The following is a 115343-nucleotide window of genomic DNA, read 5'->3' on the forward strand; positions in this document are numbered from 1 at the left end:
TACTCACCCGTCCGCCACTCGCCGGCAAAGTAGCAAGCTACTTCCCGCTGCCGTTCGACTTGCATGTGTTAGGCCTGCCGCCAGCGTTCAATCTGAGCCATGATCAAACTCTTCAATTAAAGTTTGATGCTCAAAGAATCTTTACTGTTAGTTCGTAATGAATTAACTGATGTTCACTCTTCAAGACTTTTATCTATCGTTTGCGCCAAAGCGCTGTTGGATAGCGTCCTGTGAGTGCCCACACAGATTGTCTGATAAATTGTTAAAGAGCGTGCGACAGGGGAAAAACTTCCCGTGACGCGGGCTGCGTATATTACGCCATCCCGTTTCAGAGTCAAGCGGTAAATCACCGATTTGCGCGTTTAATTCTGAGGGCTAACCGGCTTGTGCCGTGTCAGTGGAGGCGCATTATAGGGGTTCGCCGCGGGCTTTCAAGCGCTAATTTAAAAAATACGTCTAACTGCCGATTGTTTAATCAAATGACGGCTAAATGGCCTGTTCATGTAAGGACTCAAAGCCAAGCTGGCGCAGCGCGGGCCAAAGCTTCTCGGTATCGCCACCTTTTCTTGAACAATACGCTATTCCCGCAGAATGCTCTCCCCACTGCGCCCCGTTCTCATCTAATAATGACTTAACGCGTCGGGCGATGGCGGCACCGGAATCAATCATCACGACGCCTTCCGGCAATACTTGAGCCAGTTCCTCTTTCAGCAGCGGGAAGTGCGTACAGCCCAATACAACGGTATCCGGCGGCACTGCGGCATTGAGCCAAGGTGACAAAATCCCTTTTAGTTCTTCAAGGGAGACATCGTGGCCGTGCAATTTTTCTTCCGCCATCTCAACCAGCCGGCTCGCGCCCATCAGTTCAATACGACAATCTTGCGCAAACTGAGCAATCAGATCGTGAGTATAGGGCCGATTAACCGTTACGTTAGTCGCCAAAAGCCCCACGATGCCGTTTCGCGTTAACTTGGCGGCAGGCTTTACCGCCGGCACAACGCCCACAATAGGAATACTTAGCCGCTCACGCAGCGCTGACAGGGCCACGACGCTTGCGGTATTACAGGCTACGACAATAATATCAATAGCGTGACGCTGGCAAATCGCCTCTACCATCGCCACCACGCGCTGGGCTATCGTCGATTCGTCCTTTTCCCCATAGGGGAATCCCGCGTTATCAAATGCATAGATGGTAGATAAATCCGGCATTAGCTGCCGGATTTCCCGATAGACTGAAAGCCCCCCTACGCCAGAATCAAATACCAATGCTGTCGGCATAGGGGACTCTCCTTTTTTCGTCGTTATTAGAAGGTATAGCTCGCAGTGAGATAGTACTCTCGCCCTGCGGTTTCATAGTTGCTGGCCGTTTCATACTCTTTATCAAACAGGTTAGCTACCCGACCTCGCACGGTAAACTGCTCGGTAACCGGGTAGGCGACCGATACGTCAACGGTGCTATAGCTGGAAAGCCGCTTCTGTTCGCTGGCGTATGCGGAAGTATTATTGTCATATCGCTTACCGTAATACTGATATGATACATCCATATCCAAACCGAACATATTCCAATCAAGCTGATATTTCGCTTTCTGCTTGGAGCGACGCGCTAAAACTTCATCATCCTTATCGCGACGCGGATCGAGATACTCCAGCGTTATCCGATGTTCAACCGGCCCGGTGCTGAATGTACCGCTCCACTCTACGCCCTTAATGGTCGCCGATTCGATGTTGTAATACTGCCCTTCCCAGGTAACGGGATCGGACTCATAGCCAATCAGGTTAGTCACCTTATTGCGATAGGCCGAAAGGCGCCAATTCAGCGGCCCAGAGTCCCCTTCAAGCCCGACTTCCCATTGGCGGGATTCTTCCGGCTTCAGGTCTTTGTTGGAAGAAATAGAAAAACGTTCTGAACCATACTGTTGGCCCAGAGTAGGCGCCAAGAAGCCGGTGCCATAAGAAAGCGTCAACCGGTAGGAGGGAATGAACTCCCAGGCCGCCGCCGCCTGCCAGGTCTCATGCCAGCCAAACTCTTCGTTGTCGTCGGTCCGTACCGCGCCTTCAAACAGGAAATTACCCAACGCCTGTTGGCCCGTAAAGTAATAGCCTGAGTTGTCTCGCTTATAGCGATCGGAAGCGTAGTTATCCGACGACTCCAGCTTCTCCTGACGCCAGTCGACGCCAGCGTTCAGCACCGTTTTATCAAAGTGATAAGAGTTGCCCCATTGCACGCTGCGCTGCGTTACGTCGTCCAGCGTCGTACCGTCTTTGTAGCGCCCTTTGATGCTGTCGTAGTTATAGTCCTTATACCTTTGATAGCTGGTGATAAGCTGGGAAGAGAAGCTTCCTTCAAGAAAGCGCAGTCCCATATCATAATTACGGCTGTAAAGCTGGCGCTCATCACCGTAGCTGCCGTCATATTCCGTATTGTTGCCGTAGCCGTATGCGCGCAGAAAACCGGAAAACTGGGATGAGAACTGTTGGTCAATGCCCGCCCACAGCGACTTGCTTCTGAAACCGTCGCGATCGCTGTCGGGTGGGTAAGAAGAAGATGGCTGAATATTGAATCCGCGGGAGTCCTCAAACGAGCCCGCCGCCGTTATTGTCGTTTTCTCGCCAAAAGTATGGCGAACGCTGCCGTCATAAAGCTGATAGTGGTTTGAACCAACGCCGGCCTCAATCTGCCCGCCGTCTTTATCGCGGGTAGTGATAATATTAATCACGCCTCCGATGGCCTCGGAACCGTATACCGCCGAGCGAGGCCCGCGAATAAACTCCACGCGCTGCACCAGAGAAATCGGCACCTGATTAAAGTCCGCCGCGCCCATAATGCCCGATACCGGAAGGCGAATGCCGTCCACCAGCACCAGAACGTGACGGGATTCGGTTCCGCGTACGTAAAGGCTGGTTGACTGGCCGCGTCCACCATTTTGGGAAATATCCACGCCGGGCAAACGGCGCAATACGTCGGTCAGGCTTTTTGACTGCCAGAGGTCTATCTGATCTCGCGTAACGATGTCCATCGGCGCAAGCACGGTCGATACCGGCTGGGGGAAACGATTTGCCGTAACCACCATCGTTTCTGCATCATCATCCGCCCATGCGGAAAAAGCCAACGCGGGAAGCGAGGCCAGTAACATTCTCTTTTTTATAAACATAAGGTTAAGCATCCAACGTCAGTTGCAGGATGCCGCAAAAAGACAGCGCGTAGTACGCGACGGCTGTTTTCCATGCGACAGGATCCCGGCAGGTCTTCGGGCTTAAGAACATTGATGGCCAACGACTTCCCATTTAATAAACAGTGTCTGTATCCAGCCGTAGCCGATACGGTCGCCATCGTTCTATTTACCGCTGCGCGTCAGCTCTGGATTTGCACCAGATTCCCTTTTCACGTTGAAGCCTTAAAGGCTCCATGCAGACCGGAACCACACATGCTACAGGCTGTTAATATGGATGTCTAGACTGCTATTTATTGAAAATCCCTTGAAAGGCTAGACATCATCAGGTCATGCCCTACAATGCCGCCTTAAGATAATTTCAACAGCATCAACCCGAGACGCCGATGACGCCAGAAATACTCCCAATAGAAAACTATGACGCCCAACTGACGGAAAAGACCGAGCGCCTGACCGCCATGATGGCGCCCTTCGGCGCGCCGAAGCCGGAAGTTTTCGCCTCGCCGAAAAGCCACTACCGCATGCGGGCGGAGTTTCACATCTGGCATGAGGGGGATGACCTTTACCACGTCATGTTCGACAGAAATACCAAACAGCGAATTCGCGTTGACGCGTTTCCCGCCGCTAGCGAGCTGATAAATCGGCTCATGCCTCAGCTTCTGAATGAAATCAAGCCTCATCATTCGCTGCGCTACAAGCTATTTCAAATCGACTATCTCTCAACGGTAAGCGGCGAAGTCATCGTTTCTCTGCTGTACCACCGCAAGCTCGATGACGAATGGCAGCAGCACGCCGCCAGCCTGCGGGAAAGCCTGCAAAAGCAAGGATTCAATCTCCAGCTTATCGGCCGGGCGCTAAAACAAAAGATTTGCCTGGAGCGGGACTACGTGGATGAAAAGCTGACGGTAAGCGGTAAAGAGATTATTTATCGCCAAACGGAAAACAGCTTCACTCAGCCGAACGCCGCCGTAAACGTACATATGCTGGAATGGGCGCAGCGCATAACTGAAGGCTCTCGCGGCGACCTGCTGGAGCTCTACTGCGGCAACGGTAACTTTTCTCTGGCGCTGGCGGGCAATTTCGATCGCGTGCTGGCTACCGAAATCGCCAAACCGTCCGTAGCCGCCGCGCAGTACAATATTGCCGCTAACCGAATTGATAACGTTCAGATCGTTCGCATGTCGGCAGAAGAGTTTACTCAGGCAATGCGGGGCACGCGGGAGTTTAACCGCCTGCAGGGCATCGATTTAACGAGCTACCGCTGTGAAACCATCTTCGTCGATCCGCCGCGCAGCGGGTTGGATGAGCAAACCGTTCGCTTGGTACAGAAATATCCGCGCATTCTCTACGTTTCCTGCAATCCCGAAACGCTGTGCGATAACCTGAAGACGCTGAGCGAAACGCACCGCATTACCCATCTGGCGCTGTTCGACCAGTTCCCGTACACCCATCACATGGAAAGCGGCGTACTGTTGGAAAGAAAAGGTTAACGTTTCTCCCATAAAAAAGCCCCAATCACCGTTGGGGCCTTCTAACTAAAATAAACTAGAACAAATACTTTACGCCAAACTGGGCGCTGGTGTCGCTATAGCCGTCAGCGCCTATCTGCTGGGCCACATTGCCCCAAACGTTAAAGTTCGCGTTGATTTGCCCCTCAACGCCCAGCTTAACCTCACCCACGTCTTTTGCACCGACCTGCCGGTTTTCTTCCCCGCCGATCTCTACCGCAAAATCTCTCATTAGGTGCAGCCAGTTAATTTCCACAAATGGTTGAAACAGGCGCTGCTTATCGGCATCGCTATCGTGGCGCCCCTGCGCGTAGGCGCGCAAGCCTAGACGGGTCAACAGGTTTCCAGACGAGCCGTCCGCAGCCATACTTCCGTTCTCCTCGCGATGGTCATCTGCCTTAATTCCCATCCAGACCACCTGCGCCTTTGGCTGTAGCCAATAGCTATCGTAAGCTTTTTCTCCAACCTTAAAGCTGTATCCCCCCTCCAGAGAAGATGAAATCCCTTTTGAACGATACTTCTCTGTCGCCAAGCCATCGCCGTTTACCTGATTTTTAAACCAGCCGTACTGTATCCAACCGTCCAGATAGGCACCGGTTTTATTCGCTTCGTTTGCATACCAGGTTCCATAGGCCCCCACGCTGTAACCTTCGACCTGCCCGCGTGAACGATAGTGGGTCAGCGAAGACTGCGTATTGTTTTGACTATTGCCATAGCCCGCCATTAACCCCAGATGCAGCCGACTGTTGCCATTGCCGTACCACTGAGCGATATCGCCCCCCATCTGGGCTACGTAGCGGTTGCTCTGGGTTTTTAGCTGCTCGCTGCTTTCGCGAAAACGGTTATGTCCGCCAACCTGGCGCAGCCACAGGCTCGTTACGCGGCGTTCGCCCGTTAACACATCGGTATACTGAGTTTCTCCCAGCCTGTCGTGCAGCCGGGTAATAAACATCGTATTTGCCGCTACGCGGTTGGCTAAATAAGAGCCCGACTCTGGACGGACAACCCTATCGGCTGGCGCAGGCTCCGGTTTGGGATCGGGGATAGGATCGTTCTGAGGATCGGGCTCCGGGTCAGGATTAACGGGCGTAACGGGTGACAGAGCGCTGGTCAGATACCAGTTCTTTTCCGTCGCGCTATCCTGACCACGAACCAAAAAGTAGTCATATAGGCCAGCAACAATCCGCCCTGACTGCTCAAAAGTGCCGTCCGAGTTCCCGCCAACGGTAATCAACTCAATACCGTTTATCGTATCCGCGCCCTGCCCGCCAATATTATTTACGGCGACATAAGTTCTACCCGACGTATTGCCCGCAATCTCTAAACGATCCGTCGGTGAAGCATCATCACCTAGCTGAGTATTCATTACGATAAGGCCGTTTTGGCCGCTGTAGTCACCCGCAACGCTAAGCGTTTTAAACGAAGCGCCGTCGTTAAGAAAATTCAGCGTAGACTGGTTGAGCGCTAAATCCGTCAAAGATGAGTTAGCAGTCATGTCCCAGACGCTGTGCTGACCGCTTAGCGTCAAGTTTACCTGCCCCCCATTTTTTACTGACGTTCTACCCCAGATATAGGAATTATCGCCGGCGTTCGCATTAATTTGTGCGTTAGATGATTCAATGATGCCGTAAGAAGTCAGCTTGCCGTCGTTGACGTTGATAGAAGCGCCGTTAGAGGCATACATTGCATAGAAAGCCTCATCTTTCGTCCTTTCACTGCCCAGGCTGACGTTTTTATTCAGTTGGATATTCCCGTTATCCGGAGCATAAAGGTAAACGACGCTTTTGGCCTTACTGGCGTAGTCTGAAAAATCGGCGGAATAGTTCCCTTCGACAGTTACAGAACCTCGGCGGCTGTATATGCCATAAAAGTTATTACTGCTATCCGTCGTCGCCTGATTGTTAAAAACAACCGACGTGTCGTTCAAACGCGCATTGGCGTTATCCGCCATAACGCCTCGAAACGTGCTGCCGGTGGAGGTTGCCGCAGCGGAAAGCGTTATCTCGGCAGAGCCGTCCAAAGAAAGGCTGAGGGTATTATTGTTATAAAGATTCTTACCCGAGGCATAAATGCCAATAACTTGCTGAGTCTTTCCTTCGCCCGACAGGCGCAGACTTGTGTTACCGCTGGAGGTTAAATAGCCATTGAGGGAATACAGGCCGTAGCTATAGGCATTATCGTTTTTTACAGACGACGTCAGGGAGGCATTGCGATATGACAGGCCAAGCCCGGCGGACTCAATGCCCCGAGAAGCCTCACCGCCCTGTAGCGTTATCAGCAGGTCTTCCGCCTTGATGTAATTGAGCCCGGCGCTGTTGCATCCGCTCGTACCTCCTGAAGACGCAAGCGGCAGGCACTGAGAAAGAATGCCAGACACCGTTTGGTTACTGGTGACATCAATCGACGTCAGGCCGGTTAACTCCATATGGCTCAGATCGTTAACGCCTACAGATTCGTTAGCAACGCCAATCGTATATTTTCTGCCGCCGCTGCCTACGGATTTGACTGTCAAGTCATCGGCTTTAAAAGAGTTGTTATTGCCTCTGATATAAACCGCATAAGTATGGGAAGGATCGCCGGTACCAAATCCGATGGAAGTCACGCTTGAACCGGAACCAAGATCGAGCGTCCCGTTGCCATCGCTAAACACCAATCCAGGCCAATGGCGGCTTGCGTCAGTCACCGTAACGGAACCGACGACAGAAATGTTTTTGTTGGTAAAGTCAATGTGAGTGGTATCACCGGAAAGCGTTTCCGCTTGAGACGGAAAAGTATGCAAATAAGTTGCGGCAATGATAAAAAAGCCGGCTTTATTCCCTAAGCCAAGATTACGCATAAGTTCCTTCTTATGTAAAAAGCAGACTATATATTCAAGCGGTTAGCGGAACATTCTGTGTTCACACGTATAAAGCGACAGCTTTTGATAAAAACTTAAGCTACCTGATAAATTTATTTTAATTTATGAAAAGAATTTTCTGGAAAACAAAATTAAACGTGAATACGTTGAAAATAATAATATCACAGAGAGGTAATATTAATAAAATGATTAATAGATACTAAAAAGAGGTAGATAGCCAACTCTTAAATATTTTCAATACCTAAGAGCTGGTCTATTAATGGACATTGCGATTAGTCGGCCTGTTTGGCCACCTTGCGGCGAGAAACGATATTGAGCTTGTGGCCGATCCAGAACACCAGCGCCACGCAGACGATCGTTAGCAGGAAGTTAGAACCCATCCCGTTGTACTGCGCGCGGATAACGGCGCTGTATAAAAACAGCCCCAGCAGGAAGCAACAGCCCGCAAGCGACGGCGTACCTTCCGGCATCGGCTGAGAAACGTAGCGTTGATGCAGGAAATAGATAGAAAAACCCAGCGCAATCAGCGGGAAAATGGAAAAGGAAATAACGGAATCAAACAGCGCATTGAAGGAACCGTTAAGGGATATGCCGGCGATAAACGCTATCAGCAACGTGCCGAATTCTTTTTTTGTTTTTTCTGTCATTACTGCTCTCCTTCGTTTCTTCTACCGCGATTTACAGCGAAACGGGCACTGAACCCTTCTCTTGTTCCCGGCGATACCAATAGTACACGCCTTTAGAAATCATCCTCAGCTGTAAGACTAGCCGTTCCTCCAGCTGATTGCGTTGGGCTACGTCAATATCCAACGCTTCTGCGCCGGCGCTGAAAACGATGGTGACCATCGCTTCGGCCTGCGCTTCGGTAAAGCTTCTGGGCATCTGGTTCGCCTGTTCCAGGTAGTCCGCCAGCTCAGCGATAAAGTGCTGAATTTCACGCGCAACGGCGGCGCGAAACGCCGCAGACGTCCCTGAACGCTCGCGCAGCAACAGCCGAAAAGCGTTAGGGTTATGGTCAATAAATTCCATAAACGTGGAAACGGAAGTGCGGATCACGCTGCCGCCCTTAGCGATGCGCTGCCGCGCCTGACGCATCAGCTGACGCAGCATAAGGCCGCTTTCGTCCACCATCGTTAACCCCAACTCGTCGACGTCGCGAAAGTGACGATAGAACGACGTTGGCGCAATACCCGCTTCTCGCGCGACTTCGCGCAGGCTCAGGCTGGCAAAGCTGCGTTCTGCGCTAAGCTGACTAAACGCCGCCTGAACGAGAGAACGGCGCGTACGCTCTTTTTGTAGTGCTCTGACGCCCATCACGTCTTGGTTCCCCACTTGTTTCTGTCTGAAAAACCGCGCATTCGTTTAATGCCGCCCTCTATTGGACCGAGAAACGGCGCAAAATGCTTAGCAACCTATGCCGTTTTTTTCTGTTCCGACTCAATGACGCTCGGCATATGCTCGGCAATGCTTTCCGCCAGCTGTTCATAGCGAGCGCGCAGCGGCGAACCAGGGCGATAGACCAAACCGATAGTACGCTTAGGCTCCGGCTTAAAGCAGGGCAAATAGCAAATACCGTCGCGCTCGCGCTCAGGCGGCGTAGCCAACAGGGGCAGCAGCGTAATGCCGCTGGCGGCAGCCACCATGTTGCGCAGCGTTTCCAAGCTGGTCGCTCGGAAATGAGAGTCTTCATCGGCACCGGCCTGGAAGCAGAAACCCAGTGCCTGATCGCGCAGGCAGTGGCCGTCTTCCAGCATCAAAAGCTTCTCGCCGGAAAGCTCCGACATCATAATTTTATCGCGCCCTGCCCACTTGTGATCGGAATAGATAGCCAGGCGCATCGGCTCATCGTACAGCGGGATCTCAATGAAGGACTCCGTCTCTTTCACCAGAGCCAAAATGGCGCAGTCGAGCTTACCGCTGTCCAACTGGGACAACAGATCTTTAGTCTGCGCTTCGTGCAGATACATCTCCAGCTTGGGAAACGCCTTGTGCAACATGGGAATGATGTGCGGTAACAGGTAGGGGGCGACGGTCGGTATCAGGCCGATATGCAGCGGCCCGGACATGGTTTCGCCCTGCTGGCTCGCCATTTCTTTTAATACTTTGACTTCCCGCAGCACCTTTTTCGCCTGATCGACCAGCAGCATCCCCGCTTGAGTAAACAGCACCTTACGGCTGGTACGCTCGAGCAGCATAACGCCAAGCTCATCTTCTAACTTGCGGATTTGCCCGCTCAGCGTGGGCTGGCTGACGTGACAGGAATCCGCCGCACGCCGGAAATGGCAGTGTTCCGAGAGCGCGACGAGGTATTCTAAATCTCGAATATTCATAACCTAATCCCTTACCTCAAGATAGACAGTGTCAATAGATAGAATAGTGACTAACGATTATACCTATTAACCTACCACATGGATAATCCACATCAACGAAAACATGACATACGGCCACAAAAAAATGCGCCGTCAAATCAACAGGCTTACGAGGATATCCATGTTTACATCACGCGAAGGACAGAACGTACCGCAAACCACTTTTCATACGCGCCAGGGAGATCGTTGGGTTGATGTCACAACGGACGATTTGTTTGCTAACAAGACCGTCATCGTATTTTCTCTGCCGGGCGCCTTTACGCCAACCTGTTCATCCAGCCATCTGCCGCGCTACAACGAACTGGCGCCGGTGTTCAAACAGCACGGCGTTGACAGCATTCTGTGCGTTTCCGTTAACGACACCTTTGTAATGAACGCGTGGAAGTCCGAACAGAGCGCAGAAAATATTACCTTCATTCCTGATGGAAACGGCGAATTCACTAAAGGCATGGGCATGCTGGTCGAGAAAGCCGAACTGGGCTTTGGCCCGCGCTCATGGCGCTACTCCATGCTGGTACGCAACGGCGTGGTTGAAAAAATGTTTATCGAACCGAACAAGCCGGGCGACCCGTTTGAAGTTTCAGATGCGGACACCATGCTGAAGTACCTGGCGCCGGACTGCAAACTGCAGGAGTCCATCGCCCTGTTCACCAAGCCTGGCTGCCCGTTCTGTGCGAAAGCCAAGCAAATGCTGCAAGAGCGCGGCCTTCAGTATGAAGAAATTATCCTTGGAACCGACGCGACGACCGTCAGCCTGCGCGCCGTGACCGGTCGCTCAACGGTACCGCAAGTCTATATCGGCGGTCGCCACATTGGCGGCAGCGACGACTTGGAAGCGTTATTTGCGGCCTGATGGTTTCAAGCAGGCAATATGATGTAGCACCCGCAGGCAGAGGTCTGTGGGTGAAAGAGAGCACTCCTGTCTAGTTTTAGTTAGCCAATGGTAAGTTTTGGCGGACTTCGGTCCGCCTTTTTTTTCTCCCAGGGAGCCCTAACAGAATGAAAGAGTTACAGGTTGACGTCGCCGTCATCGGCGGCGGAACCGCCGGCCTCGGCGCATACCGTTCGGCAAAGCGCTTTACCCCCAGCGTAGTGATGATAGAAGGCGGGCCGTTCGGCACCTCCTGCGCCCGCGTCGGCTGTATGCCCTCCAAACTGCTGATCGCCGCTGCTGAAGCGGTGCACGAGATTGAAAAAGCGCCTGAATTTGGCATCCATACAACGGGAGAAATCAAGATTAACGGCCGAGAAGTCATGGGCCGCGTCAAGCGTGAGCGCGATCGCTTCGTCGGCTTTGTGCTGGAAGGCGTTGATGAAATCCCGGCAGAAGACAAAATCCTGGGCTACGCCAGGTTCCTCGACAACAACACGCTTCAGGTTGACGACCATACCCGCATCGTTGCCAGACGCATCGTCATCGCTACCGGCTCTCGCCCAAGCTGGCCCGCACCGTGGAATTCGTTAGGCGATCGCCTGATTATTAACGATGACGTATTCAATTGGGACGACCTGCCCACCTCCGTCGCCGTTTTTGGCCCGGGCGTTATCGGCCTTGAGCTAGGCCAAGCCCTGCATCGCCTTGGCGTCAAGGTGACGATGTTCGGCGTTGGCGGCGCCGTTGGCCCGCTAACCGATGCGGCAATTCGTCAATATGCCGAAAAAACCATCAATCATGAATTTTATCTCGATCCGGACGCAAAGGTTGAGATTATGGAACGCCGCGGCGACGCCGTATTCATCCGTTATCAGGATAAAGCCGGACAGGCGCAGGAAATTACCGTCGACTACGTGTTGGCCGCCACAGGCCGCCGCCCGAACGTAGACAATATCGGTTTGGAAAATACGACGCTTGTGCTGGACCCACGCGGCGTCCCCGTCGCGTCGCCTCAAACGATGCAAACCAGCGTAGCGCACATATTCATCGCCGGCGACGCCAGCAACCAGCTTCCGCTGCTGCACGAAGCCAGCGATCAGGCGCGCATTGCCGGTGAAAACGCAGGATCCTATCCGGAAGTTTCCCCAGGCCTGCGCCGCAGCCCGATATCCGTCGTGTTCTCCGATCCGCAGATCGCCATGGTAGGCTCAACCTATCGTGAGCTTAACCAGAAGTTCAGCGCCTGCGGCTGTTTTGAAGTAGGAGAAGTCTCGTTTGAAAATCAGGGCCGCTCCCGCGTTATGTTGCGAAACAAAGGCCTGCTGCACGTTTACGGCGAACAGGGCACTGGTCGCTTCCTCGGCGCAGAGATGATGGGCCCAGGCGCAGAACACATCGCTCACCTGCTGGCCTGGGCGCATCAACAGCAGATGACCATCGGCCAAATGCTGGACATGCCGTTCTATCACCCGGTTATCGAAGAGGGGCTGAGAACCGCCCTGCGCGATCTTCACGCCAAGCTGCGCCTTGGCGACGATGAAATCGAACGCTGCCAGCGCTGCCCCGGCGATTAAGCCAACCTGCGCCTGCGCGCCCAATGCGCGCGGGCGCAGCCTTTTCATCGTTAAACGTCCTATAATTTAACGCCGTCAACTATACAAACCATTTTCACCTCGCTACATTCCTTTTTTACCTATAAAAAATCGAGACAAAAAATGACGCGTAAAGACGGATTTCTGGCGCTGCTGGTCGTTATCATATGGGGCATCAACTTCGTGGCGATAAAGATGGGGCTCCAGAATATGCCGCCCCTGCTGCTTGCCGGCCTGCGCTTTCTGCTGGTTGCCGTTCCCGCGATGTTCTTTATAGCCAGGCCCAAAATACCGCTGTCTTTACTACTGGGCTATGGGCTTACCATCAGCTTCGGCCAGTTCGCTTTTTTATTCAGCGCTATCAAGTTCGGCATGCCGGCCGGGCTGGCTTCACTGGTCCTTCAGGCACAGGCGTTCTTTACCATCATTCTCGGCGCGCTGACGTTTGGCGAACGCCTACAGGCCAAGCAGTTTATCGGCATTGCGCTGGCCGTCGTCGGCATACTGGTGCTGATTGAGGGAAGCGTCAGCGGGCAGTCCGTTACCGTCCTCGGCTTCCTGCTTACGCTGGGCGGCGCGTTCTGCTGGGCAAGCGGCAACATATTTAATAAAAAGATCATGCTGCTGCCGGAACGTCCGGCGATTATGTCGCTCGTTGTATGGAGCGCCCTGATTCCCATCGCGCCATTCTTCCTTGCAAGCTACCTGTTCGAAGGCGAAGGCGCCATACGGCAAAGCCTTGAGGCCATCAACATGACCACGATAATTTGCCTGCTCTATTTGTCCTTTCTGTCCACCATCGTCGGCTACGGCCTGTGGGGAACTTTGCTAGGGCGCTACGAAACCTGGCGCGTGGCTCCGCTGTCGCTTTTAGTACCCGTTGTAGGCATGGCGAGCGCAACGCTGTTTTTAGACGAAACGCTTTCCCTTACTCAGATATTGGGCGCGGCGTTAGTTATGGCAGGTTTGTACATTAACGTGTTTGGGCTGAAAATATACCGCCGAATGAGAAAAGCGCGTTCAAGTTAAAATTGATTAGATTCATCTTTAGAAATACCGCTTCTCAATTCAACCGCGCTTTCGCCTAAAGCGCGGCTTTTCTTAATAACTTCTTGTTATTATTAAAAACGTCGATATATACTCCACGAGAAATAGTTTTATCAATAAACCAATAATGAAAGGAATCTCTATGAGAAAAATGGCAATTTTAGCTCTGGCCGCGCTGTTTATGACCGGGTGCGCCTCTAAATATTCCATCCTGATGCAGTACCATAACCAATGCGACGCGGCTAACCCCGATCCGCAAGCCTATGTAGGCTACGTTGACTGTATGAATTCCATGGTAAGCCTTGATTCAAAGGTGAGTCGCGGCACCGGTACGCTCAACATCATGTCTTACGCCAATCAGCTGAAGCTTCAGGTACAAGAACATAAAATAACGGGCGTTGATGCCCGTAAAGAACTACAAAACAAATACTCCCGCATAAAGTTCAACTATAGCCTTCCTCAGCAACAGGTGACGCCTGCAGCACCTGTTGCAGATACGCCAGCGGCAAGGTAACAAGTCAATTTAACCCACCTTCCGGTGGGTTTTTGCTGTACGTCACACCTTGAAAAGCGGCTCTCGCGTTTTACAACACTTTCATTTAGAGTGATTGCCAGATCTACTCTTTCCCCTTAACTTCTTCCGAGGTCTGCCTATTGGAAACTGTGTCAAATCAATAAACGCTGCGGCTTAATGCCCGCACGTTGACGCCATGCTTAGCGCGTATGCGCATAGGCAGCGGTCTTTGATTGCACAAAATTCCGGCACGCCTCGCTCATTGAATATTCCATTTGAAAGACAAACTGAGCGCATCGCTTTTCTATTCCGTGTCGGATTTTGTTGCCCGTATTTTTACCGCTCACTCAGGTGAGTAATGAACGGGATAAAACGCCCGATAAACACGTAAGGAATCCACTTATGACGCTCAGCAAACTTATTCATCGCAAAATCCCTCTTACCGCCGATGTGGGAAGTGGAAAAATTCCCTGGAATGAGCCGGAATTCAGCGCCCGCATGCTCAACAATCACCTCAGTCAAGAACACGACTGGGCTAGCCGACGCGGAGAGCTTATTGAACGGCACGTTGAGTGGATAGCCCAGCGCCTTGCGAAAAAAGCCCGCATTCTCGACCTCGGCTGCGGTCCCGGCCTGTATCTACAGATGCTGGCCCGAAAAGGGTATCAGTGCAGCGGCGTCGACTTCTCTCCGGCCGCAATCGACTATGCCCAAAAGCGTGCGAAAGAAGAAACGCTGGCCATCGACTATTGCTGTGAAGACGTAAGGACCTTTTCCCCGGTCGGAAATTACGACTTTATTATGATGACCTTTGGCGAACTGAACGTCTTTAGCCGGGACGACGCTACGCGGTTGGTCAACGGCGCCGCATCGTGGCTTGCGCCAAACGGCCAAATGTTGATTGAAGTACACTCATGGGAAGAAGTTCGTCGTCAAGGCCTACGGCCTTCAACGTGGGAAACGCTGTCGACCGGGCTGTTTTCCGAACGTCCTCACCTGTTGTTGACCGAAAGCGCCTGGGACGAACAGAAAGCCGTCGCGTCCACCGCCTGGTGGACTATCGACGCCTGCGCTGAAACGTCCTTTTTTACCAGCCACATGCAGGCCTGGAGAAACGACGAATATCTGGAAATGCTAAAAAGCGCGGGGCTTGAGGACGTTTTCCAACTAAAGGATACCGAATGGCCGGTGGGACAAGCGTTTGATAACGGGTTGTTTGTACTTTGCGGGCGAACTCGCAAATAGGCTAAGCCATATACCAGACGGGAAGGAGCGACAACCAAAATGCCCTTCCCTTCTTCATTCCAACACCTCGCGCTGACGTACTATCCTGTCGATAAGCGCCGAACAGGTTGTCGCCAGCCGCCTTTCATATATCTGCATGTGGTCGATTAAGTTACGCAGATCGGACAGCTCCTGCACCGTATAGGAGACGGCGCCGGGCTTCTTGATATTATTGCGATAGTCTGCAGGATTAGCATTAAGCAGTACGATCGCATCTCGATGAGGCAACCGCTTGGCGGCGAAGTGCGCCAGCAGGTTCCTCTGCGGGCGACAGCGTTTGATTTCCTCTAAATCGGCCTGAAAGGCTTTCAGCATGTCGTCTTCCATATAGGGCGCACAGCCGTCTTTGATAGCGTCGATCATGCGGTGTATCGACAGCTTCCCGCTGATGCTGGGCTTCTGGAAAGAGGGCGTTGACGAGAGAAACGCATACAGCCGCTGAATGTTAAAGTCCATAAAGTTATAGACCTGCACATAAAGCCCGACGAGAACAAAGTCATCCCTGTCGAGATTATCAAGCTCGCCGATGTCCAGACGGCGAAACTCTTCATTTAACGTTACGGCCTCTTCTGCATTCATATCTTCCGGTGAGTTCATTCTTTTTCATCCCATAATGTTGGCGCAACCGTTTAACCATAAGCGTTTTAGGATATATCAGAACAAGCTTTAATATTCAAACGAGAAGAAAACGAACGCTCGCTATAAAAGCGTCACGACGGCGCACCACGTATTAAACAGTGAATGAAGCACGATAGGCATAATCAGCCCTCGGGTATGTATTCTGACAACGCAAAGAATGGCTGAAAAAGCAAACAGGCTTACAAACGTCGTCGGCATGACGTACTGCGTATGCAGGAGAGAAAAGATTAAAGAGGTCGTAACGATACCGACCGTTTTTGAACGCGGGCCCCAGCCGATGCTGGCGTTTAAAAGCAGTCCGCGAAAGATAATCTCTTCATTGACTGGCGCCAATACGATAAACACCACCGCCAGTGCGACTTTGACCATTGGAGAATGGGAAGGAAGCTCACCGACCCAGGGTTCAGGCATTCCAAGAAACGCACCAATGACTACGAGTATAAAAATCGCCAGCATGGGCAAAGGCAGATCGCGCCATGCAAACTTTCCCAGCGTCAAAAAGCGATAGCGTTTCGAATATTCCCACCAAAAGATCAGCGAACAGGGCAGCAGCAGGAAAAAATGCATGACGAAGGCGGCCATCCCCGATTGATAAAGATAGGCATAGTTCGGCAGCAGCAGCATCACGTACGACAAAGCATACCAACAGAAAAGCGCCGCCAGGCAAAAAAAGGTGTGCTGTAATCTATCCGATTGATTATTCATATCGCTAACTGGCTGTCCCCATATCCGTCTGACGGCACATTAATTTCAGCAAGCATTATAAATAATCGGCGGGCGGGCGTCTCATGAAAACGGCTACCCGCCCTTTAAGACGGATAGCCATAGATGCCCAAGCCGCTACAACACGAGTTTGGAGAGGACAAAGCCAAAGGGCACTGCGCAGAGTATTGAGATGCATCCTGGCAAAAAGAACGGATGATTAACGACCTTCGAGCCGTTCCAGCGCTTGCTTAAAAACGACCCCGTATCGTCAGTGGCGATAGCAAAGGCGGTCGTTGGATAAATGTTGGTGATGTACAGCGCGCTGACGGCGACGAACCCGGCGAGGATCGCATTGGGACTGATGCCTATCGACGCCGCAATCGGCATCAGCAGAGCGCAGGTCGCTCCCTGGCTGAAAAGCATTGAGCTTGTAAAGAAGAACACTACCGCCAGCAGCGCCGGATACTCCTGCAGCATCTCCTTGGCGAAGTCTTTTATTTCCGGCACGTGTACGCCGATAATCGTACTGCTGAGCCACACAATCCCCAAAACGACAACCAGCGATTCAGCGCCAGACTTAAATAAGGGCGTTTCCTTAATGTCCTTAAACGCGATTTTACAGACAAAGATCGTCACCGTAGACACGATGAACATAGTAATAATAATCAGATCGCGCGAGCTGACGCCGTGTTTGATAAAGGGTTTAAACAGCAGCATGCCGACGACAAAAAGCACGCCAAGCAGGAAAATGCCAACAGAGAGTTTCGCATTTTTCTTAACCAGAACGTCTTCCGGCTTGCGAATATTCACCAGATTGGCCTTCAGGCGCTCCTGATATATAGGATCTTCGGCCAGACTGACGCCCTGCTTATTGGCGATAAACGCCGCGACCAGCATGGCAAACAGCGCGGTCGGAAAAATAACCAACAGCGCAGAGCCGAAGCTAACGCCCATTGTTTCCACCGTCGCGTACATAATCGCCGTCGCCGCCGAGATTGGTGATGCGGTAATGGCAAGCTGTGAAGCCACGACCGCAGAGCTTAAAGGCTGGCTCGGCCTGATGCCGTTATCTTTCGCGACTTCCTGAATAACGTTAAGAACGGACATTGCGGTATAGCCCGTTCCCGATAAAACGGTTAATACAAACGTCACGCTCGGCGCCAGAATATTTAAATACTTTGGATGATTGCGTAATAGCCTGTCGGTAAAGTTGACCAAATAATTCATTCCTCCGGCCTGCTGCATAACGGCCAGTGCAATAATGACGGAAAGAATAATAAGCATAACGTCAATAGGCGGATCGCCCGCCGGTATTCCCAGAATAAAAACGGCGATCCCAAGCCCCACGCCGCCTGCAAAGCCTACGCCAATGCCGCCCCACCTTGCGGCGACCATGATTGTGCCCAATAGCAATACGATATGCAGTATTAACATATTATTCTCCATCGTCTTGTCGTTATATTTATAGAACGAACTTAATTTCTATTTTTTCGTTATTCTGAATTTCGGATAAAAGCCTCCTTTGCCATGGATACGATGAATATCCATGGCCCCAATACAACTCAACTCTCTTTTTCTAATGCAGCGGTAAATTAACTTATTCCGTTTTCATCCCGATAGCGTTTCAATGCCGCGGCGCTTCTTTTCGGATCGGTCATCACCATCGGGTCCAACAAATAGTCGGCCTGTTCCGGCGTCAGGAGGTTTTCCTCCAGCACAATCTGTCTTACGCTGCACTTTTTCCCATAGGCGGCTTTAGCGACGCGGGAGCCGACCTGATAGCCGAACAGAGATGAAACGACGGTCGCCAGCGCAGTACTTTCGCGCGCATAGCGTTCGCTCACCTCTTCGTTGATCTCAATGCCCGCCAGGCACTTATCGATAAACAGCGGAATAACGCGGGTAAGCAAAGTACAGGACTCAAACAGCGCCTTGATAATCACCGGTTCCCAAACGTTAAGATCCAGCTCGCCGCCTTCCACCGCCATCGTGACGGCGACGTCGTTGCCGATAACCTGATAGGCAACCTGATTGACCAACTCCGGCATGACGGGGTTAATCTTGCCCGGCATGATGGAAGATCCCGGCTGAACGGCGGGAACCCTGATCTCATTAAAACCCGCGCGAGGGCCCGAGCCCTGAATGCGGAAGTCGGTCGCCATCTTGGACAAAAATGCGGCTATCTTCTTTAACTGCGCGGAAATATCGAGATAAAAATCGCCGTTTTGCAAACCGTCAAAGAAGTCATCCTCCGGACGATACTTTTCCCCCGTCGCGGCCTCGAGGCACTGATAAACCGCGTCCAGATAGCCCTCATGCGTAGACAGCCCGGTGCCGATCGCCGTCGCCCCCAGAGGCAAAGCCAGCGCGTCCTCATTTGCCTGAGCCAGACGTTCCACAAGCCTGGCGACCTGTGAACGATAGCCGCCAAACTGTTGGCCAAAGGTCATCGGCACGGCGTCCTGCAGGCAGGTTCTTCCCAGCTTGACCTTATTTTCAAAGGCACGGCTTTTTTCCGCCAGCGCGGCTTCAAGCTTCTGAAGCTCGGTAACCAGCAGCTTGACGTTAACGCGACAGGTCATTTTCATCGCCGCCGGGATCACGTCGTTGGTGGACTGCCCCATGTTAACGTGGGTATTAGGATGAACGGCGTCATAGCCTATTTTCCCGGTCATGATTTCATTCGCCCGGTTAGCTACCACTTCATTCATATTCATGTTGGTCGACGTCCCACCGCCGCCCTGAAAAATATCGATAGGAAAGTGGGCGTCAAACGCGCCCTCCATAACTTCATCCGACGCCTGAACTATCGCATCGGCAATCCCTGCGTCCAGCGCGCCAATCTGTGCGTTAGCCTGCGCCGCCGCCCGTTTGATAGCGGCAATGGACCAGAGAAAAAAGGGCACGTCGACGGCGGTTCTGCCCGATACGGAGAAATTGTCCACCGCCCGCTGGGTTTGTATTCCGTAATAGGCATCGGCCGGTATCATTAACGTTCCTAATAAATCTGCATCTTCCCGCATAAGAGATCCTCATCAAATAAATAGTCAACAAGGCCACTCTACGTTTTAACCAACGTAGAAAAGCTGATCCACGTCAATGAAAAAAAAGTACAAAAAACATAGATATATTTTATTAAAAAATCTAATAGTTCAACAAACCCTATGAAAGAGATCCTCTTTGACTTCAGGCAAATTCAGGCTTTTCTGGCAGTCGTTGAAACAGGCGCGTTCACGTCGGCAGCAAAGAAGCTGGGGCTAACGCAATCCTCCATCTCCCAACAAATCGCCAATTTGGAAGGCGCGCTGGATACCGAACTTATCAACCGTTCGCAGCGCCCTATTCAAATGACCGTCACCGGGCAGGAGCTCTACCGATTGGGTACCAAGCTGGTCAATGAAGGGAAATATCTGCAGGACAGGCTCAACGCTATCCGTCAGGGGCAAATATCCCACCTCAGGATCGGCTTCGTCGATTCCATCAGCAAGACGGTCGGGTTGGATATCCTTCAGTTCTTACAGCCTAAGGTTAAGCATATTTATCAGATAACGGGAACGGCCGCCGGCCTGCTGAGCGCCTTGACCAAAGGGGAGATCAATCTTGCTATCACTATGATGCACACCGAAATGCCAAACAGCGTGAAGATGTATCCGCTGATCGAAGAGGAGTTTCTGTGCATATGCCCCAAAGACTGGCCGGAAACCCGTTTGGAAGAGCTGTGCCAAAATCGGGACTACATCGCCTATACCAGCAACACGCCGACCGGCATGCAGACCCTGAACTGGCTGAAGTGGAACAACCTCCACCCCAACATTCAGTTTGAAATCACCGACGCGGACGACATCCTCAAACTTATCGCTAAAGGCTACGGCTGGACGCTGACCACCCCGCTCTTTATCTCCATCGAACCTGCACTTTCAGAAAAGCTCAAGCTGGTCAAAATCGACCACAAAAAGGCGAACAGAAAGATCGTGCTGCTGTGCAGGGACGACGAGCTGTCCGACTTTTATCAAACGCTGGCGCCGGAAGTAAAAACCATACTGGAAAAAATGCTGGAAAATCGCTTCTACCGCATGATGCGGGCCGAAGGGAAGGCGTTAGGGATTTTTTAGCTGGCGGAGGCCTAAAAAAAGGGAAGGCGCCCCGCCTTCCCTCTTTACTTATCACATTGCCGATAACCTAGAACCGGTACTTAACCCCCAACGTCACCGCCGTGTCGCTGTAGCCCTTGTCACCCAGCTGCTGCGCCACGTTGGTCCACAGGTTCAGATTGCGGTTCAGCTGCCCCTCGGCCCCCAGCTTCAGCTCGCCCACGTTACGGCTGCCCGCCTGGCTTACCGTCACCCCGTCCATCGTCGCCCCCGCCTGCTCGCTGTTGTACAGCCAGTTCGCTTCGGCATAGACGGTGAACAGCTTCTCCTTGCCCTTGTCGATATCGCTCACGCCGTCGCGCGACACCTTCAAGCCCAGCCGCGTCTGCACGTTGTTATCCCCGCTCGACGTCACCTTCGTGCCGTTAGCTTCACGCACCGTGTCCGCCGTTATCCCGCTCCACGTCACCTGCCCCTGCGGCGTCAGGTAAACCCGTCCGTTGGCGCTCTCGTAGACCGGCATCCGGTAGCCCGCCTCTATAGAGGCGCTGAAGCCGTCCATGTCGTACGACTCGCTCGCCACCTGCTGGCCGCTCACCTCCGCATCCAGCCAGCTGTACTGCACCCAGCTGTCCACGTACGCGCCGTTTAGCGTATTGGCGTCCTGATACCAGGTGCCGTAAAGGCCGGTGCTGTAGCCCTTCACCGAGCTGTCCGCCTGATAGCCGGTCTTCTGTGAATCCGTTTTGCTCTTGGCATAGCCGTAGCCCAGCATCACCCCCAGCCCGGCGCGGCCGTTGTCGGACGTATCGATATGACTGATTTCGCCACCGCCCTGTATCACATAGCTGTTGGTCGAGGTATTCAACTGCCCGCTGTTGTCGTGATAGCGCTGGCGACTGCCCGCCTGACGCAGCCACAGGCTGGAGTTCTCCGCTCTGCCCTCACGGTCCGCCAGCCGCAGCGTAAACAGCCGGTTGGCCGCCGCCATGTTGGCCATGTAGCCCCCTGCCTCCGGGCGGTAGATGGACGGATCCGGATCCGGTGAGTACAGCGACGAACGCAGGTACCAGTCGCCGTCGTCCGGCGTGCTTACGCCCCCCTGATACAGGAAGTATTCGTAGGCTCCGGCTATTGCGCGGCCGCTCAGCGCAAAGGTTCCGTTAGATGCCCCCTGCACCTCGATAAGCTTGATGCCGTTCTCAGTCTGTTCCCCTTCTCCCCGGGCGCTGACCACCGATACTTTGCTGGAACCGCTGGTATTGCCGGTAATCATCAATTTGTCGGTGGAAGAGCTGTCTCCCGCCAGATCGGTATTGAATATTACCGTGCCGCCGTTGCCTACATAGTCGCCGTCAATGGTGAACGTACCCTGACCCGCGCCGGTCAGCGCGTGGCCCATAACCAGATTACCCGCGTTGGTCACGTTGCCCGTCACCGTGCCGTAGCCGCCCAACGCGCCATACTGGCCGATGGTAACGTGACTCTGAAGGTTGGCGACGGTTGCCGTGGCGTTGCCCAGCTGCAGCACGCCATTTTCTACAGACGTCAACCCGGCCTGAACGTTGTCTCCATCAATAATGACCGTTCCTGTACCGCGCTTGACCACCGTTCCGCTGCCGCTTACCGCATTGGTCAACGTCCACAGGCTATCGGTTTCCAGTACAAAGGAACCCGCGTTATTCACCGTGCCGTCACCCAGATTGGCGGCAGCGGTAGCCGTTAGCGTAGTCCCCGCCGTAGTAGTGAAGTTACCGTCGAAGTTCTGGTTGTTGCCGCCCAAATACACGTCAGCGGCATTGGTCAGTAGAACTTCTCCGCCGCCGTTGAGGTTGTTGAACAGCGTGCCGCTGGCCGTATCCAGATTAAGCAGGCCTGCCAGACTGATGTCGCCCAACCCCAGCCCCTGCGGTTTGGTCAGCCTTGCCGTCGCGCCGCTTTGGATATCGGTGGCCGCCGTCAGGCTGCCGTTATTTTGAGTGACGCTTAACGTTCCGCCGGTCAGAGTCAGCTGGCCGCCGCCCGTCAGAGTACCCGCTGCCGTACCGCCGTTGCTTACGGTCAGCTCGCCCGCGTTAAGGTTAAGCACAGAGCCGGTAGTGGAATTAAGCTGCCCCACCGTCTGCACGTTGCCGTTGAGGTCCACGCCCGCGCCGCTCTGCATATTCAGGCTCGACGTCTGGCCAAAGCCGTTGTCGGTAATCAGCACCACCGTACCGCCGTTAACGTCGGTAGCTCCTCGGTAGTCGCTGGCCGCGTTGCCGATGCGCACTGTACCCGTGGCGTTGACGGTAAAGCCGCCGTCACCGGTAAGCTTCGCGCCAAGCTTGTTATCCGTTGCTCCTGCGTTGCTTAAGATCACCGACTGTCCGGCAAAGGCATCCAGCTGAGTCAAACCGTAGCCCAGATACAGCCCGTCGCTCCTCACCGCACCAAAGTAGTTGTAATGAGCGTTGCCCGCCGTAATACCGTTTTGTACCAGCCCCACCACCGTGTCCGGCGCTATCGGCGTTCCGTCTGTCTGGGTTAGCGCCAGCTGCGTACCGTCGCCGTTGACCGTAGTCGCCGCCACGATTTGGTCACGTACCTCATCGTCTTGGTCAAACAGCGATGTACCGGTCACGGGCAGAGGATTTGGCAGATTGGCCGGAGTGGTGACGGCAAGCGTACCGCCGCCGGTTACGTCAAGGCTGTCGACCGTCAGATGCCCCTCTGGACGATGATCACTGCTGCTGTAGTCGACTTCCAGTTGGCCTCCGTCCATCACCAGCCCGCCGATGGCGTGGGAACCGTCAAGCTTCATGCTGCCAAGCTTGCTGCCCGAACCGTTGAGTTGCAGCGTCGCCAACCCCATCGCGGCATCCGCGTTAGCGTCCAGCACAAAGCGGCCGTCGTCCATCGCCACCGTCCCGCTGAAGTTGCCGCCTGAAGCGCTGGCATTGAAAGTAAAGTCATTCGTACCGCTACCCAAATCGACCTTCAGGATGCCGCCGCCCGTAAGTTCGCGGGTAAAGTCCAGATCGGAGGCTGCGGTCTTAAGCACCGATAAGGTACCGCTTGCTCCCAGATTCACCGTACCGGTACCGCTCGCCAAATTATCCATTTCAGCGATTTGCAGAGTACCGCTATTCACGTTGACGTTCGCCGTATTGGCGCTGTTGTCGCCATTCCAAATCAGGGTGCCATCGCCCGCTTTAGTGATGGCGCTGGCGCCGTTGCCCAGGTCGTCCCAACCGTTCATGGTGGCCGCTACGCCGCCGTCAACAATAACGCTGCCGCTTTGATTCAGCGTTACGTTACGCGCGCTGGTCAGGTCTGCCGTGATTTGCAGATTGCCGCCGTTAAGCACCGTCAGGTTGGTGGCGGAGCCGTCGCCCAAATTGGCATCGGCAGAGATAGCCACCGTGCCAGCCTGAATGTCGGTTTTGCCGGAGTAAACGTTGGTTCCATTCAGCGTTAGCGTGCCCGCGTTTTGTTTAACCAGGTCGCCGGTCCCGCTGACGATAGCGTTCAGCGTCATCGAAAGCGCGTTATCGACAACAAGTTGATTAGCGTTTTGAATGCCGCAGGCCCCGCCGAGGTGTTTGGTTTCGCTGACCGTCAGCGTGGAGGCCGCATCGATATCCATGATGCCGCTAAAGCCGCCGTTGTTGCCGCTCAGGCGCACGTCGCTGCCGCTGTGGCTGTTCAGCGCGCCGCTACCGCTGAGCGCATTGGCAAAAGTACCGTCGGCGTTATCCAGCGTCACGTCGCCGTTAGCTACCACGCTACCTGCGCCTAAAGACTGTACGTCCTTAAGCAGCGCCTCGGCTCCGACATCCACCGTCGTCGTTGCGCTCAGGCCGGTATTGGCGTTAGTCACCGCAAGCGTTCCGCCTGCGACAGTCAGGTTGCCGCTGCCGGTTAAGGTACCGGACGACGCGCCGCCGTTAGTCAAGGTCAGGCTGCCGCCGCTAAAGTTCAGGGTTGAACCAGCAGTGCCGGTTAACGCGCCGATGGTCTGGGTCTTACCGTTCAGATTAACGGTGGTGGCCGCCGCCAGCGCAAGCTCGGACGTCTGCCCCAGCGCGTTGTCAGTGCCTACTATCAACGTACCGCTCTGAACGTCCGTCTTACCGGTGTAGCCGTTGTCGAGATTGCTTAGGGTCAGCGCGTCTGCGCCGTTACCCGCGATAATCCCCAGGTCGCCGCTGCCGGTTACCTTGGCCGACAGCGTTTTTTCGTTACTGGCAGCCGTATCGATAACCAACTGGCTGCTGCCGGTGGTCAATAGTTCAAGACGCGTCAGGCCGTAGCCCACGTACAGGCCGTTGGCCGTCCCGCCATTATCTTTGGTAGTCAGGCGGTAGTCGTAGTAGGCGTCCGCCGCATGTACGCCGTTCTGTAACAGGTCAGTTGCCGTGGCGTTGGTGATAGCGCTGCCGCTCTCGTCAACCAGCTGGAGGTTGCCCCCTTCGCCGGTGACGGACGTTGCTGAAGCCAGCTGCACCAGCGTCTCGACCTGCTGGTCCAGTAGCCCTTTGGTCTGATTTGGGATGGCCGGCGCGGCGTTGTCAAAGCTGCTGTGGTTAATCATCACCTTACCGACGCCGCTGGCGTCAAGTGACGTCGCCGCAATGCGGTTAGCCGCAACCGACGCGTTTGGAATATTCACGCCGAAGTCCACCGTACCGCCGCTAAAGGTCAGCCCGCCAATGGTCTGTACTCCGCTGCCCACGGTGGTGGTGTTATTGCCCATCACCGACAGGATGGCTTTGGTCAACGCCGTGGCGTTAAGGCCCGACAGCGCAAAGTCATCGCTGTTCATCTGCACCGTGCCCGCAAACTGCGCGCCGACGTTTGCGCCGAAGTCAAAGACGGTGCCTGACTGCACGTCAACGACACCAGTCCCGCTCAGAGCATGATTGAGGGTATAGGTAGACGCCGGGTTCAGCACCAGTGAAGACGCCCCGTCAATGGCAATCTGCCCCGAGGACGTGGCGGTATCGCCCATCTGAATAAGCTGGTTGGTGGTAAAAGCTGCGCCATTCGCCAGATTCAGCCGGTCAAAGTGCTGAACGTCTGCCGTATTGGCCAGCGTATAGTCCGCGCCGTCGAAGGTCAGGCTGTCAGCATTGCCGCCCGTACCCGCATCCAGGGTGTCGAAGGTAGCGCCGTCTTTCACCGTGACGTGATGCTCGCCGCCTGCCGCACCGACAAAGCCGTTGAGGTGAGCGTTATCAGACAGCGTGACGATATTTTTACCTGCCCCTGCGGCAATCGAACCGTTAACGACCGCCGTGTCTGTCAGGGTCAGTACGTTATCACCGTCGCCGAACGTCACGTCGTTCATCGTCGTCGCGCCCGAGGCGTTGACGGTGTTGTCGCCGTGACCAAGCGCGATATCGCTAAGCACCGCCGTCGCCAGCGTCAGCAAGCTGTTGCCGTTTCCTGCAGCCACGCCTCCGGCAGTGGTGTCACTAAGGGTTATCGTATTATCCCCGTCACCCAGCAGGCTATCCCCCAATGTCGCACCGCCGCTGGCGGTCAGCGTGTTGTCACCGTTGCCCAGAGTTAAATTACCCAAGCGTGAGCCTCCGCTCACCGTCACAAGGTGGTTGGCCGTGCCGCTCATCGTCAGGTCGCCCAGCGTAGAGGCCTCTTTCACTTCAACCGTGTTAACCTGATTACCCGCCAGAACCACGTCACCGGCGTGCGTCGAGCCACCGGTCGCCTTCAGCACGTTGGCGCCGCCGCTGGCAAGAATATTCCCGTCAATCGAGCCGCCGCTCAGGTTAAGGGCGTTATTGCCGCTGGTGAAGTCCAGCTTACCTACGATGGTACCGGTGTTGGTGAAGGTTTTATTGCCGGAATTGCTCATCGCGATGGCTGCAATGGATGACGACGATGCCTGAATGGTGCCGCTGTTGCTGATAGTGGACGCATCATGCACATTTAGCACGTTGCCGGAGCTGACCGTCGACTGCGATACCAGGTTGCCCGAGTTAGACACCGCCTTCGCGCCGCTCACGTCTATTGCCGAACCGCCCGCCGCACTAAGTACATTAACGCTCGCGCCGGTGTTCACCTCGCGGTCGTTGCCGTCCAACGTCGCCTTCACGCCGATACCGCTGCCGCTCACGTTAATGGTCAAATTCGCTGAATCAGAGAAGTCCAAGTTAGCGGCTACCGCGCTGCCGTTCTCGTTCAGGTACAGGATGCCCGTGCCGTTGGTGACGTCAATCGTGCCGGAGTTAGTCCTCGCTAACGACGCGCCGGTCTTGATGCCAATACCCGTCCCCCCCACTTTAATGTGGGTGTTGTCCAACGATATTCCTTCTATCCCCGCCACGTTGTGAATGCCGATACCGCTGGCCGAGGCGTCGCTCATATCGATAATCGTGTTGGCGACGTTCAGGCTTAGCGCGCCGGTATCGAGCAAAATGCCGTCCGCAGTGCCCTTAGCTACGATTGTACCGCTGCCGGACACCGCGCTCAGATTTAGCCCAGCGCCCGCGTCCACGTGAATCGCCGCCACGCCGTTTACCGCCTCGATAGTGCCGGAGTTACTGATGGTGCTGTCCGCGCCTTTGATATGAATGGCCGTGCCGCTGGCCTGAATGTCTCCGGTGTTGACCACGTGGCCGTTATCCAGATCTATCGCCGTATGGCCGCCGCCCTGAGACAGGTTGATATTGCCCTGATTGTTGATGGTACCGCCGTCCTGCGCCAGGAAGGCGGTTGAACCGGAACTGCCGGTAAGCGAGGTTACGGTGGCATGGTTCTCTACCGTACTACCCGCTCCTGTCGCTTTACCCACCACCGCGTTGTCGCCGCTGACGCTAAACGCCGCGCCGGCGGCTATCACTGCCTGTCCAGCGTTCTCCGCCAGCACGCCAGTGGCATTGGTGCCAATGGTTAATTGACTGCCGCCGGCAAGCGTAGCCAATGAACCCGTACCGCTGACTCGAATGCCTGACGTCACCTTGTCGCTGCCGGTTTTGCCGGTAAGCTTCAGATTCAGGTCGCCGTTCATCGTCGCTCCATCGGTGACGTAAAACAGCGTCGCTCCGTCGCCGCTTACTTGGGTTTGGGTACCGCCCGCCAGGGTCTCTATCGCTGAACCTGCGCCGTCAATCCAGAAAGCAATCTGATCGGACTTGGCGCTGTCGAAGTTGACCGCCACTCCGTCATTGAGAGTAACCTTACTTCCCTGAGAGGCGTGAACGCCGACCGTCCCGGCCCCATTGAGGCTAACCGCCGCCGCGTTGACGCCGTCGCCAATGGTCACCTTCACCTGGCTGCCGCTGGCCATGACGCCGGTAGCCCGGGTCGCGTCGTTCGCACCGTCCCAATCGCCGTTAAGGGTAATGTTGCCCGTTGAGCTCAGGCGGGTTGCCAACGTCGCGGCTGAAGCCGACAGACCAACGCTTCCCGCACCGCCTAGAGTGATATTGCCGCTGTTAGCGCCAACCGCCCCTTCTTCGACCTGAATACCGGTGGCTCCCGTTCCGCTGAAGGTAATGTTGCCAGAGTTGGTAAGCGTCGCCAGATTACGAGCGATATAGCCCACCACGCCGTCAAGAGACGAGCTAAGATCCGCACCGGCAGTCAGCTTAGTAGATTGCTTTTCAGCGTCAGTCATCACCCGCTCAGCGCCGGTCAGGTCATAGCCCTGCCCGTCGGCAATCCCTGCTATCGCCCCAACGCCTGACAGATTAATGGTGGCCGTTGAGCCAATAGTTCCCGTAGCACCGCCTTCCACCAGAAAGCCCGTCGCATTTTTACCGTTGACGTTAACCGTCATGCCGCCGGAATCCACCGTCGTACCGTTACCGGTAGCGACAATTACGGTCGAGCCCTCCCCCGAAGCGGACATCGTAGAGGTAGCCGCCGCCGAACCGGTAAACGACGCCCCGCCGTCAAGACGCATCAAAGTAGAGTTATTGGTGGTAACGTCCTGAGTACCGGAACTGGTGTTGGTGATTTTGGAACCCGTGCCGTAAACGTAATAGCCAATCTGATTCTCACCGTCGGCAAAGGTCACCTGGCCGTTGCCGGACAGACCGATCGAGCCTTGGTTACGGGCGTGAACGCCAATCGCGCCATTGCCTTTTAAATTGACAGTGCCCGAGATGTCGACCAGCGAGTTCGCCCCTTCAGACCAAGCCCCGTAGTTGCGCAGGCCGGTGGACGGATCGGCGCCGCCGGTGATATTAATCTGGCCGGTTGAACTTACCTGTCCTCCGCTTAATGTCTTGATGCCAATGGCATTGATGCCCTGAATATCAATCAGGCCCGTATTTTTGAGTCCTTTAGCGTTGCTCTGTGCCTGAATGCCGACGTTTTCTTTAGGAATAAACTGCCCGCCGCCGCCATCGCCCAAGAGAGTGATGGCACCACTGTTAGTCACATCCAGCGAACCGCCGCTCACCGCAAGAATGCCAAACGCGCCTTCGGCCATCGAACCTAAAACAATTTCACCCTGGTTATCAACTGTCCCTATCGTACTGCCATTAACGCGAATGGCGGTGGAACTATTAGCAGCATAAACGTCGCTGCCGTCTTTAGCTCTGCCGATATACATCACGCCGTTAGCGCCGTTGGTAAAGCTGCCCTGATTGTCAATTCGCGCACCGTATACGTAGCCCAGAACCGCATTGCCCTTATTACCGGCGGTAATGCCAATATTCATCGTGCCGTTATTGACGGCTCGCCCCCCGTTAAGCGTGGAGATCCCCATTGCGCCACCATTTGACGTTGCGCTCCAGAAAGCTGGGGACACGTTCAATATGCCGCTATTGGTAAACAGGCTGTCCGCACCAGATACATAAACGCCAAATCCAGACACTCCACTGTTGGGAGTCCCCGTCGTCAACGTACCGTTATTGAGAAAATGAGAGCCCGATAAAACGGTAGCCGTATAGTGAGTCGTTTCGATTTCGCCATCATTAATGCCCGTCGCGCCGTTGAGCAACCTGAACACGCCTGCGTTAATGACGCCAACGCCCGGCCCGCGAATATCGCCGCTAATTTTGCCGGTTTCGGACAGGCGCACCGTCGCCTTGTCACCGTTGGCCATAAATACCGTCACTACGTTGGCGGGAAGGGTGAGTATCGGATCCACACCGGCTGGCACTTTATTGATCGTATAGTTGGTGGCGACGGTAGTGTAAGCCTTCGACAGCTCGACATCATATTGATTCGCAGCAAGCGCACCGGACTGCACTTTAGCCGTCAACCAGTCGTTGTAGGTTTTAAGATCGCCAAGGGAGTTCACGGCGACGGAGCTGCCGTCAAAAGCAGAAAAACTTCCCTTATAGGTCGTTTTTCTCGCTACCGCAGTTTGAGTTTGGGCTGACGACGCGGAATAGTCGGGTTCAGTAGAAAAAGAGACCGAGTTTTTTGAGTTCCAAGTCGCTTCCGCTGACTGGTTGGTCGACGTACTATCGACGTAAACTAACTGGGTATCCCTGTGTGCGCCGATAAAGTTTACCCCATCGGCATAAATATCGGCCGCCCCTGACGTGACGGTGGCAAACCGGGTTTGGTAGTAGACGTCCACCGGGCCGGTTTTAGCCATGCCAAAACCGCCGTTGGAATAGCCGCTTTCAAATTCCTTAAAAGCCGTGGCGTCATAAACCGAGACGACTTTAGAAGAATTAGTAATAGGATCGATAACCGTAATATTCTTGCTTTTAGAACCTAAATTAACCTGGATTTCGCCAGCGGGAAGCGGTGCCGCGTTTATATATCCGGCGGCAATCATCTGATTTATCGTACTAAAGGTGATATAGCTGCCCGATGCAGAAGAGTAGGAAGAAGGCCCGTTTACGCGATAGCTCTGCCCGTCCGAGATAGTCACCGATCCCGCGCCGTAATTATTGGTCGAAAACGACCAGTTGCTGTCCAGATCGCAAACCATTGTGACGGAGTTACAGCTGCTGGCCTGTGCTGCTGAAACCAACGACAGTCCCAGAGCTACTGCGGCCAACGTTTTGTTGGCAGCGCGCTTGATTTTTCCCCGACCCAGCTCGGAGGTGACCACCCACTGCATTAGCGTACTGTTCCAGATGATGCGGTATATTTTATTCATTTTTAGTGTCCATCTACGGTATTGATTCAAACATCAAAAGGTGTGCGAACTCCCTGCCTGGCCGTCCGCTTTTAATTCGTCGCTCAGAGACGTACAAAGCCCCATAGCCCACTATGGAGTCGGCGTCAGACTAAGTTGGGGATAAGAAAAGAGTTGTTAATGATGTAAATTCCTTTTATTGCGGCTCCTCTTATTGGCGCCAATCCTTGAATTAAGGGGTATGAATAAGCTGCTCCTGATGCAGGAAGCGCTTTACCGTCTCGGCGTTGACTTTTACGCCTAGGCTTATTTCAAAGACGGATTCCCCGGTAAGGTAGCGGGATATAATTTCCTGCCGGAGTTCGGGCTGATAAGCCTGATATATGTATTTGGACTGAAAAGTCCGCTGACAATTTTCACAGCGATAGCGTTGCAAACCGCTTTTTCCTCGCCCGTGCTTACACACTCGGTCGTTTTTTCCGCAGTATTTACACTCCGGCGCCGCCATTAATCTGTATGCATTCCTTGCCATATATCACCCTAACAATACGATGGACGTACTTTTTCCTACGTGATAAAAAATGACAAACAGGCCGAACAGCAACTCATATAAATGAGTTAGCCGCCGAAATATACACGTATTAAAACTCCATTTGTGCATACTAAAACCCGCAAAAAACGGAGGTAGAAGGAAAGACAATAAGGATAGTCTCACCCTCACTAAGCAACATAATAGATCGATTTAACCTGATCAAACAACCTTTTAAGACTGAAAATATCAATTAAACAATATAAACAAAATTAAATATTGTTTATATCAAAAAATGAATAGAAAAGATCGAGGATAATATAAAAACAAGGCATTAACGTTACATATATCCACAATAACAAAAACAACAACCCATTTAGATTTTAGGAAATCAGATAACACTTCAGAAAACCCGACCGTAATACGTGAAGGCCACTTTATTTATAAGAAAAAGCACAGGATATAGAATTCATTAATAAAAAGTATCTGAGCATAAAGAAAGGCGTTGATATTAGTGATGAACGCTTTGAGTTATACGACAACCTAGGCAGTGCCGCACGGCAGATGAGCTAGAAAGGCAATTAATTCTTACCATATAGCTACTTTGATCCATTCCTGGCGCGCGCCCAGGCAAAAGATGCCCCCTCTCCTAATCCCGGCAGGAAGAAACGGCGTTCGAAAGCGTTATATCGTTATAAATGGCGCAACGAATGGAAGCAAGACAATGAAAATCAGACGACAGCAGCCTTTTGCCCATTAAACCGCACTACCAGATAAACGCAGACGTCCTTGCTCTCATTTTTAAACGCACAGTCGTTCGGCGGGCCAAGTTCAAGGCAGTCCCCAGCGCCCATTTCATGCCGCGCATCCCCTTCGATAAACACCAGCTCTCCACGCTGCACCCAGATAAGGTGGTGAGAGTTTAGGTAAGCGGAGGCGGGCATAGGGATATCTGTTCCCGGCGGAAGCTCGATTTCAACCATATCCAGAGGAAATTCCGACAGCGGTGAAACGTGGCGGCGCAGGTAGCCGCTTTGAGGATCGCACCAGACGGGCTGGTGCTCACGGGGCAACAACCTGCCTTCGCGTATTTCAGCGCGGGCAATCAGCGTAGACATGCTGATGCCGAACGCGCCGGACAGACGGCCCAGCAGCGTAGCCGTAGGGCTGCTCTCCCCCCGTTCGATTTTATACACCATCGCACGAGACACGCCGGCGCGCTGAGCCAGTTCGGCAAGCGACCAACCGCGGGCTTCTCGCTCGATTTTGATTCTTGCACAGATTTGTTGATTTAGATTGTCCATTATATTAATAATGGCATATCACTATAGTGGAAATCAAAGAGTAAAAAATATGCTTATCCGTGATGCAAAGGAACAGGACTGCGCGGACATCGCCAACATCTATAATCACGCGGTGCTGAACACAACGGCCATATGGAACGACAGCGTAGTTGATGCGCCCAATCGTATTGCCTGGATGCAGCAAAGACAGAACGCAGGCTATCCGGTTATCGTCGCAGAACAAGACGGACGCGTCGTAGGCTTTGCCTCTTTCGGCGACTGGCGCGCCTTTGACGGCTATCGCTATACGGTAGAACACTCAGTATACGTTCACCCGGAGCATCACGGAAAAGGCATTGGAAAAACGCTGATGGTCCGCCTGATAGAGATCGCCCGTAGCCTCGGCAAGCACGCGATGGTTGCAGGCATTGAGTCCGAAAACGCCGCGTCGCTGTATCTGCATCGTCAGTTAGGATTTATCGAAACGGCGCGCATGCCGGAAGTCGGCGCAAAGTTCGGCCGCTGGCTGGATTTAACCTTTATGCTGCTGCGGCTTGATGAACGCGACGGCCCGGAGCCCGCGAAATGAATCAGGGACTCGTCATCGCCCTCGCCATCGCCGCCGGCATTGGATTGGTTTTTCAAAACTGGCTGATGGTGCGCATCACGCTCTCATCGTCCACCGTTTTGGTCGCTATGTTTTTAAACGCGCTGGTCGGCATTACGCTTATTTCCACGCTGCTTATCGGCAAAGAGGGCGCGTCCGGCTTTAAGGCCGTCTTCATGAACCTCCACTGGTGGATGCTTATCCCCGGCCTCCTTGGCGCGTTTTTCGTCTTCGCCAGCATCAGCGGCTACCGCTATCTGGGCGCCGCCGCGACCATCAGCCTGCTGGTCGCCAGCCAGCTCGTCGGCGGGCTGGTGATGGACATCGTTAGAAGCGACGAAGTTGACCTTTCTCGCCTTGCTGCCCCGATTGCCGGCGCCGTTTTACTGGTGATAGGAACCTGGCTGGTCGCTCAAGGGCGGTGAACGGCGCGCCGCTTTCAGTCGTGCGCTAAATATGCTACTTATGGCTGAAATGGAATAAAGAAGACAGCAGACCACGGATGAAGCTCACCGAACTCTATCCCTCCCCCTTGCTTCGCGGCTATATCAGCCGCTACTGGTCGTGGCAGGAAGAAGCCAACCTGCCGCCGCTGCTGCCGGGCTGCGGCGGGGAGATGTTTTTCTATCAGCGGCCCGTAGAAATCACGCGTCCGGGTAGCAAAGAAAGCGAGCGTAAAACCAGCGCGCTGCTGTTGCCCAGAGACGCCGCCTTTCGCTTCCACGCCCACGCGCCCATAAGCTTTATCGCCGTCCGCTTTCGCACCGGCGCGCTGCGCCACTTTTGCCCTTTGGCCGAAACCGAGCTGATTGACGTCAGCCTTAGCCCGTCAGAGGTTTGGGGGAAAAGCGCCGCCGAGTTGGAACAGAGGCTTTGGGAAACGCCTCGCGTAGACGATAAGGTTAAAATGATTGAGCGCTTTCTGCTTCACCAACTGACGCTAAACAGAAAAGAGCGCCATGTCTGGCTGGATGAAGCCGCTCGCCGAATGTATTACCAGTGTAGCCACATCACCCAGCGCGATCTCGTTGAGCTTTCAGGCTTTGGCGAACGCTATTTCCAAAAAACGTTTAAAAACCACTTTGGCGTAGCGCCAAGGCACTTTCAGCGCATCATCCGCGTAGAACAGCTCACCCGCCACCTGCTGCTACACTGGCAAAAAGACTACCTGAGCGCAGCGCTGGAATACGGCTATTACGATCAGTCCCACTTTATTAAGGACTTCCGCTTCTTTATCGGCGATACGCCCTCCCGCTTTCTTCAGGAAAGCAACTTCCGTTCGCATTTTTACAATACTCCTTCACGCCAAAACGTAAGCTGAACGACGTCAGAGGCGCATTGCGCCTGACGATTAACGTTAAGTTCAAACAATAAGGAGTCACTATGTCGCTTAAAGCCGCTTTTCTATTTTTAAGCCCGGAAGGGAACGCCAGCATTCACCGCAGCGAAGTCAGCACCGACAGCGTGAGCGTCACCACCTGTGCGGTAAACGACTACCGTGCGGCCTGCGAGCTGGCTAAGAAACTGGTCAATGACGAAGGCATCGTCGCTATCGAACTCTGCGGCGGGTTCGGCACTGAAGGCGTAGCCGAAGTAAAACGGGCGGTTGACGGTAAAGCCGCCGTCGGCGTCGTTCGCTTTGACGCTCATCCCGGCCTTCAATACCAGAGCGGAGATAGCCTGTTTAAATAGCCTCATATCATTTACCGTGGCGCAGCCCGATTTTCTGGTGGATGCGCCACGTTTTGAGATCGCTGACCGAACGACGTACCGCGCATCCCCCCAATGCAGACCAATCGACTTCGTTAATCAAAATGCGCAAAAAAGCGCTATGGCTAAATCTGGGCGCTATCTTTTCCACAGGGCTTATTTTTTATCAAAAAAGACCAATACCACTTAACTTCTTACTAATCGTAGACTTAAGTCTTATTTATAAAATTGCGCATGATGCAATTTTTTGCGTAGATCACGCATTTGAACAATTTATTTGCGCACTTTTATAAAAAAAACTAGAGTCATGCTCAAAGAACGCACTCAATGCGCTCAAACCACGCAACTCAAGGAGATATAAATGGCCCAAATCCGCATTAAACGCGCCATAGAAGCCGTACCGGGAGGCATGATGGTCGTCCCGCTTTTCGCCGGAGCGTTCATTTCAACTTTCTTCCCCCAGACGGCAACCTACTTCGGTTCCTTCACCGGGGCTCTGTTCAACGGCTCGTTAAGCATTCTCGCCGTCTTCTACGTGTGTATGGGCGCAAGCATCGACATTAAAGCGACGCCTTACATTCTTAAGAAAGGCGGAACGCTATTTGGCGTGAAGATCGGCACCGCGGCCATTATCGGCATCGTGTTAGGCCAATTCCTCGGCGAAGCGCCGATCGACAGCGGCTTGTTCTACGGCCTGTCGACGCTGGCAGTCGTCGCCGCGCTGAACGACACCAACGGCGGCCTGTATATGGCGCTGATGGGCCAGTACGGCAAGCCGCGCGACATCGGCGCCTACTCCATCATGTGTCTGGAGTCCGGCCCGTTCCTGACCATGGTCACGCTCGGCCTGGCCGGCCTTTCCGCCTTCCCGTGGCAAACGATGGTTGGCGCTATTCTGCCGCTCGTATTCGGTATGCTTATCGGTAACCTCGACCGTGAAATGCGCGACTTCCTTAAGGTTGCCAGCCCGGTCATGATCCCGTTCTTCGCACTGTCTCTGGGCTTTGGCCTCGATCTGACCAAGATCTGGCAGGCGGGCCTGATGGGCGTCCTGCTGGGCGTGGGCGTAGTTGTCGTCACCGGCTTTACTCTGTTTATCGGCGATCGCCTGACTGGCGGAACGGGGGTAGCCGGGCTTGCTGCGGCCTCGACGGCGGGTAACGCGGCGGCCGTACCGGCGATAGTCGCCGCCTCGAACCCGGCCTATGCGGAAGCCGCCAAGCACGCAACGGCGCTGGTAGCCGCCTGTGTGGTAGTGACGGCCATTCTTACGCCGCTGGTTACCGCGTGGGGTGCGAAGAAATTCGGTGCGCCGAAGGATATCCCTGACCCAGAATAAGCACGACAGCACGATAAGAATAAACGGTAACATTGACACTGCGCGTGATTTAGGAGAAACGCTATGCAATCTAACTGGTTCATTGCCGCCGACGACCTGACCGGCGCCGCCGACTGCGCAATCGCCTTCACCAAGGTGGGAACGCCCGCAGCGGTCTGTTGGGGAGAAGGTAACTCAAGCGCGCCCGTCGTGTCGGCCAATATCGAAAGCCGGGCCCTGACGGCGGCGCAAGCCGCTTCGGCCCACCGGGAAGCGCTTGAGCGCTTCTGGTCACCCAATACGCTGCTTTACAAAAAGGTTGACTCAACCCTGCGCGGCCAGCCGGCCGCCGAACTGGTAGCTACCGTCGATTTTCTTAAAGAAAAAGGCGCTGGCGCGTTCGTTATCGTCACGCCCGCCTTCCCCGGCACCGGGCGCACCACCGAAGGCGGCGCCGTGCTGGTTCAGGGGCAGCCGCTGGAGTCTACCCCGCTATGGGCACGGGATCATACTTACGAAAGCGCCCACATCCCGACAATTTTAACCGAGGCGGGCCTGCCCGCCGAGGCCGTTTCTCTCGCCTGCGTGCGCCAAGGCGCGCAGGAACTGGGTCATCTCATTGATGAAGCCCGAAGCAAGGGCCTGGCGGCGCTGGTATGCGACGCCGCCAGCGAAGACGATCTGGATATTATCGCCGCAGCAACTTTGCCGCGCGCACAGCACCTGTTTTGGGTTGGTTCAGGCGGCCTCGCCGCCGCGCTCGCCCGGCAGGAAAACAAGGCCACGCATAGCCTTTCTTTAAACTTGCAGGCAAAACGAGGCGGCGTGCTGATCGCCGTCGGTAGCCTGGCCGAAGCCTCGCGCGCCTCAGCGCAACGTCTGGTTGAGTCCGGTAAAGTGCGCCATGCGCTTATCGGCCCGGACGTCATTTTGGCAGACGACAAATCCCGGCTTGACGCGGTAACCGCCTCGGTACTGGCCGACCTCGCCAGCGGGCAGGACGTGCTGGTTGAGGTCGCGCTGACCGAATCGCCCGACCTCACTTTAGGCACTCGCCTGATGGACAGCCTGGCCGCCTCGCTGCGCCCGGCGGCCGACGTTGTCGGCGGGCTTATCGCCACCGGCGGCGACACTGCGGTCGCCCTGCTGAACCACTTTGGCGTCAACGGACTCGATCTTATCGAAGAAGTGGAAAGCGGCATCCCGCTCGGCCTGTCGATTGGGCAGGTCCGCACGCCGGTCGTTACTAAGGCAGGCGCATTCGGCGGCGAGAACACGCTGCCCCGCTGCCTTGAGCGCATTCATGCGTTGAGCGAGCGCCAGTAAAGAGCAAGTTTTGGTAAAATTATGCCCAGTTTCATATTGTTAAAAGGAAACGTTTAATATGCCTAACGCATCAACATTAAGTCCCGTTATTGCCGTCACTATGGGAGACGCAGCCGGTATTGGCCCTGAAATTATCGTGAAGAGCTTAAGCCATCGCTCTGTTTACGAAACGGCCCGGCCGCTGGTGATTGGCGACGCAAAAAGGCTTCAGGAAGCGGCAAAGCTGCTTAAGTCCGACCTCGTCGTTAACAGCCTGAAAACGCCGGAAGGCGCGGCTTTCACCTTTGGTACCATCGACTGTATTGATTTGGACATTATCCCCGCCGGGCTGCCGTTTGGTCAGGTTTCCAAAGAGGCCGGCGAAGGGTCCTATCGTTTTATCGAGAAGGCCGTCGAGCTGGTAAAAGCCGGTCAGGCGCAGGCCATCTGCACTGCGCCACTCAGCAAGGAAGCGATGTACCTCGCCGGGCACAAGTTCCCCGGCCATACCGAGACGCTGGCCTACCTTACCGGTACGCCGGAAGTGTCGATGATGCTGAGCGCGCCGAACCTGCGCGTGGTGCACGTCACCACCCATATCGGCCTGATTGACGCCATCGCCAAAATCGAACCGGGTCTGGTAGAACGCACCATCGGGCGCGCCCACGAAACGCTTATCCGTGCCGGCATCGAAAACCCGCGCATCGGCGTTTGCGCCATTAACCCGCACGCGGGCGAAAACGGCCTGTTCGGCTACGGCGAAGAAGAGACCAAAATCATTCCTGCCATTACCGCCTGCAAGGCCAAGGGCTGGAACGTGGAAGGTCCGCTACCCGCTGATACCCTGTTCTTCAGGGCCACGCGCGGCGACTTCGACGTGGTGATCGCCATGTACCACGACCAAGGCCACGGCCCGATCAAGGTGATGGGCATCGCCGACGGCGTCAACATCACTATCGGCCTACCGGTGATTCGTACCTCGGTCGACCACGGCACCGCCTTCGACATCGCTGGCAAAGGCATCGCTGACGAAGCCAGCCTGATGGAAGCCCTGCGTCAGGCCGTTATGCTTGCGCCGAAGGGAAGGGCCTAACCTACTGAACGGAGCTCAAATTCTTCCTTCGTCACAGACAATGGCGCTATTTTCTGCCAAAATAGCGCCTAATTAAGCAAAGGGAGGTTTGGGCTACCATGCGCCAAAGCAGAGAACGCCGAGAACAAATTCTGATAGCCCTCGCCGAGGGCGAAGCCGACGTCGACGTGCTGGCGGAACGCTTCGGCGTTTCTCCCTCCACCGTGCGGCGCGATCTGCAGCGCCTTTCCAAAGAAAAAGCGGTTATGCGCACCTACGGCGGCGCCATTCTTGCCCCCATTGGGGTTGAAGAAACCCTGGCGGAGCGCGAAGTGCGCAACATCGAAGCCAAGCAGGCCATCGCACGCGCCGCTGTATCCTACATTCAGGACGAAGAAACCATTATTCTCGACGGCGGATCGACGGTTACCGCTCTCGCTCAACTGCTGCGGGAACGAACCCTTCGCGTCATTACCAACAATATGAAAGTCGCCTGGCTGCTGGCCGACGCGCCCGGCATTTCCCTTATTCTGCTCGGCGGCACCATCCGTCCTATCAGCATGACCAGCTACGGCCCTCTGGCGGAAGAAGCGATGCGCACCCTCACCGCCGCTCGCCTGTTCACCAGCGCCGACGGCGTGGTGGCCGACCGGGGCCTATGCGAAGCGACGCTCGAACAGGCCTCTCTCAAGCGCCTGATGATGCGTCAGGCGGCGGAAACCTTCATTCTGGCCGACAGCACCAAGCTTGGCGCCGCCTCCCAGTCCGCCTGGGCGCCGTTCCCGGCAAGGTGGCATCTGATTACCGATAAGTCCGCGCCTGACGAAGCCACCGAGCCGTTTGTCGACGCGGGGGGAAAGGTAACGCGGGCGTAGAACAGAAGCCCCCTGAAATTTCGTTTATTTCGAATATTGTTATTTTCGTTTATTTCGATTATTCTCTTGAAAACGACGAACAGAGGATAATCTCTATGGCGACAACGTTAACCAATCTTAACCTTCCCGCTCCCCGTGAAATTGAACTGGCCCAGCGGGGAAAACGAGAACTTATCGCGCATCTTTCCACGAAACTGGAAACCCAGCGCATTTCAATTCTCGACGCGGATAGCAAAACCCACACTATCGAGTTGCCAACCAGCGCGCTGACGATGTTAATAGACATCCTTGGAGAGCTGGCAGCCGGCAACGCCGTGCAGATCGTACCGGTTCACGCGGAGCTGACGACGCAGGAAGCCGCCAACATGCTCAACGTTTCGCGCCCTCACATGGTGAAACTGTTGGAAGAAGGCAAGCTGCCGTTTCACAAAACCGGGCGACATCGCAGGGTGCTGTTTGCAGACCTGATGGCCTATAAGAAAGCGCGCGAACGCGAAAGCCTCGACGCTATGCAGGCGCTGGCAGAGCAGGCGCAGGATTTAGGGATGTACTAGGGTGTGTCCCGCGAGGTTAAGGGATTTACTGATGCACTTAGGGATCGTGGGTTTATATCAACCGAAATGGAGCAATCGCATTCAGGATGAATGGCGAACCAACCTGCTGGAGAAACGGCCTGACATCGCGCCGGAAGCACTCAGGCGCACCGTTAGCCTGATGAACCACGCCCTGCCGGACGCTAACGTCACGCGCTATGAACCGTTGATAAAAGGGTTAACGCTTCCCGATGAAGACGATAGGCACGTGCTGGCGGCGGCGATACGCGCCAAGGCTGAAGTGATTGTAACGTTCAACCAAAAAGACTTTCCGCATCACTCACTGGCGCCGTTTAACGTCGAAGCCCTCCACCCGAATGAATTTATCTCCGACCTGTTCGACCTCAATCACGCCCTAACGCTTGAGGCCGTAAGACGGCAACGTCAGTCGCTCAAGCATCCGCCAATGGCCGCGGACGATTTTTTGGAAATGCTGTTAAAACAGGGCTTATCGATGACGGTTAATGCATTAAAGGCGTTCGTTCACGCCTTCTAATGCTTTTGTACGCCTTACAAACACATCGCCCGGAAAACTGCACGTTCACCGGGCGACGCGTTTATTTCGTCAGAAAATGTTCCTGCGTCAAAACACCAGGAAGTTCACCACAAACATCGTCACGATGCCGCCCAGCGCGGGGATCAGCGTTCGTTTTACGATGGCGAACGGCGAACATTCGCCGGCCTTGCTGACCGCAATGATGATGCCCGCCACCGGGGAGATAGAGCGCCCCATCCCCGCCATCAGCTGCATCGGCAGGATCATACTGACCGCGCTGGCGCCGAACTTGGTCGCAATAGACGGCGCAAGGCCCGCGAAGGAGAAGAAGGCGGCAACGCCTGAGCCCGTCAGCACCGCCGTGATGCCCACCAGCAGCGTCATCACGATGGTCATGCTGGTAAAGCCAAAGCCCGCGTTCTGCACCGACTCAAGCAGATAGTCGATGGCGCCGATGGTTTGCATCCCTTGCGCATAAATATCGGCGCAGACCAGCAGGGAAACGATGCTGGTGAACATGCCGCCCATGCCTTTGAAAAACACCTGAACGCCCTTGCAGCAGGCGAGGAGGTCGCGTTTGACGATAAGCTCGCACACAAATGCCGTCAGCGTGCCGATAATCATCGCGGTCACGACGTCAATCTTGATGGTGTTGATAACCAGCGGGCTGAACACCAGCACCAGAATCACCGGGAAGACGGGCAGCAGCGCGTAGAAGGTCGGCGCCTGCTCTTCCTTCGGGGCGTTCGCGTCAACCGCGTCTTGAATAACAACGACGTGCCCCTCTTTTTTATCGTAGTACTTGGCGGTAAAGAAAATCAGCACCGACACCACAACCATAACCGCCACGGCAACCGGCATCTGATAGTGCGCAAAATAAACCGCCGCTTCCATCCCCGCATGCTTGGCCGCCAGGTTCGCGGTGCCCACCGCCGGGCCGAGGTCCATAAACGCACACAGGCCGATCATAGCCGCCGCCGCCGCTTTGCTCACGCCTAAGCGAACCAGCACCGGGAAGAAGGTTACCAACAGCAGCATCGCAAGCCCGGCCGCGCTGGAGATCGCCACGTGCAGCATCTGCGCGCAAATGTAGCCGAGCGCCAGAATCAGGTACGGTGCCTTAATTACCTGCAAAGGGCGAATGCAGACGTTAACCATCGCGTTCGAGGCCTTAATGTGGTCCATGTAGCTGGCAAAGCCGCCCGCCGCCATGATGATAAGGCCGATGCCCGCAATCTGGGTGGTCAGCGAGCCTTTGGCAAAGGCGAAGATATCCAGCCAGACGGAGCCCGTCGACGTCGCCTTGCCGTACAGAATGCTTTTTTCCGGATAAAAAATGGCGGTGATAGTCAGCAGCAAAAGCCCCGCCAGCAGCAGCACGGTCTGCGGCTGATAATTTTTGATAATCAACCATGCGGCAACGATCGTAATCACTATCGCGACGATGAGTGCGGTCATGTGGTGTGTCCTTCTGTTTGTTTTTCCGGGTGGAAAGAACTACGATGGGATCGCTTCGCGCCTAAGTAAATCGTGCGTATGACGTTCTTTGGTTATTGCGCGGATCCTTTACGGAGCCATAGTAGGAGTGGGGGATCTTCAGCTAAATGAGAAACTCTTTTTCTCACAATAAAATGTGCGCGGGATCGCAGTTCGACAGAGCGTCATGGATACAGCTCAGGAGCAGCAGTCAATGAAAAACAACGTCCCGCTGACGCTGGAAGACTATATTGCACAAACGGCCAACCTGCATTCGCTGACCGACTCAGAATGCCGGCTCGACGACTACATCAAGAGGCACTTTAGCGAACTCCCCTTCCACGGCATCGTCGATCTGGCCCGCAACGCGGCGGTCAGCAAGGCCACCGTCGGTCGCTTCTTAAACAAGCTGGGATATACCGGCTATTCCGCCTTCCGGCGCGCGCTGGAAGACACCCTGTCACAGCAAAAGCTGGCACCGCCGTTCGAGCTGGCGTCCCGCGCGCAGGAAAGGCCCAAAACCTCCACGGCAGAGATCGTCGCCGAATTTAACAAGAACGTCTCCGCCCTGTTTGAAAGCTTCAAGAACAGCATCGATATCCAAAGCCTGGACGAGTTCATCAAGCTGATTTTAGACGCCGAGCGGCGCATCTACGTGATTGGTCCTTCTTCTTCTCACGCCATGGCGGAGCACTTCACGACGCTTATCAAGTATTTCAGAGATAAAGTGACGCTGCTTTCCGTCGACGCGGGCGATTTGCCGAAGTCCCTGTTGAATATCTCGAACCGCGACGTGCTGATCGTCTTTTCCTACTACCGGTTTAACCGGGTGGTTATCCGGGTGACGGAGTGGTTTCGCAAGAAGGACGCCGTGGTGGTGCTGCTGACCAACTCGGAGTCCAACCCCTACGGCAAGTTCTGCAATTTGCAGTTTGTCCTGCCGAGCGACGCGCAGTCGGTGTTCAAAAGCCGGATCATCGGCTTCTTCTTCGTTGAGCTGGTGCTGCATCTGGCGTACGAACAGGGGGAAGGCGAAGGCAACTTTGACCAGTTGGAAGAGCTGTTCGTCTTTTTTGAGACGTTTTCACCGCTGCCGAAATAGGCTATTTCCAAAAATGAAGCCCCGAAAGATCGCTCTTGCAGGGCTTCATTCCGATTATTCCCGTTACGCTTTCAGCGTTTTCTCCACCGAGTCAAAAAACGCGACGGTTTCATCAATCAGCGCATCGTTACAGCCGAGGTAGGAAGAGGGATCGCAGGCGGCGAGGATCTCTTCTTCCGTCAGCGTTTCGCGAATTCGCTCACAGCCGAGGGCGAGCTGCTGGAGATCTTTCGAGCCGTCGGCGTCTTTCAGCAGCGCCTTCATGATGTGGTAGCCTTCGTCGCGGCCGATTTTGTCGGCCAGCCTCATCGATACGGATTCGGACATAATGAAGTTTTTCGACGCGCTGAAGTTGTCTCTCATTCTCTGCTTATCGACCACCAGGTGCGTCACCAGACGACAGGCGCGATCCAGGCTGGCGGACAGCGCCAGCGCGGCCTCCGGCAATACCGTCCAGTTGAGCACGCGCATGGATGCGGCCCGAACGTCCTGCTGGTCGAGCAGGTTGGCGGAGCCGGACGCATACATCCAGCCCATGCGGGACAGCGTCTGGATCATGTTGCTGGCGCGCGGGTTGGTTTTGTGCGGCATGGTGCTGGAGCCGCCGCCGCCCTCGCCTTCTCGCACTTCGGCAATCGACGCACGGCCCATATTTTCCACGTCATTGGCCATCCGGCACAGCGTGCCATGCACCAACGCGAAGAACTGAACCACCTGCACGACGTTGTCCTGACTGGCGTTCATCATGCCGACGGGTGTGGACAGCCCCAAGGCGTCCATCAGATTTCTGCGGGTTTCCATGCCGTGCATGCCCACGGACGACAGGTTGCCCACCGCGCCGCCGAACATGCCGGTAATGGCCGTCGGGTAAAGGCTATCGAGACGCTGAAGGTGGCGAGCCACCTCCCCCAGATAGCTGCTGACCTGTAGCCCCCAGGTGGTGGCGGACGCATCCATCGAGTTGGTTCTGGCCACCATCACCGTCGCCTTGTGCGCCAGCGCCATGGTTCTCAAATTCTCGCCGAGCGTAACGAGCTGACCGCGCAACAGGAGAAGGGACTGCTTCACGCGCATCGCTAGCGCGGTGTCCAGCAGATCCTGCGTGGTGCATCCCCAGTGGAGATATTTTTTCACCAGCGGCGTACCGGCGTCGGTTATCTGATCGACCAGCGGCTTAATGGCCATGCCGACAGAGCGAGTGTCGGCGGCCAGCCGCGGCCAGTCGATCTTAAGCGTACGGCAGGTGGCGGCGATGTCGTCTGCCGCCTGGGTCGGAATAATGTTCAGTTCCGCCTGCACGCGGGCGATCGTCGTTTCAAACGTCAGCCAGCAGTTGATCAGGTTTTCATCGGACCAGATCTGCTTCATTTCCGGCTGTGTGAACAGAGATGAATACAGCTCTGAATCGAAGACTGAGCTAAGGCTACCGCGCATGAGGGACTCCCGTTTAGGTGAATAAGCGCTGCTATTTATTAGGGTATAACCCAACCGCGCCTATTGCTGCATGAATAGCCGAAATTCTCGGCCAATTGCTTTTTAAGAAAAATGAGAATGTGAGTTTCCCATGGGTAGGGGGGCGGTTAGTGGGGGAAATGTGATGGGGTTAACATAAATGGGGGAGTGATTTTTTGGGAGGGTAATGTGCAGGATTGGAGCACCAACATTATTATTGATAGCCCTATAAAATCAGCATTGGTGGATATTCCGACCGAAAACACACTGTGCTTATATCACCGCCGTGCTCGGTCGGTAGGGCGCTTTTATTAGCCTTGGGAGTGCGTCGGGCATAGCCTTCCTAGGGGCCCTTCGTTGGCTTACGCCAAGTCGACCCCAACGGAAGACTCTCCCTCCGATTAACTCAACAGATCGCTCAGGGCTTACTTCTAGGCATCATCATTATTAGGCCGCTCAACGGCGGCCTTAAGTCTATAGCGAAATTATTCCGCCTTATTTTCCAGATTCTCTACCTGCGGCAGGCCGACGGTGGAGGAGGTGGACAGCAGGCCGACCTGGGTGTAGCCGAACAGCTTCTCCCGCGTGTCGGTGATGTCCAGGTTGCGCATGGTCAGTTGGCCGATGCGGTCATCCGGTGAGAACACTGACTCGCCTTTTTCCATCGTCAGGCGCTCCGGCTTGTAGGTCAGGTTGTCGGAGACGGTGTTAAGGATGGAGTAGTCGTTGCCGCGACGTAGCTCCAGCGTCACTTCGCCGGTAATGGCGCTGGCGACCCAGCGTTGTAGGGCGTCGCGCAGCATCAGCGCCTGGGAGTCGAACCAGCGGCCTTGATAAAGCAGGCGCCCCAGTTGGCGACCGTGCGCGTGATACTGCTCAATGGTGTCTTCGTTGTGGATGCCGGTCAGCAGGCGCTCGTAGGCGATGTGCAGCAGCGCCATGCCCGGAGCTTCATAGATACCGCGGCTTTTCGCTTCGATGATGCGGTTCTCGATCTGGTCGCTCATGCCGAGGCCGTGGCGGCCGCCGATGCGGTTGGCTTCCAGCATCATTTCGACGTCGTCGCTAAAGGTTTTGCCGTTCAGCGCCACCGGGTGGCCCCGTTCGAAGCGAACGGTTACTTCTTCGGCGGCGATCTTGACGTTTTCATCCCAGAACTTCACACCCATGATCGGGTTGACGATCTTCACGCTGGAGTTAAGGAACTCCAGATCCTTGGCTTCGTGGGTCGCGCCCAGCATGTTGGAGTCGGTGGAATAGGCCTTTTCGGCGGACATCTTGTAACCGAAGCCGCAGGCGGTCATAAATTCGGACATCTCCTGACGCCCGCCCAGCTCGTCGATAAAGTCGGTATCCAGCCACGGCTTGTAGATTTTCAGCTCGGCGTTGGTCAGCAGGCCGTAGCGGTAGAAGCGCTCGATGTCGTTTCCCTTATAGGTGCTGCCGTCGCCCCAGATGTGGACGCCGTCTTCCTTCATGGCGCTGACCAGCATGGTGCCGGTAACCGCGCGGCCCAGCGGCGTGGTGTTGAAGTAGGTCAGCCCGCCGGTGGTGTTATGAAACGCGCCGCACTGGATGGCGGCAATGCCTTCCGCTACCAGCTGCTTGCGGCAGTCGATCAGGCGAGCGTTTTCCGCGCCGTACTCCATCGCGCGGCGAGGGATCTCCTCGTAATCGTCTTCATCCGGCTGGCCCAGATTCGCCGTGTAGGCATAGGGAACCGCCCCTTTCTTGCGCATCCACAGCAGCGCGGCGCTGGTGTCCAGCCCACCGGAGAAGGCAATACCGATACGTTGACCTACGGGGAGATGCTTGAGAATCGTTGTCATAAGATAGAACCCTGCTTGATATGCTGATGGCAAAATCGGTTTATTTTCTTTTAATCACAAAATGCATTTTTATGCATAAAAAATGATTTTAAATTTAACCGCGTTTTACAAGAAAAGGGAAGCGCTTTGTTGAACTTTTTTGCCCAATAGGGGAGGCATGTCTGGGATAGTATGGCGTTTTTTGAGGTTCATCAAGCGGTGATAGCCTGCCTATTGCCGAACCTGTAAGTCAGGCTTACAGGTTGCATTTTGTTCAAGCTCACCTTCTTTATAAATGGATTTGAGAATTTGGAAGGCTTCTCTCATTTATCTGTTTAAACGGGGCTAACGAAAATTACCCATCAGCCCCGCTTTACGTCAAACCGCGATGGCCGTTTTTACGTTCTTCACCGCGCATTGAACCTGCTTAAGGCGAGCACTTAGCACCGTTTCACGATCGGTGTCGGCTATCAATACCAGGCAGCCGTTCATCACCTTGACGGTAAATCCTTTGCCGATGTCGAACCCAACCTCTTTCAGCCAGAGGCCGGAGATATTCAGCATCGGGACGTCTCTCTTCGCTTGTAGCGGACGATATCTCACGTGATAGCGACGTTCGGTTCGGGAAATGGGGGATTTTGGGGTAGAATGGGGGTTAGCCATGATCAGCTCCGTGATAGTTGATTGTGGTTAGACGCTCCGGCGTGCGCCAACACGACCGGGGCGTTGCTTATTGAATTCATATCGGATGGTAGGTACCATCTGATAATTACTCTACCTTAGTGGTACCTACCATGCAAGAGAAAAAGAAGCATAATTTCGATCGTTCGAAAAGCACTACTAAAAATATTCGGTTTGAGGACGATCTTTTAGAACAGATTGAGAAAGCTGCTGGGAAAGGGAATTTTAGTGCTTGGGTGAAGGAGGCTTGTAGGTTAAGGCTTTTAAAAAACAAATAGGACTAACAATGTACTGAAAACTAAGCCAGGGATGAAGAGTAAGGGAACGTAATATATTTATATGTTTTTATTATAATTAAATAATTTCCACTTTAATAATAGATATTTCTTATCCAATTGATATTTATGTTTTGATATTTTCTTACCTTCAAAAAGATCGGCATAAATACATTTAACATTGAAATGAACCGTAAGTCTCTCTGGTTCAATACCCATCAAATTATTATCAAATAAATTATGACAATCTGAAACAAGTAGAATTCCATTACTTGTACTCATACTACGAGTCATTGAATAATCTCCAATATGGCAAGCCTGAAGAAGTGCTGGTATTTTTTGTCCAGTTACTGCGCACGTATAATAAAAATTATCTAATACCCTATATTTAAAATCTAATTGTAACGCAGGGGTTCTTATTAGTAAATTTTTCCTTAAAATACCTTCATCAAAAACTTCATTTAATTTTACTATATTCCTAATTCTCTTTCTACTTTTAATACTATGCACATAGTTTTCTCTCTTTATTTTATTTTTAGTATTATTTGAAATATATTCACTTAAATATCTCTCTGACTCATCTCTATTCATGGATATTAAGTTAGCATCATGACTAGCCATATTACAGTTAATCATAATTCTATAACAAACTGAATTAAAATAAGAAAAACCCATAGGATCAAAAGGAGATTTTTTATATAACTCACTTAGCTCTCTATTTTTACAGATCTTCCACGCGTCATTTTTATTAATTGTTCTAATCAAGTATTGATAGAGTTTTCCGTCAAAAAAATCATTTACTATCCTTTTATCTAAAGGTTCAGAAGATCTAATATTCGAATTTAAAGAAGAATAATCCAAAGCAGGTTTATTAATATCATTTTTTACCTTAATTTCAATAGGATATTCTAGTCGAGTGGAAAATCTATTAGCAATAGCTTCTCTTAATCTTAAATCTGCTTTAGCTTCCTCTTCAATCATCTTTCTACGCTGTTCATCCCGTTTTATTGCCTCATCTGATAATATGAACCCATCATTTACAAGTAAACTTCTAGGAATAGAACGTCCCTTTAATTTATATTCTTCAACTTTCAACGTAATTTCATCACTGATTGTCGAGAGCATATTTCTACAACTAACTATTCGTCTCACATATTTAACATTAGGAGTGAGATTATTTTTACTTTCATATTTATTTTTTTCATTTTTCATCTTCTCCCGCATAACTACGAGGTCATCTAATGATGAATAAAAATATGGTCTTTTTTCTATATTTTTACGATGCCTCTCAATGCGCTTCTTGCGCTCTTCGTTATCTAATATATTTAAAGTATCATGAATAACATTCTTTACTTCAATTTTATTAGATAACGTTTTTTTACCTTTTTTTTCATTCTTATTTTTTTTACTCTTCAAAACTCGTTTCTTTTCTATACTAACGAGCATATCCGAAACAGTTGTAGCCATCTCATTGCTTACTTCAGCACTATTTAAAGCCTCAATCAACGATGATGCAATAGCATGATTTTTCATATAAGCGATAACCAATCAGTATAGATAATAAATACAATTATTACATTATTTCATAATATTCAGTGAGTTAACTCACAAATTAACACATTAAATATAATTCTTCAGCTAAATAAAGCCCTTTCTTATTAGTAAATAATAAGGAAATTAACTTGGCGGAAAGCCACAGGAGTCGAACCTGCCAAGGACCGCTGGCGGCCCCATCTGGATTTGAAGTCCAGCCGCCCCACCGGGGACGATGACTTTCCGTTGGCTCAGAGGCGCTGGCGTGAAGAAAAACAACGCCGTACGGAGAGGGGTAAAGCCCGTTGATTATACCGTTAAACGCTCAAGATGGTAGTCCTGAAAACGCCCCCTTTTCACATCCGCGCAACACGGGCGCTTGGTGAAAGCAGGCTCTAGTAAACCAACTCCCCATACCTGTCCCGATACTCCTTCGGCGTAATGCCGTGCGCCTTCTTAAACACCGAGTAGAAATACTGCAGCGACGGGTAGCCGCACATCTGCGAAATCTCGTTAATCGACAGCGTGCTGGCCGCCAGAAACTCGCAGGCGCGGTTGAGCTTTTCCTGATGGATAAGGTTATGGATGGTGTTGCCGGTTTCGTCGCGGCAGCGCTTCTCCAGGTTGGAACGGGAGAGGCCGACTTCGTCCAGCACCTGCTCGACCTTGATGCCCTTGCAGGCGTGGTTGCGGATAAAGTGCATCGCCTGGATCACCGCCGGGTCGTGCAGCGAGCGGTAGTCCGTCGAGCGGCGTTCCACCACCTTCATCGGCGGCACCAAAATGCGCTGAATGGGGAGCTCGCCCTGCCCGCTCAGCAGCCGGTGCAGCAGCTTGGCGGCCTGATAGCCCATCTGCCGCGAGCCCTGCGCCACCGACGACAGCGCCACGCGGGACAGATAGCGCGTCAGCTCTTCGTTGTCGATGCCGATCACGCACAGCTTCTCCGGCACCGCGATGCCTAAATGCTCGCACACCTGCAAAAGGTGACGGGCGCGGGCGTCGGTCACGGCGATAATGCCGGTGTGGGCGGGCAGGTTTTGCAGCCAGTCCGACAGGCGGTTTTGAGCGTGCTTCCAGTTCTCCGGCGCGGTCTCCATGCCCTGATAGACCGAGCTGCGGTAGTTGCCCTCTGCCGCCAGCTGGCGAAACGCGTGCTCGCGCTCCTGCGCCCAACGGTGGGTGTCATCATGGGGAAGGCCGTAAAAGGCGAAATGGTTGAGCCCCTTCTCCTTCAGGTGCTCAAACGCCATCTTGACCAGCGCGTGGTTGTCTGTCGCGATGTAGTGCGCCTTGGGGTAGTCCTCATCGCGATGGTAGGAGCCGCCGACGCCAACTACTGGAATGTCCAAACCGCTGAGCGCCTGCTCAATGGCCGGATCGTCAAAGTCCGCAATTACGCCGTCGCCCAGCCACGCCTTGACGCTGTCTATCCGACAGCGGAAGTCTTCATCAATGAAAATATCCCAGTCGCACAGCGACGCCTGCAAATACTCGCCGACGCCCTCAATCACCTGACGATCGTAGACCTTGTTGGCGTTAAACAGCAGCGTAATGCGAAAGCGTTTTTCAAACATGGCGTACAGTTCCCAATAAAGCAGCGCTACCCGTTGATAAACTTACTATAAAATTCAACGCCCCGCACGTTCCCCAATCCCACCCTGCGGCGCAGATCGAAAAAAACGTGCGGGGCGGATCGCCGAAGTATCAGGCCCGCTTCTTGGTCGCCGAGTCCATCCATACCGCCAGCAGCAGGATGGTGCCCTTGACGATGTACTGCCAGAAGGTCGGTACGTCGAGCATACTCATGCCGTTGTCCAACGAAGCCATGATAAACGCCCCCATCACCGCGCCGGCCACGCTGCCCACGCCGCCGGAGAGGCTGGTGCCGCCGATAACGCAGGCGGCGATGGCGTCCAGCTCGGCGATGTTGCCCGCCGACGGTGAGCCAGCGCCCAAGCGGGAGCTTAAAATCAGCCCGGCGATCGCCACCATCAGGCCGTTAATAGCGAACACCGCCAGCTTGGTGCGCTCAACGTTGATGCCCGACAGCCTCGCCGCGTCGATGTTGCCGCCGATGGCGTAAATCCGGCGACCAAAGGCGGTGCGGGTCGCCATAAAGATGCCGACCATCATCAGCGCCGCCAAAATAAGCACCGGGGTCGGCACGCCGCGGTAGTCGTTCAGCAGCCAAATAGCGCCGAGCAGGATCACCGCCGTCAGGCTCTGACGGCCAACGTCGCTGGAAGCGCCGGCTACCGGCAGGCCCAGCGCTACGCGGTGGGCGCGCTGGCGCCACTGCCAAATCACGAACAGCGCCATTACCGCAAAGCCGATACCAAAGCCGATGCCGTTGGGCAGGTAGCTTTGGCCAATCTGCGACATTGCTGCGCTGGTCGGCGATACGGTGGTGCCGTTGGTGATGCCGACCAGAATGCCGCGAAACGCCAGCATCCCGGCGAGCGTGACGATAAACGACGGCACCTTGCGGTAAGCCACCCACCAGCCGTTCCAAGCGCCGAGCACCAACCCTGCGGCCAGCGTCACGACGATGGTCAGCGGCAAAGGCCAGCCGAGCCAGACGTCAAAAATCGCGGCCGCGCCGCCCAAAAGCCCCATCATCGAGCCGACGGAAAGGTCAATCTCCGCCGAAATAATGACAAACACCATCCCGACCGCCAGCACGCCGGTGATCGCCGTCTGACGCAGCAGGTTGGAGATATTGCGCGGGCTGATGTAGGCGCCGTCGGTCGCGACGCTGAAAAACAGGATAATCACGACGATGGCCGCCAGCATCACGAAAACCTGAAGGTTGACGCGCTTGGGCTTTGGCGGTGCGGCCTTCGGCGTATCGGTTAGTATGTTATTCACCATGGTGTTCACTCCTGAGTGCTGCTTCCATAATCTGTTCTTGCGTCAAGCCCTGATTTTGTAGATCGGCCTTAATGCGCCCTTCGTGCATCACCAGCACCCGGTCGCTTAAGCCGAGCACTTCCGGCAGTTCGGACGAAATGACGATAAGCGCGATGCCCTGCTCCACCAGCTGGTTAATCAGCTTGTAGATTTCATACTTGGCGCCGATGTCGATACCTCGCGTCGGCTCATCGAGAATAAGAATTTTCGGGTTGAGCAGCAGGCACTTGGCGAGGATCGCCTTCTGCTGGTTGCCGCCGCTCAGGCGGGCTATCGCCAGCTCTACCGACGAAGTTTTTACCTTAAGGCGCGCGATGGACTCGCCGATCGTCGCTTGCTCTTTGGCGTCGTTCAGCACGCCGAGCGGGCCGCTGAAGTCGTCCAGCGCCGCCAGCGTGATGTTGGCGCCGACGCCCATAATCGGCACGATGCCGTCTTTCTTGCGGTCTTCCGGCACCATGGCGATGCCGTGGGCGATGGCGTCTTGACAGCGGCGGATTTTCACCGGGCTGCCGTTGATGAAAATCTCTCCCTGCCAGCGGCCGCGATAGGCGCCGAACAGGCACTGTACGGTTTCGGTTCTGCCCGCCCCCACCAGCCCGGCGATGCCGAGAATTTCCCCTTTGTGCAGGGAAAAGGAGACGTCGTTGACCCGCTTGATGTGGGTATTGATCGGGTGCCAGGCGGTCAGGTTCTCCACCCGCAGCACCTCTTCGCCGATAGCGTGCTCAGACTGCGGATACAGCTCTTTCAGCTCGCGCCCCACCATCATGGCGATAATGTCGTCTTCGCTCATTTCGGCGGCCGAGCGCGTGCCGATATGCTTGCCGTCGCGGATCACACAAATCCAGTCAGAGATGGCCTTCACTTCATTCAGCTTGTGGGAAATGTAGATACAGGCGATGTCGTGGCTTTGCAGGTCGCGAATGATGTCGAGCAGGATCTCAGTTTCGCTTTCGGTCAGCGAAGCGGTCGGCTCGTCCAGCACCAGCAGGCGCACCTGCTTATTGAGCGCCTTGGCGATCTCTACCAGCTGCTGCTGGCCCAGCCCCAGCTCGCCCACTTTGGCGTCCGGGCTGACGTTCAGCTTCACCTGCTCCAGCAGGCGCTGGCAGCGCAGAAACATGGCGTCGTAGTCCATCACGCCGAAGCGGCAGCGTTCAGAGCCGAGGAAAATGTTCTCAAGCACCGTCATTTCTTTCACCAGCGCCAGCTCCTGGTGAATGATAGCGATGCCCTTTTGTTCGGTGTCACGAATGGTCTTGGCGGCAATCACGTCACCGGAAAACACGATATCGCCCTGATACTGGCCGTGCGGATAAATGCCGCACAGCACCTTCATCAGCGTCGACTTGCCGGAGCCGTTCTCTCCACAAAGGGAGAGCACCTGGCCCGCATCGAGCGTCAGGGAAATATCGTCAACGGCTTTAACATCGCCAAAGGTTTTGGTGATGCGCCGCATTTCTAACAGATGTGGCATTGGATGTACTCCACACTACGGGCAACATGACGGAAAGTTCTGCACAACCGACCGTCGCCCATGGGATCCGGGCGCAGGGAACTCCGCGCCCGGTGCGTCCGTCAGTTATAGATACTCTCTTTGCTGTGGAAGCCATCGGCTACCACGGTAGCGTCGATGTTGGACTTCTCGACTTCAACCGGCGTCAGCAGGTAGGCCGGTACGTCTTTCTTGCCGTTGTTCAGCGTAGCGTTGGACTTCGGCGCTTTGCCGCTGCCCAGATCGACCGCGATTTCCGCCGCTTCGTTAGCCAGAAGCTTGATGGGCTTGTACACCGTCATGGTTTGGGTGCCCGCCACGATACGCTTGATGCCCGCCAGGTCGGCGTCCTGCCCGGAGATGGCGACTTTACCCGCCAGCCCTTGAGCAACCAGCGCCTGCACCGCGCCGCCGGCGGTGGCGTCGTTAGAGGCGACCACGGCGTCTATCTTGTTGTTGTTGGCGGTCAGGGCGTTTTCCATGATCTTCAGGGCGTTCTCCGGCAACCAAGCGTCTACCCACTGGTCGCCGACAATCTTGATTTTGCCTTCTTTAATCAGCGGATTAAGCACGTTCATCTGCCCCTGACGGAACAGCTTGGCGTTGTTGTCCACCGGCGAACCGCCCATCAGGAAGTAGTTACCCTGCGGCACGCGGTCCACCAGGCTCTTGGCCTGCAGCTCGCCCACCTTTTCGTTGTTAAACGAGATGTAGAAATCGATGTCGGCGTCGTTAATCAGACGGTCATAGGCCAGCACCTTGATGCCCTCGCGCTTGGCCTCCGCAATCACGTTGCTCAGCACCTGGCCGTTGTAGGGGATGATCACCAGCACGTCGACGCCGCGGTTAATCATGTTCTCAATCTGCGCCATCTGGGTTTCTTCGTTGCCGTTAGCGGACTGCACGAAGACTTTAGCGCCCAACGATTCCGCCTTGGCGACGAAGATGTCGCGGTCTTTTTGCCAGCGCTCCAGGCGCAGGTCGTCAATCGCCATCCCAATCTTTACGTCTTTGGCGTTAGCCATATGCCCTGATAGCGCCAGTGATGCACAAACGGCAAGTAATACATGCTTTAATTTCATTTGTTCACATCCTATTCTTGGTCGAGCTATTTCAGTTGTACGCCCGTATCACTATTCGCTACGTGCGCAGTAGGTAAAGGGTAAATACTCACCGCTATAGTGTTATCAGTTATTTCTACCGTATCAATTACAGATTCTTACCGCCTTATTACGTTTTTTAGTTTATTTTCATTTTTTTGAGAGGAGTCATGTTTTACATATAAAAAGATGAAAGCCACCCAAATGCACATAAAAATAAAAATCAATTAAAATCATATTGTTAAAATAAAACAAAACAGCATCAAACGAAGAAAAACGTACGCTTATCGTGAAGAAGATCACAGTAGTTAAATTTCATAACTCACTATTTAAATCTGGGAATAACCCCGTTGACTTTATCTCTTTATGATTCTCACCAATATAAGAATCATCGCGACGGAAACGTTGTATTTTCTATTTTATTAAAAAAGAAAATAACCGCTTACGGCGCAGATAAGCGCTAAAGAAAATATTTGCACCCAAGACTGCGCCGAAAAATGCAGTATTTCGCGCGCAAAACCCGGCATCACTCTATTGCTGAAAGGAAACCGTTATGACCCAGTACTTTGACAAGCTAGACAAGGTTCGCTACGAAGGCACCGCCGGCAAAAATCCGCTGGCCTTTCGCCACTACAACCCGGATGAGCTGATTCTGGGTAAGAGAATGGAAGACCACCTGCGCTTTGCGGCCTGCTACTGGCACACGTTCTGCTGGAACGGCGCCGACATGTTCGGTACGGGTTCATTCGACCGCCCGTGGCAGAGCAACGGCGATGCGCTGGAGCGCGCTAAGGCCAAGGCCGACGTGGCGTTTGAGTTTTTCTCAAAGCTGAACGTGCCGTTCTACTGTTTCCACGACATCGACGTGTCTCCTGAGGGCGGCTCGGTAAAAGAATATTTGAATAATCTGGCCGTCATGACCGACGTGCTGGCGAAAAAGCAGGAAGAGAGCGGCGTGCGCCTGCTGTGGGGCACCGCTAACTGCTTTACTAACCCACGCTACGCGGCGGGCGCCGCCACCAACCCGAATCCGGACGTCTTCGCCTACGCGGCCACGCAGGTGGTCAGCGCCATGAAGGCCACCCAGCGCCTGGGCGGTGAAAACTACGTGCTGTGGGGCGGTCGCGAAGGCTACGAAACCCTGCTCAACACCGACCTGCGTCAGGAGCGCGAGCAGCTGGGCCGCTTCATGCAGATGGTGGTCGAGCACAAGCACAAAATCGGCTTTAACGGCACCCTGCTTATCGAGCCCAAGCCGCAAGAGCCGACCAAGCACCAGTACGACTACGACGTCGCCACCGTATACGGCTTCCTCAAGCAGTTCGGTCTGGAAAAAGAGGTGAAGGTTAACATCGAAGCTAACCACGCCACGCTCGCCGGCCACAGCTTCCATCACGAAATCGCCTCCGCCATCGCGCTGGGCATTTTCGGCTCCGTTGACGCCAACCGCGGCGACGCGCAGCTCGGCTGGGACACCGACCAGTTCCCGAACAGCGTGGAAGAGAACGCCCTTATCATGTATGAAATCATCAAAGCGGGCGGCTTCACCACCGGCGGCCTGAACTACGACGCCAAGGTGCGCCGCCAGAGCGTCGACAAGTATGACCTGTTCTACGGCCACATCGGCGCGATGGACACCATGGCGCTGGCGCTGAAAATCGCTGCCAAGATGGTGGAAGACGGCGCGCTGGATCAGAAAATCGCCGAGCGCTACGCGGGCTGGAACGGCAAGCTTGGACAACAAATTCTGGCCGGCGAAAGCTCGCTGGAGTCGCTGGCCAAGTACGCCGAAAGCAACCAGATCCACCCGCAGCACCCGAGCGGCCAGCAGGAGCTGCTGGAGAATCTGGTGAATCGCTACATTTTTGGTTAGGTTGGTTGGGGCCCCTATGTGCCCCTTTTTTTTGGTTTGTTGAATAAGCTAAATTAGCATTTGTGTATATTCCGGCCGAAAGGACTTCATACCTATATTATCGCCGTGCTCGGCCGGAAGAGCGCCTCCTTTTAGCCTGAAGAGCGTCGGGCATAGCCTTCCTACGGGCCGTTATGAAGCCTTTCGGCTTCACCCTAGCGGGCCAGCGTAAACGCTGTTCAAACCAGCTTGCGCTGGTTTGTCGTTGGCTTACGCCAAGTCGACCCCAACGGAAGACTCTCCCTCCGATTGGCTCCTCTCATTTATTCAAAAAACCAAATGATTATTTTAAACGGCAGGCTTTGCCTGCCGCGCACCTGAACTCAATACGGGCTGCTTTCCGGCCGAGCACCATGGCGATATAGGCACAAAGTATTTACGGCCGGAATATACGCAAGAGCTAATTTAAAAAACAATATTCTGAAGGACCTACTATGTACATCGGTATCGATCTCGGCACCTCCGGCGTAAAGGTTATTCTGCTCGACGAGCATCAGCAGGTGCTTGCCACCCATACGGAGGCGCTGTCCGTTTCGCGCCCTCATCCCCTGTGGTCTGAGCAAAATCCTCAGGACTGGTGGCAGGCGACCGACCGGGCGATGCTGGCGCTGGGCGCGCAGCGTAGCCTTAAGGCGGTTAAGGCGCTGGGGCTGAGCGGGCAGATGCACGGCGCGACGCTGCTCGACCAGCATCAAAAGCCGCTCCGCCCCGCTATTTTATGGAACGACGGGCGCTGCGCCGCGCAGTGCGAAGAGCTGGAACGCCTGGTTCCCAACTCCAGGCAAATCACCGGCAACCTGATGATGCCGGGCTTTACCGCGCCGAAGCTGAAGTGGGTAGAGGAACACGAGCCGGATATCTTCCGCGCCGTCGACAAGGTGCTGCTGCCGAAGGACTACCTGCGCCTGCTCATCACCGGCGAGTTCGCCAGCGACATGTCCGATGCGGCAGGCACCCTATGGATGGACGTCGGCCAGAGGGACTGGAGCGACGCGCTGCTGAATGCCTGTGGCCTCGATCGTAAGCATATGCCGACGCTGTTTGAAGGCTCTCAGGTAACGGGCATGGTCAAAGCCGACGTTGCCGAACGCTGGGGCATCGGCCAGGTGCCGGTCGCCGGCGGCGGTGGGGACAACGCGGCAGGCGCGGTCGGCGTCGGCCTGTACAAGGCCGGGCAGGCGATGCTGTCGCTCGGTACCTCCGGCGTCTATTTTGCCGTCAGCGACGGCTTCCTGAGCAACCCGGAGAGCGCGGTTCACAGCTTCTGCCACGCCCTGCCGAACGCCTGGCACCTGATGTCGGTAATGCTCAGCGCCGCCTCCTGTCTCGACTGGGCCTGTCGGCTGACCAACACCGCCAGCGTTCCCGCCCTGCTGACGCAGGTGGAGCAGAGCAAGCCCGCCGCTACGCCGGTGTGGTTTCTGCCCTACCTTTCCGGCGAACGCACGCCGCATAACAACCCTAACGCCAAGGGCGCCTTCTGGGGTCTGACCCACGAGCACGGCCCGGCAGACTTGGGGCGAGCGGTGCTGGAGGGCGTTAGCTTTGCGCTGGCGGACGGCATGGACGTGCTGCACGCCACCGGCCTCAAGCCTGAAAGCGTGACGCTTATCGGCGGCGGCGCGCGTAGCCCCTACTGGCGGCAGATGTTGGCGGACGTCAGCGGGCAGGCGCTGGAATATCGCACCGGCGGCGATGTCGGCCCGGCGCTGGGCGCGGCCAGGCTGGCGCAGATTGCAGTTAACCCCAGCATGCCGCTGGCCGAGTTCTGCCCGCCGCTGCCGCTGGAGCAACGCCACGAACCAAACGCAACCCTTCATGAGGAATACCGGGAAAAGCGCGAGACGTTTCGCAGGCTTTACCAACAGCTGCTCCCTTTATGTAAGTAACCCCTCACCTTTCCCGGCGGCCCCCGCCGGGATAAGTTAAGTAAAATCATCAGGTAGCTGTTATTAAACCCTTTTTCGGATTCCCTTTACGTTAAACCTTCCCCTTCGCTCACTACACGTTTATCCCTACAGCAGCTATGCTTATAGCGTTTTCAACTCAACTTTCTTTAAATAAGGAGTCGCTATGCGTTTACTTCCCGTACTTTCACTGGTTTTAGGACTGTGCGCCTTTGCCGGAACGGCCAACGCCGCTGAGGCGCAGACCGCACAGCAAAATAAAATGACCGTTTGCAACAAAGAGGCGACGGACAAAGCGCTTAAGGGCGACGAGCGTAAAGCCTTTATGAGCGACTGCCTGAAGGCCAAGCCTGCCGCCGCTGAAAAAGCGATGACCCCACAGCAGCAGAAAATGGCCGACTGCAACAAGCAGGCTGGCGATAAGAGCCTGAAGGGCGACGAGCGTAAGGCCTTTATGAGCGAATGCCTGAAGGCCAAGCCCGCTGCGGCAGAAAAGGCAATGACTCCGCAGCAGCAGAAGATGGCCGACTGTAACAAGCAGGCCGGTGATAAAAACCTCAAGGGCGACGAGCGTAAAACCTTTATGGCGAGCTGCCTGAAGGGGAATGCGGCGTAGTTCTATTTCAAGCTAAATGGCTGCCTGTGGGCGGCCATTTTAAAAAGCGCCAGCGACATTACTTATTAGGAAGCATAAAGATTAATTTTTAATATCACGGCAATCTGGGGATTTTAATGCTGCTTCCCATAAATCTGGATATTTTTTACTACTGACGGTGATATTAAACGTATATCCCGCGTTAAGCGCTCGCAATGACCATCCAGGCTTGCAGAAAATAGAAGTCATCGCTTTCAATGTCTCTTTCTGTTCGGCCTTATCGCTATAAAGATTTTCCGTTCCCTGACCATCGGCCATATAGTACCTTACTTTAATTATGCTTCCTTCTCTGGATAAAGGCCCTTCCGACGGGTGCTTATCTTCATCAGCGTTATAGGCGGAAATATAGTCATCTATTAGTCTATCATTAATATCTTTATTGTTTTCAATAGCATTCATTGCCACATAGCTTTTACTATCATTTTTAGAAGGACTATTTTTATGATCCTGATAAAAAGAGTATCCAAACTTTCCTATCATATATAACCCCGCCACCAAAAATAGCACCTTTATTCCATTTGACGGTTGATTTTTATTCCCTGATGAATGCTCTGACATAATAAATCCCTTAAATCCTATAGAGTAATTTTCTTTAGGAGTATAGACAACTATCAAAACATGGAAAAGAAATAGAATTATTATTTTCATCATCCAATTTTCTTCTATTTTAAATAACAAATTACATTTTTTATTATATTTTTATTCTTAAAAAAACGCATTATTGAGAATAATAGCCCTACCAATCAGAATCACTCACCCCTATACGCCATATATCTGGAAGCCGCTTGACAGATGTCACCACATGTGTAATGTTATAACATTCCATAACAAAGAGGTCATCATGCAGGTTCTCAGCTCGCTGCGCTCGGCCAAGCTGCGCCATCCGGACTGTAAGATAGTCCGCCGTCACGGAAGAATTTTCGTTATCTGTAAATCAAATCCCCGCTTTAAGGCGGTTCAAGGGAGGAAAAAGTAGACCAGTAAACTCATTGCGTTATCCACTCCTGTGAGTGCTTACTCACATTTCGTTTTCCCGATCGTATTTATTCCAAGGCGATATTTATCCTCCTGTCCATAAAATATCGCCTTTTAATCAACAAATTGCTCATCGTTTACTCTTTCTTTTTATACGCAAGTTAGTATTTACTAACATATTTCGCTCACGATCCCTCTCTATCGCTGAATTAAACACGTTTCGTGTTTAATTGCTCCACGGTTGGCCGTCTTGTTAATCCCATTACCCCTTCTAGAATGAGGGGTAATCGCTTAATCCAAACTGTGGGAGAAACCTCACCATGCTGGCGACACTCGAAAAACAAAAACGGCACGTGAATCAGGTAGACATCTGCTTTCGCACCGTCGGCCAAGGGCCGGCGCTGCTGATGCTCCACGGCCATCCGCAAAACCACATGATGTGGCATAGGGTTGTACCGGAACTGTCCAAACGCTTTACGCTGGTCATTGCTGACCTGCGCGGCTACGGCGACAGCGATAAGCCCCGTTCGCCGGAAGGCCAAAGCGCCTATTCCAAGCGCATCATGGCGCAGGATATGTATGAGCTGATGGCGCAACTGGGCCACCCTACGTTTTCTATACTGGCGCACGACCGCGGCGCACGCGTGGCCCACCGGCTGGCGCTGGACTACGCCGACGCGGTGCAAAGCATGACGCTGCTCGACATCGCGCCAACGCTCGCCATGTACCGGCAAACCAACGAGGCCTTTGCCCGAGCCTACTGGCACTGGTTCATGCTGATAAGGCCCACGCCGTTCCCGGAAATTCTTATCGAGCACGATCCCGCGCTCTATCTGCGCAGCGTTATGGGTGCGCGCAGCGCGGGAATGGCGCCGTTTACCAAAGAAGCCTTAGCGGAATACCAGCGCTGCCTGAGCCTGCCCAATGCGGCCTACGGCATCTGCGAAGACTACCGCGCCAGCGCCGGCATCGACCTTGAGCACGACGAGCAGGACATCCGGCTCGGCAACCGCGTTAGCTGCCCGCTGATGGTGCTGTGGGGCAAAAACGGCGCTATTGAACAGTGTTTTGACCCGATCGGCGAGTGGAAGAAAGTGGCTACTCACCTGCAGGGTGAAGCGCTGCCTTGCGGCCACTACATCGCGGAAGAAGCCCCGGAGCTGCTGCTTGGCAAGGTTGTCCCCTTCTTTTCATCGGCCTGCGTCTAGGCTTTTCGGAGAACTTTCACCATGACGTTAGCAAAAACCCTTTATCGCAAGCTGATTGACTCCCACACCGTCCGCGAGCTGGACGCTCAGGGCAACGTGCTGCTGTACATCGATCGAACGGTCCTCAACGAATACACCAGCCCTCAGGCCTTCAGCGGCCTGAGGGAAAAAGGGCGCAGGGCCTGGCGGCCGGAAAGCGTGCTGCTCAACGTAGATCACGTCAACCCCACCCGCCCGGTGCGCGATGACAAAATGACCGATCCCGGCGGCCAGCTTCAGGTGGACTACTTCAGAGAGAACAGCCGCGACTTTGACATCGAGCTGTTTGACGTGCTGGACGAGCGTCAGGGCATCGAACACGTGGTCGCCCCGGAGCAGGGCTTCATTCTGCCCGGCATGGTCATCGCCGCAGGCGACAGCCACACCACTACCTACGGGGCGCTGGGCGCTTTTGGCTTCGGCATCGGCACCTCGGAAATCGAACACCTTCTCGCCACGCAAACGCTGGCGTACAAGCGCCTGAAAACCATGCGCGTCACGGTTAGCGGCCAACTTGGTCCTTGGGTCACGGCAAAAGACGTCATTATGTCGCTGATTGCCCGCATCGGCGCCGACGGCGCAACCGGCTACGCCATTGAATTTACCGGCCCGGCTATCGACGCCCTGAGCGTGGAAGGACGCATGACCATCTGCAATATGGCGGTTGAGGCGGGCGCGCGCGGCGCGTTCATGGCGCCAGACGAAAAAGTGTTTGAATATCTAAAGGATAAGCCCCGCGCCCCGAAAGGCGCGCTGTGGGAGCAGGCCATAGCCTACTGGCGCACGCTGAAAACCGATCCCGGCGCGCAGTTTGACCAAGAGATTGCGCTCGACTGTTCTCACCTTGAGCCGATGGTCACCTGGGGCATCAGCCCCGATCAGGCCAGCGGCATCGGCGGCGAGGTGCCCGATCCGATGAACGAACCCAATCAACAGAAGCGGATCGCCGACGAAAAGGCGCTGGCCTATATGGACCTGCATCCCGGCACTCGCCTGTGCGAGGTGCGCATTTCCCACGCCTTTATCGGTTCTTGCACCAACGGCCGCATTGAAGACCTTCGTCAAGCGGCGAACGTATTGAAAGGGAAGAAGATCGCCGCCCACGTGCGGGGCATGATTATTCCCGGCTCCACGCTGGTTCGCCAGCAGGCCGAGCGGGAGGGGCTGGCGCAAATCTTTATCGACGCGGGCTTTGAGTGGCGGCAGTCCGGCTGCTCCATGTGTCTGGCGATGAACGAAGACGTGCTGCAGCCCGGCGACCGCTGCGCCTCCAGCACTAACCGCAACTTTGCCGGGCGCCAGGGCGCCGGTTCAAGGACTCACCTGATGAGCCCGGCCATGGTGGCCGCTGCCGCCGTCGCGGGTCATCTGGTCGACGTCCGTTCAGTCAGCGGCCAAGGAGAATAACCATGCAAACCTTTACACAAGTGACCGGAAAAGTCGCGCCGATGCTGGACCCAAACGTCGATACCGACGTCATCATGCCCAAGCAGTTTCTTAAGGGGATCGATCGTAAAAATCTGGATCGCGGCCTGTTCTTCGACCTGCGTCTGAACGCCGACGGCACGCCCAACCCGGACTTCATCCTCAACCGCCCGCAGTGGAAAGGCAGCGCCTTTATGGTGGTCGGCCCTAACTTCGGCTGCGGCTCCAGCCGCGAGCACGCCGTCTGGGGCCTACAGCAGACCGGCATACGCGCGCTTATCGGCACCTCGTTCGCCGGCATTTTTGGCGATAACTGCCAGCGTAACGGCATCCTGCTTATCCGCCTGACGCCTGCGGCGCTCGCCCAAGTGGCCGATGCGGCGCAGGATCCAAAAAGAAATGAAATCACCGTCGACCTGCCGGGCAAGGCCATCGTGCTTAAGGGCGGAGAGGTTATTCCCTTTGAGATAGACAGCCGCAATCAGGAAGCGCTGATCAAAGGGCTGGACGCCATCGGCGTGACGCTGGAATACCAGCAGGAAATCCGCGACTTTGAGGCAGGCTACCGTCAGCGCTGCCCGTGGGTGGTGATATCGCGTTAAGCTAACGTGAGGAACTGAGAAAGCGCCCTCGCCCTGCCCGCCGTCCCCCGACGCGAGCGGGGCTTTTTTCAGGCCAGAGAGGAAAAATAGTTCTCAAGAAACTCGACGCACACCTTCAGCTTGGCCGAGTCGGACAGCCGCTGCGGGTAGACGGCCCAAATGTCCGCCGGCTGAGAATATTCCGGCAGCACCTGCACCAGCCGCCCTTCGTCCAGATAGGGCTTTACGTCCCACAGAGAACGCAAAAAGATGCCGTGCCCGTCCAACCCCCAGCGCAGCACCATCGCACCACTGTTGGATGAGAGCCGCCCGTCGATGCGGGCGACGTACTCACGCTCGTCCCCCTGCCTATTCAGCCGCCAGCTGCCAAAGGGCGTATCGCGCTCGCGCAGCGCCAGGCAGTCGTGAGAAGCCAGGTCCTCGAGAGTTTGCGGCGCGCCGCGAGCGGCAAGATATTCCTTCGACGCACACAGCACGCGCGCGTTGCCCATCAGCTTTCTGGCCAGATACTGGTTGGGCAGGTCGCTGCCGACGCGAATTTCCAAGTCAAACCCTTCCGCAATCAGGTCGGTAGCGCGATCGGAGGTCACGACCTGGATCGCCAGATTAGGATACCGCTTGCCAAGCTGGGATACCGCAGGCGCAACGTGGTTGCGGCCAAAGCCGAAGGAACAGACAATGCGCAGCGTCCCCTGCGGCTCCCGCCGCGCTTCGGTGACGTCGCTGAGAAAGTCGTCCAGATCGTTTAGGATCCGCTGCGCCCACAGGCGGGCCTTCTCGCCCTCTTCCGTCAGCACGATGCTGCGGGTCGTACGGTGAAACAGCCTGACGTTAAGCGAACTCTCCAGAATGCTCATCCGCTTGCTAACGTAGGCGGGGGAAACGCCAAGCTCGGCCGCGGCGCGAGCGAAGTTCTGCCTGCGGACCACCGTTAAAAAGACGCGAAGATCCTCATTTAGCGGCAGCGAAGGTCGGACTATGTTCATTGAGGTCATTCCTGCTTCCGGCGCTCTTACCCTCGCCGGCGACAAAGGGCGAGACACAACGCATTGTAAAAATAGAAGAATTCCAATCTGGTTTTATTTTTTATTTAAAAACTGCGGACAACGTAACAATAAAACTGGCTAAAAGCGCAGATATCCCGATAACTCACTATATTTCGCTTCCCGCACCGATGCGGCAGGCGAAACGATTCAATCCGTGATAGATTTCACACTAACGAATGATAAATTCAGTCAATTCCATGACCTGACAAGCATACCTTCAATGTATTATTCGTGAAGCGATTCAACTCACAGGCTTCACTACCGACAGAAAAACAGCACTATATTTCAGGATCGTTCCATAATGACATTTTATTGGGCTGCCCAAATCGTAGGCGGCATTGCCTTTCTTGTAGGCATTACCATGTTCTTCAACCGCAACGAGCGCGGCTTTAAGTTTCAACTCGCCGGTTACTCAACCATCATGTGCGTTCACTTCTTTATGCTGGGCGCTAACGCGGCGGGCATGAGCGTACTGCTTAGCGCCATTCGCACCATCGTGTCCATCTGGTGGCGCAACGTCTGGATCATGGTGATATTCATCATTCTGCCGCTGATTTTCGCTACCATGAGGATCAAGCACCCGGTCGAAATCCTGCCGATTGCGGGCGCTATCGTCAGCACCTGGGCGATGTTTCGCACCAGTGGCCTGAAGATGCGCAGCCTGATGTGGTGCTCCACCGCCTGCTGGGTTATCCACAACGTTTGGGCCCACTCCATCGGCGGCACGCTCATCGAATCGAGCTTTTTAGTGATGAACGGCTTTAACATCATTCGTTTCTACCGCATGCAGAAGCGCGGGATTGACCCGTTTGCGGTGGAAAGCCGGGTTGTTAAAGAGAAAGAGCAGAGTGAAGAGGCTGATACAGTGGAATTGAAAAAACCAGAGCGTGCGGAATAGGGTAAAAAATGAAACAGAGGCCGCAGTCGCGGCCTCTCAGACTGCTGACAAACCGACCTAATAAGCTTCAGAGGATATTCCGGCCGAAAATACAACCTACTTATATCACCACTGTGCTCGGCCGGAAGAGCGCCTGTATTAGCTTTGGGAGCGCGGCGGGCCTAGCCCTCCTACGGGCCGTTATGAAGCCTTTCGGCTTCACCCTGGCGGGCCAGCGTAAACGCTGTTCAAACCAGCTTGCGCTGGTTTGTCGTTGGCTTACGCCAAGTCGACCCCAACGGAGGCCTCTCCCGCCGTTTGATCCCGTAGGTTTTTCCAAAACCTTTGTCAACAATCTCAGAGGTCGCAGTCGCGGCCTCTTTCTTTACGACCTCAGTCCGAAAACAGCCCCTTGTCCCGCAGAATATGGTCGTTTCCCCTACGGCGGGTAAAGCCGCTGCGGTCAAAGAACTCCAGTACCTGAATCGCCAGCTTGCGCCCGACGCCCAAGCGATCGCGGAAGTCGGCGGCGCTGGTGCTACCCTGAACGTCGTGCATCTCGCGAATGAGGTCGGCAAACTGACGCACGCGTTGGCTCAGGTAGTAGCGGTCGCGCACGATGGCGGTCACAAAGCCGAGCTGTGCCGCCTTGCGCAGCACCGCGCGCGTTTCTTGTTCATCCAGCCCAAGCGCGTTGGCCAAGTCTCTGACCCAGCAGGGGTCATCGCCAAACTGTTCCTCAAGCCGCTGCCACACGGCCTGCTCTTGCGGCGTGAAGGCCAGACGAAACTCCGGCAGGTGAAGCCAACCGCGGCTGTTGCTAATCTTCCCCGCTGACAGCAGATCGTCGATTAAAGAGAACGCCAGCGCCTCGGGCTCGGCGGACAATGCCATGCGCTTGAGCCGCGCGCGCCCGACGCCTATCTGGTCAAGATGCTGTTCGTGAAATGCCTTCATCGTTTCCACCAGCCGCAGTTGGAAGCGTTCGACGTTCTCCTGCGACAGCGCCGCATCGCCGACCGTTTTACAGCCGACGCGGGCCAGCAGCGCGCTCATACCCTCCTGCGTCAGTTGGCGCGCCCAGGCGAACTCGCTGACGGACAGGCTGCCTTCCTGAAGGCGCAGGCGGAGAATCGCTTCGTCATCGGCTGCCTGGCTCAAGGCCTCAAGCGCAGCCAAATACGCTGGTTGGCGCTTGCCGCGCCGGGGTGGGTTCAGCAGCAGCACGCGAGCGCCCGCCAGCGTCTCTCTGGCGCTGACGTCGCGCACGATCAGGCGATCGTTTTCGGCAAGCAAAAGAGGCTCATCCAACACCAGCTCCACCAGCCGTTCGCTGCCTACTGTCGCCGGTTCATCCTGCAGCAGAGAAACCCGGCCGGTAATGTGGCTGACCGCATGATGCAGGTGCACCGGCTGCCAGTGGCGAACGGGCTTGTCGCTGTGAAGCAGCGCCAGCACGCGGTCGGACGACGCGGGCGGCGCCTGCTCAAGCAGCCAGTCTCCGCGGCTGACGTCCTGCTTGCCCAGATCGCCGGTAATGTTCAGGGCGATGCGCTCGCCGGACTGCGCGCATTCAACGGCGCGATTTTGCGCGTGCATGCTTCTAACGCGCACCGGCTTATCCGTGCCGGTCAGCCAAAGCGTATCGCCAACGCTCACCCGGCCGCTGAACGCGGTACCGGTCACCACCAGGCCGCTGCCCTTAAGGGTAAAGACGCGATCGATAGCCAGACGGAACCGATGGGAATTCAGCGACGCCTCTTCCCCTTCGGCCAGATACAGCGCCAGCAGGTGCTCACGCAGCGAATCGACGCCAACGCCCTGTTGGGCGGAGGTAACAAATATCGGGCTATCTTGCCACCCCTGTGCGCTCAGCTCGTCATCAACCTGAACCTTAACCTCTTCCAGCCGCTCGGGAGCCACCCTGTCAGCCTTGGTTAAGGCAACGGTAATCGAAGGGATCGCCAGCAGGCGCAGGATCGCCAGATGTTCGCGGGTTTGCGCCATGATGCCGTCGTCACAGGCCACCACCAGCAGCGCGTGCTGCACGCCGGCGACCCCCGCCAGCATGTTGGATAAAAACTTTTCGTGCCCCGGTACGTCGATAAAACCCAGCATTCGCTCTTCCGACAGCGGCAGGTAGGCATAGCCCAGGTCGATGGTCATTCCCCGGCGCTTCTCTTCCGGCAGGCGGTCGGTACTGCCCGCGCCGGTCAGCGCCTGTAGCAGAGTGGACTTGCCGTGGTCGACGTGCCCGGCGGTCGCAATAATCATAACGCCAGCACCTCCAGCAGAGCGTCCTCATCCTCTAAACAGCGCAGGTCGAGCCACAGCTTGCCCTCCTGTAGGCGACCGATGACCGGCACCGGCAGCGCGCGCCAGCCTTCGGCCAGCGCTTCCAGCGTTCTTCCTCGCCCATCTTTTGGCGCAAACGTCAGGGCGTAGCTCGGCAGCCGGTCGACGGGCAGAGAGCCGCTGCCGATTTGCGACAGGCAGGGCTCGGCGCTGACGAAAAAACGCTCGCCGTAGTATTGACGCAGCGGCGTCAGCAGTTGGGCCGCCATCGACCTCATTTCATCCGCGTCGCGGGTCAACAGACGTAGGGTCGGCAGCGAATAGGCCAAGCGATCGGGCTGTTGATACAGGCGAAGCGTCGCCTCCAGCGCCGCCAACGTTAGCTTACCGGCCCGCAGCGCGCGTTTGAGCGGGTGCCGCTGGATTTTCTCAATCCACGCTTTGGAGCCGAGAATAATGCCCGCCTGCGGGCCGCCCAACAGCTTATCGCCGGAGAAGGTCACCAGATCCACCCCGGCGGCGATCAGGTCCTGCGGCATCGGCTCCGCCGGCAGGCCGTACTGCTGTAAATCAATCAGGGAACCGCTGCCGAGGTCCGTCGCGACCGGCAGACCAAGCTCGCGCCCCAGCGCGACCAGGTCCTCTTCGTCGACCGAGGCGGTAAAGCCCTCAATGTGGTAGTTGCTGGTGTGCACCTTCATCAACAGGCCGGTGTGCTCGTTGGCCGCTTCGCGGTAGTCGCGCAGGTGGGTGCGGTTGGTGGTACCCACTTCCACCAGCCGACAGCCGGCCTGGCGCATCACGTCCGGCACGCGAAACGCGCCGCCGATCTCCACCAGCTCGCCGCGAGAAACGACAACGTCGCGGTCGGCCGCCACGGTCGCCAGCATCAGCATTACCGCCGCCGCATTGTTGTTGACGATGCAGGCAGCCTCTGCGCCGGTCAGCTCGCTTAACAAGTAGGAAATAACGCTGTCGCGATGGCCGCGCCCCGCGCCGTCCAGATCGTATTCCAGCGTCACTGCCTGACGCATGACGTTCGCCACCTCGTCGATGGCCTCTTCCGCCAGCAGCGCACGGCCAAGGTTGGTGTGCAGCACAGTGCCGCTTAGGTTAAACACCGGCTGAAGGCCCGGCTTTTGCTTTTGCGTTAAATAGGCGCGCGCTTCGTCGGCCCACGCCCAGTCCTGAACCCAGCCCGGCAGCCTGTCGCGATGGCGAATTTCGTCGCGCGCCTGTTCCTGAAGGTAGCGCAGCGTTTCAACGACCAGGTGCTGGCCGTACTCGCTAATCAGCCGCTCCATTTCAGGCTCGTTAAGCAGGCGATCGACGGAGGGCAGTTGGCTGAACAAGGACGGGTTTTGGCTATTCATGGCGGCAGTCCGTTAGGTATTGATGGCGTTACTATATCGGCTGACGGGGGGAAGGTGAAGCATAGAGCGCGTGTACTTTAATTGGCGCGTATTTGTTACTGGTTCATCAGAACCCGTCCAGCAAAAAATCAGAGCCTGTACATCAAATAGACAGGAGTATGCCTTGCTGTTGCAGTTGTTGCGAGAAACCCGATATTGTATTTAAAACGTCCTGTCACCGTCAGATAACAGACCCTGTTCGTCAGTGATGCGATTGAGTTCCTGCAAAGCCGCTTGATTTTCCCGCTCCAATTTTTCAGTTTCTGAGGTATAGGTTTCATGCTCCAGAGCTTTTGCCAACACGACTGAAACCTTACGAATAACCTCTTCCAATTCATCATATTCAAACTGTTCAGAGAAGACTCTCGTCGGATAAGTTGCTAAATCAAGGAGAGCGCCATTATTTTCTCTGAACCGCCACAGAATAACCCCTTTAGTGTCCGTTAACCGATATGAATAGACGTCGAAATAGTCAGTCCACGTCCCCAGATTGACGGCATAATGACGAGCTAAATCATATCGTTCGTTATCCGTGGCGAGGTCTTTCTCTAACAGTTCGAATAGGGTCGTTTCATCGCTAGTTAAATAGCGTTCGTCTAACCTGTTTTTATTCAGAATCTCTGTAAGCCCGCCGATTAAGTAGCCGTCGATATATATCGTATCGTAGAGGCTTCCCAAGAAATGGCCGTTAATCCAAAGGCGCACACAACCAATAGCGTTACATGAATTTTGTATAGCGTATTCAACGGCAAAGGACGATTTATTTCCCAGCGTTTGCATCTTAAAACCCCAATTCTCTGTTCCCTTGCAGTTGGCTACCTTTTGACTAAAACGTCTGTGATATGGAAAATTCACGCTACATCTGAGGGTCGATAATATCGACCAGCTTCATCACAACGTCATCAATAAGGTAGGATTCTGCCTTGGTATAAAACTGGGCCTTTCTTTCTTTTAAATCCAACGCCCTAACCTGATGGCATAAAACAACGCCTTGAACTTCACCATTTTCCGTGCCGTCCGCCGTGACCGCCACCGTTACGCCCGCAGAGCGGGCGCCAGCGGCAACCGTCGATATCGGGCAGCAAAGGCTTACGCCCATAGCGGCGTTGAGCGCAGCTTCCGTCACGATGAGGAAATAATGAGGACCTCTTAATTCACGGCCGCTTGTCGGATCCGGATTAATTAACCAGATTTCGCCTTTCGCTGGAACTGAACGCTTTGCCATCAATAGACTTCCTTACCTACGGCGGTCAGGTTATTAATATCGTCCACAGAGCGATTTAACTGCTCCAGTTCAGCGGCGTCGATTTCGGCAAGAAGCTGACTTACCGATTTGCGCCCGCGAGGAATTCTCTTGGTCGGAACCACACTAATGCCCTCTTTTTCTATCGTAACGTTGACTTCGGTCCCCACTGACCAGCCCGTTTTAGCAATCACGTCGCTTGGAATAGTCAGTATGACGGCACCACCCTGCTGGCGAAGGCGAGTTATAGCCATTCTTTCTTCTCCTTGTTTAACCCTATAGGCAGAGCTTCTATCACAAACTCTACGTTCATCATCTCTCACACTATAGAACAAAGTAGCACCTCATCATCATAATGTCACACATTATCACACATGGTCGTGATAGGTTGCTTATGCAAGGATAGAGCCCAAGGAAAATTAACCTAATCCATCTCGCCAGCCAAATGATGATATCCCTCTTTTCCTCCTTGTCTTCACGCTGTTTCCCCCAATTAACATTTTTGCCAAAGACGCCCACGTTTTATGAGTAACGCTGCAACGCCGCACGCTATTTTGCGAGTCATCTCGATAACCTCGACGTTTCCTGTTGTCGCTAAAGCTGTATAAACATACTGTGATTTGGCGTCAGGTAACCTATTTAGCTAACGCATAAAAAGCCGAAACCCCGCGGTGTTGAAGCACCTACGGGGTTTCTAACCACAACGTTATTCACGAGGTAACATCATGGCTGTTTTGAAGGATATCCAAACTTATTCGTTATTTATACGGGCGTTAAGATCTTTTTCCCGAGCCGTCTCGCATTCTTTTACAGTTTTCGCCGCCGTTGGCGCGTTTTGCAGGGAGGCAGGATTATGATCGACTACATGAACACCGCCACGTGCGATCCGCTGGAGCTGGTCGAACAGTGTTTGGCGTTAGCCTGTGCGGGCATCGCTATGGACAACGCGGCGATCAAAGAGTCGCTTCAGCTTATTCTGCACGAGAAAATCAGCGCGCTGTTTAACGCGCTCTATGAAGAGGAGCCGCCAGCCCCGGCGCTGCCGTAAAAAAGGTTGGGCCGACGCCAAGAGGGGACGCGTCGGCCATTTAGGGCAATTTTGGTTCAACGCCATCGCCACATGCAGCTATGGGCGCGACCTAGTATGTCGTCCAGCCCTGAACCCTCGACTCGCGGTATACGTTCCTACCCATTTCTATATCCGGCAGCGCAAGCAGAGAATCATCCTGCGACAGGATTTGTTGAACGGAGACGACGACGGTATCGGCTTCTGAGATCGTTTCACCGCCAAAGAGCTGCCAGGCGCCATCATCGTCGTAAAAAACGTGGGTAATTAGCACGCTGCCTGACATAATTTGCCGCGTTGTAACCACCGGCGTATTTTTTTCTTCATCTACTAGTCTCATTATTGTTTCCTTTCATGTTAATAGTGCGTTTTATCCTTCGCACCTGATACCTCAACGTCTCTTTGCGAAACGTATCTCACATCGTCAACCGCCACCCTACAGGCTTCGGCAAACGTAGCCTCGGCGCCAGTCGGTAGCAGCGTATCCCAAGGGAGCGTTCTCCACGGGCTGTCGCTTTGCTTCAGCAAGCGCTTAAGCGCTCTTTTAAACAAACAGTGGGAAATCATGTGTCGCCTGTCCGTAGCCTTCCAGTACCAGCGGGCCAGCAAAAACTGCTGCGCCACTTCACGCCAGCTGCGGTAGTGCTTTTGCACCCGAGCCGCCGCCAGCATGGAGAAATCCACCATTTCCCGTTCGCTGATATAACCCACCTGTGCGCCGCTGTTGCACAACATTACAAAGCGCACCATGTCCCAGGCGCAGAAGTCCAACTGGCGGACATTACGCCGATTCTTTCTTGCTACCCGAAGCTGCCACAGGCGCTCTTTCGCATCGCTGCTCGATTTCGCATACTGTTCTAACTGACGGGAAGAGGCGACGAACTTCTCTGCTGACATCTTGCTATCGCTTTTGATTTGTTCTTCGTAAACCGTACGATGCCCCGTCTGAAGCAAATCCAGCAGCCGCTCAAACAGCGTTTCCCGATCGTAGATACCCCACATGTTGGCAAGAGACTCCACCGTGTTCTTACGTTCCCTTTCGGCCTCCTCCGGATCGCTATCGACCACGAGCCTCGCCCAGTGGTAGTCGCCGACGATCGCATAGGGCGCGCCGACGGCCATTGCCCAGCGTTCTGCCGACGGGATTTCCTGTAACGATGCGTCTTTGCAGGCCTTGTTAAAGCGCCCGTATCCGCCAAAAATCACGCCGTAACCTATCCAGAGAATAAACGCCAGAACCAGAGCAAACAGCGCGCCTATCGTATAAAGCGCATACTTGCCGATTGTCATCCACATACTCGATTTTGAAGAGGCGGGTTGTGACGCCGGGTTATGCCTGGCGGAATCAATCTGTGTCCCCGTAGAAGCCGTTGGCTGCCGAGAGGTCGGCGCCGCACGACCGGGATTAGCCGCTCTCTGTACTGCCGCCCAGCGTTCTCTTTGCGCGGCTTTGCGGGCGTCATCGGCCTTCTTGCCGTCGTCGCAGGCGGTGAAAAACAGTAGGGAAACTAACAGGAGAATACTTTTAAACGGAGAAAAGCGGTTCATCTAACCAATCCATTGCAACCTTGACGGCAAGTCCATTAAAAATGCTTCCAGTCGAGCATTATAACGTACCGTACACAAAAAATGATTAACGGAAAGCACCAAAACATCGGCTAACTGAAAGGATTTTTTAGGGGGAATGGATAAAAAAAGCGGCTAGAACGCCGCTTTTTTAGTTCAGAAGAGAGGAAAGCCGTCGTTAAAAGCTGTACTTCACGCCCAGCATCGCCTGTACGTCATTGTAGGCATGGCAGCCAAACTGATAGCCGGTATTTACCCAGCCGGTCAGATTTTTGTTCAGCTGTCCTTCAACACCCAGCTTCACTTCGCCCAGGTTTTTCGCGCCGCTCTGCGAGTTTTCATATTGGTTCATTTTTACCGTGTAGTCTTCGGTATTGTGGATCCAGTTAAGCTCAAGGAACGGCTCAAACTCGCGATCTTTGCCATCGTCCATCTTGTGATGGCCTTTTGCGTAAGCCCTCACGCCCAGCCGCGTCATAATGTTGTTATCGGTTTCGCTCGACACTCGGGTGCCGTTTTGCTCGACGTGATTGTCCGCATCTACGCCCATCCAGATAACCTGAGCCTTCGGCTGGATCCAGTAGCTTTCGCGTTCGCCGCCGCCCAGCTTAAAGCTGTAGCCGCTCTCGACGGACGCCGTCACGCCGTCTGACTTATAGCTTTCCGTCGCCAGCTGCTCACCCTTGACCTCATTATCAAACCAGCTGTACATCACCCAGGTATCGACATAGGCGCCGGTTTTATCGGCGTTGTTAGCGTACCAGGTTCCATACAGGCCCACGCTATAGCCGTCTACGCTACCTTTAGAGGTATAACCCGTCAGGTTTGAGCGCGTCTGGTTGTGGTTATTGGCATAACCGGCCATCAGGCCAAGGTGCCAGCGGTCCAGATCGTTATTGCTCCACTGGGCCAGATCGCCGCCTATTTGCATCACGTAGCTGTTGGAACGCGTTCTTAGCTGCTCGCTCTTGTCAGAGAAAAGCAGGTGTCCGCCGACGTGGCGCATCCACATGCTGGTCACTTTCCTCTCGCCGGTAAGCGCATCGGTATACTGTGTCTCACCCAAGCGATCGTGCAGTCGGGTAATAAACATCGTATTGGCCGCAGCCAGGTTAGCCAGATAGCTGCCGGACTCAGGGCGGTATGGAGTAACGGGATCGTCCGACGGAGTCGGGGTCGGATCGGGCGTTGGGTCAGGGTCTGGCGTCGGATCTATCGGGCTGCTGTAGTCGGAGATCAAATACCAGTTATTAGGATTTGCGCCCGCAATTCGGCTACCTGAACGAACGAAGTAGTCAAACGCGCCGGCGACAATCCGCTGGCTGTTGCCAAACGTACCCGCCGAGTTACCTTCAACTTCAACGATTTCGATACCGCTGGTTGTCAACGCGCCGTTCCCGCCGGCGTTAACGATGCGTACGTCGGTATGGCCCGAGGTGTCACCCTTAACGATAAGCTTATCCGTTGCGGACGAATCGTCTTCCAGTACCGTATTGAGTACCAGCTTTCCGAGAGTCGCAGTGTAGTCGCCGTTAACAATTAGCGTCTTGGGAGACAGCGGGCTGCCGGAGGCCGGCTCAACATATTTAAGCGTGGAGCCGCTCAGCGTCAGGTTAGTCAGCTCAGAATCCGCCGTCATGTTCCAAATACTGCTTTCGCCGCTAATGTTTAAATTGATATTTCCTTTTGCGTCAGTCACGGTCGCGCTGCTGGCGTTAGTATAGGAATAAGCGCCGACCTTGGTCATGCCGGTAAACTCGCTGCCGTCCGTCATGTTGAGATCGATAAGGCCAGACTCTGCAAACAGGTTTCCGGTTACGGTATAAATACCCGATGCCGATGCGGTGGTTTTGGCGGCAGCGTTAACGATGCTGCCTGCGCCGTCATACAGCTTGTCGTCCGTACCGATATAATAGTTAGTTTGAGCTGAGGAAATCACAGACCCCTCGCCCAGCGTGTGCATCGCATAGCCGCCGTTTGCCTCATCGACATAAACGATAGCATCGCCCGTTAACTCAATCCTGCCGCCCAGCGCATTATAGTTGTTGCCAACCGTCAGCTTCTTCTCCGCCCGGAGGCCATCGGCATTCGCGCCTTCAGCGGAAACGTCAATAGCCCCTGCCGTTCCCCGCAGTTGCACAACGCCGCCCTTGTTTGCGTAAACCGCATGGCCCGCACTGCCCGTCGTCTTAATCGTCGAGCCGGAACCGATAATCGCCACCGCGTTCGTGCCGTAAGCGGTGCCATTGGTTAATACCGAGTCGCGGTTGCCGGCATAAACGGCATATCCCATCGTGTTGCTGCCGTTAGTTCCCGTACCGCCTGCGGTAATCGTGGAATTGTTGCCTACATAGGCCAGGTTATAATAAGGCGCCTGCGAAGTTAGGTTGACGCGAACGGCAGTACCGCTGGCGACGGTCACCGAGCTGTCGTTGCCCAGATAAACCCTGCCGTATCCCGCCTGCCCGTTAGGGCTCTGCGCGACGTTAATTCCGTTGCTGTTGCTGCCGGTAGCGATAATTTTCGCATGATCGCCCGCAATCACCGTATAAACGCCGTCTCCCGCCTGCTGCCCGTTGGTGCGAATAGCGTCAACGAAGCTGCCCGACGTTCTTACCGTCAGGTATTCGCCAAAGATAAAGGCAGGATGGGGGCCGTTCTGGCCGAAATAAATACCGTTAGTATTGTTGGTTTCATTTCCGCCCGAAATGGTTTTAGAACCCGATGTCGTTATTGTAACGTTGCTTCCGCAGGTATTAGACGCCGTATAGGAACCACCGAATACCGTAACGTTCGTAATCGTCGCGCCGTTACCGCAGGGAACGTTGGCATCGGCCATTAAGGAGTTGCTAAAGGGAAGAATGAAGCCTAGAGGAAGAACGTGCTTAATAAAACGTCCATTAGATCTTTTCATACTAAATCCTTTTAGAACAAACAGTTAATAAAAAATCCACGCGTGAATTGGACAATATCGCCAATATGATTCGCTATAAGTTTGATTTTTGAATGTTATAAAACGCTGCAATAATAAAACCACCTCGAATTCATTAGTGATAATAATAAATACTAAAGGGTGGTTATATTATTTACATTAGTTATTAAATAATTACCTTTAAATTCACCAGCATCCTGCTAACGAGGGGGAGGGAATTGAAGGCAATATATGAAATTTATACGAATTAATTAGATTTATGAGTTCCAATCCTACCAACAAAAATGTTATTTCCATATATAAAATTAATCTAAAATTGGACTTTTAGAATAAATTCAATATTGATGTAAATTTTCATTTAATAATCAACAAATAATCCTAACTCAAAGCAGTGGTTACATTTTTTATGGGAAAGAACGTGGTGTTAAAAAATAGCGCGGATACGCGTATTATTGTCCCCCCTTAAACTAACTTATTCGCTTCATTTTGTTCAACGATACCCCTTCCCTATTGCGCCAGTAGGGCTGAATTTTTCCTCGCTCCCTCATTTTGCACTACCCTTAAAGTCATCCTCGCTAATCATCACAAGGTGAAACTCATGACTATGCGCATACGCAGCTTTGCTGCCGTTTCAGAAACCTCTCCCGTCGCACTCCACCCCATCAGCCGCCGCGAGCTGCGTGAAGATGACGTATCGATTAAAATTCACTATTGCGGCGTCTGCCACTCCGACCTGCATCAGGTAAGGAACGAGTGGCACAACACGATTTACCCGGTTGTACCCGGCCATGAAATCGTAGGAAAGGTAACGGCGGTTGGCGCCAGAGTTAGTAAATTTAAAGCCGGCGACTGGGTCGGCGTCGGCTGTCTGGTAGACTCCTGCCAGGAATGCGCGTCCTGTAAAGAGGGGCTGGAGCAGTATTGCGAAAACGGCATGACGCTCACCTACAACGGTCGGGACAGACACGACGGCAGTATCACCTACGGCGGCTATTCGGAGGCTGTCGTAGTGTCCGAAAAGTTCGTACTGCGCCTGCCGAACGCGTTGGATAAGGCCTCCGCCGCGCCGCTGCTGTGCGCCGGCATCACCACCTATTCACCGCTGCGCCACTGGAAGGTCGGACCGGGAGACAAAGTGGCGATCGTAGGCCTGGGCGGCCTGGGGCACATGGCGCTGAAGTTCGCTCATGCCTTTGGGGCAGACGTCACGCTGTTTACCCGCTCGCCGGGAAAAGAGCGGGAAGCACGCCGCCTTGGGGCCAACCACGTGGTGATTTCCACCGACGACGCGCAGATGCAGGCCGTCAGCAACCACTTTGACTTTATTCTCGATACCGTGCCCAATCAGCACGACCTTAATCCCTACCTAACGACCCTCAAACGCGACGGCACGTTCGTACTGGTCGGCCTGCTGGAGCTGGTAGAGCCGCCGCTTCACAGCGGCATTTTGGTGATGAGCCGCAAAACGCTGGCCGGCTCGCTGATTGGCGGCATTGCCGAAACGCAGGAAATGCTGGACTTCTGCGCCGAGCGCGGCATCGGTTGCGACATTGAGATGATTAACATTCAAGAGATCAATCAGGCCTATACCCGCATGCTGAAAAGCGACGTGAGGTATCGCTTTGTGATAGACATGAAGTCATTGGAAATAGAGAACCTGTAGGCCTGTAATTCTTACTGCGGCCAGGCGTAGATAAAGAGGCCCGGCCGCAGGCAACGTCATTCTTCTTCGTCGCGCAGAATGTCCTGTAGCGACGAAGTATTGGTGTCTTCATCAAAAATTACGTTATCTATTTGCCAGCACGATCCGGCGCTAGCGCGGCTCAACGCCACCGCATCCCGCCAGGCGATATCATCGCGGTCGTTGCGCATATCGAGCGTCAACGTGACCGCGTTTACCTCTGATGAAATCCGCTTCGCGGGCGCTATCACTTTAGCGCTCGATATGCCGTCAGCGCTGCCGTAAAAAGGCACGCCGTCGCCAAAGCGCCCCTTATTCCCAGGATTTGCCGCCAGATACGCTTTATCACGCCGTATCGCATCCGTAATCAGCTGATAAAGCTCGGCGCTAAGATAGGCAGAATAGCCGCTCATCTTCTCTTCGCTGTAAGCGTCAAACTCGTTGGTTACGATAAAGCGATCGTAAAACTGCTGAGTCACCTTGACGGAATCGCGGCAGACGTCGTCAAAGGAAGAAGAGGAAGGAAAAGATGAGCACGCGGCTAACAAAAACGGCAGCGCGGCGGGCCACAGGGAGGAAACGTTCCATTTCATACAATGATTTCCTTAAAATGCAATCCATTCACCACTGAAAATCTGTGGCTACGCCATTAACTCGGCAGTTAACGGCTTCCTATCTTAGCGCTTGTATAGAATTTTAAAAATCACTTACCTAAACTAATAATTTGAATCAAGTCACAAATAATTAACATTTTGTTATCATTCACCTTGCCGCTGTTCAATTCATAACCATACTTAATTGTCCATACACCAATAATTTGAGTCACAGGACAAGCGCCGCTTGCAGCGGTGAGGCCATGGACGGAACGATAAGTTCATAACCACTATAAAATGGGTAATCACTATGGCAAAGCAAGCATATCTGTTCACGGCGGGCCTGCTGGCGCTCAGCGTCAGTACCGCTTTCGCCGCCGTTCCGGCAAACTATCCTGCCGACTACCAGAAAATCATCGATGCGGCCAACAAAGAGGGAAAAGTGGTGATTTACTCCACCACCGACACCGCCACCGCTCAGCCGATCATCAAAGGCTTTCAAAAGCTGTACCCCGACATCACCGTTGAATACAACGACATGAACAGCACCGAGATCTACAACCGCTACGTCAGCGAGCAGGCCTCGTTCAGCGGCAGCGGCGACGTGGTCTGGAGCTCGTCGATGGATACCGCGCTGAAGCTGGCAAAAGACTATGCGCTCAACTACCGCTCGCCCGAAGCCGATAAGCTGCCCGCCTGGGCCGTCTGGAAAGACACCGCCTACGGCACCACTTTCGAACCTCTGGTGTTTATCTACAACAAGCGCCTGATTAAAGAAGACGAAGCGCCCAAGTCTCACGCGGATCTGGCTAAGCTGGTGAAAGGCCAGCAGGATCGTTTCAAAAACAAAGTCACCACCTATGACATCGAGAAATCAGCTCTGGGCTTTATGCTGTCGGTCGAGGACATGAAGCACGACCCTGACTACTTCGCACACCTGAAGGATACCGCCAGCGCGGGCATGATCGTCCAATCGTCCACCGGCACCATGCTTGAGCGCGTTTCCTCCGGCGAGAACCTGCTGGGGTTCAACATCCTCGAACCCTACGCCAAGACCCGCATGATAAAAGACTCCTCTCTTGGCATGGTCTACCCGTCCGACTACACGCTGGTGCTTTCGCGCGTCAGCTTTATCAGCAAGCAGGCCAAAAACGTTAACGCCGCCAAGCTGTGGCTGGACTACCTGCTCTCTCAACAAGGCCAGGACATCGTCGCCAATCAGGCGAATATCGCCTCCATTCGTAACGATATCTCCGGCGATAACGACGTAGACGGCTTAACTAAAAAGCTCGGCGACGTGCTCAAACCGATCCCGGTCAACGATAGCCTGTTGGAATATCTGGAACAAAACAAGCGGCTGGATTACCTGAAAAAATGGCGCGCCGCAGCCGGTAAATAATTCCCTATGACATCAGGGCGGTAGATGCTGATGCTAAGGCACGCCGCCCCTTTCCCTTTTTCAACAGGGAGCGACTATTTACTGGGAGTAGCTATGAATTCATTGCGCAAATTCAGGCAAAGCCTGCCGCGCGGCGTCGTGGTGGCTTTGACGGCGCTGTTTATCTACGGGCCGCTGGCGCTTATTGTCACCCAGAGCCTGTTCTCGGCGCCCTTCTTCGTTGCCGATAAGACGTTCTCGCTGGACGCCTACCGCTTCGTATTCGACGATCCTGACTTCTACAAGGCGCTGAAAAGCGGCTTTATTCTGGCGCTGGGGCTGGTGGTTATCGTTATCCCGCTCGGCGGCATTCTGGCGTTTCTCATCGTTCGCACCGATCTACCGGGCCGCCGCTGGATTGAGCCGATGATCCTGGTGCCGGTGTTCGTCTCTCCGATGGTGCTGGGCTTTGGCTATGTGGTATCCGCCGGGCCGGTCGGCTTTTTCTCGCTGTGGGCGCAGGAGTGGCTGGGCTTCGTGCCGTGGAACATCTACTCGATGACCAGCATCGTGATTATCGCCGGCCTGACTCACGTACCGCACGCCTACCTGTACATCTCATCTGCGCTGCGCAGCATGGGGTCCGACGTGGAAGAGGCGGCGCGCATTTCCGGCGCGTCTCCGCTTCGGGTGATGGTATCGGTCAGCCTGCCGATGGTCAGGCCCGCCATTCTGTTCGCTACCGTGCTGCTGTTCTTCTTGGGCCTTGAAGTGTTCGGCCTGATGCTGGTCTTGGGCGACCCGGAAGGCAACCTGGTGCTGGCGACCTATCTGTACAAGCTGACCAACAAGCTCGGCATACCCTCCTATCACCTGATGGCGGTGGTAGCGGTGGTGCTTATCTGTATCACCGTGCCGCTGATTATGCTGCAGCGCTGGCTGATGAAAACCTCTAACCGCTTTGTCACCGTTAAGGGCAAGGCGTCTCAGTCCCACGCGCTGCCGCTGGGCAAATGGCGCTGGATAGCGGCGGCCGTCGTCGTTTTGTGGCTGACGGTGACCATCTTCGTACCGCTGGCCGGCATCCTGCTGCGCGCCTTCGTGTCCAACTGGGGCGTCGGCGTGCCGCTTATCGATCAGCTGTCGCTCGATACGTTCCGCACCGTATTCTCCCAGCCTAACCTGATTCGCGCCATCGTTAACTCGGTCGCCATCGGCGTGTTCGGCGGCGCGCTGGCGGTTATCTGTTACACCTTTATCAGCCTGGCGATGCACCGCAAACCGGACCGCATCACCCGCTTCCTTGACTACAGCGTGCTGGTGCCCCGCGCGGTGCCAGGCCTGCTGGCCGGCCTGGCCTTCCTGTGGGTGTTTCTGTTTACGCCGATGTGGATGGACAAGTCCTTAGCCGACGGCTACCTGTCGGTGCTGCCCGGCTCGCAGTGGATAAGGGACAACGTCATCGTCTGGATGCGCGCCACGCGCAACACCATCTTCAGCGTTTGGCTAGCCTATACGGTGGTGTGGCTGGCCTACGGCCTGCGGCTGATTTCATCCGCGCTGCTTCAGGTCGGCGCGGAGCTGGAAGAGGCAGCCCGCAGCACCGGGGCGCGGCCGAGCCAGGTGTCCCGCCAGATAACGGTGCCGCTGGCCCGCTACGGCCTCATCGGTTCCTGGCTTTTGATGTTCCTGATTTTCGAACGCGAATATTCAACCGGCGTCTACCTGCTCTCACCGGGTACCGAAACTATCGGTTCGATGTTGGTATCGCTTTGGGCCACCGGGGCGGTGGACATCGTTGCCGCGCTGTCGTTTATCAACATCGTTTTGGTTATGTTCGGGCTAGGGATCGCCCTGCGCTTTGGAGTAAAACTCAATGACTGAACTCACAGTAGACGAGCTGCATTTGAACTACGGCACCAACCCGGTTTTAAAAGGCGTCTCAATGCAGTTAAACAAGGGCGAAGTGGTCACGCTGCTTGGCCCCTCCGGCAGCGGGAAAACCACCCTGCTGCGCGCCGTAGCCGGGCTGGAAGCGCCCTGTCAGGGTCGGATTGTAATTGGCGATCGCGTGATGTACGACGGCCAGAGCGGTCAAGTAACGCCGGTCGAGGATCGCAATCTTGGTCTGGTATTTCAGTCCTACGCTCTGTGGCCGCACATGACCATTTTTGACAACATCGCCTATCCGCTTAAGCTGCGTAAAACGCCCTCCGCCGACGTCAAACGGCGCGTTGAGGCGGTACAAAACCAGCTTGGGCTGGGCCAACTGGGCCAGCGCTACCCGCACCAGCTGTCGGGCGGCCAGCAGCAGCGCGTCGCCATTGGGCGGGCGCTGGTTTATAACCCGCCGGTGCTGCTGCTCGACGAGCCGCTCTCCAACCTCGACGCCAAGCTGCGCGAAGAGGCGCGGGTGTTCCTACGCAGCCTGATTGTCGAACTGGAGCTGTCGGCGCTGATGGTCACCCACGACCAGAGCGAGGCAATGGCGATTTCCGATCGCATCCTGCTGCTCAACAACGGCGTTATTGAGCAGCAGGGCACGCCGCAGCAGATGTACGGCTCGCCGACCACTCTGTTTACCGCCGAATTTATGGGCAGCAACAACCGGCTCAACGGTCGCATAGTGGAGGTGCGTGGAGAGCTGGCGCGCATCGAGGGCAAGGGCTGGACCCTGTGGGGAAAAGCCGCGCCGGGCCTGAAAGAGGGGCAGGAGGCAATCGCGGTGGTGCGCGTCGAACAGGTTAAGGTTAACGATGACGCCGAACCAAACGCCATCACCCTGCCGCTTTTGACCAGCATGTATCTGGGCAGCCACTGGGAATACCTGTTCCGAGACGCTGCCGAAGATTCACCGGTGGTGCGCGCCTTTGGCGCTAAGCCGCCGAGCGACGGCGAGTGCCGACTGTCGGTAACGCCGGAGTGCGTGTGGCTATTCCCTAAATCGTAGATTCATCGCGCCAATCGTTCCGGCCGGAGGTTCTGTTCCTCGGTCGGAACGCTCCGCATTTACGGCCTTAAAGCCCGTATCCAATCCGGCTAATTAGCTCCGCCTGCGCCACAAAACGCTCGCCGACCACCTCGTTTTGCAGCTTGGCAAGCATAACCCGGCAGGCGTTTTCCACCAGCCCCTTTTCGTCCTGCCGCATTGACCAGAGATTATTGCCCAGAAAGCTCAGCATCACGTGTTCGTCGAAGGTGCCGATGTTAAGGCGGCTGGGAATATAGCCGTAGCGCTCGCGCAGCACGCTTAATCCTCCTTCCAGGATCGGCAGGGACGAAGCGATAAAGTTCACCGGCGATTCGCCGTGCAGCTCGATATAGCGATTCATCATCAGCTCGCCGTCCTCTACCCGGTTGTGATCGGCGTAAGAGAGATGACGCTCGTCCCGCTCCATGCCGCGCTCGGCCATGGCCGCGACGTAGCCGCTCAGGCGCTCGGCGATAGTGGGAAGCCCAACGTCGCCGACGAAGAAATGGATAGGTTGCTGAGTCTTATTCACCATCGGGCTATCCAGCATGGCGGCCGTCAGCCGGTAACCGCCGTCGCGGTTGTCGGTAATAACGCAGGAAGCGTCCGCTACGCCGAAATCCCGGTCGAGAAACACCAGCGGCTTGCTGCGATGCTTGACGTGATGCGCCTGACTTTTCGCGTCGACGGAAACGACGAAAATACCGTCGACGTTGCGCTCTTCCAGCGACTTCACCAGCCGGTTTTCATACTTAGGATCGCCGTAGGTACAGCTTATCATCAGCTGATAACCCATTGCCCGGCAGCGGATCTCCAAAAGCTCCGCCAGCGCGGCGAAGAACGGGTTGGACAAGCGGGGGATCACCAGACCAAAGGTTTCGGTTTTATTCAGCTTCAGGCTGCGGGCGGTATGGTTAACGGTATAGCCGTGCTCGCTCACGTAGGCGGCTATCTTTTCCTGCGTTTTGACGCTGATTCGATAGCGCTCCGCCTTGCCGTTCAGCACCAGCCGTACGGTGGTAATCGACAGGTTCAGCGCATTAGCTATTTGCTCGATGGTTTTGGCCATGCTTTTTTATCCGTTTAATTCCCTTATGGCGACGTCCGCCCGACCAAACAGGATACGGTAAATACGCTTATTTATGTAGCGGGTAGCCAATAAAGTGAGAGAAGAGCGCCGATTGCCTGAGATTGGGCAATCGGCACGAACGGTTACTGAGATTCCTGTTCGCGCGCCGCCTTACGCGCCCGGAAAAACGACTTGATCTTAGGGCCGACTATCGGCAGCACCAGCGTCAATACCGCAATAATAAGAAAGGTGGCGCAAATAGGACGCGTCAACAGCACGGAAGGATCGCCTTCCGACATCATCAGTGCGCGACGCAGGTTGGATTCCGCCATCGGGCCCAAAATAATGCCGATAACGATCGGCGACATGGAAAACTCCAGCTTGATCATAATGTAGGCCAGAAAGCCTGACCCCATCATCACAAACACGTCGGTCATGCTGTGGTTAACCGCATAGGCGCCCACGCTGCACAGGATGAAAATCACCGGCACCAGCACGCGTCTAGGAACGTCCATCACTCTGGCGAACAGGCGCATGCCCATAAAGCCCATGATGCCCATAAACAGGTTGGCGGCGAACAGGCCGATAAAGATAGCGTTCACCTCGACCGGATGGTCGGTAAACAACTGTGGCCCCAGCGCCAGCCCCTGCACCATGAAAGCGCCCATGATGATAGCCGTCGCGCCATCGCCGGGAATGCCGAGCGTCATCAACGGCACCATCGCACCGCCCGCAACCGAGTTGGCCCCCGCCTCCGGTGCGGATACGCCCTCCGGCGAACCGTGGCCGAACTCTTCCGGGTGTTTGGACCAGCGTTTGGCTTCGTTATAGGCGATAAACGAGGCAATATCGCCGCCGACGCCCGGCACCGCGCCGATACCGGTACCGATAACGGAAGAGCGGATGTAGGTCGGCAGCACGCGCTTAAAATCCAGCCAGGTCGGCAAAATGCGCGTGATGTTAGCCTTCAGGATTTTCGCCTGCCCACTCAGCCGCTCGCGGTTGTCCTCTTCGAAGCTCAAAAGCCCCTGCGAGAAGGCAAACAGCCCGACCAGCACGGGAATGAAGGAGATGCCGCCCATCAGGTAGATGGAGTCAAAGGTAAAGCGCATGCCGCTGGTCATCGGGTCCAGCCCGATGGTGGCGATAAACAGGCCGAGCGCACCGCCGATAAGCCCTTTGATTATCGACTGCGACGAGACGCTGGTAATAATGCTGATGCCGAATACCGCCAGCGCAAAGTACTCCGGCGCGGAGAAGCCGGTCGCGACTTTAGCCAGCAGCGGCGCAATCATGACCAGCGCCACGGTGCTGAACAGGCCGCCAAACATGGAAGCCAGCGTAGAAAGCCCGAGCGCCCGCCCCGCCTCGCCCTTTTTCGCCATCGGGTAGCCGTCAAGCACCGTCGCCGCCGACGCGGGCGTACCCGGCGTACTTATCAGGATGGCGGTAATCGAGCCGCCGTACACCGCGCCGCAGTAGACGCCGAGCAGCAGTAAAATCCCCGTCATGCCTTGAAACGAATAGGTCAGCGGCAGCAGCAGCGCTATCCCCATGTTGACCGTAAGCCCAGGCAGCGCGCCGATGATGATGCCGGCCAGCACGCCGAGCAGGATCATGGAGACGGTTTCCAGGCTGAATACGATAAAAAGGGCTTCCAGAATTTCATTCATCTCGTTATTCCTTCGTCCTTTATTCTAAAAATTCGGAGATCGGCAGGGGCGAGTTGAAGATCATGGTGAACGATACGTAAATCACGGCCACGATCGCTACCGTCATCACCGCGATAAAAGCGGGCCGCCGTTCACCCATCATCCACATCAACACTGGGATAAGCACCACGGAGGCGATGATAAAGCCCGCGTAGTTAAGCAATACGCCGTACAGCGCCAATACCACCGCGACCAAATAGGCCCTGCGCACGGAGATGGAGCCGAGGTCCACCGTCGCATCCACCAGGCTCAGCCGCCGAACCGCCACTTCGATCCACTGCAATACGCCGAGACCGATAAACAGCCACGCCAGCCCGTAGGGCCAGAACCGCTCACCCGGCACGCCATATTCGTCAAACATGCTCATATCTTTAGAAAGATAGAGGATGAGCAGGCCAAACAGCACCGAAAATGCGCCGACCAGAATGTTCATTTTCCGCATGAGAATGTCTCCCTCCCACGGGCAAACGCCCGCGGGAGTTATTGCCGTTGATTACTTTTTCATGGTGTCAGCAATCAGCGCTTTGTACATCTCGTCGTCTTCTTTCATCATGTTGTAAGCGTCGTCACCGGCAATCACCACCGGCATGATGCCCTGCTTCTTCAGCGCTTCCTGATAGGCCGGCGTTTTCACCACTTCGGTAAAGGCGCCCACCAGCTGCTTCTTCACGTCGTCAGGCACTTTAGCCGTGGTGGCCAGCACCGCCCAGGCGCGCATTTTCACGTTCACGTCCAGCCCCAGCGCCTCTTTAAAGGTCGGGACGTCCGGGAACAGCTCGAAGCGCTTCTCATCCATCACGCCCAACACTTTGAGCATGCCCGCATCCACCTGCGACTTCACCGAGCCCGGCGTAGTCAACACGGCATCGATGTGCCCGCCCACCAGCGCGGCGATAGACGGTCCGGTGCCTTCGTTATAGGGGATGTGGTTAAACTTGACGCCCAGCTGCTTCTCCATGTTGACCGCCGCCAGGTGGTAAATAGCGCCCATGCCGGAGTTGCCGACCTTCAGCTTGCCCGGCTCGGCCTTGGCCGCGTCGACAAAGGACTGCAACGAGGTATAGGGAGACTTGGCGTTCACAACGACCGCCACCGGGTCAGCAATGGTGGTGACCAGCGGCGTAAAGTCTTTGTAGGTCACCGGCGACTTGTTCTGGTGCGGGAACATCGCCAGTTCCACCGTGGTCATCACCAGCTTGTAGCCGTCCGGCTTAGCCTTGGCGACTTCGATAAGCCCGGTCAGACCGTTGCCGGCAGGCTTGTTGACCGGTACGAACATGGTGCCCTGCGGCATCCGGTCGCGGGCAAATTCAATCACGGTACGGGCCGAGGTGTCGGTGCCGCCGCCGGGGTTTTTCGGAATAACGACTTCAATGTTTTTGGTAGGGTAAGTTAAGACCTGCTCCGCCTGCGCCATGCCGAGCGGCGCCAGCAGGGTCATCGCGGTAGCTAATGTGGTAAATAAGCCTTTCTTCATGAGGGTTCTCCACAGTTTTTATTATGTAAAACAGAGTTAAGCGTTATGCATTGGTACACGATGTTCTTACGGTTCCACGTGTAGGTCACGTGAAGATTACTGCCAACGGCGACAATCGCCGGATAGGAAAATTCGCCTTCGCCGCTTTCTAAATCAAGCCGCGACGACCAGCTCGCTCCGTTATCGTTTGAGAAACTAACGGAAACAGGATACCGACGGCCCCAGTTGCCGGCAATCGGGTTATAGGCCAGCGCCAGAAGCCCGCTTTTCATAGCGACAACGTCAATGCCGCTGTTGTTGTTGGGAAGCGGCGTCGCATAGGCCGGACTCCAGCTGCGCCCGTAGTCCTTTGAGTCGCTGCGGTAAACGTGGCCGCGGGTGCTGCGCATCATCGCATGCACGCATCCCGGCTCGGATTCCCACAGGGTCGGCTGAATTACGCCGTCCCACTGGAATACCCGCTCAAGATCGGTCTCCCACAGGGCGTCGTTCTTAAGCCCCTGCCAGACGCCGCCTTCCTTCGCCGATGCGGGCTGGACGTGTTCAATAGGGATATCCACCCTGCGCCAGCCTGCGCCGCGATCGGCGGAAATATCGACAAAGGCATCCCAATAGCGGTCGTCCTCGACCGAACCGGGGGCCAGCCACTCGCCGTTGGACATCACCAACAGCTTGTTTTTAACCGGCCCGCGCGGCGTTCGATCGCCTGAAACCAGCTCGCGCGGTTCGCTCCAGCGTTCGCCGCCGTCGTCGGAGGTGGCTACGCGCGTCGTCCAATGATGTACGTCCGGGCCGACTTTGTAGAACAGCCACAGCCTGCCGCCTTCGGCGTGTAACACCGGGTTCCAGTGGGCCAGCCCCGCTTCGGCCATGATGCGCCGGGCGGGTCGCCACTGCCCCCCTTCATTGACGGACAGCCAGATGGCGGTGTCGCCGCTGCCCTCTTTTTGACCGGCAAAATAGGCGACCAGAATGCGGTCGCGCTCGGGCAAAACGGCGAGGGTCGACGCATGGCAGTTGTTGAACGGCAAGTCGTTCTTATCCAACAGGAACTGAGCTTGTGATTTAACAAAATCCATAACACGACCCCTTTTAACGATTTTTATAGTTTTAACGCGCTCTTGACGTCCTGCCCCAGCCTCACCATGGCGTCCGTCGCCTGCGGGAAGAACGTCTGGTTAAAGCCGCTGCTGTTGCGCACGCGGCAGGCTATGGTACGGAAATTCCCAATCGATTGCTGGAAATATTTCGCGCATACCGGGTAGTCTACGTGCTCGATCAGCGCCGCCGTCGACAGATAGTCGGACAGCTTTTGTGCTTTTTCCGGCTCGCTTTGCCAGTGCTCATACAGCCAGACGTACAGCTCAGGATGGAAGTTGGCCATCACGCCGCTAAACGCCTTGCAGCCGGCCTGAAACGACGCCAGCAACGTCTGGCTGTTGGCGTTCGCCAGGTGCAGGCGGCTGCCTTCGCAAAGGGCCAGCCGACGCCTGATGATGTTGATATCGCAGCAGGTATCCTTGATGAAGGCGTAGCGCCCGCTCTGGGCGCACCAGGCGACGGTATCGTCCGACAGCAGCCGCTTATAGGGATACGGGCATTCGTAAATCCCCAGGTCGACGCGCTCGGGTACCGCCGCGGTCAAAAGCTTAAGCGCCTCCAGCGCCGCTTCGTCGCTTTCACCGGCCAGCGCCAGACGGTTGCTGATAAAGATAACGCCGTCAACGCCGGTTTCCGCCATGCCGGCGACCTGTTCGCGCTGATGGTCAAACGCAGTGGCGGTATGGCCGGAGGCGACGACCGGCACGCGTCCGTCAACCTTTTCGACGATAAAACTCACCAGCCTGCGGGCTTCGTCATCGCTTAAGAAGAACATCTCGCTCGACTGGCAGTCGGCGAACAGCCCGTGAACGCCCGCCGCCAAATACCACTCCACTAACTTTTCCAGAGATGCCCAGTCTATCTCTTTGCGTTCATCGAACGGCGTCAGCATCACTGGCCACACGCCAACGTATTTTTGGTTGCTCATGTTACACGCCCTCTCCAAGCGCTTTATACGCCTCACCGGCGACCTTAACCTGAATGCCCTGCGTCAAACACTGCGCCACAAAGGCCTTCAGCACGCCGTTTAGGTGGGCTTCGTCCACGTAGGCGATGGTAATGTGGTTACTCTGGTGGCCCGCCATCAGGTCGTCGCGGCTCACGCCGTCCAGTACGCCGTTAAGCAGCGGCCATTCGTAGTTGGTCGCGCGGCGACGGCGCTCGAACTCTTCTTTCGGCAGCTCCACTGCATGGCCGGTGCCGATGTGCATCACGACGCTCGTTCCCTCATAGTGGGCTCGCGCCCAAACAAAGCGCCCGGCTTTGCCCTGGCCGCAGATGGTCGCACCACCGTAGGGGAAGAACATCGGCGGCTGGCGATAGCCGGTCGCGCCGGCGATACCGCCCTTGAGGTGCTCAAACGGCACCGCGCCGGAAATCTCAAAGTCCCAATAGAACACGCCCTGATACTCGCTGCCCCAGCGGATGTCGTGCAGCGTAGTTTCTGACGGCAGCCCCAGCCCGGAAAGCAGGCGCCAGAGCATAGTCTGTGGGATTGCCGTGCCCATATCCACTTCGTTGATGCAGGGGATCGGCTGGCCGGGGCAGATAATGTCGCCGTTGTCGTCCGGGATCGGGAAGCGTTCGGTTGAGCCGATAGCGCCTTCCGCGAAGTCCGAGGCCGCGCAGCTGTCCTTCAGGCCCTGCTGATACTGCACGCCGACCGCAGACAGGCCAAAGCGCTTGGTGAAGCGCGCCATAGCGATCATCATCGCACACTGTTCCTTCACCTGCTCGCGGGTCAGTTCGGTTTTGCTATCCGTGCCGAACATAAACGTCATGCCGCGATCCTCATACCACTTCACGCAGGCTTCGCGCAGCGCGTCCGGCACTTTCGCCATCTCCACCAGCAGGGCGGACTGCGACAGCGACTCCAGCGGCATGCCGATGTCCACCAGCGCCTTTTGCGGAAATACGCCGTTGATCATCCCCATACAGAAGGTGTCGAACAGGCCTAAGATCGCCTTGTGACGCAGGATATATTCGCCCACTTCGCGGCCGATCGCCCCTTCTTTGGTCGCCATCACCGGATGGCTGGCCGCCACGTCGTGCAGGTAGTCGGTTTTGTGGGAGAGCGCGCCATAGCGCAGCCAGGTTTGCAGCCCGTTGATAAACAGGTCGTCGTCAAAGTTCTCCGACCACAGGCGGGAATAGGGCTTACCGAGGCTGGTCAACGTGCCCGCCAGGCACAGCATCCCCACCAATCCCGGCCAGGTTCCGTCAAAATTGGCCAGAAGCAGCACCGGGCCGCGATGCTTCGCCAGCGATGGCGCAACGTGGTGCGAGTACTGCCATGCGGTCAGCAGTACGATCACCGGCGCATCGGGGTCGATCGCTGCGAACAGGTCGCTGCCCTCTTTCTGGCTGCTGATAAAGCCGTGGCCTCTGGCCTGGCTGACCGGGTGAGCGCGCTTCATTTCATAGCCCTGTGCGGAAAGCGCCTGCGCCAGCTTTTGTTCAAACTTTTCCTGTACCGGCCAGCAGGTCACGTTGGCCGGTTCGCGCAAATCGGCGTTGGTCACCATCAGAACCTGACGGCCCTTGACGCCGAGCGTTGCCGGTGAAGGCGGAAGTGAGAGTTTAAGCATGTTAATCGTCCTGTTGTTCATCAATGGTTTTATCGTTTGAAAGAGAGCAGGCGCGATACATCACGTCGGCATAGCGCTGCTGGTCCTGATACATTTGGAGATAGACGCAGTACTTCGCGTCGTGGAAAGCGTAGGTAGAGGCGTCCGGTTCGATTCGCCTGCCTTCGCGCACCATGGCGCGGGCCGCATCGGCAAAGCCGTCAAACGCGCCACAGGCTACCGCTCCCAGCAGGGCGGCCCCCAGGGTGACGGGATCCTCTTCTTCCGCCAGGTGAATGGCGCGCCCGGTGGCGTTGGCGTATTCGCGCAGCCACAGCGGGTTCTTTGTCGCGCCGCCGCACATCACGATGCGCTCGATGCGGTGGCCGGCTTCCACCAGTGATTCAATAATGTGTCGGGTGCCATAGGCGATGGCCTGCAGCGTCGCCAGATAGCGCCGCGCCAGCTCGCTGACGCCCGTCTCCAGCGACAGCCCCGAGGCCATGCCGCGCGCGTCAGGGTTGGCGCGCGGGGAGCGGTTGCCGTGGTGGTCGGCTAAGATGTGGTAGTGGCAGGTGGGGTAATGCTCTTGGCGCTCCAGCAGCTCGACCTGACGATTCAGTAACGCATAGGGGCTTTCTCCCTGCGCTTTCGCCTCAGAAACCAGCCCGGCCCACGCCGCGCTCTGGTTCAGCGTCCAGTCCACCAGCGCGCCGGCGGCGCTTTGCCCGCCTTCGTTAAGCCAAAGCTTCGGCAGCATCGCGCCAAAGTACGGCCCCCAGACGCCCGGCACCATCACCGGATCGGCGCTTGCGACCATATGGCAGTTCGAGGTGCCGCTGATAATTGTCAGGCTGCCCGCAGGGTTAGCCGCCGCGAGCGCCAGCCCGCCCGCGTGGGCGTCAATAATGCCGCCGGCCACGACTACGCGCGTCGTCAAGCCAAGCTGATGGGCAGCGCTTTCGCACAGCGTTCCGGCCCGTTCGCCAAGTTCCAGCACCTTTGGCGGCACCTTGCTCAGTACGTCTTCCAGGCCGACGTCCGCCAGCAGGCTATCGCTAAAGCGCCCCTCGTGGGCAAGGTAGTTCCACTTGCAGGTCAGCGTACACACGCTGGCGGCGTCGGCGCCGCTGGCGCGCCAAACCAGATAGTCCGCCAGATCGAAAAAGCGCCACACCTGCCGATAGCGTTCAGGGTAGTGGCGCTTTATCCATAAAATTTTGGGGAGTTCCATCTCAACGCTGACTTCCCCGCCGACGTACTGTAGCGCCGGGTCGTTGGTCAGGTTGATGGCGGTGGCTTCCTCCGTCGCGCGATGGTCCATCCACATGACGATGTCTCTTTCGGGAGAGCCGCTTTCCGATACGGAAACGGGGCTGCCGCCTTCGCCCACGGCGACCAGCGAGCAGGTGGCGTCAAAGCCGATGGAGCTGACGGCGTCAGCGCTAACGCCACTGAGAGCAACCGCCTCTTTCACCGTCTCGCACACGCGCAGCCAGATATCCGCCGAGGACTGCTCTACCTGACTTTCACCCGAGTGAAATTGCGCAATAGGCCGAACGGCAAAGGCCAGCCGCTCTCCCTTTGGCGTGAATATTCCGGCCCTGACGCTGGCGGAACCCACGTCGACACCGATGAAAAAGTTCTTTTCCATACCTGCCTCAATTCAATGCTGCGTCGAGGTAGCAAATTATGAAATGCAAAAAGGAAAGGCAATGGCCGGATGTGGAAACTGTGAAATGGATCGAATTGGAAATAGTAATGCGATGAAATATATAAGAATAAAAAATAGACGTTTAGACAGTAGAAAAGAAAACCGCCGGATGTGGCATCAACCCTTAGGTAATAGCCTCCGCTCCGGCGGTTTGCTGAAATAAGCTGAAGCTGAACTTCAGCCGATAGGAAGGTTAGTCTTTCAATACGTCACGCGCGTTGATCGGCTGTACGGGGCGGCTGTTCGGATGTCCCATCGTCTTCTCAAAAGAGGCGATCTGGGCTTTACTTGCCGCAATCGGGTCCTTCAGCACCAGCCAGCGAACGCCTTCTGTACACGGCGGGGTCGTCAGCGAGCCGTTAAAACGATAGTAGTGACGCCCCTTGGGCAGCAGCGCCTGCGCGTTAACGCTTTGCTGATAGTCAATCTGAGCGCCCTCTTTCGGCATCTCTTTCCACAGCGCGGCTAGCGTTGGGTTCTCTTTTCCCTCTTTCACCATCACGGCAAGAACGGTAATTTCACCTTTCTCACTGGCGTGAACGAAGTGGATCTCCATCGGGAACGACTGCCCTTCGATCAGGTTTTCGCTCGGCGTATGGAAGTGAAACTGCTTAAGCTCGAAGCGGATACCGTCAATCTCCAGGAAGCTTCCCGGCGCATAGTCGACCTGTAGGGTATGCCCGTTGTTAACCATGTCCTTTGCGCCCGCTTTGTAGCTGAGCTTAAACGGCGCCATGCTCGCCTTAATGGCGCCGGTTAAATTCACCGGGGACTGGTTTTGCGCGTGGCAGGCGGAAAACTCCGGCGACAGTTCAGCCCAGTGTTCCGGCCCCTCTTCTCCGCTATACCCCCAGTGGCCGGAAGCGAAGGCGTTAAAAGAGAGCGCAAGTCCACAGGCGATAACGAGCTTTTTCATATGATAAGTCCTACTCAAGACAAGAAATGGTTATGAATGGAACCTTCAGAGAGATACGGGGTGCGTAAAGGGTTAGAACCGAGCTATCGTCCCTGATAGGGGCAGCACAATAAACGCGTTGCTGCTCGGCTATTTTGCGCCTTGGAAAATCAGAGCGTAAGCGGTTAAAAGGTAACAAAATATATCAAAATAAAATAATATCGAAATGAAATAAAACACTTACATTTACTGCGAACAATCGAAAACGCCTCGACAGAAATTAATCCATCGAGACGTATAACGAGATAAAAAACTGATTGGAACTAGCGTGGAAAATCGTAATTTAAAATAGTTAAAGTATCGACGAGCTCCACTTTTCATTGCCGTAGCGCCGATTCTTATAGCTGTCGATCCGCCATTCTCCGGCCTTTTTCAACATGATGAACAGATACTCGTCCTTAAACTGGCTCTGCGTCTTAACGTACACTTCGGCACGGCTTTTGGTTTTTATCTCTACGTTGACTTCCAGTGGATCTTCAATGCCGTTGAATTTGGACGGAAAGCCGAAACTCTTCGGGTTCTTACCACCGTACACCCTGCGTTTGTCCGTGCAGAACTCGTCAAACAGTGGCGAAGTGCGCTCGCCGAAGGGCGCAAACCAGTTGGTCCTTGGGGCATAGTGATATTCGATGCCGGGATACTGTTCACGCAGGGCGCTATCTTCTTCTCGGCTTTGAGTGTGAATATCGTTTTCAATCAGGTTCCACTTTTCACCGAATGCCCTGACGCGCTCGGCCAGATACGTTTTTAACACGGCTTCATCCATGATTTATCACCTTATTTTTTCTGATTTCACCAATAAAATCTCGGCCAGAATACGCTGATAGGGAGACGAAAAAAAGCCCGCAATCTTCATCGCGGGCCTTGATTCAATTACAACAAGGGTTAGAACTTGTACTTAAACCCAACCGTCAACGCCGTATCGCTGTAGCCGTCGTCGCCCAGCTGTTGCGCCACGTTGGTCCAGACGTTGGCGTGCTGACTCAGTTGGCCTTCCATACCCAGCTTCAGCTCGCCGACGTTGGTGCTGCCCGCCTGACGGGTCGTTACGCCGTCCAGCGTTGCCCCTGCGCGTTCAGTGTTATGCAGCCAGTTCGCTTCGGTGTAGACGGTAAACAGCTTGTCGCTACCCTTGTCCATGTCGCTTACGCCGTCGCGGGACAGCTTCACGCCAAGGCGCGTCTGCACGTTGTTGTCGCCGTCGGACGTCACTTTTGTGCCGTTGGCTTCGCGGTGGTCATCGGCTTTTACGCCGTTCCAGATAACCTGCGCCTGCGGCGTCACGTACACGCGACTGTTTTCCCCCTGATACACCGGCATGCGGTAGCCGCCTTCCACCGACGCGCTAAAGCCCTTCATGTCGTAGCTTTCGCTCGCCAGCTGCTCGCCGTTCACGCTGGCATCAAGCAGGCTGTACTGCACCCAGCTGTCGACATACAGGCCGTCCAGCGTTTTGGCGTCCTGATACCAGGTGGCATACACGCCGCCGCTGTAGCCGTCGACCTTTCCCTTGGAGCTGTAGTCACTGTGGCCGTTAACGCTCTTGCTGCTCGACTGGCCGTAGCCCAGCATCAGGCCCAGGCCCAGGCGGTCATCCGCGCCGAACTGCACGCTCGCCACTTCGCCGCCGCCCTGAATCACGTAGGTGTTGGTGGTGGTCTTAACATGCCCGCTGGTGTCTCTGGATTCAGTATGGTTGCCCTGCTGGCGCAGCCACATGCTGGAGTTCTCCGCGCGCCCTTCGCGGTCTTCCAGACGCAGGTTGAACATCTTGCTGGCCGCCGCCATGTTGGCCACGTAGCTGCCCGTTTCTGCGCGCGGAGCGAGCTGCGAACGCAGGTACCAGTTGCCGTTGTCGGCATTCTCGCCGACGCCGCCCTGATACAGGTCATATTCATACGCGCCCGCAACTACGCGGTTGCTCAGCTTGAACACGTCGGCCGCTGACTGGCTGGCGTCCAGCACGCGGACGAGTTCAATACCGTCGTCAACGGTTTGCAGCCCCTGGCCGCCAAGGTTGTTCACCTTAATGCCGGTCGCCGCGCTGCCCAGACGGGTGCCGTCTACCACCAGCATATCGCTGGCGCTGTTGGCGCCGCCTTCATTCAACACTGTGTCAACCGTGATTTGGCCGCCGTTGGCGACAAACACGCCGTTGCCGGAAGCGCCGGGAGTCTGACCGCCGCTGATAACTAACACGTCGCCCACTGCGCCGTTGCCCATATTAATAGCGCCGCTGTTGCTGAAGGTCCGCACGCCAAGAAGCTGAGCCTGCGCCGCACCGCCGATAACCATGCTGTTAGCCGCATAGCCGGTGCTATATTCACTACTGTTATTCAGGGTGGTGGCCAGGCCGCCGTCGCCCAACAGGGTCATTGTGCCGCTGTTAGTCACCGTACCGTTGCCGCTCAGTCCCATATTGGATACCGATACGCCGAACGTATCGCGCACGCCGTCGCCGGTGGTGTCGGTCACGCTGCGCAAGTTCCACTCGCCCGCGTTCTGGATGCCTGCGCCGTCAACGGTATCGTAGATATCGACGCTGCCGGTCATCACGCCTGCGTTAGTCAGGCTGAAGGAGGCCATGGCCGTGCTGTTTGCCCGGTTGCCCTGCGCGTTGACGATGCTGTCAGACATCGCGCCCAGCGTACCCTGGTTAGTAATAATGGAATTGCCAGCGGTACCAAGATTAATTGCAGTAGCGGTATTGTTGATCTGGCTAGGCGCTGAGTCATCAGTCCAGCCGCCGATCGCATTGACGCCTGCGCCAATCTTGATATCTGTATCACCGCTCAGTCGACGTAAACCACCGGAGATATATTCACCTGCGACAAAAATGGCTGAACCGTGTACGGAGGTCGATGCATCGATCGCGCTATTTGAACCGGCAGCCAGTTCGAACTGACCATCAGTAATCGCTTCGATAGCTTTACCTGATTCGCCCTGAACCTTGATGCTGGAATTGTTAATCAGCATTGTGGTATTGCCGACGGCCTGCCCATTACCTCCCTCTACAACGGGCTTGTAATCTGTGGTGCGACCGATAACACCGCCTTGCAGCGTGCGCGTATCCTTCCCACCGTTGACTGAAAGTGCTGAGTTATTAATTTCGATATAAGAAGTGCCTGCGTCAGATGCCAGAACACCAATCGCTCGGGTATTTGTTGAACTCGCTGCGGCAGTCAGGGAAACATCAATATCGTTGGCAACTATGCTGGCATCGCCGTTGCCGCCAGTGGTTGAGACATAAGCGCCATAGACATCTGTCGCTGAACCGGTAATTGTCGTACCCGTAAGTTTCAGTATGCCGTTACCGCCGGACTGAGGGCGAAGAAAAATTGCGCGACCTTGCCCCTGTGGCGCATTAAAGCTAAATACGCTGCCGGTGTCTTCAATAATGACATCAGTGGCATATCGAGTATTGCTTTCAAGGCCAGAAACGACGCCAGCGGATGCGTCCAGCGACAGATTAAACTGATTGTTCTTTGACACAATACTGGAAATACCGCTACCAGATTCAAGGAAGTTTGTCACCGCGCCGCCGGTGCCTCCTGACGTTCCAGTGTAGGCATAGTTGAACGTTGAGCCTTCTATTTGCGTTAACGCATCACCATCCTTAACGTGATTATAAATACCCCATTTTTGCGTGACGGAAGGCGCCACGGTAAGAGTAGAGTCCGTCATACTCGTGGTTGTTTTACCGACGCCAAACGTATTGATCGCTTGAGCTTCCTGTGAGGAAATCGTGCTGCCGATAATATTAACGGCAACCGTGCCGGTTGAGCTGACCGTATTGATAGCAATGGTGCCAGCAGTCGAATTTATGACGCTGCCTGCACCTATCGAGGTGAAAAGGTCACCTGTGCTATTCATATTAACGAATGGCGTAACGGTACCATCAGCGATATTCAGCGTAATGTCCGAAGTTGAGTAGGCAATACCGGTCGAATAACTGCCCGCCGTACAGGAAACCGTCGAGCCCGCAGCAGGCGCGACGCCGCCGCTACATTCGTTCGCCGCATAGGCGCCGTTTACGCTAAGCAGCGCAATCCCGGCCAACACGGCTAAAGAAACAGGGGTGCGTTTTTTGGAATAATGCGTAACAGAAGGGGTTGCGCATTGATTTTCTTTATTGCTCGCCATAAATATCTATTTAATTCCCTTAAAAAAATGCATTACAAAAATTGAAATAACTAAAATGTTTCGTGATATAGGTAAAAGAATTATCTATAGAGATCGTTGGCGTGCGCTAGAATAGTGAATTGATTGCATATGCTACCGACATAAATTATATAAAAATAATTTAATATATATTTCAATCAATTAAATAAAACTAAGGGCTTGAGCCAGCCACCAATATTCCTAAAGAAATCCTACCGTTATATGCATGGTGGGCCGCTCTGACAAAGCAGAAAGCATAGAAATCCCTATCCAAGCCATGATCAATATAATAGATCGATTAAAATGATTCAAACAACCATTTAGTCTAAACATGGACATAATTACCAACAAAACAGCATAATATTTCATTTAAGTGTAAGATTTTATGAAAAAGATCGAAGATAAGATAAAATATAGGTAATAACATTGCAGCGCATTAATAAAGATACAAATAAAGATTAATAAGAGAAATAAAAGAGATAAAAATAGCAACAATAAATTATCATTTTTTATTTTGAAAAATGTTGTTTTCAAAAATGAGAAATAGATAACATCAAATTTCAGATGCATTCCCTCTTTGAAACAATACGGATCGTCGTTTTGCATCTCACGGCGCAGGAATGCCCGTACGGGCGTCACCTGATCCGCATTTTTTATGAGCAAAAGAGGTAAGAACGGTAAATCGGCCATGAAATTCTGAGAGATATTCAAATAGCCCGAACGGGCTTATCATCCTCTGAAGCAGCAAGTAAAAAGGCCCGTAACTCATCATTACGGGCCTTCTATTTAACAACGGCAGGAATTAGAACTTATACTTAAACCCGACCGTCAACGCCGTGTCGCTGTAACCGTCGTCGCCCAGCTGCTGCGCCACGTTGGTCCAAACGTTGGCGTGCTGACTCAGTTGGCCTTCCATACCCAGCTTCAGCTCACCGACGTTGGTGCTGCCCGCCTGACGAGTCGTGACGCCATTCATCGTTGCCCCTGCGCGTTCAGTGTTATGCAGCCAGTTCGCTTCGGTATACACGGTAAACAGCTTATCGCCGCCCTTGTCCATGTCGCTTACGCCATCTCGGGACAGCTTCACGCCAAGACGCGTCTGCACGTTGTTGTCGCCGTCGGACGTCACCTTGGTGCCGTTGGCTTCGCGGTGATCGTCGGCCTTCACGCCGTTCCAGATAACCTGCGCCTGCGGCGTCACGTATACCTGGCTGTTTTCACCCTGATACACCGGCATCCGGTAGCCGCCTTCCACCGACGCGCTGAAGCCCTTCATGTCGTAGCTTTCGCTCGCCAGCTGCTCGCCGTTCACACTGGCATCAAGCCAGCTGTACTGCGCCCAGCTGTCGACGTACAGGCCGTCGAGAGACTTCGAGTCCTGATACCAGGTGGCGTACACGCCGCCGCTGTAGCCGTCAACCTTGCCCTTGGAGCTGTAGTCGCTGTGGCCGTTAACGCTCTTGCTGCTCGACTGGCCGTAGCCCAGCATCAGGCCGAGGCCCAAGCGGTCATCCTCACCGAACTGCACGCTCGCCAGTTCGCCGCCGCCCTGAATCACGTAGGTGTTGGTGGAGGTTTTGACCTGACCGCTGCCGTCTCGGAACGTGGTGCGATCGCCCTGCTGACGCAGCCACATGCTGGAGTTCTCCGCGCGCCCTTCGCGGTCTTCCAGACGCAGGTTGAACATCTTGCTGGCCGCCGCCATGTTGGCCACGTAGCTGCCCGCTTCAGGGCGGATGACGCTTTCCGGCGTAGGGCTTGGCGACAAGAATTGAGAACGTAGATACCAATTGCCGTTGTCGGCATTCGCGTCGACGCCGCCCTGATACAGTTCGTATTCGTAAGCTCCGGCAACGGCGCGGCCTCTCAGAGTGAACACGCCTGCCGCTGACTGACTGATGTCCAGTACGCGTACGACTTCAATGCCGTCATCCGTGGTCTGCGCGCCCAGGCCGCCAAGATTGTTCACCTTGATGCCAGTGGCCGAGCTGCCCAGACGGGTGCCGTCTACCACCAGCATATCGCTGGCGCTGTTGGCGCCGCCTTCATTCAACACTGTGTCAACCGTGATTTGGCCGCCGTTGGCGACAAACACGCCGCCACCGGAAGCGCCGGGAGTCTGACCGCCGCTGATGATAAGCACATCGCCCACCGCGCCGTTGCTCATGTTAATGACGCCGCTGTTGCTGAAGGTCTGCACGTTCAGGATCTGGCCCTGCACCATACTGTTGATGAGGTAACCGGTGCTGTAAGCGCCGGTACCGTCCAGAGTACTGGCCTGGCCGCTGTCGCCCAGCAGTGTAATCACGCCGCTGTTGGTAATGTGGTTGTCGCCACTGCTGCCGAAGTCTGATACCGCTACCGTCAAAGCGTCGCGAATGCGGTCACCGTCCGTGTCGGCAAATTTACGCAGGTTCCATTGTCCGGCATTGTCAACCGTGACGCGAGCGTTGTCGGCGGTCATGACGCCCGTCATTTGGCCGTTAGCCTGGTTGTTAAAATGAATAGAGGCATTGGAAGCAGTAAATGAGGTAGCCAGTATCCGATCGCTATCGGACGTGATAGAACCGCTGTTGTTGACGGTATCCTGCGGCGTAGCGCTGTCATCGCTTCTGAGCATCAGGGCAACCTGTCGACCATTAACCCGTCCCCCGTTCAGGATGTTGAATGTGTTGCTGTCACTCATGTCGGCGGTAAGGCCAAACAGGGAGTCGACGTAGCCGCTGCTGCCGATAGTGATAGCTGACGTACCGCCGGTATGAGCGACGCCGCCGGACCAAGCAACGATGCCAAACGAGCTGCCGACTATGTTTCCGTTATTTTCAATGGCGATATGGTTGTTGTTTCCGGTGAGCGGTTTGGCTTCGATACCGTATTGGCCGACGCCGCGCATGGTGTCATGCAGGATATCGCCGTTATTAACGATGTTGATGGCCGCACCGTCACCACCTCGTATCTGGATGCCGCGCGTGCCAGAGCCAAGTACGTGGACTGTACCACTATTGGTGACGTCGATGACTGAGGCTCCGGCGCTGCTGGCCAGAATGCCGTAGCTGGTGTTGCCGCCGATGGTAAGATTGCCACTATTGACAATACTAATATCCGCAGCCCCATCTGCTTCAGCAAGGATAGCGGCCCCGTTAGCGCCTAACGTCTCGATCGCGCCGGCATTATCAACGGTAATCGCGCCGGTCGTTGAGAAAGCCTGAATGCCGCTGCCGTTTTCGCCGCGAGCAACAAGCTTACCCGTGTTGATTAGACTGACTGTTCCTACACCAGTGCCAAGCGTACCGTACTTACTGTCACCATAAAATGCCGCCGAGTCCAACCCATTAACGTCTATCAGATCCCCGGTGAAAGCCGCTTCTACGTCGCCCTGTGAGCTAAGAGCAGCAATACCGAATGCCGCATGCCCTGTACCATCATCCGCTCCGGACAGCTTAGCGTGAGTTATGATAGTGCCCGTGGCGCTCACTTTTGTTGAGCCGACTCTTGCCGATGCGTGAATGCCGTCAGAGTTATCGCTAAAGACTTCAATACGTGGGCCAGTATAGGCTACCTCGACATCACCGGTTCCCGTAGCCGCTGCGCGAATACCGCTGGAGTTAACCGCGTGAGTTATGATATCGCCGGAATACATCACCTTGTTAGAGCCATTCAGTGAGCTGGAAAAAATGCCATAGCTCCGGTCAGTCGCGCTGTCTGACGCCGTCGTAATTGCGCCGTTGCCGATTATAGTGATGGAGCCACTGCCCGAAGCGCGAGCATAAACGCCGTGGCTATTAGCGCCATTAGTCTGAATAGCGCCACCGTTGTGAATGAAGGTATCCGCTCCTCTACTGCTTAAATAGGCCTCGATACCGTGGGCATTATCGCCTAATGTGTCAATCTGGGCGGCAGAATCAATTTCAATCTGAAGCTCACTGTTTACCCGAATGCCAGAGTTCACGTTCACCCCATTTACGCCCGAGACCGTGTTATCGACAATCAGGCGCACACCAGAACCTATCTCTACCTTGGAATTTCCAGTTCCGGTGCTGTTAGAAAGGATTGCATTACCGCCATGTACGGTAATCGTGCCGCTGCCGGTATGAACAATGCTGGACGTGCCGTTGATTGCGTTTGCCTCTATGCCGTCAGCATAGTTGGTATTATCCACATTATTGGTCAACGTCAACTCGCCGCCGATCGTAATGATTGAATTACCGTCGGAGTTGCCGCCATTAGAAACAATGCCGGTATCGCCCAAACTGTTAACAACCACTACGTTAGTTCCGGTCAGGTTAATGGTGCTATCGCCCGCAGTTGTCTCCGCCCAAGCACGGACACCGTGATTACCGATCCCACCGCTGGGATTCGTATTAACAGTGGAGTTGTTAATATTGAGCGTCGCGTTACCGGAAAGGGCCGAGACGTCAATCGCCGTACCTATACCGGTAACGTTGATATTCAGACCATTTGCGTTCACTTCCGCATTGCCCGACGCAGCTTGACATTCCACATTGGTAGTCATTGTACCGGTCGCATCGCCGCAGGCAGCGAATGCCGCCTGTGGCGTCAAAACCAGAGCAATTGCCGCAGCGGCCGGAGTTTTTAAAAGCTGACGAATAACCTGCTGGGGTAAATCACAGCGGGAAGCTGATAAAAAATGAAGAATCATATGATTGATTTCCTTGAGGTAATTAACAGAAATTGCTGCAAAAAACTGGGACGGATACTTTCTTGTTATTTTCGATTTGCTGGATGGTATAGTCTTCCCTACTGAGCGTTATAAAAGCTCTGGTAGGATTTAAGCAGGAGGAAAGAAGGGGTCATGGGGCAAACTCCTTCTTACCGTTTCAAAGCTTGCTTTTGCGTTAAGGTTAATCTGAAAAATGAAGTTGCCGGTCAGGCAGCTGACGATAATTTTCTATCAGCCTCCGGTCGGCAGGCGGGGTAGATATACTTAGTCTGAAAGGTCCGGTTACAGCTTTCACAGCGATAACGCTGAAACCCGGTTTTTCCTCGCCCATATTTACGAACGCCTTCCTTCTTTTCGCAGTATCTGCATATTGGAGTTATCGCTAATTTGTATGCACTCCATGCCATATATCACCTCAAAATACGATAAACGAGCATTCTTTTTACCTAAAGCTGAATGATGAAGACGTGAAATAGCAACAAATAGAGAATAAGAACAACATGAATAACACGCCATTTAGCCTACTCTAAATGCTATCTTTTGTATCAATCAGCAATCGTTATGGAGAAAAATAAGAAATTTCCGCCCAATGCAGCGACAAAATAATAGATCGACTTATGGCAATCAAACAATAATTTAATCTAAAAATAGACTCTTAAAACAACAAAACAGATTAACATTCTAAATCAATAATAAAACCAATAAAAAAGATCGAATATGATATAAAAATCAGCCAATAACGTTAAAACTCTATTGATATGTAAAAAAATAAGCATTTGTCAAAAAGAAAAAACAAGTTCATGAAATCTTATCTACCCATTAACAATAATTAAATCCATAAAGATCGCCTACAGAAAAAATGAAATGGGAGAGTCGCCCAGAGGCGGAGATATTAGTAGAAAAGATCTTTCAAGACCCCTCGTTACCTATAAAGGCAAGCAAAATGGAAAGCATTTTTCCTCTATCGCTAAGAGAGTACGACATAAGCCCTGAAACAAAAACACCCTGTGAACCGTACGCTCACAGGGTGGAAGTAGCTATCTTTATGGCTTCACAGATTCAATATCCGCGAGGCGATAAAAGTAATAAAGCGCTAATTAAATCTTGGGAATGCGTAGCACCTGCCCCGGATAGATCTTGTCCGGATGGCTCAGCATCGGCTTATTGGCCTCAAAGATAACCATGTACTTATTGGCGTTGCCGTACTGAGACTTGGCGATGGCGCTCAGCGTGTCGCCCTTCTTCACGGTATAGAAGTTGCCCTCTTCTGAAGGCTGCTCGACGTTCAGCCTGTTTTCAACCTGGCCAATGCTTGCTACGTTGCCAAGGATCACCATCAGCTTTTCTTTAAGCTCTTGATCCGCGGCTTCACCGCCGACGACCACGGTGTCGTCTTTAACGTCGAGTTCTATCTTATCCATGCCCGGCAGGCCCACCTTGTTCAGGTGTTCCTTGAGCTTAGCGACCTTATCTTCCGGTTTGCTAGAGACGTTATCCCAAAGCTTCTCGCCCGCTTCCTTTACAAAATTGAATAAAATTCCCATTCTCTTCTCCAACAAGGACATAAGTGAAAACGCATCGGCGGAAAGGGAGAGAAAATGCTCCCTTTCGCCAAGTGCAGTCCCGTACATTATAGACCGCTATACAACGCATTCACCAGTTTCCCAACGTTCTATCTCCGTACCGGTGATAAATAGTTGAGTAAAACCATCAACTTCGCGCATATAGGCGATGTATTTCCCATTGGGTGAGAACACGACCGCATCGGGACAAGGGTGGTTTTCCGCGCGCTTTTCCGTCAGGCGCGTAACCACGCCGCTGTTGACGTCGCACAGCACCACGCTGCCGTCCATCACGAACGCCAGGCTGCGCCCGTCCGGGCTCCAGGTAAAGGCCGACTGAACGCCGAACTCACCGTCCGTGACCTGCTTAAGCTCGCCGCCCTGCGGAGAAACCAGCCAAACCTGCACCACGCCGGAGTCGTCCTTCATCAAAAAGGCGATTTTGCTGCCGTCGGGCGAACTGCGCAGCCAGTGGCGGGGCACGGTCGCCACGCCGGGAAAGCGCCTGTCCGCCGTGTGGGTTAAACGGCGCTGCGTAACGGACGCCGGCGGCGACGGCATGGCGTCCGGCGTTCCCGCCAGCGGGCCAATACCGGGCTTGGCGTAGTCGTCCAGCGCCGGCGGCAAATCGACGATAAACACTTCCGGCACCTTCTCGCCGCCCTCATCGCGGGTATCGCCAATAAAGGCCAGCGCCCAGCGCTGTCGGCTTCCGTCGGCCTTTACGTAACCCTCACGGCCAATCCAGCCCTCCTCGTAGGCGCGGCTGATTTCATCGCTGCCGGGTTCCGGATGCGCCGTCGTTTGGCTCACCAGCACGCAAAAGTGGCTGCCGTCGTACTCTCTGGGGTGCTGCTTATCTACCGAAACGGGATGCAGCGGGACGGCGACGCCGACGTTGCGCTGATCAAATTCCGCGCCGCGCTCATGCATCAGGCGATCGTTATAGGTAAAGCTCAGGCGGCTGCCGTCCGGGCTGAAAACGTGAACGTGAGAACCGCCGCGCAGCGCGCCCGGCGTAAACGGCGGCGTGATGTCCATGGCGTCCAGCGTGACGGCGCGCTTTCGGTCCGATTCGGAGACAATAACCCCGCGTCGGCAGTGAAAGTCATAATGCCACTGCGCGTCCGGCTTCTCCGGGCTATGAATAAACGCATAGCGAACGGGCTCGGCAGGGCTAACCGTCACTACGCCGACAAAGCTTTCAGGCTCAGCCTGATACACCACTTCTACTTCACAAGTTTCAACGTTCACCCTCTCAATGGTTTCTCCGGTAAACGACGCGCCGCTGGGGCGAACGTCGTAAACCAGCCATTGGCTGTCCGGCGTCCAGACGTTAACGTTAGTTAACTGGTGGTTGCAGGGCGTATAGGTCACCTGTTTTTCAGTCTCTTTCATGGTTGCTCCTGCTTGTCGCCTTTGGATATTTTCATGTTGCAAGATAAATACAGCCCTGTCACGGGCGGGTGATAAAAAATTCGGTGCGATACCGCAAAAGGCGTCGAAAAAGGCCATTTTTCTCGACACCTATTGAGCAACAAGATAAAACTAGCCCATTACGTCAAAAATTTCAGGAGGCCCGATGGATTCGCTTATTCGCCAAATTGTTGACGCCCACACCGCCATTCGCCCCCAGGTTAGAGTCACGCCGCTGGAGCTCAGCGCTCCGCTCTCCTTAATGAACGGCTGCGAAATATTCCTCAAGTGCGAACACATACAGCGCACCGGCTCGTTCAAGTTTCGCGGCGCGGTGAACAAGATCCGCCTGTTGAACGATAGTGAGAGAAAAAGCGGCGTAATTACCGCTTCGACCGGCAATCACGGACAGGCGCTGGCGCTCGCGGCGCGCTCCTCCGGCGTGCCCGTCACCGTTTACGCGCCCGCGACGGCGGCGAAGGTCAAACTGGAGGCTATGCGCACCTTCGGCGCACGGGTTGAACTGGTAGAAGGCGACGCGCTGGCGGCGGAAAAGGCTGCGGCCGAACAGGCCGCCGAGCAGGGCAAGCTGTTCGTCTCGCCCTATAACGATATCGACATTATCGCAGGCCAAGGAACGGTGGGCGCCGAGCTGTACGACCGGGCGCCGGATCTTGACGCCGTATTCGTCTCCGTCGGCGGAGGCGGGCTCATCTCCGGCGTTGGCAGCATAATGAAAAAGCTGTCGCCCAAAACGCAGATTATCGGCTGCTGGCCGGAAAATGCGACCGCCATGTACTCAAGCCTTCAGGCGGGGAAAATCATCGACGTTCCTGAGTGCGACACGCTGTCCGACGGCACGGCGGGCGGCGTTGAGCCCGGATCAGTCACCTTCCCGCTCTGCCAGCAGGTTATCGACCGCTGCGAACTGGTTAGCGAACAGGAAATTCGCCGCGCTATGCGGCTGCTGGCAAGCACCGATCGCTGGATGATAGAGGGCGCAGCCGGCGTTGCGCTGGCGGCGGCCCTGCGCCTGACGCCGGAGTTTAAAGGAAGAAAGATTGCGGTGGTGCTGTGCGGAAGAAACATCGTTTTGGAAAAGTATCTTCAGGCGATTGCTGAACAATAGCGACTCGGCCGACTTACAGCTCCATATACATCGCAATACGCGGAACGCGGCTCCACGTTTGCTCCTGTTCCAGCGCGCCTTGCAGAAACGTCGGCATTGTGCGCTGTTCGAATTCGTTAAAGCCGATGCGGCGATAAAACGGCCCGTTCCACACCACGTCGCGAAAGGTGGTCAGCCCCACGTAGCGGCTTCCCTGCATGCGCGACCAGACGATGGCGGTTTCTATCAGGCGGCGGCCAATTCCACGACGGCCAAACTCAGGGTGAACGCCCACCTCTTTTACCCATCCCCAGTCGCCGACGGCGTCCATCAGGATAAAGCCCATGGGCTCATCATGTGCGCTCACTGCCACCCACAGCCGCTTTTCCGCCTGCGCCTGCTCCAGCGTCGACATCGGCAGCGTCTGCTGCTGTTCCTCTTCGGGCAAAATATCATAAGAAAACAGCGAGGCCGCCGCCCTCTCAATGCCTGCGATAGCAAAAAGATCGTCAACCTGACTCAGGCGAATGGGGTAATGTCCATACTCGACCATCATAGGCACTCCTTTTGTCAGTGATAAAAATCAACGGCACAGCATCTGACGTGATGTCGATACGGCTTTCGCACCGTATAATATTACTTAGTTTATTCTAAGCTGACGCAGTTTGCCGCGCCGCACGTTCATCAATCGGGCAACTCTATGACAATGTCTAACTCCGCTTCTCTCGCCGAGTCCCCTGTTCTTCGGCAAAAGATCGGCCTGCTTCGCCGCCTGCGCAATCAGGACAAAACGCCGGTCGCCGTACTGATACTGGCCGCCGTCGTCGGCTCTCTGGCAGGGCTTTTGGGTGTGCTGTTCGAACACGCCGTTAACTGGGTTAACCACCAGCGGCTGTTTGGCGTCGGCCACGCGGCCGGAAACCCCCTGTTGATTTGGCCCGCAGTATTTATCAGCTCCGCGCTGTTAGCGATGTTCGGCTACTATCTGGTGCGCCGCTTCGCCCCGGAGGCGGGAGGCTCAGGCATCCCGGAAATCGAAGGCGCGCTGCAGGAACTTCGCCCCGTACGCTGGTGGCGGGTGCTTCCGGTGAAGTTTTTCGGCGGGCTCGGCACGCTGGGTGCAGGCATGGTGCTTGGGCGTGAAGGGCCGACGGTGCAAATGGGCGGCAACGTGGGCCGAATGGTGGTGGATATCTTTCGCGTTAAGGCCACCGAGGCGCGGCACACTTTGCTGGCGACCGGCGCAGCGGCAGGTATGTCGGCGGCGTTTAACGCGCCGCTGGCGGGCATTTTGTTTATCATCGAAGAGATGCGCCCGCAGTTTCGCTACAGCCTGATTTCCATCAAGGCAGTGTTTATCGGAGTGATTATGTCCAGCATCGTATTTCAGCTGTTTAACGGCAGCCGGCCGGTGATTGAAGTGGCGCGCCTTTCCTCCGCGCCCATTAACACGCTGTGGCTTTATCTGGTGCTGGGCATGATTTTCGGCGTCGTCGGCGTGTTGTTCAACCGCCTGCTCATCGCCATGCAGGACGTCTTCGCCCGCGTCTACCGCAACGACTGGCGCAGGTTTGTCCTGACCGGCGGGCTTTTAGGCGGGCTGTGCGGCATTATCGGCATTATCCAGCCGGAAGCGGCGGGCGGCGGATTTTCCCTTATCCCCATCGCGGCGGCGGGTAACTACTCGCTCGGCGTGCTGATGTTCATCTTTATCGCCCGCATTATCACTACCGTACTGTGCTTTAGCTCCGGCGCGCCGGGCGGCATCTTTGCGCCTACGCTCGCCCTCGGCACCCTGTTCGGCACCGCGTTCGGTACCGCGGCTATCTGGCTTTTCCCCCAGTACGGGCTGGAAGTGGGTACCTTCGCCATCGCCGGCATGGGGGCGCTGTTCGCCGCCACGGTGCGCGCACCGCTGACGGGCATTGTCCTGGTGCTGGAAATGACCGACAACTATCAGCTGATCCTGCCGATGATCGTCACCTGCCTGGGCGCAACCCTGCTGGCGCAGGCGCTGGGCGGCAGGCCGCTCTATTCGGTGCTGTTGGAGAGGACGCTGGAAAAGCAGGAGCGGGAGAAACAGTCACCGCCCGCGGCGTCCCACTAAACGTTCAACATTGAGGTCACTGACGGATGAAAAGACGAGTCATAGCTATCGCTGTCATCGTGCTGTCTAGCGGCGCTCTTTTCGCTCAGGCGGATACGCTCATCGCCCCCGCACCGACGGCAAAAATGGACGGTCAGAATAAGACCGTCGCCTTTTACGGCAACTCCTACACACACTACAACAATAATTTAAACACCCGCCTGCGGGATCTCGCCCGCTCGCTGCTGCCCGAGCGCGCCAAGGGGTATAGCTATCGGGGTATTACCATCTCCAGCGGCAGGCTGGGGTGGCACATACCCAACGTTCAGTTCCAGAATACGCTACAAAAATGGGACGTGGTGGTGCTACAGGGAAACTCCAACGAGCCGATCGCCAAAGAAGAGAGTACTCGCAGGTATTTCACCGAGTCGGCGACTCAAATGGCCAAAATCGCCCACGAGGCGGGCTCGAAGGTCGTTTATTTCATGACCTGGGCAAAGCTTAAAAAGCCGGAAGAAACGCAGAAACTGGCCGAAGCCTATATCGATATCGCGCGGAAAACGGGCGGATACGTCGCTCCCGTCGGCCTGGCCTTCGAGAAGGCGATGAAAACGCACCCGGAAATTCGCCTCTACCACAGCGACAATATGCACCCGTCACTGGCCGGAACCTATCTGGCCGCCTGCGTATTCTTCGCTACGCTTTATAATCAGTCGCCGGTCGGCGGAGACGCCCCCGTAGACGGCGACATGTCAAAAGAAACGGCGACGATATTACAGCACATCGCGTGGGACACCGTTAACGAATTTCACGCCCCGGCCAACTAGGCCGCAGGCGCTGTTCGCATTAGGCCTTACGGCATCAAGTCCGTCTGGCGCGTCTCTTTCCCCAACCAAATCACCGCCAGCACGCCGACAAAAATCGACGCGCAGAACAGGGCGAAAATCAGCGAAATCGAGGCGTTCATCGCCACCATGTAACCCACCATCAGCGGCCCGAGAATACCGCCGACGCGGCCAACCGAGGCCGCCATGCCCGCGCCGGTGGCGCGAATAGCGGTCGGATACTGCTCCGGCGTATAGGCGTACAGCGCGCCCCACGCGCCGAGGTTAAAGAACGACAGCAGCATGCCGAACGTCAGCAGTTGAGCGATAGAGTCGGATGCGCCAAAGAAGTAAGCGCAGACGGCGGTGCCGGTCAGGTAGCTCGCCAGGACAAACTTGCGGCCGTAGCGCTCAATCAGCCAGGCGGCGGTAAAGTAACCGGGCAGCTGGGCCAGCGTCATGATCAGCACATACTGGAAGCTTTTCACCAGGCTAAAGCCTTTGAGCATCACCACGCTAGGCAACCACAGGAACATACCGTAGTAAGAGAACACCACGCAGAACCAGAGGATCCACAGCATCACCGTCGCGCGGCGGTAGTCCGCCGACCACACCGCCCGTACGTTCTCCATAATGGAGGGACGTCGCTTTTGCGCCGCCATTTCGGTATAGCGCGGCGAATCGGGCAGGTGCAGGCGCAGATAGATGGCGTAAAACGCGGGTAGCGCACTTAGCAGCATCGCCGCGCGCCAGCCGTAATCGGGAATGACGAAATAGGCGATAAGCGCCGCCGCCAGCCAGCCAAAGGCCCAGAAGCTTTCAAGCAGGACGACGATCCGCCCCCGCTCGTGGGATTCAACGCTTTCAGACACCAGCGTCGACGCCACCGGCAGCTCGCCGCCCAGCCCCATACCGATGACAAAACGCAGCGCCAGCAGCGCTGCCAGCGTGGAGACCAGCGCCGTCAGGCCGCTGCCGACGGAGAACAGCAGCAGCGTAACGATAAAGGCCGACTTGCGCCCGGTTCTGTCCGCCATGACGCCGAAGACGAACGCGCCGACCGCCATGCCGATAGAGTTTATGCTGCCAATCCACCCCAGCTGCTGCGCGGTCAGGCCCCAGTCCTGCTTTAGCGCCGCCAATAAAAACGACAGCAGTCCGACGTCCAGCGCGTCGAACATCCAGCCCAGCCCAGCGATCGTCAGCAGCCGACGCTTAGTGACGGTTTTTTGCAACCCAGCCTTCTGCGAGGTCGTTGTCTGTAGCACCCGGAGAGTCCTCATCGTTGGTAAAAAAGAAGAAAATCGAACGACTTTCTTTAGACAAAACGCCCCCAGAAAGCGCGCCGCCTATGTGATAACAGCATACGCAATCGTTTACAACACATTTTTTTGCCTCACTTTGTTCACTCTCCGTTCTATAGTAGTATCTCAAAAATATTATCTTCATTCGTTACGCTACCCGTTGAGTTAATTGATGGACCAACTACACCAACACTGGCTGTTTGCGCTCTCCGCCCCCACGGCGGCGATGAACCTTGACTATGGCGCATCCTACACCGCCCCCAATTTCTACCCTAACGACTCTGAACTGGATTTGACCAACAGTTGGGATATCGACTCCAAATCCAGCCTGATCGAAACCGTTACCCGCATGGTGGACGACGGCCATGCGGAAAACTTGGCGTCTCCCTACTACCTGTGGCACCGCCTGACGCCAAGCCGCTGGAAAGACTACTGCGCCTCTCAGGAAGCGTACCGGCTGCCGGCATTAGAGTTTGTCGCCGGCACCGCCATGGTGTGCGGCGACGGCGGCATTCGAGCCTGGGACCTGAGCCGAATGGGCTTTTTATGCCGCATCGGCGTGCTCAACGGCTGGCTGACGGAAGAAGAAAGCCTGTGGTTTCAAAGCCGCATCGCCCGGCGCGCCCGCCACTATTACGCCAACTGGCACACCTACACGGCGGGATTCGTTACCGGCAGAACCTACTGGCTTGCGCTACAGGAGGAAGACCCCGACTTAAAGCGCTGCGCCCTCAACAATCAGGGCCTGCAGGACGGCAACGTCACGCTGTGCAATCGGCTGCTGGGCGGCGAAGACAGCCCCTATATGCGCCTCCCCTGGGATATCGATATGGAGCAGGTAGACATGGACAAGCCCGACTCTCTGGCGGAGGTTGACTGGCAATGAGCTTGAACTGCTGGGAAATTCTGGGCATCGAGCCCACTGATGACAAAAACGCTATTCGCGACGCCTACCGTAAAAAGCTGCCTCAGCACCATCCGGAAAAGGATCCGGACGGCTTTAAAAATCTTCGTCTGGCCTATGAAGAGGCCAACAAGAGCGCGCAGGCCGCCTTTAAGCCCGTCTCTGCGCTCGTCGACGCGCCGCTGTCGCTAAAAGACCTGCCCGCAAACGAAGACGAAGGAGAAACTCGGGAAGAGGTTCAAGGCGATGCGCTGCCTTCAGACGTCACCGAGGTCCTCAACGCGCTGCGCCAACTGCTGGATACGCCGGAAAAACGCTACGAGCCGCTGGCCTGGCACGAATTTATCCAACGGCTGGATATGCACTCTATCAGCACCGTTAACCAACTGTGCTGGCCGCTGCTGGACGTTTTAGAAGACGCCAATAATCTGTCAAAAAACTGCGCCCGCCTGCTGTCTGAACGCCTGCGTTGGAAACAGCGCTTAAGCGAGCTGTCGGGAGAACGGTTCCAGTTCGTCGAACGCTTTCTCCACTTTCTGGAAAAAGACGACTTTTTCGATATGACGCAGCTGTCTGCGCTGCCGCTACCGGCTCAAAACGCCATCGTCGATCACATCGAGACCATTCACTACCTGTTCTGGGAGCGTCCGACGTGGATGCTCAGCGCCTATCTGGAACAGCATCACGTCACGTATTGGCCCGATTCGCCGGAGCTGATGGCCCTGCGCTGCCGCTGGTACGCCCATGCGGGGATCGGCGATGAAGGACTGCTGGCCTACTGCTTAGAGCAGATGACCGACAACCCGGACGACGTCGACTGGCTATGGCTGTACGCGTCGCACTGTTCGCTGTGCGGGCACAACGAGCGCGCGCTGCCGTTCTGGATCCGCCTGCACGATCGGGAGCTCCACGCCGGCGCCGAAGCCTGGCTGCTCTCCTGGTGTCAGGAGTTCTCGCCACAGAAGCTGCCGCTGCTGATACAGGCGCTGGACAGGCCTCAATACCCCGACGCAGAGGGCATCGCGCCGGACGCGCCGACGCAAAGCTACCTGACGCGCACGCAGACCAGCAAAACCCTGCTGCGCTGGAGCGAGTCCTCTCTGTTGGACCTGCCGCCGCTCGCCGCCGACTACGCCGCCTGGCGGGCCACCAAAGGGCCGCAAACGTCGGTGCTGCGCCACCTGATTGCGGAAAACGGTTACGACCCGCTGCTGCGCCTGTACCGCCACGCGGCCATGCTGCACCTGGGCGACGAAACTCTGCTGCAGCAGATTATCGATGAGCCCCTGCCGGACAGCGCGCTGGACGCCTTTATCCTGCGCGGCCTTCAGCGTCAGGCGCAGGAGAACCTGCGCTGGCTGCAAACCTCTTCGGTGATAAAGGCGTTTGTCGAGTGGCTGACGCCTGAAACGTCCGCGCCGCTTCCCGATGCGTTCGCCAATAAGGATTCCGACGCCAGCCAGCAGGCGATGAACTGGATACGCCGCAGCCGCTGGTTGGAGACGCACCAGCTTCAAAAGCTGGTGGACAGCGAGCAGTTCGGCGGCAGTCTGGATATCGTCACCGACTGGATAAGCTTTATCACGCTCAACAACAGCATGCCGCTGCCCGCGCCCAAGCAGGATGAAGACTACTGGGACTGGTGCCGCAAGCGCTATGCGCTGGCGCTGCTGCTGGAAACGCCGGCCGAGGCGCTGCCGATGCTGCATCAGGTTCGCGGCCTGACCGTGGAGGCCGACCACCCGCTGTATACGCTGTGGGAGCGGGTGCAGGGGCTTCAGGGCGATGGGGATCTGGTCGCTCAGTATCGCGACAGCCTGACGCTGTCCTACATTCTGCAATACCACTCATGGACGCGCCTGCCCATCACGCCGGAGCAGTATCTTGAGAACAACCAGACGACGACCTCCTATTCCGCCGATCACTTCTACCTCAGCAGCCAAACGTGGCGCGAGCGCATCTGGCGCTCAAACAACTACCACCAGCTGGTGTTTTACGCCGCCTGCGCCTACTGCGGCCACAACAGCCCGGTCGAACGCTTTACCAAAATCATGGAAGACATGACGCTGGATAAAGAGCAGGAAACCGCGATGCGTAAGGCGCTGATTGAGCTTAAGCCCTACGCGTTCGCCCAGAACGTTCGCCATCCGCGCCTGCTGATGTTGATAAACGAAATCACGGCGCTGCGCAAAAGCGAGCGCTACGTTACGCCACAGCCGCGGCAGAAGGCGCTATCAGAGTGCATGTCCGATGAGAAAGAGGACATCTCTCTGCGGCTAGCAGCGAAGCTTTTGCTACAGGAAGCCAGGCAGCGAGAAAAACGTCAGGGTTCGGACAAAAAGCCAAGCCGCTTCTGGCAGTTCTGGCGTTTTAACACGCGCCTTAACCGCAGCGGCTATCTGGCGCAGGTGCTGGTGGGCACCATCGCGGCCTATTTTGTCTCCCGTTTTGCCATTTCGCTGTCGTCGGACGTCAACGGCCCAATGCTGTTTGGCTTTCTGATGCTGCTAAACGGCGCAAGCGCCGTCGTTCGGCGCATCAACGATATAGGACTCGGCCTGCTGGCCACCGTTTGCGTGATTATCCTTATCTTTGTTGTTACCCCTGCGGCCCTGATTTTGCTTCTCATCCCAGGGACGCAGTCATCCACCAACGCTGGCCCACCGCCGGAAAGGTGGTTCAACCTCTGACCTGAAACGCTAAAAAAGCGAGGCGCCCGATGAAGAAAACCTACAGAATTGCCGCCATTCCCGGCGACGGTATCGGCAAAGAAGTGTTACCGGAGGGCGTCCGCGTACTGCAAGCGGCGGCCAAACGCTGGAACCTCGACCTCTCTTTCGAGACCTTCGAGTGGGCCAGCTGCGACTACTACGAGCAGCACCAGAAGATGATGCCGGACGACTGGTTTGAGCTCTTAAAGCCGTTCGACGCCATCTACTTCGGCGCCGTCGGCTGGCCGGATCGGGTGCCGGACCATATCTCCCTTTGGGGCTCGCTGCTGAAGTTCCGCCGCGAGTTCGATCAGTACGTCAACTTAAGGCCGGTGCGGCTGTTCCCCGGCGTGCCCTGCCCGCTGGCGAACAAGAAGCCCGGCGACATCGATTTCTACGTGGTGCGGGAAAACACAGAAGGGGAATATTCTTCCCTCGGCGGCCGCATGTTTGAAGGCACCGACCGCGAATTCGTAGTGCAAGAGTCGATTTTCACCCGCCACGGCGTCGACCGCATCCTGAAGTTCGCCTTTGAGCTGGCGCAAACTCGCCCGAGAAAGCTTTTGACCTCCGCCACCAAGTCCAACGGTATGGCCATCAGCATGCCCTACTGGGACGAGCGCCTGACGCTGATGGCAAAAAATTATCCTGAAATCCGCTGGGACAAGCAGCACATCGACATCCTCTGCGCCCGCTTCGTGCTCAACCCGGAGCGCTTTGACGTCGTGGTCGCCTCCAACCTGTTCGGCGACATCCTTTCCGACCTCGGCCCGGCCTGCGCCGGCACCATCGGCATCGCGCCGTCGGCCAACATCAACCCGGAACGCAACTTCCCGTCGATGTTTGAGCCGGTGCACGGCTCGGCGCCCGATATTTACGGCCAGAACATCGCCAACCCGATAGCCACCGTCTGGACCGGCGCCATGATGCTGGACTTCCTGGGGGACGGCGACGAGCGCTACCGCGCCGCCCACGACGGCATTTTGCGGGCCATAGAGCAAACCATCGCCAGCGGCCCCAAAACCCGCGACCTCGGCGGCCGGGCCTCCACGCAGGAGGTAGGCCAAGCGATCGCCGAGCTGTTATAGCGCTCACAGCGCCTTCGAAACGTGATGGGCTATCCTTAATGGGTAGCCCATACGAACTTCGAATGGAGGTCTTTTCATGCAGTTAAGCGATCCTGCGCTGTTTAAACAGCACGCATTTATCAACGGCATCTGGCTTTCCGCCGCAAGCCAAAAAACTCTCGACGTCACCAATCCCGCCACCGGCGAACGGCTCGGTCAGGTCCCCGATATGGACGAAAACGACACGCTGCTGGCGGTGGAGGCGGCGAAGCTCGCTCTGGTCGGCTGGCGGGCGCTGCCGGCCCAAAAGCGGGCCGCCCTGCTGCGCGACTGGTTCGAATTGATGCTGGCGCACAGTAAAGATCTCGCCATGCTGATGACGCTGGAACAGGGAAAGCCGCTGGCCGAAGCCGAAGGAGAAATCCGCTACGCCGCGTCGTTTATTGAATGGTTTGCCGAGCAGGCCAAGCGCACCAACGGCGAAATAATCCCTTCCCCCTCTGCGGACCGCCGCCTGATGGTGATTAAGCAGCCGGTCGGCGTATGCGCCGCCATTACGCCGTGGAACTTCCCGTCCGCCATGATTACCCGCAAGGCCGCGCCTGCTCTGGCGGCGGGCTGCACCATGGTTATCCGCCCCGCCACCGAGACGCCCTTTTCGGCGCTGGCAATGGCAGAGCTGGCCTCCCGCGCCGGCATCCCTGCGGGCGTCATCAACGTCATCACCGGGCGCTCCGGCCCCATCGGCGGCGTGCTGACTACCCATCCGGAGGTGCGCAAGCTGACGTTTACCGGCTCGACGGAGGTCGGA

87 protein-coding genes, 1 tRNA gene, 1 rRNA gene, 2 pseudogenes and 1 riboswitch (1 of these 92 running past the window's edge) are annotated in these 115343 nt (G+C 55.3%); of the genes and pseudogenes, 40 read left to right on the forward strand and 51 right to left on the reverse strand.

Annotated features, from left to right (window positions below):
• From G544_RS0113255 to btuB, 3 genes are all read right to left on the reverse strand, one after another.
• Positions 1 to 119: ribosomal RNA gene (locus G544_RS0113255) — 16S ribosomal RNA — on the reverse strand; the annotation flags it as partial.
• A gap of 367 nt (positions 120 to 486) precedes the next feature.
• The gene (gene murI, locus G544_RS0113260) at positions 487 to 1278 is read right to left on the reverse strand and encodes a glutamate racemase (RefSeq protein ID WP_051155752.1); all 792 of its coding nucleotides are present in this window, start codon (positions 1276 to 1278) and stop codon (positions 487 to 489) included.
• Between the two features lie 26 nt (positions 1279 to 1304).
• Positions 1305 to 3152, reverse strand: a complete 1848-nt coding sequence (btuB, locus tag G544_RS0113265) for a TonB-dependent vitamin B12 receptor BtuB (RefSeq protein WP_027275059.1) — start codon at positions 3150 to 3152, stop codon at positions 1305 to 1307.
• Positions 3153 to 3222: 70 nt separating this feature from the next.
• Positions 3223 to 3433: riboswitch (cobalamin riboswitch) on the reverse strand.
• A 123-nt stretch (positions 3434 to 3556) separates the two neighbouring features.
• Here btuB and trmA point away from each other — a divergent pair.
• Positions 3557 to 4660 (forward strand): tRNA (uridine(54)-C5)-methyltransferase TrmA, encoded by a 1104-nt coding sequence (trmA, locus tag G544_RS0113270; RefSeq protein ID WP_027275060.1) that lies wholly within the window; start codon positions 3557 to 3559, stop codon positions 4658 to 4660.
• Between the two features lie 55 nt (positions 4661 to 4715).
• Here trmA and G544_RS20565 read toward each other — a convergent pair whose 3' ends face one another.
• From G544_RS20565 to oxyR, 4 genes are all read right to left on the reverse strand, one after another.
• Complete coding sequence (locus G544_RS20565) at positions 4716 to 7514, reverse strand: autotransporter outer membrane beta-barrel domain-containing protein (protein WP_051155753.1); 2799 nt, start codon at positions 7512 to 7514, stop codon at positions 4716 to 4718.
• 293 nt (positions 7515 to 7807) lie between these two features.
• Positions 7808 to 8182 carry a YijD family membrane protein gene (locus tag G544_RS0113280; protein WP_027275061.1) on the reverse strand — a complete coding sequence of 125 codons (375 nt, stop codon included), beginning with the start codon at positions 8180 to 8182 and terminating at the stop codon, positions 7808 to 7810.
• Positions 8183 to 8213: 31 nt separating this feature from the next.
• Positions 8214 to 8849 (reverse strand): HTH-type transcriptional repressor FabR, encoded by a 636-nt coding sequence (gene fabR, locus G544_RS0113285; RefSeq protein WP_027275062.1) that lies wholly within the window; start codon positions 8847 to 8849, stop codon positions 8214 to 8216.
• A 98-nt stretch (positions 8850 to 8947) separates the two neighbouring features.
• Positions 8948 to 9865: a DNA-binding transcriptional regulator OxyR gene (gene oxyR / locus G544_RS0113290; protein WP_027275063.1), complete on the reverse strand. Its 918-nt coding sequence runs from the start codon at positions 9863 to 9865 to the stop codon at positions 8948 to 8950.
• Between the two features lie 160 nt (positions 9866 to 10025).
• Between oxyR and G544_RS0113295 the strand changes: the two genes are divergently transcribed.
• The 5 genes from G544_RS0113295 (at position 10026) to G544_RS20570 (ending at position 15176) form a co-directional block, all read left to right on the forward strand.
• Positions 10026 to 10757: a glutathione peroxidase gene (locus G544_RS0113295; protein ID WP_027275064.1), complete on the forward strand. Its 732-nt coding sequence runs from the start codon at positions 10026 to 10028 to the stop codon at positions 10755 to 10757.
• Positions 10758 to 10903: 146 nt separating this feature from the next.
• Positions 10904 to 12352, forward strand: coding sequence for a dihydrolipoyl dehydrogenase (locus G544_RS0113300; RefSeq protein WP_027275065.1), 1449 nt, complete (start codon positions 10904 to 10906; stop codon positions 12350 to 12352).
• A 141-nt stretch (positions 12353 to 12493) separates the two neighbouring features.
• Complete coding sequence (gene eamA / locus G544_RS0113305) at positions 12494 to 13399, forward strand: O-acetylserine/cysteine exporter (RefSeq protein WP_027275066.1); 906 nt, start codon at positions 12494 to 12496, stop codon at positions 13397 to 13399.
• 160 nt (positions 13400 to 13559) lie between these two features.
• Positions 13560 to 13931, forward strand: coding sequence for a hypothetical protein (locus G544_RS0113310; RefSeq protein WP_027275067.1), 372 nt, complete (start codon positions 13560 to 13562; stop codon positions 13929 to 13931).
• Between the two features lie 402 nt (positions 13932 to 14333).
• Entirely contained in the window at positions 14334 to 15176 is an 843-nt protein-coding gene (locus G544_RS20570; protein ID WP_036024103.1) for a class I SAM-dependent methyltransferase, read from the forward strand.
• A 54-nt stretch (positions 15177 to 15230) separates the two neighbouring features.
• On the opposite strand, the gene G544_RS0113320 is transcribed toward G544_RS20570, so the two are convergent.
• The 4 genes from G544_RS0113320 to G544_RS0113335 all read right to left on the reverse strand — a co-directional run bounded on the left by G544_RS0113320 (position 15231) and on the right by G544_RS0113335 (position 19582).
• Positions 15231 to 15812: a hypothetical protein gene (locus tag G544_RS0113320; RefSeq protein WP_027275068.1), complete on the reverse strand. Its 582-nt coding sequence runs from the start codon at positions 15810 to 15812 to the stop codon at positions 15231 to 15233.
• Between the two features lie 102 nt (positions 15813 to 15914).
• Complete coding sequence (locus tag G544_RS0113325; protein WP_027275069.1) at positions 15915 to 16559, reverse strand: CPBP family intramembrane glutamic endopeptidase; 645 nt, start codon at positions 16557 to 16559, stop codon at positions 15915 to 15917.
• A 135-nt stretch (positions 16560 to 16694) separates the two neighbouring features.
• On the reverse strand, positions 16695 to 17993 hold the full coding sequence (locus tag G544_RS0113330; protein WP_027275070.1) for an anaerobic C4-dicarboxylate transporter: 1299 nt from the start codon (positions 17991 to 17993) through the stop codon (positions 16695 to 16697).
• A gap of 158 nt (positions 17994 to 18151) precedes the next feature.
• Positions 18152 to 19582, reverse strand: coding sequence for an aspartate ammonia-lyase (locus G544_RS0113335; RefSeq protein ID WP_027275071.1), 1431 nt, complete (start codon positions 19580 to 19582; stop codon positions 18152 to 18154).
• A 141-nt stretch (positions 19583 to 19723) separates the two neighbouring features.
• Between G544_RS0113335 and G544_RS0113340 the strand changes: the two genes are divergently transcribed.
• Complete coding sequence (locus G544_RS0113340; protein WP_027275072.1) at positions 19724 to 20671, forward strand: LysR family transcriptional regulator; 948 nt, start codon at positions 19724 to 19726, stop codon at positions 20669 to 20671.
• 67 nt (positions 20672 to 20738) lie between these two features.
• Here G544_RS0113340 and G544_RS0113345 read toward each other — a convergent pair whose 3' ends face one another.
• The 3 genes and pseudogenes from G544_RS0113345 to G544_RS0113355 form a co-directional block, all read right to left on the reverse strand.
• Complete coding sequence (locus tag G544_RS0113345) at positions 20739 to 30725, reverse strand: autotransporter outer membrane beta-barrel domain-containing protein (protein WP_027275073.1); 9987 nt, start codon at positions 30723 to 30725, stop codon at positions 20739 to 20741.
• Between the two features lie 342 nt (positions 30726 to 31067).
• Positions 31068 to 31212, reverse strand: a pseudogene (locus G544_RS22735) (IS1/IS1595 family N-terminal zinc-binding domain-containing protein); the annotation flags it as partial.
• Between the two features lie 752 nt (positions 31213 to 31964).
• Positions 31965 to 32537: a helix-turn-helix domain-containing protein gene (locus G544_RS0113355; RefSeq protein ID WP_036024105.1), complete on the reverse strand. Its 573-nt coding sequence runs from the start codon at positions 32535 to 32537 to the stop codon at positions 31965 to 31967.
• Positions 32538 to 32586: 49 nt separating this feature from the next.
• On the opposite strand from G544_RS0113355, the gene G544_RS0113360 reads away from it, so the two are divergent.
• The 10 genes from G544_RS0113360 (at position 32587) to G544_RS0113405 (ending at position 40492) form a co-directional block, all read left to right on the forward strand.
• Entirely contained in the window at positions 32587 to 33105 is a 519-nt protein-coding gene (locus G544_RS0113360) for a GNAT family N-acetyltransferase (RefSeq protein ID WP_027275076.1), read from the forward strand.
• On the forward strand, positions 33102 to 33548 hold the full coding sequence (locus tag G544_RS0113365) for a DMT family transporter (RefSeq protein WP_027275077.1): 447 nt from the start codon (positions 33102 to 33104) through the stop codon (positions 33546 to 33548). Before G544_RS0113360 ends, G544_RS0113365 begins: the two co-directional genes overlap by 4 nt.
• A 77-nt stretch (positions 33549 to 33625) precedes the next feature.
• Entirely contained in the window at positions 33626 to 34444 is an 819-nt protein-coding gene (locus tag G544_RS21380) for a helix-turn-helix domain-containing protein (protein ID WP_027275078.1), read from the forward strand.
• Between the two features lie 62 nt (positions 34445 to 34506).
• Complete coding sequence (locus tag G544_RS0113375; protein WP_027275079.1) at positions 34507 to 34815, forward strand: DUF6506 family protein; 309 nt, start codon at positions 34507 to 34509, stop codon at positions 34813 to 34815.
• A gap of 388 nt (positions 34816 to 35203) precedes the next feature.
• Positions 35204 to 36172, forward strand: coding sequence for a 2-keto-3-deoxygluconate permease (locus tag G544_RS0113380; protein WP_174788512.1), 969 nt, complete (start codon positions 35204 to 35206; stop codon positions 36170 to 36172).
• A 63-nt stretch (positions 36173 to 36235) separates the two neighbouring features.
• Positions 36236 to 37477 (forward strand): four-carbon acid sugar kinase family protein, encoded by a 1242-nt coding sequence (locus G544_RS0113385; RefSeq protein ID WP_027275081.1) that lies wholly within the window; start codon positions 36236 to 36238, stop codon positions 37475 to 37477.
• 58 nt (positions 37478 to 37535) lie between these two features.
• Positions 37536 to 38549, forward strand: coding sequence for a 4-hydroxythreonine-4-phosphate dehydrogenase PdxA (gene pdxA, locus G544_RS0113390; RefSeq protein ID WP_027275082.1), 1014 nt, complete (start codon positions 37536 to 37538; stop codon positions 38547 to 38549).
• Between the two features lie 98 nt (positions 38550 to 38647).
• Complete coding sequence (locus G544_RS0113395) at positions 38648 to 39403, forward strand: DeoR/GlpR family DNA-binding transcription regulator (protein ID WP_027275083.1); 756 nt, start codon at positions 38648 to 38650, stop codon at positions 39401 to 39403.
• A 95-nt stretch (positions 39404 to 39498) separates the two neighbouring features.
• Positions 39499 to 39957, forward strand: a complete 459-nt coding sequence (locus tag G544_RS0113400; RefSeq protein ID WP_027275084.1) for a helix-turn-helix domain-containing protein — start codon at positions 39499 to 39501, stop codon at positions 39955 to 39957.
• A gap of 31 nt (positions 39958 to 39988) precedes the next feature.
• Complete coding sequence (locus tag G544_RS0113405) at positions 39989 to 40492, forward strand: PIN domain-containing protein (protein ID WP_027275085.1); 504 nt, start codon at positions 39989 to 39991, stop codon at positions 40490 to 40492.
• Positions 40493 to 40579: 87 nt separating this feature from the next.
• Here G544_RS0113405 and dcuC read toward each other — a convergent pair whose 3' ends face one another.
• Positions 40580 to 41950, reverse strand: a complete 1371-nt coding sequence (dcuC, locus tag G544_RS0113410; RefSeq protein ID WP_027275086.1) for a C4-dicarboxylate transporter DcuC — start codon at positions 41948 to 41950, stop codon at positions 40580 to 40582.
• A 232-nt stretch (positions 41951 to 42182) separates the two neighbouring features.
• On the opposite strand from dcuC, the gene G544_RS0113415 reads away from it, so the two are divergent.
• Positions 42183 to 43070 (forward strand): MurR/RpiR family transcriptional regulator, encoded by an 888-nt coding sequence (locus G544_RS0113415; protein WP_027275087.1) that lies wholly within the window; start codon positions 42183 to 42185, stop codon positions 43068 to 43070.
• 63 nt (positions 43071 to 43133) lie between these two features.
• Here G544_RS0113415 and G544_RS0113420 read toward each other — a convergent pair whose 3' ends face one another.
• The 3 genes from G544_RS0113420 to G544_RS0113430 all read right to left on the reverse strand — a co-directional run bounded on the left by G544_RS0113420 (position 43134) and on the right by G544_RS0113430 (position 46993).
• Positions 43134 to 44504 carry a class-II fumarase/aspartase family protein gene (locus G544_RS0113420; RefSeq protein ID WP_027275088.1) on the reverse strand — a complete coding sequence of 457 codons (1371 nt, stop codon included), beginning with the start codon at positions 44502 to 44504 and terminating at the stop codon, positions 43134 to 43136.
• Positions 44505 to 45007: 503 nt separating this feature from the next.
• Entirely contained in the window at positions 45008 to 46351 is a 1344-nt protein-coding gene (argG, locus tag G544_RS0113425) for an argininosuccinate synthase (protein WP_027275089.1), read from the reverse strand.
• A gap of 357 nt (positions 46352 to 46708) precedes the next feature.
• A complete protein-coding gene (locus tag G544_RS0113430) occupies positions 46709 to 46993 on the reverse strand; it encodes a SymE family type I addiction module toxin (protein ID WP_027275090.1) in 285 nt (94 codons plus the stop codon).
• 131 nt (positions 46994 to 47124) lie between these two features.
• Here G544_RS0113430 and G544_RS21765 point away from each other — a divergent pair, with 131 nt between their 5' ends.
• Complete coding sequence (locus G544_RS21765) at positions 47125 to 47289, forward strand: YlcI/YnfO family protein (protein WP_071783394.1); 165 nt, start codon at positions 47125 to 47127, stop codon at positions 47287 to 47289.
• Positions 47290 to 47346: 57 nt separating this feature from the next.
• On the opposite strand, the gene G544_RS20580 is transcribed toward G544_RS21765, so the two are convergent.
• The 6 genes from G544_RS20580 to xylF all read right to left on the reverse strand — a co-directional run bounded on the left by G544_RS20580 (position 47347) and on the right by xylF (position 54312).
• Positions 47347 to 48819, reverse strand: a complete 1473-nt coding sequence (locus G544_RS20580; protein WP_081650794.1) for an HNH endonuclease signature motif containing protein — start codon at positions 48817 to 48819, stop codon at positions 47347 to 47349.
• A 150-nt stretch (positions 48820 to 48969) separates the two neighbouring features.
• Positions 48970 to 49064 (reverse strand) — tRNA-Sec (locus G544_RS22210).
• A 150-nt stretch (positions 49065 to 49214) separates the two neighbouring features.
• Positions 49215 to 50396 carry a D-xylose utilization transcriptional activator XylR gene (gene xylR, locus G544_RS0113445; protein ID WP_027275091.1) on the reverse strand — a complete coding sequence of 394 codons (1182 nt, stop codon included), beginning with the start codon at positions 50394 to 50396 and terminating at the stop codon, positions 49215 to 49217.
• Between the two features lie 130 nt (positions 50397 to 50526).
• On the reverse strand, positions 50527 to 51693 hold the full coding sequence (gene xylH, locus G544_RS0113450; protein ID WP_051155757.1) for a xylose ABC transporter permease XylH: 1167 nt from the start codon (positions 51691 to 51693) through the stop codon (positions 50527 to 50529).
• A complete protein-coding gene (locus tag G544_RS0113455) occupies positions 51683 to 53212 on the reverse strand; it encodes a xylose ABC transporter ATP-binding protein (RefSeq protein ID WP_027275093.1) in 1530 nt (509 codons plus the stop codon). The genes xylH and G544_RS0113455 overlap by 11 nt, the downstream gene beginning before the upstream one ends.
• A 101-nt stretch (positions 53213 to 53313) precedes the next feature.
• A complete protein-coding gene (gene xylF, locus G544_RS0113460) occupies positions 53314 to 54312 on the reverse strand; it encodes a D-xylose ABC transporter substrate-binding protein (RefSeq protein WP_027275094.1) in 999 nt (332 codons plus the stop codon).
• A gap of 571 nt (positions 54313 to 54883) precedes the next feature.
• Here xylF and xylA point away from each other — a divergent pair.
• From xylA to G544_RS22745, 4 genes and pseudogenes are all read left to right on the forward strand, one after another.
• Positions 54884 to 56203 carry a xylose isomerase gene (gene xylA, locus G544_RS0113470; protein WP_027275095.1) on the forward strand — a complete coding sequence of 440 codons (1320 nt, stop codon included), beginning with the start codon at positions 54884 to 54886 and terminating at the stop codon, positions 56201 to 56203.
• Between the two features lie 473 nt (positions 56204 to 56676).
• Positions 56677 to 58131 carry a xylulokinase gene (gene xylB, locus G544_RS0113475; RefSeq protein ID WP_027275096.1) on the forward strand — a complete coding sequence of 485 codons (1455 nt, stop codon included), beginning with the start codon at positions 56677 to 56679 and terminating at the stop codon, positions 58129 to 58131.
• Between the two features lie 184 nt (positions 58132 to 58315).
• Positions 58316 to 58480 (forward strand): annotated as a pseudogene (locus G544_RS22740) (PsiF family protein); the annotation flags it as partial.
• Positions 58475 to 58765, forward strand: a complete 291-nt coding sequence (locus tag G544_RS22745; protein ID WP_373876173.1) for a PsiF family protein — start codon at positions 58475 to 58477, stop codon at positions 58763 to 58765. The pseudogene G544_RS22740 and the gene G544_RS22745, both read left to right, overlap by 6 nt.
• Positions 58766 to 58846: 81 nt before the next feature.
• Here G544_RS22745 and G544_RS0113485 read toward each other — a convergent pair whose 3' ends face one another.
• Positions 58847 to 59455, reverse strand: a complete 609-nt coding sequence (locus tag G544_RS0113485; protein WP_027275098.1) for a hypothetical protein — start codon at positions 59453 to 59455, stop codon at positions 58847 to 58849.
• Between the two features lie 190 nt (positions 59456 to 59645).
• Here G544_RS0113485 and ykgO point away from each other — a divergent pair, with 190 nt between their 5' ends.
• The 4 genes from ykgO to leuD all read left to right on the forward strand — a co-directional run bounded on the left by ykgO (position 59646) and on the right by leuD (position 63053).
• Positions 59646 to 59780, forward strand: a complete 135-nt coding sequence (ykgO, locus tag G544_RS0113490) for a type B 50S ribosomal protein L36 (protein ID WP_027275099.1) — start codon at positions 59646 to 59648, stop codon at positions 59778 to 59780.
• 319 nt (positions 59781 to 60099) lie between these two features.
• Positions 60100 to 60987, forward strand: coding sequence for an alpha/beta fold hydrolase (locus G544_RS0113495; protein WP_027275100.1), 888 nt, complete (start codon positions 60100 to 60102; stop codon positions 60985 to 60987).
• Between the two features lie 21 nt (positions 60988 to 61008).
• Entirely contained in the window at positions 61009 to 62433 is a 1425-nt protein-coding gene (leuC, locus tag G544_RS0113500) for a 3-isopropylmalate dehydratase large subunit (RefSeq protein ID WP_027275101.1), read from the forward strand.
• A 2-nt stretch (positions 62434 to 62435) separates the two neighbouring features.
• A complete protein-coding gene (gene leuD, locus G544_RS20585) occupies positions 62436 to 63053 on the forward strand; it encodes a 3-isopropylmalate dehydratase small subunit (protein WP_036024108.1) in 618 nt (205 codons plus the stop codon).
• Between the two features lie 68 nt (positions 63054 to 63121).
• Here the strand turns inward: leuD and G544_RS0113510 are convergent, their stop codons facing one another.
• Positions 63122 to 64039, reverse strand: a complete 918-nt coding sequence (locus G544_RS0113510; RefSeq protein WP_027275102.1) for a LysR substrate-binding domain-containing protein — start codon at positions 64037 to 64039, stop codon at positions 63122 to 63124.
• A gap of 361 nt (positions 64040 to 64400) precedes the next feature.
• Between G544_RS0113510 and G544_RS0113515 the strand changes: the two genes are divergently transcribed.
• Positions 64401 to 64997 carry a YgjV family protein gene (locus G544_RS0113515; protein WP_027275103.1) on the forward strand — a complete coding sequence of 199 codons (597 nt, stop codon included), beginning with the start codon at positions 64401 to 64403 and terminating at the stop codon, positions 64995 to 64997.
• Positions 64998 to 65369: 372 nt separating this feature from the next.
• On the opposite strand, the gene selB is transcribed toward G544_RS0113515, so the two are convergent.
• The 5 genes from selB to G544_RS0113545 all read right to left on the reverse strand — a co-directional run bounded on the left by selB (position 65370) and on the right by G544_RS0113545 (position 70180).
• Positions 65370 to 67250, reverse strand: coding sequence for a selenocysteine-specific translation elongation factor (selB, locus tag G544_RS0113520; protein WP_027275104.1), 1881 nt, complete (start codon positions 67248 to 67250; stop codon positions 65370 to 65372).
• Positions 67247 to 68644: an L-seryl-tRNA(Sec) selenium transferase gene (gene selA / locus G544_RS0113525; protein WP_027275105.1), complete on the reverse strand. Its 1398-nt coding sequence runs from the start codon at positions 68642 to 68644 to the stop codon at positions 67247 to 67249. Before selA ends, selB begins: the two co-directional genes overlap by 4 nt.
• Positions 68645 to 68845: 201 nt before the next feature.
• A complete protein-coding gene (locus G544_RS22000; protein WP_081650795.1) occupies positions 68846 to 69463 on the reverse strand; it encodes a type II toxin-antitoxin system CcdA family antitoxin in 618 nt (205 codons plus the stop codon).
• Positions 69464 to 69539: 76 nt separating this feature from the next.
• Positions 69540 to 69908 carry a type II toxin-antitoxin system PemK/MazF family toxin gene (locus G544_RS0113540; RefSeq protein ID WP_027275106.1) on the reverse strand — a complete coding sequence of 123 codons (369 nt, stop codon included), beginning with the start codon at positions 69906 to 69908 and terminating at the stop codon, positions 69540 to 69542.
• On the reverse strand, positions 69908 to 70180 hold the full coding sequence (locus G544_RS0113545) for an AbrB/MazE/SpoVT family DNA-binding domain-containing protein (RefSeq protein WP_027275107.1): 273 nt from the start codon (positions 70178 to 70180) through the stop codon (positions 69908 to 69910). The genes G544_RS0113540 and G544_RS0113545 overlap by 1 nt, the downstream gene beginning before the upstream one ends.
• Positions 70181 to 70779: 599 nt before the next feature.
• Here G544_RS0113545 and G544_RS0113550 point away from each other — a divergent pair.
• On the forward strand, positions 70780 to 70974 hold the full coding sequence (locus tag G544_RS0113550) for a hypothetical protein (RefSeq protein WP_027275108.1): 195 nt from the start codon (positions 70780 to 70782) through the stop codon (positions 70972 to 70974).
• 91 nt (positions 70975 to 71065) lie between these two features.
• On the opposite strand, the gene G544_RS0113555 is transcribed toward G544_RS0113550, so the two are convergent.
• The 3 genes from G544_RS0113555 to G544_RS20605 form a co-directional block, all read right to left on the reverse strand.
• A complete protein-coding gene (locus G544_RS0113555) occupies positions 71066 to 71332 on the reverse strand; it encodes a hypothetical protein (RefSeq protein ID WP_027275109.1) in 267 nt (88 codons plus the stop codon).
• A 17-nt stretch (positions 71333 to 71349) separates the two neighbouring features.
• A complete protein-coding gene (locus G544_RS20600; protein ID WP_051155758.1) occupies positions 71350 to 72540 on the reverse strand; it encodes a DUF1266 domain-containing protein in 1191 nt (396 codons plus the stop codon).
• Positions 72541 to 72736: 196 nt separating this feature from the next.
• Entirely contained in the window at positions 72737 to 75472 is a 2736-nt protein-coding gene (locus G544_RS20605) for an autotransporter outer membrane beta-barrel domain-containing protein (protein WP_051155759.1), read from the reverse strand.
• Between the two features lie 616 nt (positions 75473 to 76088).
• Here G544_RS20605 and G544_RS0113570 point away from each other — a divergent pair.
• Positions 76089 to 77153, forward strand: a complete 1065-nt coding sequence (locus G544_RS0113570; RefSeq protein WP_027275110.1) for an NAD(P)-dependent alcohol dehydrogenase — start codon at positions 76089 to 76091, stop codon at positions 77151 to 77153.
• A gap of 56 nt (positions 77154 to 77209) precedes the next feature.
• Here the strand turns inward: G544_RS0113570 and G544_RS0113575 are convergent, their stop codons facing one another.
• Positions 77210 to 77764: a YqhG/Tai3 family protein gene (locus G544_RS0113575; protein WP_027275111.1), complete on the reverse strand. Its 555-nt coding sequence runs from the start codon at positions 77762 to 77764 to the stop codon at positions 77210 to 77212.
• A gap of 310 nt (positions 77765 to 78074) precedes the next feature.
• Here G544_RS0113575 and G544_RS0113580 point away from each other — a divergent pair, with 310 nt between their 5' ends.
• From G544_RS0113580 to G544_RS0113590, 3 genes are all read left to right on the forward strand, one after another.
• Positions 78075 to 79163, forward strand: coding sequence for an ABC transporter substrate-binding protein (locus tag G544_RS0113580; RefSeq protein ID WP_036024112.1), 1089 nt, complete (start codon positions 78075 to 78077; stop codon positions 79161 to 79163).
• 93 nt (positions 79164 to 79256) lie between these two features.
• Positions 79257 to 81026 carry an ABC transporter permease gene (locus tag G544_RS0113585; protein ID WP_027275113.1) on the forward strand — a complete coding sequence of 590 codons (1770 nt, stop codon included), beginning with the start codon at positions 79257 to 79259 and terminating at the stop codon, positions 81024 to 81026.
• Entirely contained in the window at positions 81019 to 82092 is a 1074-nt protein-coding gene (locus G544_RS0113590; protein ID WP_027275114.1) for an ABC transporter ATP-binding protein, read from the forward strand. The genes G544_RS0113585 and G544_RS0113590 overlap by 8 nt, the downstream gene beginning before the upstream one ends.
• 67 nt (positions 82093 to 82159) lie before the next feature.
• Here G544_RS0113590 and G544_RS0113595 read toward each other — a convergent pair whose 3' ends face one another.
• The 14 genes from G544_RS0113595 to G544_RS20630 form a co-directional block, all read right to left on the reverse strand.
• Positions 82160 to 83182, reverse strand: a complete 1023-nt coding sequence (locus G544_RS0113595) for a LacI family DNA-binding transcriptional regulator (RefSeq protein WP_027275115.1) — start codon at positions 83180 to 83182, stop codon at positions 82160 to 82162.
• Between the two features lie 143 nt (positions 83183 to 83325).
• On the reverse strand, positions 83326 to 84855 hold the full coding sequence (locus tag G544_RS0113600) for a tripartite tricarboxylate transporter permease (RefSeq protein ID WP_027275116.1): 1530 nt from the start codon (positions 84853 to 84855) through the stop codon (positions 83326 to 83328).
• Positions 84856 to 84874: 19 nt separating this feature from the next.
• Positions 84875 to 85336: a tripartite tricarboxylate transporter TctB family protein gene (locus G544_RS0113605; RefSeq protein ID WP_027275117.1), complete on the reverse strand. Its 462-nt coding sequence runs from the start codon at positions 85334 to 85336 to the stop codon at positions 84875 to 84877.
• A gap of 51 nt (positions 85337 to 85387) precedes the next feature.
• Complete coding sequence (locus tag G544_RS0113610) at positions 85388 to 86371, reverse strand: tripartite tricarboxylate transporter substrate binding protein (protein WP_081650796.1); 984 nt, start codon at positions 86369 to 86371, stop codon at positions 85388 to 85390.
• A complete protein-coding gene (locus G544_RS20610) occupies positions 86368 to 87450 on the reverse strand; it encodes a sialidase family protein (RefSeq protein WP_051155760.1) in 1083 nt (360 codons plus the stop codon). Before G544_RS20610 ends, G544_RS0113610 begins: the two co-directional genes overlap by 4 nt.
• A 23-nt stretch (positions 87451 to 87473) precedes the next feature.
• Positions 87474 to 88400 (reverse strand): dihydrodipicolinate synthase family protein, encoded by a 927-nt coding sequence (locus G544_RS0113620; protein ID WP_027275119.1) that lies wholly within the window; start codon positions 88398 to 88400, stop codon positions 87474 to 87476.
• 1 nt (position 88401) lies between these two features.
• The gene (locus G544_RS0113625; RefSeq protein WP_027275120.1) at positions 88402 to 90060 is read right to left on the reverse strand and encodes a signal transduction protein; all 1659 of its coding nucleotides are present in this window, start codon (positions 90058 to 90060) and stop codon (positions 88402 to 88404) included.
• A gap of 1 nt (position 90061) precedes the next feature.
• Positions 90062 to 91693: an FGGY-family carbohydrate kinase gene (locus G544_RS20615; protein ID WP_051155761.1), complete on the reverse strand. Its 1632-nt coding sequence runs from the start codon at positions 91691 to 91693 to the stop codon at positions 90062 to 90064.
• Positions 91694 to 91946: 253 nt separating this feature from the next.
• The gene (locus tag G544_RS0113635) at positions 91947 to 92669 is read right to left on the reverse strand and encodes a carbonic anhydrase (protein WP_027275121.1); all 723 of its coding nucleotides are present in this window, start codon (positions 92667 to 92669) and stop codon (positions 91947 to 91949) included.
• Positions 92670 to 93000: 331 nt separating this feature from the next.
• Positions 93001 to 93474: an NTF2 fold immunity protein gene (locus G544_RS0113640; protein ID WP_027275122.1), complete on the reverse strand. Its 474-nt coding sequence runs from the start codon at positions 93472 to 93474 to the stop codon at positions 93001 to 93003.
• Between the two features lie 119 nt (positions 93475 to 93593).
• A complete protein-coding gene (locus G544_RS21385; RefSeq protein WP_051155762.1) occupies positions 93594 to 96851 on the reverse strand; it encodes an autotransporter outer membrane beta-barrel domain-containing protein in 3258 nt (1085 codons plus the stop codon).
• 820 nt (positions 96852 to 97671) lie between these two features.
• Positions 97672 to 101529, reverse strand: a complete 3858-nt coding sequence (locus G544_RS21390; RefSeq protein ID WP_027275124.1) for an autotransporter outer membrane beta-barrel domain-containing protein — start codon at positions 101527 to 101529, stop codon at positions 97672 to 97674.
• A gap of 1118 nt (positions 101530 to 102647) precedes the next feature.
• Positions 102648 to 103094, reverse strand: coding sequence for a peptidoglycan-binding protein LysM (lysM, locus tag G544_RS0113660; protein ID WP_027275125.1), 447 nt, complete (start codon positions 103092 to 103094; stop codon positions 102648 to 102650).
• Positions 103095 to 103190: 96 nt separating this feature from the next.
• Positions 103191 to 104510 (reverse strand): YidR family protein, encoded by a 1320-nt coding sequence (locus G544_RS20630; protein ID WP_051155763.1) that lies wholly within the window; start codon positions 104508 to 104510, stop codon positions 103191 to 103193.
• Between the two features lie 184 nt (positions 104511 to 104694).
• Between G544_RS20630 and G544_RS0113670 the strand changes: the two genes are divergently transcribed.
• Positions 104695 to 105657: a threonine/serine dehydratase gene (locus tag G544_RS0113670; RefSeq protein WP_027275126.1), complete on the forward strand. Its 963-nt coding sequence runs from the start codon at positions 104695 to 104697 to the stop codon at positions 105655 to 105657.
• A gap of 13 nt (positions 105658 to 105670) precedes the next feature.
• On the opposite strand, the gene G544_RS20635 is transcribed toward G544_RS0113670, so the two are convergent.
• Complete coding sequence (locus G544_RS20635) at positions 105671 to 106192, reverse strand: GNAT family N-acetyltransferase (RefSeq protein ID WP_051155764.1); 522 nt, start codon at positions 106190 to 106192, stop codon at positions 105671 to 105673.
• A gap of 144 nt (positions 106193 to 106336) precedes the next feature.
• Here G544_RS20635 and clcA point away from each other — a divergent pair, with 144 nt between their 5' ends.
• On the forward strand, positions 106337 to 107743 hold the full coding sequence (clcA, locus tag G544_RS0113680; protein WP_027275127.1) for a H(+)/Cl(-) exchange transporter ClcA: 1407 nt from the start codon (positions 106337 to 106339) through the stop codon (positions 107741 to 107743).
• A 26-nt stretch (positions 107744 to 107769) separates the two neighbouring features.
• The gene (locus G544_RS0113685) at positions 107770 to 108549 is read left to right on the forward strand and encodes an SGNH/GDSL hydrolase family protein (protein ID WP_027275128.1); all 780 of its coding nucleotides are present in this window, start codon (positions 107770 to 107772) and stop codon (positions 108547 to 108549) included.
• 26 nt (positions 108550 to 108575) lie between these two features.
• Here G544_RS0113685 and G544_RS0113690 read toward each other — a convergent pair whose 3' ends face one another.
• Positions 108576 to 109829 carry an MFS transporter gene (locus tag G544_RS0113690; RefSeq protein WP_051155765.1) on the reverse strand — a complete coding sequence of 418 codons (1254 nt, stop codon included), beginning with the start codon at positions 109827 to 109829 and terminating at the stop codon, positions 108576 to 108578.
• Between the two features lie 193 nt (positions 109830 to 110022).
• Between G544_RS0113690 and G544_RS0113695 the strand changes: the two genes are divergently transcribed.
• The 4 genes from G544_RS0113695 to G544_RS0113710 form a co-directional block, all read left to right on the forward strand.
• A complete protein-coding gene (locus G544_RS0113695; RefSeq protein WP_027275130.1) occupies positions 110023 to 110736 on the forward strand; it encodes a DUF1266 domain-containing protein in 714 nt (237 codons plus the stop codon).
• A complete protein-coding gene (locus tag G544_RS20640; RefSeq protein WP_036024115.1) occupies positions 110733 to 113444 on the forward strand; it encodes a DUF805 domain-containing protein in 2712 nt (903 codons plus the stop codon). Before G544_RS0113695 ends, G544_RS20640 begins: the two co-directional genes overlap by 4 nt.
• 29 nt (positions 113445 to 113473) lie before the next feature.
• On the forward strand, positions 113474 to 114553 hold the full coding sequence (locus G544_RS0113705) for a tartrate dehydrogenase (RefSeq protein WP_027275131.1): 1080 nt from the start codon (positions 113474 to 113476) through the stop codon (positions 114551 to 114553).
• A 76-nt stretch (positions 114554 to 114629) separates the two neighbouring features.
• Positions 114630 to 115343 carry the 5' portion of an NAD-dependent succinate-semialdehyde dehydrogenase gene (locus G544_RS0113710; RefSeq protein ID WP_027275132.1) on the forward strand. Its footprint extends 735 nt past the window's final position, so 714 of the gene's 1449 nt are visible here — the first part of the coding sequence; its start codon is at positions 114630 to 114632; the stop codon falls past the right edge of the window.

The sequence above is a fragment of the Leminorella grimontii ATCC 33999 = DSM 5078 genome (assembly GCF_000439085.1).
Classification (GTDB): Bacteria; Pseudomonadota; Gammaproteobacteria; order Enterobacterales; family Enterobacteriaceae; genus Leminorella; species Leminorella grimontii.

Coding starts and splice junctions, on each gene's coding strand:
- G544_RS20600 (WP_051155758.1), bottom strand. CDS start 72,540: ATGAACCGCTTTTCTCCGTTTAAAAGTATTCTCCTGTTAGTTTCCCTA.
- G544_RS0113355 (WP_036024105.1), bottom strand. CDS start 32,537: ATGGACAATCTAAATCAACAAATCTGTGCAAGAATCAAAATCGAGCGA.
- G544_RS0113365 (WP_027275077.1), top strand. CDS start 33,102: ATGAATCAGGGACTCGTCATCGCCCTCGCCATCGCCGCCGGCATTGGA.
- lysM (WP_027275125.1), bottom strand. CDS start 103,094: ATGGGAATTTTATTCAATTTTGTAAAGGAAGCGGGCGAGAAGCTTTGG.
- G544_RS0113495 (WP_027275100.1), top strand. CDS start 60,100: ATGCTGGCGACACTCGAAAAACAAAAACGGCACGTGAATCAGGTAGAC.
- xylB (WP_027275096.1), top strand. CDS start 56,677: ATGTACATCGGTATCGATCTCGGCACCTCCGGCGTAAAGGTTATTCTG.
- xylA (WP_027275095.1), top strand. CDS start 54,884: ATGACCCAGTACTTTGACAAGCTAGACAAGGTTCGCTACGAAGGCACC.
- oxyR (WP_027275063.1), bottom strand. CDS start 9,865: ATGAATATTCGAGATTTAGAATACCTCGTCGCGCTCTCGGAACACTGC.
- btuB (WP_027275059.1), bottom strand. CDS start 3,152: ATGTTTATAAAAAAGAGAATGTTACTGGCCTCGCTTCCCGCGTTGGCT.
- G544_RS0113620 (WP_027275119.1), bottom strand. CDS start 88,400: ATGAGCAACCAAAAATACGTTGGCGTGTGGCCAGTGATGCTGACGCCG.
- G544_RS20570 (WP_036024103.1), top strand. CDS start 14,334: ATGACGCTCAGCAAACTTATTCATCGCAAAATCCCTCTTACCGCCGAT.
- G544_RS0113515 (WP_027275103.1), top strand. CDS start 64,401: ATGACATTTTATTGGGCTGCCCAAATCGTAGGCGGCATTGCCTTTCTT.
- G544_RS0113310 (WP_027275067.1), top strand. CDS start 13,560: ATGAGAAAAATGGCAATTTTAGCTCTGGCCGCGCTGTTTATGACCGGG.
- G544_RS0113610 (WP_081650796.1), bottom strand. CDS start 86,371: ATGAAGAAAGGCTTATTTACCACATTAGCTACCGCGATGACCCTGCTG.
- G544_RS0113510 (WP_027275102.1), bottom strand. CDS start 64,039: ATGAACATAGTCCGACCTTCGCTGCCGCTAAATGAGGATCTTCGCGTC.
- G544_RS20630 (WP_051155763.1), bottom strand. CDS start 104,510: ATGAAAGAGACTGAAAAACAGGTGACCTATACGCCCTGCAACCACCAG.
- xylF (WP_027275094.1), bottom strand. CDS start 54,312: ATGAAATTAAAGCATGTATTACTTGCCGTTTGTGCATCACTGGCGCTA.
- pdxA (WP_027275082.1), top strand. CDS start 37,536: ATGCCTAACGCATCAACATTAAGTCCCGTTATTGCCGTCACTATGGGA.
- G544_RS0113385 (WP_027275081.1), top strand. CDS start 36,236: ATGCAATCTAACTGGTTCATTGCCGCCGACGACCTGACCGGCGCCGCC.
- G544_RS0113395 (WP_027275083.1), top strand. CDS start 38,648: ATGCGCCAAAGCAGAGAACGCCGAGAACAAATTCTGATAGCCCTCGCC.
- G544_RS0113600 (WP_027275116.1), bottom strand. CDS start 84,855: ATGAATGAAATTCTGGAAGCCCTTTTTATCGTATTCAGCCTGGAAACC.
- murI (WP_051155752.1), bottom strand. CDS start 1,278: ATGCCGACAGCATTGGTATTTGATTCTGGCGTAGGGGGGCTTTCAGTC.
- xylH (WP_051155757.1), bottom strand. CDS start 51,693: ATGGTGAATAACATACTAACCGATACGCCGAAGGCCGCACCGCCAAAG.
- G544_RS0113695 (WP_027275130.1), top strand. CDS start 110,023: ATGGACCAACTACACCAACACTGGCTGTTTGCGCTCTCCGCCCCCACG.
- G544_RS0113575 (WP_027275111.1), bottom strand. CDS start 77,764: ATGAAATGGAACGTTTCCTCCCTGTGGCCCGCCGCGCTGCCGTTTTTG.
- G544_RS0113690 (WP_051155765.1), bottom strand. CDS start 109,829: ATGAGGACTCTCCGGGTGCTACAGACAACGACCTCGCAGAAGGCTGGG.
- G544_RS0113635 (WP_027275121.1), bottom strand. CDS start 92,669: ATGAAAAAGCTCGTTATCGCCTGTGGACTTGCGCTCTCTTTTAACGCC.
- G544_RS0113420 (WP_027275088.1), bottom strand. CDS start 44,504: ATGCGCGGTAGCCTTAGCTCAGTCTTCGATTCAGAGCTGTATTCATCT.
- eamA (WP_027275066.1), top strand. CDS start 12,494: ATGACGCGTAAAGACGGATTTCTGGCGCTGCTGGTCGTTATCATATGG.
- xylR (WP_027275091.1), bottom strand. CDS start 50,396: ATGTTTGAAAAACGCTTTCGCATTACGCTGCTGTTTAACGCCAACAAG.
- G544_RS20610 (WP_051155760.1), bottom strand. CDS start 87,450: ATGGATTTTGTTAAATCACAAGCTCAGTTCCTGTTGGATAAGAACGAC.
- G544_RS0113405 (WP_027275085.1), top strand. CDS start 39,989: ATGCACTTAGGGATCGTGGGTTTATATCAACCGAAATGGAGCAATCGC.
- G544_RS20565 (WP_051155753.1), bottom strand. CDS start 7,514: ATGCGTAATCTTGGCTTAGGGAATAAAGCCGGCTTTTTTATCATTGCC.
- G544_RS0113705 (WP_027275131.1), top strand. CDS start 113,474: ATGAAGAAAACCTACAGAATTGCCGCCATTCCCGGCGACGGTATCGGC.
- G544_RS21385 (WP_051155762.1), bottom strand. CDS start 96,851: ATGGCGAGCAATAAAGAAAATCAATGCGCAACCCCTTCTGTTACGCAT.
- clcA (WP_027275127.1), top strand. CDS start 106,337: ATGACAATGTCTAACTCCGCTTCTCTCGCCGAGTCCCCTGTTCTTCGG.
- selB (WP_027275104.1), bottom strand. CDS start 67,250: ATGATTATTGCGACCGCCGGGCACGTCGACCACGGCAAGTCCACTCTG.
- G544_RS0113360 (WP_027275076.1), top strand. CDS start 32,587: ATGCTTATCCGTGATGCAAAGGAACAGGACTGCGCGGACATCGCCAAC.
- G544_RS0113670 (WP_027275126.1), top strand. CDS start 104,695: ATGGATTCGCTTATTCGCCAAATTGTTGACGCCCACACCGCCATTCGC.
- G544_RS0113485 (WP_027275098.1), bottom strand. CDS start 59,455: ATGATGAAAATAATAATTCTATTTCTTTTCCATGTTTTGATAGTTGTC.
- G544_RS21390 (WP_027275124.1), bottom strand. CDS start 101,529: ATGATTCTTCATTTTTTATCAGCTTCCCGCTGTGATTTACCCCAGCAG.
- argG (WP_027275089.1), bottom strand. CDS start 46,351: ATGACAACGATTCTCAAGCATCTCCCCGTAGGTCAACGTATCGGTATT.
- G544_RS0113595 (WP_027275115.1), bottom strand. CDS start 83,182: ATGGCCAAAACCATCGAGCAAATAGCTAATGCGCTGAACCTGTCGATT.
- G544_RS0113545 (WP_027275107.1), bottom strand. CDS start 70,180: ATGGCTATAACTCGCCTTCGCCAGCAGGGTGGTGCCGTCATACTGACT.
- G544_RS0113280 (WP_027275061.1), bottom strand. CDS start 8,182: ATGACAGAAAAAACAAAAAAAGAATTCGGCACGTTGCTGATAGCGTTT.
- G544_RS0113330 (WP_027275070.1), bottom strand. CDS start 17,993: ATGTTAATACTGCATATCGTATTGCTATTGGGCACAATCATGGTCGCC.
- G544_RS21380 (WP_027275078.1), top strand. CDS start 33,626: ATGAAGCTCACCGAACTCTATCCCTCCCCCTTGCTTCGCGGCTATATC.
- G544_RS0113640 (WP_027275122.1), bottom strand. CDS start 93,474: ATGGATGAAGCCGTGTTAAAAACGTATCTGGCCGAGCGCGTCAGGGCA.
- G544_RS0113430 (WP_027275090.1), bottom strand. CDS start 46,993: ATGGCTAACCCCCATTCTACCCCAAAATCCCCCATTTCCCGAACCGAA.
- dcuC (WP_027275086.1), bottom strand. CDS start 41,950: ATGACCGCACTCATCGTCGCGATAGTGATTACGATCGTTGCCGCATGG.
- ykgO (WP_027275099.1), top strand. CDS start 59,646: ATGCAGGTTCTCAGCTCGCTGCGCTCGGCCAAGCTGCGCCATCCGGAC.
- G544_RS0113415 (WP_027275087.1), top strand. CDS start 42,183: ATGAAAAACAACGTCCCGCTGACGCTGGAAGACTATATTGCACAAACG.
- G544_RS0113375 (WP_027275079.1), top strand. CDS start 34,507: ATGTCGCTTAAAGCCGCTTTTCTATTTTTAAGCCCGGAAGGGAACGCC.
- G544_RS20635 (WP_051155764.1), bottom strand. CDS start 106,192: ATGATGGTCGAGTATGGACATTACCCCATTCGCCTGAGTCAGGTTGAC.
- G544_RS0113555 (WP_027275109.1), bottom strand. CDS start 71,332: ATGAGACTAGTAGATGAAGAAAAAAATACGCCGGTGGTTACAACGCGG.
- trmA (WP_027275060.1), top strand. CDS start 3,557: ATGACGCCAGAAATACTCCCAATAGAAAACTATGACGCCCAACTGACG.
- G544_RS0113605 (WP_027275117.1), bottom strand. CDS start 85,336: ATGCGGAAAATGAACATTCTGGTCGGCGCATTTTCGGTGCTGTTTGGC.
- G544_RS0113340 (WP_027275072.1), top strand. CDS start 19,724: ATGAAAGAGATCCTCTTTGACTTCAGGCAAATTCAGGCTTTTCTGGCA.
- G544_RS0113400 (WP_027275084.1), top strand. CDS start 39,499: ATGGCGACAACGTTAACCAATCTTAACCTTCCCGCTCCCCGTGAAATT.
- G544_RS0113345 (WP_027275073.1), bottom strand. CDS start 30,725: ATGAATAAAATATACCGCATCATCTGGAACAGTACGCTAATGCAGTGG.
- G544_RS0113550 (WP_027275108.1), top strand. CDS start 70,780: ATGATCGACTACATGAACACCGCCACGTGCGATCCGCTGGAGCTGGTC.
- G544_RS20580 (WP_081650794.1), bottom strand. CDS start 48,819: ATGAAAAATCATGCTATTGCATCATCGTTGATTGAGGCTTTAAATAGT.
- G544_RS0113300 (WP_027275065.1), top strand. CDS start 10,904: ATGAAAGAGTTACAGGTTGACGTCGCCGTCATCGGCGGCGGAACCGCC.
- G544_RS0113455 (WP_027275093.1), bottom strand. CDS start 53,212: ATGCCACATCTGTTAGAAATGCGGCGCATCACCAAAACCTTTGGCGAT.
- selA (WP_027275105.1), bottom strand. CDS start 68,644: ATGAATAGCCAAAACCCGTCCTTGTTCAGCCAACTGCCCTCCGTCGAT.
- G544_RS21765 (WP_071783394.1), top strand. CDS start 47,125: ATGCAAGAGAAAAAGAAGCATAATTTCGATCGTTCGAAAAGCACTACT.
- fabR (WP_027275062.1), bottom strand. CDS start 8,849: ATGGGCGTCAGAGCACTACAAAAAGAGCGTACGCGCCGTTCTCTCGTT.
- G544_RS22000 (WP_081650795.1), bottom strand. CDS start 69,463: ATGCAAACGCTGGGAAATAAATCGTCCTTTGCCGTTGAATACGCTATA.
- G544_RS0113320 (WP_027275068.1), bottom strand. CDS start 15,812: ATGAACTCACCGGAAGATATGAATGCAGAAGAGGCCGTAACGTTAAAT.
- G544_RS20605 (WP_051155759.1), bottom strand. CDS start 75,472: ATGAAAAGATCTAATGGACGTTTTATTAAGCACGTTCTTCCTCTAGGC.
- G544_RS0113590 (WP_027275114.1), top strand. CDS start 81,019: ATGACTGAACTCACAGTAGACGAGCTGCATTTGAACTACGGCACCAAC.
- G544_RS0113295 (WP_027275064.1), top strand. CDS start 10,026: ATGTTTACATCACGCGAAGGACAGAACGTACCGCAAACCACTTTTCAT.
- G544_RS0113540 (WP_027275106.1), bottom strand. CDS start 69,908: ATGGCAAAGCGTTCAGTTCCAGCGAAAGGCGAAATCTGGTTAATTAAT.
- G544_RS0113325 (WP_027275069.1), bottom strand. CDS start 16,559: ATGAATAATCAATCGGATAGATTACAGCACACCTTTTTTTGCCTGGCG.
- G544_RS0113625 (WP_027275120.1), bottom strand. CDS start 90,060: ATGCTTAAACTCTCACTTCCGCCTTCACCGGCAACGCTCGGCGTCAAG.
- G544_RS20615 (WP_051155761.1), bottom strand. CDS start 91,693: ATGGAAAAGAACTTTTTCATCGGTGTCGACGTGGGTTCCGCCAGCGTC.
- G544_RS0113570 (WP_027275110.1), top strand. CDS start 76,089: ATGACTATGCGCATACGCAGCTTTGCTGCCGTTTCAGAAACCTCTCCC.
- G544_RS0113335 (WP_027275071.1), bottom strand. CDS start 19,582: ATGCGGGAAGATGCAGATTTATTAGGAACGTTAATGATACCGGCCGAT.
- G544_RS0113685 (WP_027275128.1), top strand. CDS start 107,770: ATGAAAAGACGAGTCATAGCTATCGCTGTCATCGTGCTGTCTAGCGGC.
- G544_RS22745 (WP_373876173.1), top strand. CDS start 58,475: ATGAGCGACTGCCTGAAGGCCAAGCCTGCCGCCGCTGAAAAAGCGATG.
- G544_RS0113580 (WP_036024112.1), top strand. CDS start 78,075: ATGGCAAAGCAAGCATATCTGTTCACGGCGGGCCTGCTGGCGCTCAGC.
- G544_RS0113585 (WP_027275113.1), top strand. CDS start 79,257: ATGAATTCATTGCGCAAATTCAGGCAAAGCCTGCCGCGCGGCGTCGTG.
- G544_RS20640 (WP_036024115.1), top strand. CDS start 110,733: ATGAGCTTGAACTGCTGGGAAATTCTGGGCATCGAGCCCACTGATGAC.
- leuD (WP_036024108.1), top strand. CDS start 62,436: ATGCAAACCTTTACACAAGTGACCGGAAAAGTCGCGCCGATGCTGGAC.
- leuC (WP_027275101.1), top strand. CDS start 61,009: ATGACGTTAGCAAAAACCCTTTATCGCAAGCTGATTGACTCCCACACC.